108 protein-coding genes (1 of these 108 cut by a window edge) are annotated in these 112426 nt (G+C 65.9%); 55 read left to right on the forward strand and 53 right to left on the reverse strand.

Features of this window, described 5'->3' with window-relative positions; genetic code table 11:
* Positions 1 to 371: 371 nt before the first annotated feature.
* From rpsI to AC13CR_RS13415, 3 genes are all read right to left on the reverse strand, one after another.
* A complete protein-coding gene (gene rpsI, locus AC13CR_RS13405) occupies positions 372 to 863 on the reverse strand; it encodes a 30S ribosomal protein S9 (protein ID WP_292978222.1) in 492 nt (163 codons plus the stop codon).
* Between the two features lie 2 nt (positions 864 to 865).
* The gene (rplM, locus tag AC13CR_RS13410) at positions 866 to 1330 is read right to left on the reverse strand and encodes a 50S ribosomal protein L13 (RefSeq protein WP_292953964.1); all 465 of its coding nucleotides are present in this window, start codon (positions 1328 to 1330) and stop codon (positions 866 to 868) included.
* Between the two features lie 203 nt (positions 1331 to 1533).
* On the reverse strand, positions 1534 to 1956 hold the full coding sequence (locus AC13CR_RS13415; RefSeq protein ID WP_292953966.1) for a PaaI family thioesterase: 423 nt from the start codon (positions 1954 to 1956) through the stop codon (positions 1534 to 1536).
* Between the two features lie 56 nt (positions 1957 to 2012).
* On the opposite strand from AC13CR_RS13415, the gene AC13CR_RS13420 reads away from it, so the two are divergent.
* Complete coding sequence (locus AC13CR_RS13420) at positions 2013 to 2798, forward strand: enoyl-CoA hydratase (RefSeq protein WP_292953968.1); 786 nt, start codon at positions 2013 to 2015, stop codon at positions 2796 to 2798.
* A 200-nt stretch (positions 2799 to 2998) separates the two neighbouring features.
* On the opposite strand, the gene murD is transcribed toward AC13CR_RS13420, so the two are convergent.
* From murD to AC13CR_RS13465, 9 genes are all read right to left on the reverse strand, one after another.
* Positions 2999 to 4402, reverse strand: coding sequence for a UDP-N-acetylmuramoyl-L-alanine--D-glutamate ligase (murD, locus tag AC13CR_RS13425; protein ID WP_292978220.1), 1404 nt, complete (start codon positions 4400 to 4402; stop codon positions 2999 to 3001).
* 73 nt (positions 4403 to 4475) lie between these two features.
* Positions 4476 to 5558 carry a phospho-N-acetylmuramoyl-pentapeptide-transferase gene (gene mraY, locus AC13CR_RS13430; RefSeq protein ID WP_292953972.1) on the reverse strand — a complete coding sequence of 361 codons (1083 nt, stop codon included), beginning with the start codon at positions 5556 to 5558 and terminating at the stop codon, positions 4476 to 4478.
* A gap of 4 nt (positions 5559 to 5562) precedes the next feature.
* The gene (locus AC13CR_RS13435; protein WP_292953974.1) at positions 5563 to 6924 is read right to left on the reverse strand and encodes a UDP-N-acetylmuramoyl-tripeptide--D-alanyl-D-alanine ligase; all 1362 of its coding nucleotides are present in this window, start codon (positions 6922 to 6924) and stop codon (positions 5563 to 5565) included.
* Positions 6921 to 8420: a UDP-N-acetylmuramoyl-L-alanyl-D-glutamate--2,6-diaminopimelate ligase gene (locus tag AC13CR_RS13440; protein ID WP_292953976.1), complete on the reverse strand. Its 1500-nt coding sequence runs from the start codon at positions 8418 to 8420 to the stop codon at positions 6921 to 6923. Before AC13CR_RS13440 ends, AC13CR_RS13435 begins: the two co-directional genes overlap by 4 nt.
* Positions 8417 to 10249, reverse strand: a complete 1833-nt coding sequence (locus AC13CR_RS13445; protein ID WP_292953978.1) for a peptidoglycan D,D-transpeptidase FtsI family protein — start codon at positions 10247 to 10249, stop codon at positions 8417 to 8419. The genes AC13CR_RS13440 and AC13CR_RS13445 overlap by 4 nt, the downstream gene beginning before the upstream one ends.
* Positions 10246 to 10590 (reverse strand): cell division protein FtsL, encoded by a 345-nt coding sequence (gene ftsL, locus AC13CR_RS13450; protein ID WP_292953980.1) that lies wholly within the window; start codon positions 10588 to 10590, stop codon positions 10246 to 10248. Before ftsL ends, AC13CR_RS13445 begins: the two co-directional genes overlap by 4 nt.
* Positions 10590 to 11558 carry a 16S rRNA (cytosine(1402)-N(4))-methyltransferase RsmH gene (rsmH, locus tag AC13CR_RS13455; RefSeq protein ID WP_292953982.1) on the reverse strand — a complete coding sequence of 323 codons (969 nt, stop codon included), beginning with the start codon at positions 11556 to 11558 and terminating at the stop codon, positions 10590 to 10592. The genes ftsL and rsmH overlap by 1 nt, the downstream gene beginning before the upstream one ends.
* A gap of 3 nt (positions 11559 to 11561) precedes the next feature.
* Positions 11562 to 12077 (reverse strand): division/cell wall cluster transcriptional repressor MraZ, encoded by a 516-nt coding sequence (locus tag AC13CR_RS13460; RefSeq protein ID WP_292953983.1) that lies wholly within the window; start codon positions 12075 to 12077, stop codon positions 11562 to 11564.
* 624 nt (positions 12078 to 12701) lie between these two features.
* A complete protein-coding gene (locus tag AC13CR_RS13465; RefSeq protein WP_292978219.1) occupies positions 12702 to 13799 on the reverse strand; it encodes an Mrp/NBP35 family ATP-binding protein in 1098 nt (365 codons plus the stop codon).
* 341 nt (positions 13800 to 14140) lie between these two features.
* Here AC13CR_RS13465 and AC13CR_RS13470 point away from each other — a divergent pair, with 341 nt between their 5' ends.
* The 7 genes from AC13CR_RS13470 to AC13CR_RS13500 all read left to right on the forward strand — a co-directional run bounded on the left by AC13CR_RS13470 (position 14141) and on the right by AC13CR_RS13500 (position 20094).
* On the forward strand, positions 14141 to 14365 hold the full coding sequence (locus AC13CR_RS13470) for a DUF1127 domain-containing protein (RefSeq protein WP_292953993.1): 225 nt from the start codon (positions 14141 to 14143) through the stop codon (positions 14363 to 14365).
* Positions 14366 to 14759: 394 nt separating this feature from the next.
* Positions 14760 to 15032 (forward strand): hypervirulence associated TUDOR domain-containing protein, encoded by a 273-nt coding sequence (locus tag AC13CR_RS13475; protein WP_335661860.1) that lies wholly within the window; start codon positions 14760 to 14762, stop codon positions 15030 to 15032.
* A gap of 39 nt (positions 15033 to 15071) precedes the next feature.
* Positions 15072 to 15851 carry a 23S rRNA (adenine(2030)-N(6))-methyltransferase RlmJ gene (locus AC13CR_RS13480; RefSeq protein WP_292953996.1) on the forward strand — a complete coding sequence of 260 codons (780 nt, stop codon included), beginning with the start codon at positions 15072 to 15074 and terminating at the stop codon, positions 15849 to 15851.
* An 82-nt stretch (positions 15852 to 15933) separates the two neighbouring features.
* Positions 15934 to 16227 (forward strand): FtsB family cell division protein, encoded by a 294-nt coding sequence (locus tag AC13CR_RS13485; RefSeq protein ID WP_292953999.1) that lies wholly within the window; start codon positions 15934 to 15936, stop codon positions 16225 to 16227.
* A 98-nt stretch (positions 16228 to 16325) separates the two neighbouring features.
* Positions 16326 to 17360, forward strand: coding sequence for a pyruvate dehydrogenase (acetyl-transferring) E1 component subunit alpha (gene pdhA, locus AC13CR_RS13490; RefSeq protein WP_292978474.1), 1035 nt, complete (start codon positions 16326 to 16328; stop codon positions 17358 to 17360).
* A gap of 13 nt (positions 17361 to 17373) precedes the next feature.
* Positions 17374 to 18762 carry a pyruvate dehydrogenase complex E1 component subunit beta gene (locus AC13CR_RS13495; RefSeq protein ID WP_292950928.1) on the forward strand — a complete coding sequence of 463 codons (1389 nt, stop codon included), beginning with the start codon at positions 17374 to 17376 and terminating at the stop codon, positions 18760 to 18762.
* Positions 18763 to 18774: 12 nt separating this feature from the next.
* Complete coding sequence (locus AC13CR_RS13500) at positions 18775 to 20094, forward strand: pyruvate dehydrogenase complex dihydrolipoamide acetyltransferase (RefSeq protein WP_292950930.1); 1320 nt, start codon at positions 18775 to 18777, stop codon at positions 20092 to 20094.
* A 201-nt stretch (positions 20095 to 20295) separates the two neighbouring features.
* Here AC13CR_RS13500 and AC13CR_RS13505 read toward each other — a convergent pair whose 3' ends face one another.
* The 8 genes from AC13CR_RS13505 to AC13CR_RS13540 form a co-directional block, all read right to left on the reverse strand.
* Positions 20296 to 20814 carry a type 1 glutamine amidotransferase domain-containing protein gene (locus AC13CR_RS13505; protein WP_292950932.1) on the reverse strand — a complete coding sequence of 173 codons (519 nt, stop codon included), beginning with the start codon at positions 20812 to 20814 and terminating at the stop codon, positions 20296 to 20298.
* Between the two features lie 63 nt (positions 20815 to 20877).
* Entirely contained in the window at positions 20878 to 23934 is a 3057-nt protein-coding gene (locus AC13CR_RS13510) for an efflux RND transporter permease subunit (RefSeq protein ID WP_482900886.1), read from the reverse strand.
* The gene (locus tag AC13CR_RS13515) at positions 23931 to 25199 is read right to left on the reverse strand and encodes an efflux RND transporter periplasmic adaptor subunit (protein ID WP_293014713.1); all 1269 of its coding nucleotides are present in this window, start codon (positions 25197 to 25199) and stop codon (positions 23931 to 23933) included. The genes AC13CR_RS13510 and AC13CR_RS13515 overlap by 4 nt, the downstream gene beginning before the upstream one ends.
* A 98-nt stretch (positions 25200 to 25297) precedes the next feature.
* Complete coding sequence (locus tag AC13CR_RS13520; RefSeq protein ID WP_292950938.1) at positions 25298 to 26068, reverse strand: division plane positioning ATPase MipZ; 771 nt, start codon at positions 26066 to 26068, stop codon at positions 25298 to 25300.
* A 90-nt stretch (positions 26069 to 26158) separates the two neighbouring features.
* Positions 26159 to 27073 (reverse strand): DMT family transporter, encoded by a 915-nt coding sequence (locus AC13CR_RS13525; protein WP_292978470.1) that lies wholly within the window; start codon positions 27071 to 27073, stop codon positions 26159 to 26161.
* Complete coding sequence (locus tag AC13CR_RS13530) at positions 27070 to 28008, reverse strand: DMT family transporter (protein WP_292950942.1); 939 nt, start codon at positions 28006 to 28008, stop codon at positions 27070 to 27072. Before AC13CR_RS13530 ends, AC13CR_RS13525 begins: the two co-directional genes overlap by 4 nt.
* The gene (locus AC13CR_RS13535) at positions 28005 to 28580 is read right to left on the reverse strand and encodes a peroxidase-related enzyme (RefSeq protein ID WP_292950944.1); all 576 of its coding nucleotides are present in this window, start codon (positions 28578 to 28580) and stop codon (positions 28005 to 28007) included. Before AC13CR_RS13535 ends, AC13CR_RS13530 begins: the two co-directional genes overlap by 4 nt.
* A 114-nt stretch (positions 28581 to 28694) precedes the next feature.
* Positions 28695 to 29540 (reverse strand): LysR family transcriptional regulator, encoded by an 846-nt coding sequence (locus tag AC13CR_RS13540; RefSeq protein ID WP_292950946.1) that lies wholly within the window; start codon positions 29538 to 29540, stop codon positions 28695 to 28697.
* Between the two features lie 93 nt (positions 29541 to 29633).
* Between AC13CR_RS13540 and AC13CR_RS13545 the strand changes: the two genes are divergently transcribed.
* The 9 genes from AC13CR_RS13545 to rpmE all read left to right on the forward strand — a co-directional run bounded on the left by AC13CR_RS13545 (position 29634) and on the right by rpmE (position 35166).
* Entirely contained in the window at positions 29634 to 30221 is a 588-nt protein-coding gene (locus AC13CR_RS13545) for an FMN-dependent NADH-azoreductase (protein WP_292950959.1), read from the forward strand.
* Between the two features lie 177 nt (positions 30222 to 30398).
* On the forward strand, positions 30399 to 31895 hold the full coding sequence (gene ffh / locus AC13CR_RS13550; protein WP_292950961.1) for a signal recognition particle protein: 1497 nt from the start codon (positions 30399 to 30401) through the stop codon (positions 31893 to 31895).
* Positions 31892 to 32440, forward strand: a complete 549-nt coding sequence (locus AC13CR_RS13555; RefSeq protein WP_292950963.1) for a GNAT family N-acetyltransferase — start codon at positions 31892 to 31894, stop codon at positions 32438 to 32440. Before ffh ends, AC13CR_RS13555 begins: the two co-directional genes overlap by 4 nt.
* Entirely contained in the window at positions 32437 to 32733 is a 297-nt protein-coding gene (locus AC13CR_RS13560; protein ID WP_292950965.1) for a chorismate mutase, read from the forward strand. Before AC13CR_RS13555 ends, AC13CR_RS13560 begins: the two co-directional genes overlap by 4 nt.
* Positions 32734 to 32778: 45 nt before the next feature.
* Entirely contained in the window at positions 32779 to 33144 is a 366-nt protein-coding gene (gene rpsP, locus AC13CR_RS13565; protein WP_292950967.1) for a 30S ribosomal protein S16, read from the forward strand.
* Positions 33145 to 33204: 60 nt separating this feature from the next.
* Positions 33205 to 33702 carry a ribosome maturation factor RimM gene (gene rimM / locus AC13CR_RS13570; RefSeq protein WP_292950969.1) on the forward strand — a complete coding sequence of 166 codons (498 nt, stop codon included), beginning with the start codon at positions 33205 to 33207 and terminating at the stop codon, positions 33700 to 33702.
* Positions 33699 to 34559, forward strand: a complete 861-nt coding sequence (gene trmD / locus AC13CR_RS13575; RefSeq protein ID WP_292950971.1) for a tRNA (guanosine(37)-N1)-methyltransferase TrmD — start codon at positions 33699 to 33701, stop codon at positions 34557 to 34559. Before rimM ends, trmD begins: the two co-directional genes overlap by 4 nt.
* Positions 34556 to 34933, forward strand: a complete 378-nt coding sequence (gene rplS, locus AC13CR_RS13580) for a 50S ribosomal protein L19 (RefSeq protein ID WP_292950973.1) — start codon at positions 34556 to 34558, stop codon at positions 34931 to 34933. The genes trmD and rplS overlap by 4 nt, the downstream gene beginning before the upstream one ends.
* 11 nt (positions 34934 to 34944) lie before the next feature.
* Positions 34945 to 35166, forward strand: a complete 222-nt coding sequence (gene rpmE / locus AC13CR_RS13585) for a 50S ribosomal protein L31 (RefSeq protein WP_292950975.1) — start codon at positions 34945 to 34947, stop codon at positions 35164 to 35166.
* A gap of 66 nt (positions 35167 to 35232) precedes the next feature.
* On the opposite strand, the gene AC13CR_RS13590 is transcribed toward rpmE, so the two are convergent.
* Entirely contained in the window at positions 35233 to 37191 is a 1959-nt protein-coding gene (locus AC13CR_RS13590) for a methylmalonyl-CoA mutase family protein (RefSeq protein WP_446232175.1), read from the reverse strand.
* Between the two features lie 211 nt (positions 37192 to 37402).
* On the opposite strand from AC13CR_RS13590, the gene ccrA reads away from it, so the two are divergent.
* Positions 37403 to 38692 (forward strand): crotonyl-CoA carboxylase/reductase, encoded by a 1290-nt coding sequence (gene ccrA / locus AC13CR_RS13595; protein ID WP_292950979.1) that lies wholly within the window; start codon positions 37403 to 37405, stop codon positions 38690 to 38692.
* Positions 38693 to 38713: 21 nt separating this feature from the next.
* On the opposite strand, the gene AC13CR_RS13600 is transcribed toward ccrA, so the two are convergent.
* Both AC13CR_RS13600 and AC13CR_RS13605 read right to left on the reverse strand, forming a co-directional pair.
* The gene (locus AC13CR_RS13600; RefSeq protein WP_446233480.1) at positions 38714 to 38917 is read right to left on the reverse strand and encodes a hypothetical protein; all 204 of its coding nucleotides are present in this window, start codon (positions 38915 to 38917) and stop codon (positions 38714 to 38716) included.
* Positions 38918 to 39094: 177 nt separating this feature from the next.
* The gene (locus tag AC13CR_RS13605; RefSeq protein ID WP_292950983.1) at positions 39095 to 39301 is read right to left on the reverse strand and encodes a hypothetical protein; all 207 of its coding nucleotides are present in this window, start codon (positions 39299 to 39301) and stop codon (positions 39095 to 39097) included.
* Positions 39302 to 39468: 167 nt separating this feature from the next.
* Here AC13CR_RS13605 and AC13CR_RS13610 point away from each other — a divergent pair, with 167 nt between their 5' ends.
* Complete coding sequence (locus AC13CR_RS13610) at positions 39469 to 41007, forward strand: ATP-dependent DNA helicase (RefSeq protein WP_293014731.1); 1539 nt, start codon at positions 39469 to 39471, stop codon at positions 41005 to 41007.
* Positions 41008 to 41089: 82 nt separating this feature from the next.
* Here AC13CR_RS13610 and AC13CR_RS13615 read toward each other — a convergent pair whose 3' ends face one another.
* Positions 41090 to 41881, reverse strand: a complete 792-nt coding sequence (locus AC13CR_RS13615) for an EcsC family protein (protein WP_292950987.1) — start codon at positions 41879 to 41881, stop codon at positions 41090 to 41092.
* On the reverse strand, positions 41832 to 42449 hold the full coding sequence (locus AC13CR_RS13620; protein WP_292950989.1) for a GNAT family N-acetyltransferase: 618 nt from the start codon (positions 42447 to 42449) through the stop codon (positions 41832 to 41834). Before AC13CR_RS13620 ends, AC13CR_RS13615 begins: the two co-directional genes overlap by 50 nt.
* A gap of 112 nt (positions 42450 to 42561) precedes the next feature.
* Between AC13CR_RS13620 and AC13CR_RS13625 the strand changes: the two genes are divergently transcribed.
* The 4 genes from AC13CR_RS13625 to AC13CR_RS13640 all read left to right on the forward strand — a co-directional run bounded on the left by AC13CR_RS13625 (position 42562) and on the right by AC13CR_RS13640 (position 45031).
* Complete coding sequence (locus AC13CR_RS13625) at positions 42562 to 43164, forward strand: flavin reductase family protein (protein ID WP_292950991.1); 603 nt, start codon at positions 42562 to 42564, stop codon at positions 43162 to 43164.
* The gene (locus tag AC13CR_RS13630; protein WP_292950993.1) at positions 43161 to 43694 is read left to right on the forward strand and encodes an adenine phosphoribosyltransferase; all 534 of its coding nucleotides are present in this window, start codon (positions 43161 to 43163) and stop codon (positions 43692 to 43694) included. Before AC13CR_RS13625 ends, AC13CR_RS13630 begins: the two co-directional genes overlap by 4 nt.
* Positions 43695 to 43708: 14 nt before the next feature.
* Positions 43709 to 44329, forward strand: coding sequence for a YdeI/OmpD-associated family protein (locus AC13CR_RS13635; RefSeq protein ID WP_292950995.1), 621 nt, complete (start codon positions 43709 to 43711; stop codon positions 44327 to 44329).
* A gap of 108 nt (positions 44330 to 44437) precedes the next feature.
* A complete protein-coding gene (locus AC13CR_RS13640; protein ID WP_292950997.1) occupies positions 44438 to 45031 on the forward strand; it encodes a histidine phosphatase family protein in 594 nt (197 codons plus the stop codon).
* Positions 45032 to 45361: 330 nt separating this feature from the next.
* On the opposite strand, the gene AC13CR_RS13645 is transcribed toward AC13CR_RS13640, so the two are convergent.
* The 12 genes from AC13CR_RS13645 to coxB all read right to left on the reverse strand — a co-directional run bounded on the left by AC13CR_RS13645 (position 45362) and on the right by coxB (position 57259).
* Positions 45362 to 46513, reverse strand: coding sequence for a hypothetical protein (locus AC13CR_RS13645; RefSeq protein WP_446232418.1), 1152 nt, complete (start codon positions 46511 to 46513; stop codon positions 45362 to 45364).
* A 37-nt stretch (positions 46514 to 46550) separates the two neighbouring features.
* The gene (locus tag AC13CR_RS13650) at positions 46551 to 48194 is read right to left on the reverse strand and encodes an FMN-binding glutamate synthase family protein (protein WP_292953211.1); all 1644 of its coding nucleotides are present in this window, start codon (positions 48192 to 48194) and stop codon (positions 46551 to 46553) included.
* Positions 48195 to 48264: 70 nt separating this feature from the next.
* The gene (locus tag AC13CR_RS13655; protein WP_292953214.1) at positions 48265 to 49665 is read right to left on the reverse strand and encodes an FAD-binding oxidoreductase; all 1401 of its coding nucleotides are present in this window, start codon (positions 49663 to 49665) and stop codon (positions 48265 to 48267) included.
* A 74-nt stretch (positions 49666 to 49739) separates the two neighbouring features.
* The gene (locus tag AC13CR_RS13660; protein WP_292953217.1) at positions 49740 to 50321 is read right to left on the reverse strand and encodes a GNAT family N-acetyltransferase; all 582 of its coding nucleotides are present in this window, start codon (positions 50319 to 50321) and stop codon (positions 49740 to 49742) included.
* Entirely contained in the window at positions 50321 to 51595 is a 1275-nt protein-coding gene (locus tag AC13CR_RS13665) for a M16 family metallopeptidase (protein WP_292953220.1), read from the reverse strand. Before AC13CR_RS13665 ends, AC13CR_RS13660 begins: the two co-directional genes overlap by 1 nt.
* Positions 51592 to 52968 carry a threonine synthase gene (thrC, locus tag AC13CR_RS13670; RefSeq protein WP_292953223.1) on the reverse strand — a complete coding sequence of 459 codons (1377 nt, stop codon included), beginning with the start codon at positions 52966 to 52968 and terminating at the stop codon, positions 51592 to 51594. The genes AC13CR_RS13665 and thrC overlap by 4 nt, the downstream gene beginning before the upstream one ends.
* Before the next feature lie 10 nt (positions 52969 to 52978).
* Positions 52979 to 53653 carry an SURF1 family protein gene (locus AC13CR_RS13675; protein ID WP_292953226.1) on the reverse strand — a complete coding sequence of 225 codons (675 nt, stop codon included), beginning with the start codon at positions 53651 to 53653 and terminating at the stop codon, positions 52979 to 52981.
* Between the two features lie 108 nt (positions 53654 to 53761).
* Positions 53762 to 54592: a cytochrome c oxidase subunit 3 gene (locus tag AC13CR_RS13680; protein ID WP_292953229.1), complete on the reverse strand. Its 831-nt coding sequence runs from the start codon at positions 54590 to 54592 to the stop codon at positions 53762 to 53764.
* A gap of 31 nt (positions 54593 to 54623) precedes the next feature.
* A complete protein-coding gene (locus AC13CR_RS13685; RefSeq protein ID WP_292953232.1) occupies positions 54624 to 55187 on the reverse strand; it encodes a cytochrome c oxidase assembly protein in 564 nt (187 codons plus the stop codon).
* Positions 55184 to 55417 carry a hypothetical protein gene (locus AC13CR_RS13690; protein WP_292953234.1) on the reverse strand — a complete coding sequence of 78 codons (234 nt, stop codon included), beginning with the start codon at positions 55415 to 55417 and terminating at the stop codon, positions 55184 to 55186. The genes AC13CR_RS13685 and AC13CR_RS13690 overlap by 4 nt, the downstream gene beginning before the upstream one ends.
* Positions 55417 to 56334: a heme o synthase gene (gene cyoE / locus AC13CR_RS13695; RefSeq protein WP_292953237.1), complete on the reverse strand. Its 918-nt coding sequence runs from the start codon at positions 56332 to 56334 to the stop codon at positions 55417 to 55419. Before cyoE ends, AC13CR_RS13690 begins: the two co-directional genes overlap by 1 nt.
* Positions 56335 to 56353: 19 nt before the next feature.
* A complete protein-coding gene (gene coxB, locus AC13CR_RS13700) occupies positions 56354 to 57259 on the reverse strand; it encodes a cytochrome c oxidase subunit II (RefSeq protein ID WP_292953240.1) in 906 nt (301 codons plus the stop codon).
* A gap of 201 nt (positions 57260 to 57460) precedes the next feature.
* Between coxB and tldD the strand changes: the two genes are divergently transcribed.
* The 3 genes from tldD to topA all read left to right on the forward strand — a co-directional run bounded on the left by tldD (position 57461) and on the right by topA (position 63057).
* Positions 57461 to 58882, forward strand: a complete 1422-nt coding sequence (gene tldD / locus AC13CR_RS13705) for a metalloprotease TldD (RefSeq protein ID WP_446233708.1) — start codon at positions 57461 to 57463, stop codon at positions 58880 to 58882.
* Between the two features lie 90 nt (positions 58883 to 58972).
* Positions 58973 to 60166, forward strand: coding sequence for a DNA-processing protein DprA (dprA, locus tag AC13CR_RS13710; protein WP_292953246.1), 1194 nt, complete (start codon positions 58973 to 58975; stop codon positions 60164 to 60166).
* Positions 60167 to 60348: 182 nt separating this feature from the next.
* Complete coding sequence (topA, locus tag AC13CR_RS13715; protein ID WP_482900887.1) at positions 60349 to 63057, forward strand: type I DNA topoisomerase; 2709 nt, start codon at positions 60349 to 60351, stop codon at positions 63055 to 63057.
* Between the two features lie 16 nt (positions 63058 to 63073).
* On the opposite strand, the gene AC13CR_RS13720 is transcribed toward topA, so the two are convergent.
* A complete protein-coding gene (locus AC13CR_RS13720; protein WP_292953252.1) occupies positions 63074 to 63802 on the reverse strand; it encodes a prephenate dehydrogenase in 729 nt (242 codons plus the stop codon).
* Positions 63803 to 64067: 265 nt separating this feature from the next.
* Here AC13CR_RS13720 and AC13CR_RS13725 point away from each other — a divergent pair, with 265 nt between their 5' ends.
* The 15 genes from AC13CR_RS13725 to folD all read left to right on the forward strand — a co-directional run bounded on the left by AC13CR_RS13725 (position 64068) and on the right by folD (position 77954).
* Complete coding sequence (locus tag AC13CR_RS13725) at positions 64068 to 64772, forward strand: CoA transferase subunit A (protein WP_292953255.1); 705 nt, start codon at positions 64068 to 64070, stop codon at positions 64770 to 64772.
* The gene (locus tag AC13CR_RS13730) at positions 64772 to 65398 is read left to right on the forward strand and encodes a CoA transferase subunit B (protein ID WP_292953258.1); all 627 of its coding nucleotides are present in this window, start codon (positions 64772 to 64774) and stop codon (positions 65396 to 65398) included. The genes AC13CR_RS13725 and AC13CR_RS13730 overlap by 1 nt, the downstream gene beginning before the upstream one ends.
* A 107-nt stretch (positions 65399 to 65505) precedes the next feature.
* Complete coding sequence (locus AC13CR_RS13735; protein ID WP_446232417.1) at positions 65506 to 66081, forward strand: hypothetical protein; 576 nt, start codon at positions 65506 to 65508, stop codon at positions 66079 to 66081.
* Positions 66082 to 66218: 137 nt separating this feature from the next.
* Positions 66219 to 66620, forward strand: a complete 402-nt coding sequence (gene ybgC, locus AC13CR_RS13740; RefSeq protein WP_292953264.1) for a tol-pal system-associated acyl-CoA thioesterase — start codon at positions 66219 to 66221, stop codon at positions 66618 to 66620.
* A complete protein-coding gene (locus AC13CR_RS13745) occupies positions 66613 to 67350 on the forward strand; it encodes a sulfotransferase-like domain-containing protein (RefSeq protein WP_292953267.1) in 738 nt (245 codons plus the stop codon). The genes ybgC and AC13CR_RS13745 overlap by 8 nt, the downstream gene beginning before the upstream one ends.
* A 135-nt stretch (positions 67351 to 67485) precedes the next feature.
* Complete coding sequence (gene tolQ, locus AC13CR_RS13750) at positions 67486 to 68181, forward strand: protein TolQ (protein WP_292953270.1); 696 nt, start codon at positions 67486 to 67488, stop codon at positions 68179 to 68181.
* Positions 68182 to 68187: 6 nt separating this feature from the next.
* A complete protein-coding gene (locus tag AC13CR_RS13755; RefSeq protein ID WP_292953273.1) occupies positions 68188 to 68640 on the forward strand; it encodes an ExbD/TolR family protein in 453 nt (150 codons plus the stop codon).
* Complete coding sequence (locus tag AC13CR_RS13760) at positions 68633 to 70459, forward strand: protein TolA (RefSeq protein WP_446232416.1); 1827 nt, start codon at positions 68633 to 68635, stop codon at positions 70457 to 70459. Before AC13CR_RS13755 ends, AC13CR_RS13760 begins: the two co-directional genes overlap by 8 nt.
* 28 nt (positions 70460 to 70487) lie before the next feature.
* Positions 70488 to 71831, forward strand: coding sequence for a Tol-Pal system beta propeller repeat protein TolB (gene tolB / locus AC13CR_RS13765; RefSeq protein WP_414692137.1), 1344 nt, complete (start codon positions 70488 to 70490; stop codon positions 71829 to 71831).
* A 33-nt stretch (positions 71832 to 71864) separates the two neighbouring features.
* Positions 71865 to 72401 carry a peptidoglycan-associated lipoprotein Pal gene (pal, locus tag AC13CR_RS13770; protein WP_292953279.1) on the forward strand — a complete coding sequence of 179 codons (537 nt, stop codon included), beginning with the start codon at positions 71865 to 71867 and terminating at the stop codon, positions 72399 to 72401.
* A complete protein-coding gene (locus AC13CR_RS13775) occupies positions 72401 to 73327 on the forward strand; it encodes a tol-pal system YbgF family protein (RefSeq protein WP_292953282.1) in 927 nt (308 codons plus the stop codon). The genes pal and AC13CR_RS13775 overlap by 1 nt, the downstream gene beginning before the upstream one ends.
* 10 nt (positions 73328 to 73337) lie before the next feature.
* Positions 73338 to 74576, forward strand: coding sequence for a tRNA lysidine(34) synthetase TilS (gene tilS, locus AC13CR_RS13780; RefSeq protein ID WP_292953285.1), 1239 nt, complete (start codon positions 73338 to 73340; stop codon positions 74574 to 74576).
* Positions 74577 to 74633: 57 nt separating this feature from the next.
* The gene (ftsH, locus tag AC13CR_RS13785) at positions 74634 to 76523 is read left to right on the forward strand and encodes an ATP-dependent zinc metalloprotease FtsH (protein WP_292978461.1); all 1890 of its coding nucleotides are present in this window, start codon (positions 74634 to 74636) and stop codon (positions 76521 to 76523) included.
* 256 nt (positions 76524 to 76779) lie between these two features.
* The gene (locus AC13CR_RS13790; protein WP_292953294.1) at positions 76780 to 77082 is read left to right on the forward strand and encodes a chorismate mutase; all 303 of its coding nucleotides are present in this window, start codon (positions 76780 to 76782) and stop codon (positions 77080 to 77082) included.
* Complete coding sequence (gene folD / locus AC13CR_RS13795) at positions 77079 to 77954, forward strand: bifunctional methylenetetrahydrofolate dehydrogenase/methenyltetrahydrofolate cyclohydrolase FolD (RefSeq protein WP_292978459.1); 876 nt, start codon at positions 77079 to 77081, stop codon at positions 77952 to 77954. The genes AC13CR_RS13790 and folD overlap by 4 nt, the downstream gene beginning before the upstream one ends.
* Before the next feature lie 72 nt (positions 77955 to 78026).
* On the opposite strand, the gene AC13CR_RS13800 is transcribed toward folD, so the two are convergent.
* Genes AC13CR_RS13800 through ruvC form a run of 5 tightly spaced genes read right to left on the reverse strand, consistent with a single transcriptional unit; the run spans position 78027 to position 81577 of the window.
* Positions 78027 to 78437 carry a PaaI family thioesterase gene (locus tag AC13CR_RS13800; RefSeq protein WP_292953300.1) on the reverse strand — a complete coding sequence of 137 codons (411 nt, stop codon included), beginning with the start codon at positions 78435 to 78437 and terminating at the stop codon, positions 78027 to 78029.
* The gene (gene ruvB / locus AC13CR_RS13805) at positions 78430 to 79461 is read right to left on the reverse strand and encodes a Holliday junction branch migration DNA helicase RuvB (protein WP_292953304.1); all 1032 of its coding nucleotides are present in this window, start codon (positions 79459 to 79461) and stop codon (positions 78430 to 78432) included. The genes AC13CR_RS13800 and ruvB overlap by 8 nt, the downstream gene beginning before the upstream one ends.
* Positions 79458 to 80351 (reverse strand): zinc metalloprotease HtpX, encoded by an 894-nt coding sequence (htpX, locus tag AC13CR_RS13810; RefSeq protein ID WP_292953477.1) that lies wholly within the window; start codon positions 80349 to 80351, stop codon positions 79458 to 79460. The genes ruvB and htpX overlap by 4 nt, the downstream gene beginning before the upstream one ends.
* Before the next feature lie 6 nt (positions 80352 to 80357).
* A complete protein-coding gene (ruvA, locus tag AC13CR_RS13815) occupies positions 80358 to 81062 on the reverse strand; it encodes a Holliday junction branch migration protein RuvA (protein WP_292953307.1) in 705 nt (234 codons plus the stop codon).
* The gene (gene ruvC / locus AC13CR_RS13820) at positions 81059 to 81577 is read right to left on the reverse strand and encodes a crossover junction endodeoxyribonuclease RuvC (protein ID WP_292953310.1); all 519 of its coding nucleotides are present in this window, start codon (positions 81575 to 81577) and stop codon (positions 81059 to 81061) included. Before ruvC ends, ruvA begins: the two co-directional genes overlap by 4 nt.
* Before the next feature lie 161 nt (positions 81578 to 81738).
* On the opposite strand from ruvC, the gene AC13CR_RS13825 reads away from it, so the two are divergent.
* From AC13CR_RS13825 to AC13CR_RS13850, 6 genes are read left to right on the forward strand one after another with little or no spacing between them, the layout of a single operon-like run.
* Positions 81739 to 84582, forward strand: a complete 2844-nt coding sequence (locus AC13CR_RS13825) for a monovalent cation/H+ antiporter subunit A (protein WP_292953313.1) — start codon at positions 81739 to 81741, stop codon at positions 84580 to 84582.
* Positions 84583 to 84981 (forward strand): Na+/H+ antiporter subunit C, encoded by a 399-nt coding sequence (locus AC13CR_RS13830; protein WP_292953316.1) that lies wholly within the window; start codon positions 84583 to 84585, stop codon positions 84979 to 84981. It abuts the gene before it with no gap.
* Entirely contained in the window at positions 84978 to 86576 is a 1599-nt protein-coding gene (locus AC13CR_RS13835) for a monovalent cation/H+ antiporter subunit D (protein WP_292953319.1), read from the forward strand. The genes AC13CR_RS13830 and AC13CR_RS13835 overlap by 4 nt, the downstream gene beginning before the upstream one ends.
* Positions 86573 to 87064, forward strand: coding sequence for a Na+/H+ antiporter subunit E (locus tag AC13CR_RS13840; protein WP_292953322.1), 492 nt, complete (start codon positions 86573 to 86575; stop codon positions 87062 to 87064). Before AC13CR_RS13835 ends, AC13CR_RS13840 begins: the two co-directional genes overlap by 4 nt.
* Positions 87061 to 87330 (forward strand): K+/H+ antiporter subunit F, encoded by a 270-nt coding sequence (locus AC13CR_RS13845; protein ID WP_292953325.1) that lies wholly within the window; start codon positions 87061 to 87063, stop codon positions 87328 to 87330. The genes AC13CR_RS13840 and AC13CR_RS13845 overlap by 4 nt, the downstream gene beginning before the upstream one ends.
* 13 nt (positions 87331 to 87343) lie before the next feature.
* The gene (locus AC13CR_RS13850; protein ID WP_292953328.1) at positions 87344 to 87760 is read left to right on the forward strand and encodes a Na+/H+ antiporter subunit G; all 417 of its coding nucleotides are present in this window, start codon (positions 87344 to 87346) and stop codon (positions 87758 to 87760) included.
* 12 nt (positions 87761 to 87772) lie between these two features.
* Here the strand turns inward: AC13CR_RS13850 and dnaE are convergent, their stop codons facing one another.
* On the reverse strand, positions 87773 to 91258 hold the full coding sequence (dnaE, locus tag AC13CR_RS13855) for a DNA polymerase III subunit alpha (RefSeq protein WP_482900888.1): 3486 nt from the start codon (positions 91256 to 91258) through the stop codon (positions 87773 to 87775).
* 114 nt (positions 91259 to 91372) lie between these two features.
* Between dnaE and AC13CR_RS13860 the strand changes: the two genes are divergently transcribed.
* The 4 genes from AC13CR_RS13860 to AC13CR_RS13875 are packed head-to-tail and all read left to right on the forward strand — an operon-like array spanning position 91373 to position 95942.
* Entirely contained in the window at positions 91373 to 92878 is a 1506-nt protein-coding gene (locus AC13CR_RS13860; protein ID WP_482919998.1) for an ABC transporter ATP-binding protein, read from the forward strand.
* A complete protein-coding gene (locus AC13CR_RS13865; RefSeq protein ID WP_446233440.1) occupies positions 92875 to 93951 on the forward strand; it encodes an ABC transporter permease in 1077 nt (358 codons plus the stop codon). Before AC13CR_RS13860 ends, AC13CR_RS13865 begins: the two co-directional genes overlap by 4 nt.
* The gene (locus AC13CR_RS13870) at positions 93948 to 94835 is read left to right on the forward strand and encodes an ABC transporter permease (protein ID WP_292953339.1); all 888 of its coding nucleotides are present in this window, start codon (positions 93948 to 93950) and stop codon (positions 94833 to 94835) included. The genes AC13CR_RS13865 and AC13CR_RS13870 overlap by 4 nt, the downstream gene beginning before the upstream one ends.
* A gap of 27 nt (positions 94836 to 94862) precedes the next feature.
* A complete protein-coding gene (locus tag AC13CR_RS13875; protein WP_292953342.1) occupies positions 94863 to 95942 on the forward strand; it encodes a BMP family ABC transporter substrate-binding protein in 1080 nt (359 codons plus the stop codon).
* A 297-nt stretch (positions 95943 to 96239) separates the two neighbouring features.
* Here AC13CR_RS13875 and purU read toward each other — a convergent pair whose 3' ends face one another.
* From purU to AC13CR_RS13895, 4 genes are all read right to left on the reverse strand, one after another.
* Positions 96240 to 97124, reverse strand: a complete 885-nt coding sequence (purU, locus tag AC13CR_RS13880; RefSeq protein ID WP_292953345.1) for a formyltetrahydrofolate deformylase — start codon at positions 97122 to 97124, stop codon at positions 96240 to 96242.
* Positions 97125 to 97265: 141 nt separating this feature from the next.
* A complete protein-coding gene (locus AC13CR_RS13885; protein ID WP_292953348.1) occupies positions 97266 to 98432 on the reverse strand; it encodes a M20 aminoacylase family protein in 1167 nt (388 codons plus the stop codon).
* A gap of 100 nt (positions 98433 to 98532) precedes the next feature.
* Positions 98533 to 99870 carry an NAD(P)/FAD-dependent oxidoreductase gene (locus AC13CR_RS13890; protein ID WP_293767864.1) on the reverse strand — a complete coding sequence of 446 codons (1338 nt, stop codon included), beginning with the start codon at positions 99868 to 99870 and terminating at the stop codon, positions 98533 to 98535.
* Positions 99871 to 99872: 2 nt separating this feature from the next.
* Complete coding sequence (locus AC13CR_RS13895) at positions 99873 to 101705, reverse strand: ABC transporter ATP-binding protein (RefSeq protein WP_292978449.1); 1833 nt, start codon at positions 101703 to 101705, stop codon at positions 99873 to 99875.
* A gap of 280 nt (positions 101706 to 101985) precedes the next feature.
* Between AC13CR_RS13895 and AC13CR_RS13900 the strand changes: the two genes are divergently transcribed.
* The 3 genes from AC13CR_RS13900 to AC13CR_RS13910 all read left to right on the forward strand — a co-directional run bounded on the left by AC13CR_RS13900 (position 101986) and on the right by AC13CR_RS13910 (position 105830).
* A complete protein-coding gene (locus AC13CR_RS13900) occupies positions 101986 to 103689 on the forward strand; it encodes a peptide ABC transporter substrate-binding protein (protein WP_446232248.1) in 1704 nt (567 codons plus the stop codon).
* A 145-nt stretch (positions 103690 to 103834) separates the two neighbouring features.
* Complete coding sequence (locus AC13CR_RS13905; RefSeq protein WP_292953360.1) at positions 103835 to 104842, forward strand: ABC transporter permease; 1008 nt, start codon at positions 103835 to 103837, stop codon at positions 104840 to 104842.
* Positions 104835 to 105830, forward strand: a complete 996-nt coding sequence (locus AC13CR_RS13910) for an ABC transporter permease (protein ID WP_292953363.1) — start codon at positions 104835 to 104837, stop codon at positions 105828 to 105830. The genes AC13CR_RS13905 and AC13CR_RS13910 overlap by 8 nt, the downstream gene beginning before the upstream one ends.
* 96 nt (positions 105831 to 105926) lie before the next feature.
* On the opposite strand, the gene AC13CR_RS13915 is transcribed toward AC13CR_RS13910, so the two are convergent.
* The 4 genes from AC13CR_RS13915 to AC13CR_RS13930 all read right to left on the reverse strand — a co-directional run bounded on the left by AC13CR_RS13915 (position 105927) and on the right by AC13CR_RS13930 (position 110362).
* Positions 105927 to 108248 (reverse strand): aldehyde dehydrogenase family protein, encoded by a 2322-nt coding sequence (locus AC13CR_RS13915; RefSeq protein ID WP_482900890.1) that lies wholly within the window; start codon positions 108246 to 108248, stop codon positions 105927 to 105929.
* An 8-nt stretch (positions 108249 to 108256) separates the two neighbouring features.
* Positions 108257 to 109204: a deoxyribose-phosphate aldolase gene (gene deoC, locus AC13CR_RS13920; RefSeq protein WP_292953369.1), complete on the reverse strand. Its 948-nt coding sequence runs from the start codon at positions 109202 to 109204 to the stop codon at positions 108257 to 108259.
* Positions 109205 to 109394: 190 nt separating this feature from the next.
* The gene (locus AC13CR_RS13925) at positions 109395 to 110066 is read right to left on the reverse strand and encodes a DUF1523 family protein (RefSeq protein ID WP_292953372.1); all 672 of its coding nucleotides are present in this window, start codon (positions 110064 to 110066) and stop codon (positions 109395 to 109397) included.
* Positions 110067 to 110080: 14 nt separating this feature from the next.
* On the reverse strand, positions 110081 to 110362 hold the full coding sequence (locus AC13CR_RS13930; RefSeq protein WP_292953375.1) for a hypothetical protein: 282 nt from the start codon (positions 110360 to 110362) through the stop codon (positions 110081 to 110083).
* A gap of 229 nt (positions 110363 to 110591) precedes the next feature.
* Here AC13CR_RS13930 and AC13CR_RS13935 point away from each other — a divergent pair, with 229 nt between their 5' ends.
* Positions 110592 to 111866 (forward strand): acetylornithine deacetylase/succinyl-diaminopimelate desuccinylase family protein, encoded by a 1275-nt coding sequence (locus AC13CR_RS13935; protein ID WP_292953378.1) that lies wholly within the window; start codon positions 110592 to 110594, stop codon positions 111864 to 111866.
* A 130-nt stretch (positions 111867 to 111996) separates the two neighbouring features.
* On the opposite strand, the gene AC13CR_RS13940 is transcribed toward AC13CR_RS13935, so the two are convergent.
* Positions 111997 to 112426, reverse strand: partial view of a Fe2+-dependent dioxygenase gene (locus AC13CR_RS13940; protein ID WP_292953381.1) — the 3' portion only. 230 nt of this gene lie beyond the right edge of the window; only the last 430 of its 660 coding nucleotides appear in the window; the start codon falls outside the window, past its right edge — the gene reads right to left on this strand; its stop codon occupies positions 111997 to 111999.

Genomic DNA, 112426 nt, shown 5'->3' on the forward strand with positions numbered 1-112426 from the left:
AAACAACAATCACCGAAGACGCGCCACTCTCACGACGCCCCAACGGCCATCCATCCCGGATAATCTCCCGAAACCCCAAAGCCAAAACCCGAAGCCCCGAACCAATCAAACCCTCAGGCCCGATCGGTGAAGGCGTATCTAGGCCCTGCCGACCAGAACCGCAACAGAAAAATGACGGCCCGGCCAAAATTTCTTGCAACTGCCTGATCTTTCGGCGGCCTCTGTCGCGGCAGGCGCAGCGGCCGCCCGCCCGTGCCGGTCGGCCCACGCGCGAGACGGCGGCCCGGCGGCGTCCGGACCGCGGGCGCAAACGCAAAAGGCGCGGACCTGATGGCCCGCGCCCTGACATGCCGGATCGGGCGAAGACCCGATCAGCGCTTCGAGAACTGGAAGCTGCGGCGGGCTTTCGCACGACCGTATTTCTTGCGCTCGACCACCCGGCTGTCGCGGGTCAGGAAACCGGCCGCCTTCAGCGCCGCGCGCAGGCCGGGCTGGTGCAGTTGCAGCGCCTGGCTGATGCCGTGCTTGACCGCGCCGGCCTGGCCGGACAGGCCGCCGCCCTTCACCGTCGCCTGCACGTCATACTGACCGGCGACGCCGGCCACGTCGAAGGGCTGCTTCAGGATCATCTGCAGCACCGGACGGGCGAAGTAGTCGTTGATGTCCTTGCCGTTCACGGTGACCTTGCCCGAACCGGGCTTTACCCAGACGCGGGCGACCGCATCCTTGCGCTTGCCGGTCGCATAGGCGCGGCCCAGCGAATCGCGCTGCGGCTCGCGCGTGGGGGCGGGCTCGGCCACGGCCAGATCGCCGTCCGAGACGGCCGACTTCAGATCGTCGAGGGTCTTGATGTCTTCAGCCATGATCAGGCACTCCGGGTGTTCTTGGCGTTCAGGACCTTGACGTCCAGAACCTCGGGTTGCTGCGCCTCGTGCGGGTGCTCGGTCCCGGCATAGACGCGCAGATGGGTCATCTGCTGCTTGCCCAGCTTGTTGCGGCTGATCATGCGCTCGACGGCCTTGGTCACGACACGCTCGGGATGGGCGCCTTCCAGGATCTGGCGCGCGGTGCGGTGCTTGATGCCGCCCGGATGACCGGTATGCCAGTAATATTTCTTGTCGTCGCGCTTGTTGCCGGTCATCTGCACCTTGTCGGCATTGATGACGATCACGTTGTCGCCCATGTCCATGTGCGGGGTGAAGGTCGGCTTGTGCTTGCCACGCAGGCGGGTGGCGATGATCGAGGCGAGACGGCCCAGAACGACGCCCTCGGCGTCGATCAGGATCCACTTCTTCTCGATCTCCGCCGGTTTAGCGGTATAGGTCTTCATCTTGGATCGCCCCTTGCGGGTTGTGGAATTCGGATGCGGGCTTGTCCGCGATTCGCGCCAGGAAATCAAGATCCCCTCGCGACGTTTATCGACGCGATATCAATGGCTTGCGATATAGGTATCAAAATACCTCAACAAGGCCGCCTGAAAACCGGGCCGAAAATGACAAGACCGCCTCATCGGGCGCCCCTCGCGGTTCGGCCTCAGCGCCGTGGCGGGATCGAATAGGTCATCGAACAGCGCGCGACCGGCGCGCTGTCGCCGTCCGAAAAGATCAGCGCCTCGGCCACGGCCAGAACGCGGCCCAGTTTCAGCACCCGCGCCTCGGCCAGCAGGTCGCGATCGCAAAGCGGCTTGCGCATGAAATCGACCGAGGCATTGGTCGTGACCGCCAGCGCCACCGGCCCGATCCGCGACAGGATCGCGCAATAGATGGCCAGATCGGCCAGCGCAAAGATCGAGGGACCGCTGATCGTGCCTCCGGGGCGCAGGTGGCTGTCATCCACGCGCAGCCGCGTGACCAGAATCGCCGTCTCGACCCGTTCGACACGGAACGTGCCTGCCACCTGCGGAAAGTCCCGCGCCAGAAACGCGTTCAGCGCCGCCGCATCCATCGCCAGATCCATGCTTTCCCCCTGCCCCGTCCGGGCCTAGGCTTTCGCCAAAAGCAGGAGAGATCAAGATGCCCGACCTCGTGAAACGGCAGGACAGCGGCCATGTCGCGCGGCTGACCCTGAACGACCCGGCCAATGTCAACGCCCTCTCGCTCGAGATGATCGAGACGCTGATCGCGGCCTTCCGCGACATCCAGGCCGATGGGCGGATCCGCGCGGTGATCGTCGCGGCCGAGGGCAAGGCGTTCTCGGCCGGTCACGATCTGCGCCAGATGCAGCAGGCACGGGCCGATGATGATGCCGGCCGCGCCGCCTATGAACGGCTTTTCGCGCGTTGCGCCGCCCTGATGCAGATGATCCCGGCCCTACCCCAGCCGGTCATTGCCCAGGTCCAGGGCGTCGCCACCGCCGCCGGCTGCCAGCTTGTCGCCTCCTGCGATCTCGCAATCGCGGCGCAGGGGGCGCGTTTCGGCGTCAATGGCGTGAATATCGGCCTGTTCTGTTCCACGCCGATGGTGGCGCTTTGCCGTGCGGTGCCGCCCAGGGCCGCCTTCGAGATGCTGACCACGGGTGCGTTCATCACCGCCGAGCGCGCGCGGGATCTGGGCCTGGTGAACCGGGTGGTTCCGCCCGAGGCGCTGGCCGAGACCGCCGATGACATGGCCCGGACCATCGCCGCGAAACTGCCCGCCGCCGTGCGGATGGGCAAACGTGCCTTCCACGAACAGCTTCGCCTCGGGCTGGACGCGGCCTATGACAGCGCCGGCGCCACGATGTGCGCGAACATGATGCTGCCCGAAACCGACGAGGGCATCACGGCTTTCCTGGAAAAGCGGCCGCCGGACTGGGCCTGATCCGCGCCGAAACAGGCCCCCGAACGCGCGGCCCTGGCAGGCTGTGCACGCCCTGTGCACAGCCTGTGTCGCCCCGGTGCACGGGCTGTGCGGCCAAAAACCCTGCAATTGCAGGGTCTTTCCGCCCGGGCCGCAAGACGGCTGTTGCGCGCACCGCATCTGCAACGCCCGCCGCCATCGCGCGGATCGTCGGGGCTGTGTCAGCGCGCCGTCAGTGCCTGGACCAGCGCGGTGAAATGCTCGCCGCGTTTCTCGAAATTCGGATATTGGTCAAAGCTGGCCGCCGCGGGCGCCAGCAGCACCGTTTCGCCGGGCTGAGCCTCGGCCGCCGCACGGGCCACCGCCTGCTCCATCGTCTCGGCGATCTCGCACGGGGTCTGGCCGATCTCCAGCGCGAAGTCGCGGGCCGAATGACCGATCAGATAGGCTTTCGCGACCCGGTCCAGATGCGGCACCAACCCCGCGATTCCGCCGTCCTTGCCCAGCCCGCCCGCGATCCAGCGGATTTTATCGAAGGCTTGCAAGGCTTTGGCGGCGGCATCGACATTGGTGGCCTTGGAATCGTTGACGAAACGCACCCCGCCGATTTCCGCGACCAGCTGGCTGCGATGCGGCAGGCCGGCGAAGCTGTTCAGGGCCGCCTCGATATCGCGCGGCGCCAGCCCCACCGCGCGGCAGGCGGCATAGGCCGCGCAGGCATTCTGATGATTATGCGCGCCAGGCAGCCCTTTGATCGCCCGCAGGTCGATCGAGCCTGCCTGACGCCCCTTGCGGTATTCCGCCAGAAAGCCCTTGCGCGCGAAGACAGACCAGGCGGCGCGGTCCAGCTTCTGCCCGGCCGAGATCCGGATCACCCGGTCATCGGCCGGGCCCACCTGCATCTGATCGGCCAGATAAAGTCCCTCGATCTCGTCCACGCCGATCACCGCACGATCCGGCCCGCCTTCCGCAAACAGCCGCCGCTTGGCCGCGAAATAGCCGCCCGGACCGCCGTGACGGTCCAGATGATCGGGCGACAGGTTGGTGAAAACCGCAATATCCGGGGTCAGCGCGCGGGCCAGGTCGGTCTGATAGCTGGACAATTCCAGCACCACCACCTCGCCATCCGTCGCCGGCGCCAGAGACAGGACGCCGGTGCCGATATTGCCGCCCATCTGGGTCGGCCGGCCGCATTCTTGCAAGATATGGTGAATCAGCGCGGTGGTGGTGGACTTGCCGTTCGATCCGGTCACCGCGATCACGCGCGGCGCCCGGTCGAACCCGTCCCAGTCGGCGGTGGCAAAGCTGCGAAAGAACAGCCCGATATCGTTGTCGACCGGCACCCCAAGGGCATAGGCCCGCGCGATTGCCGGATGCGGTTTGGGATACAGATGCGGAATCCCGGGCGAGGTGATCAGGGCGGTGACGCCGGACCATGCGTCATCGCGTGCCAGATCGATGATGCGCAGCCCCTCGGCCTCGGCCGCCGCGCGGGTATCGGCCCCGTCGTCCCAGGCGATGACCTGCGCGCCGCCAGCGACAAGCGCCGTCGCCGTGGCCCTGCCCGACCGGCCGAGGCCGAGGATCGCGATCGTCTGGTTTTCGACACCCTGTACCGGGATCATCCGTCACACCTGAAGTTCAAGCCGGGGGCTGTCTGCCCCCGGACCCCCGAGGATATTTGCACCAAGGCAAAGCCTAGCGCAATTTCAGCGTCGCCAGCCCGATCAGCGCAAGGACCAGCGCGATGATCCAGAAGCGGATCACGATCTGCGGTTCCTTCCAGCCCAGCTTTTCGAAATGGTGGTGAATCGGGGCCATCAGGAAGACGCGCTTGCCGGTGCGCTTGAAGTAGAGCACCTGGATGATGACGCTGAGCGCCTCGACCACGAAAAGGCCGCCGACGACGGCCAGCACGATCTCGTGCTTGGTCACCACCGCGATGGCGCCAAGCGCGCCGCCAAGGGCGAGACTGCCGGTATCGCCCATGAAGACCGCCGCCGGAGGCGCGTTATACCACAGAAAGCCCAGGCCTCCGCCGATCAGGGCGGCGACGAAGATCAGGATCTCGCCCGACCCCGGCACGTGGTAGACGCCCAGATATTCGGTAAAGTCGGCCCGGCCGACCGTATAGGCGATGACGCCCAGCGTGCCGGCGGCGATCATCACCGGCATGATTGCCAGTCCGTCCAGACCGTCGGTCAGGTTCACTGCATTGGCCGCGCCCACGATGACCAGCATGCCGAAGGGGATGAAAAACACGCCCAGATTGATCAGCGTGTCCTTGAAGACCGGCAGCGCCAATTGTCCGCTCAGACCTGCCGGATGCAGCCACATCGCCCAGGCCGAGGCGACGAAGGCAAGCGCCAGCCCGAGCGCGATCCGTACCCGTCCCGGCACGCCCTTGGTGTTCATCTTGCTGATCTTGGAATAATCGTCGGCGAAACCGATCACCGCGTAGCCCGCCGTCACCGTCAGCACGATCCAGACATAGCCGTTGTCCAGCCGCGCCCATAGCAGCGTGGACACGAACAGCGCCGACAGGATCAGCAGCCCGCCCATCGTCGGCGTCCCCGCCTTGATCAGATGGGTCTCGGGGCCATCGTCGCGAATCGGCTGGCCCTTCTTCTGGGTGCGGCGCAGGTAGTTGATCAGCGGCGGCCCGAAGATGAAACCGAAGATAAGCGCGGTAAAGAAAGCCGCGCCGGCGCGAAAGGTGATGTAGCGGAAAAGGTTGAAGAGGTCGCCGCCCTCGGACAGGCTGCTCAGCCAGTAGAGCATCGGGTCATCCCTTCATCTTGTTGCGCAGCGCCTCGACCACGGCCGAAATCCTGGAGGATTTCGACCCCTTGACCAGCACCACATCGCCCGGCGCGACCAGATCGTCCACCCGCGCGGCCAGTTCTGCGGCGCTTTCGGTCCAGATGCCCTGCCTGGCACCGGACAGTGCCTCGTGCAGATGCCGCATCCGGGGGCCGGCGCAATGGACCAGATCGATCGCCTGCATCGCCGGGTCGACGGCCACAGCGCGATGCAGCGCCACCTCGTCGTTGCCCAGTTCCAGCATGTCGCCCAGAATCGCGATCCGACGGCGGCCCGGAAGGCCGGCCAGCATCGCCAAGCCGGCCGCCAGCGAGGCCGGATTGGCATTGAAGGCATCGTCGATGAGTTCGAACCCGCACAGTTGTTCGACCGCGCCGCGGCCCTTCGGCGTCTGCCAGTCCGACAGATGCGCGGCGGCGTCATGCAGTTCGGCCCCGGCCGCCGCCAGGGCGGCCAGAACGCCGACCGCGTTCAGCGCGAAATGAGTTCCGGTCGTGTTCAGCGTGAAATCGACCGTCTCGCCCGAAATCCGGGCGCGGCACCGCAGGCGCCCGTTGACCGGTTCGGCCCCGACCAGCCGCGCCATCGCCTTGTGTCCGAAGCCCACGACGATCGCGCCCGCCGCATCCGCGCAGGCGCGCAGGATTGGCGTCACCTCCAGATCCTCGGGGATGATCGCGGTTCCCGCATTCTGCAATCCCTCGAAGATCGCGCCCTTCTCGCGGGCGATCCCCTCGATCGCGCCGAAGGCCTCCAGATGCGCCGCCGCGACGGTGGTGATCAGCGCCACATGCGGACGGGCCAGTCGCGACAGCGGCGCGATCTCGCCGGGATGGTTCATGCCGATCTCGAGGATGGCGAAATCCGTGGTGGGAGGCATCCGTGCCAGCGTCAGCGGCACCCCCCAGTGGTTGTTGTAGCTGGCCTCGGCCGCGTGGATGCGCCCCTGCCCGCTCAGGGCTGCCCGCGCCATCTCCTTGGTCGAGGTCTTGCCGACCGAGCCGGTGATCGCAACCACCTTGCCGACCATCCGCGCCCGGCCGGCCCGGCCCAGATCCCCGAGGCCGCGCAGAACGTCGGGCACGACCAGCAGCGGCGCCCCGGCGGCGACGCCTTCGGGAATACGGCTGACCATGGCGGCTGCCGCACCCTGTTGCAGCGCGCGCTGCACGAATTCATGGCCGTCGCGCGTATCCTTCAGCGCGATGAACAGATCCCCGGGCGCCATATTGCGCGTGTCGATGGACACGCCCGAAGCAGTCCAATTCCCCTGCGCTCGCCCTCCGGTGGCGGCGGCGGCGTCCTGCGCGTTCCAAAGGCTCATATGCGGCCATCCAGCGCGGCGACCGCGACCGAGGCCTGTTCGGCATCGTCGAACGGATAGACATCCTGCCCGACGATCTGGCCGGTCTCGTGTCCCTTGCCCGCGATCAGCAAGGCATCGCCCGGTTGCAAGGCATCGACGCCGCGCAGGATCGCCTCGGCCCGGTCGGCGACCTCGGTCGCCTCGGGGCCCGCACCCTGCAGGATGGCATGGCGGATGGCGGCGGGATCCTCGGTCCGCGGATTGTCATCCGTCACGATGACCACGTCGGCATGGTCTCGGGCAGCCTCACCCATCAGTGGGCGCTTGGCGCGGTCGCGGTCGCCGCCGGCGCCGATGACAACAACGATCCGGCCCATCACATGCGGGCGCAGCGATTGCAGGGCCGCGATCACCGCGCCGGGCTTGTGGGCGTAATCGACAAAGACCGCGGCACCGTTCTCGCGCTGCGCCACGAGTTGCATTCGACCGCGTACGGTGCGCAGATCGGGCAGAACGCGCATGATATCCCCGGCCGCATCGCCCGAGGCCATGGCCAGCGCCATCGCCGCCAACACGTTTTCCGCCTGAAAACCGCCGATCAGCGGCAGGCGCACCATCTGCGGCTGCCCCATGACCGAAAAGCGCAGATCCTGCCCGGTCGCGTTAAAACGCTGCCCCAGAATTCGCAGCATCGCGTCCTCGCCCGTGCCGATGCTGGTCAGGGCCAGGCCACGATCCGTTGCGATTTCGGCCATCTGGCGGCCGCGCTGGCTATCGACATTGACGACAGCAGCTTCGCCTTCTTCCAGAATATGATTGAACAGCAATGCCTTGGCGGCGAAATAGTCGTCAAAGCTGGCATGGTAATCCAGATGATCCTGGCTGAAATTGGTGAATGCGCCCGCCTCGATTCGCACACCGTCCAGACGCCGCTGGTCCAGTCCGTGGCTGGATGCCTCCATCGCCGCATGGCTCACGCCGGCCTGGGCGGCCTCGGACAGGATGCGGTGCAGGGTCAGCGGATCGGGCGTCGTGTGCTTCAACGCAGCCTCGAAATCGCCCTGAACGCCCATCGTGCCAAGGCTGATCGCACTGTGGCCCAGCGACTGCCAGATCTGGCGGGTGAAACTGGCGACCGAGGTCTTGCCGGATGTGCCGGTGACGGCCACCACATGACGCGGCTGCGTCTCGAACCACAGGGCCGCGGCTCCGGCAAGGGCCGCGCGCGGATCCTGGGCGATGATCAGCGCGCCATCCCAATCGGCCAGCGCCCCGGCCGCGATGTCCGCCCCGGCGCGGTCGGTCAGCACCGCCGCCGCCTCCATGCGCAGGGCGTAGCGAATGAATTCCGCCCCATGCATCGCCGATCCCGGCAGGGCGGCGAACAGATGGCCCGGCCTGACCGTCCGGCTATCCAGCGAAAGTCCGGTGATCGCGGGATCCAGCCCATCCCTGGCCCGCAGGCCCAGTTGCGCCAGCGTCTTTCTGCCCTGCCCCACGATCTCACCCGTCATTTGTTCGCGACGAGCTTTATCCCATCGTCCGCAGCCGATTCAACACGCGGCTGGTAGCGGGCGGCAAAGACCGGCAGCTTTTCTTCGGTCCTGGGTTCCAGGCCCAGCAGCGGTCCCAGACGCCGAACCAGTTCTGCCGCCACCGGCACCGCGGTCGTTCCCGCGGTGCGGCTTTCGCCGCCGTAATTGGTGGTGATCGAGGGCTCGTCAAGCGTCACGACCAACACGTATTGCGGATCGCTGGTTGGAAAGATCGAAGCGAAGCTCGAGACCACCTTGTTTTTATAATAGCCGCCCGATGGACGTGGCTTGTCGGCGGTGCCGGTCTTGCCGCCGATCTCGTATCCCTCGACCTCGGCCCGGGTGGCGGTGCCGCGCACGACCACCTGACGCAGCATGGCGACGGCCTGTTGCGCGGCGCGGGTGGACAGCAGCCGTTCGCCCTCGGGGCGCTTGCGACCGCGGATCAGGGTCGGCGTGACCTTGATTCCGTCATTGCCGATCGTTGCATAGGCCGAGGCCAGATGCAGCGGACTGACGGCAATGCCTTGGCCATAGGCGACGGTCGCCGCCGTCACTGGCGGCCAGCGCGACGGCACCAGCGGCAGACCGGTTGGCGCTTCGACCAGTTCTATCGGCGACGGCTCGAACAGGCCAAGCCGTTTCAGAAATTCCCGCTGCCGATCCGGTCCCAGAAGCTGTGCGATCCGGATCGTGCCCACGTTCGAGGACTTCACGATGACACTCGTCACGCTGAGTTGCGGGCCATAATCGTCGAAATCGTTGATCCGATATTTCCCGAACCTCATCGGGGTGGTCGTATTGATGATCGAATTCGGGTTCACCAGCTTCAGATCCAGCGCCTGCGCGACCGGAAAGATCTTGAAGGTCGAGCCCAGCTCGTATTGCCCCTGAACGGCGCGATTGAACAGCGGGCTGTCCGACGGATCACCCTTCAGCAGCGGCCGTGGCCTGTTATTCGGGTCGAAATCGGGCAGGCTGGCCATGGCGACGATCTCGCCGGTCTTGACCTCCATCAGGATCGCGGCGGCGCCCTTGGCGCTCATCAGTTTCATCCCCGAGGCCAGAACCTCCTCCAGCGCCGTCTGCACGGTCAGGTCGATGGACAATTCCAGTGGTGCGCCCTCGTTCGATGGATCGCGCAGCCAGCCGTCGAACGCCTTCTCGACGCCCGCCACGCCCAGCACCTCGGCGCTGCTGACGCCCTCCTTGCCAAATCGCGATCCTCCCAGGATATGGCTGGCAATGTTTCCGTTGGGATAGATCCGCATCTCGCGCGGGCCGAACAGCAGTCCCGGTTCGCCCAGATCATGGACCGCCTGCATCTGTTCGGGACTGATCTTGCGCTTGATCCACAGGAATTTGCGTTTGCCGGTGAAATCCTTGGTCAATCGCGCAAGATCCAGATCGGGAAAGACCTTCGTCAGCCCCTGGGCCGCGCGGATCGGGTCGATCATGTCCTGCGGACGGGCATAAAGCGAATAGGTCAGCAGATTGGTGGCCAGAACCCGCCCGCGCCGATCGACGATGTCCGCACGCTGCGACATGATCTGCGAGGACATGACCTCGGCCCGTGGCTCGCTGGGCTGGCTGTTGGCCAGCGCCGCCATGCGCGCGCCGACGGTGCCAAAGGCCAGCACGAAACAGCCGGCCAGAAGGACCAGCCGTCCCTCGGCCCGCCTGCGGGCCTTGTCCTGGATCGCCTCGTGACGGCGGCGACGGTTCTCGGCCTCGATCTCGTCCGGGTTCTCGCCCCGCTCGCGGGCGCGAAGGATCCGGGCCAAAGGGCGCAGGGGGGTTCGGATCATGGCTTTTGCTCCTCGGAGGCGGGATCGACGTTCGGTTCTTCGACAGGCGCGGCGGGCTTGGGATAGTCGACATGACCCAATTCCACGACCTGCCCCATTTCCTGAGGCACCAGCAGCAGGCGCTCGAAATTCAGATCGACCAGCTGACGCAGCCTTTCGGGGCGATTCTGATAGGCCCATTCGGCGCGCAGGACGCCCAGATCCTCGCGCAGCCCGGCAATCTCGCGCCGGATTTTCCCCATATCGTCGATCGCGGCCTGGGTGCGATAGTTTTCGCGGTAGGCCCAGAAGGCCAGGGCCATGACGGTCAGCACGCAGGCAAGATAGGTCAGCGACCGCATCAGGCACCGCCTTTCGCGGGAAGTCGCGGCATCGCAAGCGCCCCTGCCCCGATCTCGCCCGCGGGCGCCTCGGTGCGGATGGCAACGCGCAACAGCGCCGAACGTGCGCGCGGATTGACCGCCATCTCGTCGGGGTCGGGTCCGATGGCGCGGCGGAACGGCAGCCGGAAGGCCGGAGGCGCCGTGTCGCTGACCGGCGCGTGTCGGCTGCCGCCGCCGGCGCTGTTCGACCGCGCCTGCATGAATCGCTTGACGATCCGGTCCTCCAGCGAATGAAAACTGACCACGGCCAGGTATCCTTCCGGTTTCAAAGCGCGCTCGGCCGCCGACAGGCCCTCGACCAGTTGCCGGAATTCGTCGTTCACCCAGATCCGGATCGCCTGAAAGCTTCGGGTGGCCGGGTGGCTCTGGCCCGGCTTGGCGCGCGGCAGGCAGGATGCGACGATTTCGGCCAGCTGCCCGGTGCGGCCAAGCGGACGCGAGGCGACGATGGCGCGCGCGATCCGGCGCGAGGCGCGCTCCTCGCCATAGTGGAACAGCACATCGGCGATCACGGCCTCGTCCGATTCGTTCAGAAGATCGGCGGCCGAGGGTCCGTCGCCGCCCATGCGCATGTCCAGCGGCCCGTCGCGCAGGAAGGAAAAACCGCGTTCGGGCTGATCCAGCTGCATCGAACTGACCCCGAGGTCCAGGACGACACCGTCCAGCGGCTCAGCGGCCAGGCGGTCCAGATCCGAAAAGGTGCCCTGAACCAGGCGCAGCCGGTCGCCGTATTGCCCGGCCCAGCCCTCGGCGATGCGAAAGACGGAAGGGTCGCGATCCACGCCGATCACCTCCTGCGCCCCGGCATCCAGCAGACCGCGCGCATAGCCGCCCGCGCCGAAGGTGCCGTCCAGCCACCGTCCGCCGACCGGCGCGACCGCCCGGATAAGTGGCTTCAGCAGGACCGGAACATGCGGCTGTCCCATCGGCTAGTCCTCCTCGCCGGTTTCCGACAGGAAGACGCGGGGATCGAATCCGCGGCCCTTCGAGGCGGCGAAATCCTCCAGTTCCTCGACATCCTTCGGCGGCGAATCGGGCAGATAGACCTTCATGTAGTCGCCATGCGAGGCGAAGGTGGTCTCGACCCCGTTGTCGAAACCCAGTTTCTCGCGCAGCTTCTGGGGCAGGACGAGGCGACCCTCTCGGTCGATCTCCAAATCCACCGACTGGCCGTTCATCAATTGCTCCAGCCAGCGGCGCTTGTTGCTGCCGCGGGTCAGTCTGTCGATCTGCTGGTCGATTTCTTCGATGGCTTCGATGGTGTAGAGTTCAAGCCAGTTCCACCAGTCCGGACCATAGACCGCGACCAGTTGGGTGCGGCCGGTATTGCTGGTGGCAAAGGAGGGGTCTCCGGCGTCGAACACCTTGCGAAAGCGCGCCGGGATGGACATCCGCCCCTTCCCGTCGATCCTGACGCTGTCGGTGCCTCTGAACTTGCGCGCCACCCGTGTCCCGCCTCACTGTCCGTCCGTGCCGTCCGCCCGACAGAGAAAGGGCGGATCGGGCTGCTGCCACTGCCCGATCCGCCGCCCTCGTTCCCATCGACTGGGCCCCTTTTCGGGGTTTCCCGCCCTGTCGCGCGCCACCTGGGGGAGGTGCTGCTCGCACGCGCGGACGGTCTTGTTTGGAAAACGGGTGCCTGTATGAAACCTGCTTCGCCTCGAGGGGTCTTGACGCCCCTTCACTGCCCGTCTTCGTGATCCTGTTGTGACATGGGAATTCATGGGAAGCAATGGAATTCTTCACCCCATGATTGCAGAAAATTGTCGACGGGACACAGCTATTCCAGCCTTTTGGCAAAGCCACGCTCCGATTCGCACTCCTTCTGGTAAGAAGCGGCGAAACCGGCACCATATCTAGCGATCGATGAGGTGTGGCGGAAAATCCCACATCAGGGCAAAAACCGCATCAAGCGGTTGCGCAAGGGCAGGATTGGCAGGGCCGATTCACGGAAAAGACCGCGGGAATCACGCCGAATCACGAATGCGGGAGGGGGAGATTCGGAGCGGTCCCATCCAGTCCCAGCCCCTTTCGCGGGGCGATCCCGGACATTCCCAGGGGCCGCCCTTTCAGGCTGTTCCGGCCTGAACCAGCCGGTCGGCCAGCCGGGCATAGGCATCAGAGACCGCACCCTCGCCCAATGCGATGGGCCGGCCCGAATCGCTCGCCAGACGAACCTCCAGTTCCAGCGGAATCTCTCCCAGAAAGGGCAGGCCCAGCATCTCGGCCTCGCGGGCCACGCCGCCATGGCCGAAAAGATGCGCCTCGTGGCCGCAATTGGGACAGATATAGGTGGACATGTTCTCGATCAGGCCCAGGATCGGCGCCTTGAGCTTGTTGAACATGTCGATGGCGCGACGCGCATCCAGCAAGGCCACGTCCTGCGGCGTCGAGACGATGATCGCCCCGCTGACCGAGGCTTTCTGACACAGGCTCAACTGCACGTCGCCTGTGCCGGGCGGCAGGTCGATCAGCAGCACGTCCAGTTCGCCCCAGTTCACCTGTTGCAACATCTGCTGCATCGCGCCCATCAGCATCGGGCCGCGCCAGACGACCGCCTCGCCCTCGCGCAGCATCAGGCCGATGGACATCACCGTGACCCCATGCGCGCGCAAGGGCTCGATCCGTTGCCCATCGGGGCTGGCGGGCCGGCCTGACACGCCCATCATGCGCGGCTGCGAGGGCCCATAGATGTCGGCATCCAGCAACCCGACCTTGCGGCCCGCGCGCGCCAGGGCCACGGCCAGATTGGCCGAGACCGTCGATTTGCCGACACCGCCCTTGCCCGATCCGATGGCGACGATGTGCTTGACGCCCGCGATCGGCTGCGGCCCCGCCTGTGCGGTGGGGTGGCGTCCGACCTGCAAGGATGGCGGCGCGTCCTGTCCGCCGCCGGAACTGCGTGCCGGCTGCCCTTTCGACGCCGCGGCGGTCATCACGATCTGCGCCTTCGCGACGCCATCCAACGCCTCCAGCCGCCGGCGCGCCTCGGCCTCGACCGGGGCCAGCGCCCGTGCGGCCTCGGCATCCGCCACCTCGAGGACGAATCTCACGGTATCGCGCTCGACAGCAAAGGCGCGGATCAGGTCCGCCTGGCCCAGCGTGCGGCCGTCTGGAAGGGCTATGTCAGCGATTGCCGCTAGGGCAACTTCGCGATCTGTCGGCATGGCGAAAGGCTCTTGCTCTGGGTTTTCCGGGACCATGAAGCATCGCCGACACCGGGGCAAGCACCCCCGCGACAATCTGTCCGCAGAACCTGCAACCCACCAAGGAATGGACCTTTTTGCCGATGCAGCGTTATCGCAAACGTCAACTTGAGATCGAATTTTCTGCTTCTTCATGACGTTAATAATCATGAATAAATTGGCCGAGCCTTGCGGTCGCTGCATGGCAGCATTTGAAAACCGTCCATTGTGCATCCGCAGCATAGGGGCCATCTTTGGGTCATCGAAAGCACCGGACCATCCGGGTCGGGTGCAAGCCGCGAGAGATGTGAAAGGAAAATATCATGGCTGTTATCGCTCAGGCTCAGAACGTTGCCGAAACCGGCCTGCGGACCCGCCTGCTGAATGCGGTTCAGCGGATGCAGGAAAACCGCGCCCGTCGCGCCGTCTATCGGCAGACCGTTCGCGAACTGAACGCCCTGACGGCGCGTGACCTCGACGACCTCGGGATCAACCGGTCGATGATCACCCGCCTGGCCCACGAAGCGGCCTGGGGCGAAGCGAAGTAAGGAATTCGAACTCCCGGCCCTCTCCTCCTCCCTGGGTCGGGATCAGCGGCGACCTCCTCTCCTCCTCCCCGGAGGTCGCCGCCAAAGAACATAGCCACGTCGATCGTGGCGACCGCACACGGCAGCCCATTCCTCCTCCCACGGCTGCCGTCCGCGGCGAAGGCCCGCTCCTCCCTGGCCCGCGCCGCACCCCATAGCCGCCTTGTTCTGCGGCAAACCGATGCGACGGGCTCACTCCTCCTCCCTCCCGAGCCCGCATCGCAAGCGGTGTCGGCCTCTCCTCCTCCCTGGCCTGCACCGCACCCCATACGCGGCCCTCCCTCCTCCCTGGGTCAGCGTTGAGCGGCGGCGCCCCTTCCTCCTCCCTGGGCGCCGCCGCGTTTCTTTTCGGCCGATGGAACCGCCACCCGCCCTGCGCATTGCGCCTGGAATCGCGATGGAGGCGACGATGCAGAAATTCCGTGAGGGCACGAAGGTCCGCTGGAACTGGGGACAGGGTCACGGCACCGGCAAGGTGACGGAAAGCTTTACCGAGGATGTCGAGCGTCGGATCAAGGGTCAGGCCATCAGGCGCAAGGCCAGCAAGGATGAACCCGCCTACCTGATCGAACAGGACGACGGCGATCGCGTGCTGAAAAGCCATTCGGAATTGTCCAGGGCCGACTGATCCTCTTTCGCGGCGCGCGCGGGCGCGCTATGGCGGGTCATGCTCAGCTATCAGCACGCCTATCACGCCGGAAACCTGGCCGATCTGCACAAGCACGCGCTGATTGCCGCGGCGCTGGATTACCTGACGCGCAAGGACAAGCCCCTGTCCTATCTGGAGACCCATTCCGGACGCGGCCTCTATCATCTGGACAGCGACGAGGCCCGTAAGACGGGCGAGGCCGAGGCCGGGATCCTGCGGGCCCGGCAACAAGGCTGGCTGCCGCCAACCCATCCGCTGATCGCCGCGATCGATGCCACGCGCCGCCTGCATGGCACACAGGCCTATCCCGGCTCTCCGCTGATCGCGGCGCATTTCCTGCGCCCCGGCGACAGCGCCCACCTGGCCGAACTGCACCCGGTGGAACATGCAGCGCTGTCGCGTGTCGCGGGCTTCGCCACGCTGCATCGTCAGGACGGCTTCCGGATGGCGCAGGCCGTGTGTCCGCCCGCGCCGCGGCGCGGGGTGCTGCTGGTCGATCCCAGCTACGAAGTGAAGGCGGATTACGACACCATCCCGCGCCAGATCGCGCAGATCGCACGCAAATGGAATGTCGGCATCATCGCGCTGTGGTATCCCATCCTGACCGATGACCGGCACCGCGCGATGCTGGACACGCTGATGCAGGCCGGCCCGCAGGCATTGCGGACGGAAATACGCTTTGCGCCCGCGCGCCCCGGACACGGCATGGTCGGGTCGGGGATGTGGGTGCTGAACCCGCCCTTCGGCCTTGACGCAGAGGCCCGCCGACTGGAGGCCACGTTCCGCGCGCGGCTGTGATGGCGGGAATTCCCCTTTCCATCCGGCTGTGGCATGATCACGCCGGAACAAGACCCAAACAGGCACAGGCACCGGGCAGGCCATGTCACAGAGACTTTCGATCAGCGCCACGATCTTCATCGTGCTGACCCTCTCGCTGGGCCTCTATTTCGCCTTTGCCGCCGTTCAGGGCCCCTCGGGGATCCTGCGCCGTATCCAGGTCGAGGCCGAGACCGCCGAATTGCGCGAACAGCGCGACGAATTGCGCGCCCAGGTGAACCGGATCCAGAATCTGACCCGCCGTCTTTCCGACGAATATCTGGACCTTGACCTGCTTGACGAACGCGCCCGCGAGATTCTGGGCTATGTCCGCGCGGACGAGGTCATCCTGCGCTGAACAGGCCCGTCTTTGGCGGATTGCACCCCTGATGGTGATGCGATACGGATAGTTTAACGCTGAACTATTCCGCCCCAGCCTCCAGGAGGAATCCCCGCATGGCCAGGAAACCCGCCGCCAGCAAGACGGAAGCGTCCAACACGTCAAAGGACGAACTGCTTAAATATTATCGCGACATGCTGCTGATCCGCCGATTCGAGGAAAAGGCCGGGCAGCTCTATGGCATGGGCCTGATCGGCGGCTTCTGCCATCTCTATATCGGACAGGAGGCCGTCGTCGTCGGTCTGGAAGCCGCCGCCAAGGAAGGCGACAAGCGCGTCACCTCGTATCGCGACCACGGTCACATGCTGGCCTGCGGCATGGATCCGAACGGGGTCATGGCCGAACTGACCGGCCGCGAAGGTGGCTATTCCAAAGGCAAGGGCGGCAGCATGCACATGTTCAGCCGCGAAAAGCATTTCTACGGTGGCCACGGCATCGTCGGGGCTCAGGTGCCGCTGGGCGCCGGCCTGGCCTTCGCCGACAAGTACCTGGGCAACGACAACGTCACCTTCGTCTATTACGGCGATGGCGCTGCCAACCAGGGCCAGGTCTACGAGACCTACAACATGGCCGAACTCTGGGATCTGCCGGTGGTCTTCGTGATCGAGAACAATCAATATGCCATGGGCACATCGGTCAAGCGATCGACAAAATCCACCAGCCTGTTCGGGCGCGGCGAGGCGTTCGGCATTCCCGGCGAACAGGTGGACGGCATGGATGTGCTGGCCGTCAAGGAGGCCGGCCAGAAGGCCGTCGCCCACTGCCGCGCCGGCAAGGGGCCCTATATCCTCGAAGTGATGACCTACCGTTATCGCGGCCATTCGATGTCGGATCCGGCCAAATACCGCACCCGCGAAGAGGTCCAGAAGATGCGCGACGAACGCGACGCGATCGAGAATGTGCGCGAACTGATGCTGCAGGGCAAACATGCCAGCGAGGACGAATTGAAGGCGGTGGACAAGGAAATCAAGGAGATCGTGAACGCCTCGGCCGAATTCGCCAAGGACAGCCCGGAGCCGGCGCTGGACGAATTGTGGACCGATATCTACGCCAGCGAACTGCCGCAGGGCAGCGCCGAAGAGAACGCCTGAGGGGGATCAAGACATGGCAACCGAAATCCTGATGCCCGCCCTGTCGCCGACCATGGAGGAAGGCACGCTGGCCAAATGGCTGAAGAAGGAAGGCGACGAGGTCAAGGCGGGCGACATCATCGCCGAGATCGAGACCGACAAGGCCACGATGGAATTCGAGGCTGTCGACGAAGGCACGATGGGCAAGATCCTGGTTGACGAGGGGACCGAGGGCGTGAAGGTCAACACCCCCATCGCCGTGCTGGTCGAAGAGGGCGAATCGGCCGACGATATCGAGGTCTCGAATCCCGAATCGCGGCCGGCCCAGGCAAAATCAGCCGAGGACGACGACAAGGAAGACGACAAGACCGGCGGCTCGGCGGTGGAGAAGGTCAAGACACCTGAACCCGACCGCAGCCCCGACTGGCCCGAAGGCACGAAGATGAAGACCATGACCGTGCGCGAAGCCCTGCGCGAGGCCATGGAAGAGGAAATGGACCGCGACGACACCGTGTTCCTGATGGGCGAGGAAGTCGGCGAATACCAGGGCGCCTACAAGATCAGCCAGGGTCTTCTGGACAAGTTCGGCGCGCGCCGGGTCGTCGACACCCCGATCAGCGAAATGGGTTTCGCGGGTATCGGCACCGGGGCAGCGCTGGCCGGTCTGCGCCCGATCGTGGAATTCATGACCTTCAACTTCGCCATGCAGGCCATCGACCACATCATCAACTCGGCTGCCAAGACGCTGTACATGTCGGGAGGGCAGATGGGTTGCCCCATCGTGTTCCGCGGTCCGAACGGCGCCGCCGCCCGCGTGGGCGCCCAGCACAGTCAGGACTACGCCGCGTGGTATGCGGCGATTCCCGGCCTCAAGGTCGTGATGCCCTATTCCGCGGCCGACGCGAAGGGGCTGCTGAAACAGGCGATCCGCGACGCGAACCCGGTGATCTTTCTGGAAAACGAAATCCTCTATGGCCGCAGCTTCGAGGTGCCCGATCTGGACGATTTCACCATCCCATTCGGCAAGGCCCGTATTGCGCGTCAGGGCGGCGACGTGACCATCGTCAGCTTTGGCATCGGCATGGCCCACGCGCTTGAGGCCGCCGACACGCTGGCCGAGGACGGGATAGAGGCCGAGGTCATCGACCTGCGCACCCTGCGCCCTCTGGATTACGGCACGATCATCGAATCGGTGAAGAAGACGAATCGCATGGTGACGGTCGAAGAGGGTTTTCCGGTCGGCGCCATCGGCAACCATCTGTCGGCCTATATCATGGAAAACGCCTTCGACTGGCTGGACGCTCCGGTGATCAACTGCACCGGCAAGGACGTGCCCATGCCCTATGCCGCCAACCTGGAAAAACTCGCGCTGATCACCCCCGGCGAGGTGGTCGAGGCGGTGAAGAAAGTCACCTACAAATAAGGGGATAGCGAGATGCCGACAGAAATCCTGATGCCCGCGCTGTCTCCGACGATGGAGGAAGGCACGCTGGCCAAATGGCTGGTCAAGGAAGGCGACGAAGTCAAGTCCGGCGATATCATCGCCGAGATCGAGACAGACAAGGCCACGATGGAATTCGAGGCCGTCGACGAGGGCAAGATCGGAAAGATTCTGGTCGACGAGGGCAGCGCGGGCGTGAAGGTCAACACCCCCATCGCCGTGCTGCTGGAAGAAGGCGAAAGCGCCGACGATATCGGCGAGATTTCCAGTCCCGGCCCCGAGGCGCCGGAACAGGACGCGCCAGAGAAGCGCGCGCCTGCCGAAGCGCCGAAAGAGGTCGAGGGCCAGGCCCGGACCGCAAAGGCGCCCTCCGCGGCGCCTTCGGACAAGGGCGACCGAATCTTTGCCTCGCCCCTCGCCCGCCGGATCGCGGCGGAAAAGGGGATCGAGCTTTCCGCGATCAGCGGATCGGGTCCGCGCGGCCGGATCGTCAAGTCCGATGTCGAGAACGCCAAGCCCGGCACAGCCCCCGCCAGGACCGAGCCCGCGAAACCCGCGGCCGCCGCCCCCGCCGAGGCACCCAAGGGCGCATCGGCCGACGCAGTTGCCCGGATCTATGCCGATCGCGAAACCGAAGAGGTCACGCTGGACGGAATGCGCCGCACCATCGCCCAGCGGCTGGGCGAGGCCAAGCAGACCATCCCGCATTTCTATCTGCGCCGCTCGGCCAAGCTGGACGAGCTGATGAAATTGCGCGCCACGCTGAACAAGCAGCTGGAAGGCCGGGGCGTGAAGCTGTCGGTGAACGATTTCGTCATCAAGGCCAGCGCGCTGGCGCTGCAACAGGTGCCCGATGCCAATGCCGTCTGGGCGGGCGACCGGATCATCAAGCTGAAACCCTCGGATGTGGCCGTCGCGGTCGCGGTCGAAGGCGGGCTGTTCACGCCGGTCCTGAAGGATGCCGAGGCCAAGACGCTGTCGAAGCTGTCCACCGAGATGAAGGATCTGGCGGGTCGCGCCAAGAACAGGAAGCTGGCCCCGCACGAATATCTGGGTGGCAGTTTCGCTGTCAGCAACCTGGGCATGTTCGGGATCGAGAATTTCGACGCGGTGATCAATCCGCCTCACGGCGCGATTCTGGCCGTCGGCGCGGGGATCAAGACACCGGTGGTCGAGAATGATGAGATCGTGATCCGCAACGTCATGTCGATGACCCTGTCGGTCGATCACCGGGTGATCGACGGCGCGCTTGGTGCCCAGCTTCTGAACGCCATCGTGGACCACCTCGAAAATCCGATGGGGATGCTGGCCTGAGGCGGCGCACCGCGAATTCGCGAAGGGGGCCTTTCCGGCCTCCTTCGCTTGCGCGTCCCTGCACTGGAACGAATCTCTTTCGCGCCGGACGAGCGTGCGGGAAAAGAGCCCGGTCACGCTTTTCAGCGCGGAACGCCCCGCGCCATTCGTCCCGGTAGGTTCGGATTGGGACCAGACAGCCCCGCCCGTCGCGGGATGCAATCAGGCCAGGGCCTTCTCGATCGCGGCCACGAAATCGTCCAGATCGTCCGGATTGCGGCTGGTGATCACGCCGCGATCCACCACCACGCTGTCATCGACCACATCCGCCCCGGCATTGCCGATATCTGTGCGGATCGAGACATAGCCGGTCATTTTCCGACCCTTTGCCAACCCCGCCTCGATCAGCAGCCAGGGTGCATGGCAGATCGCGGCGATAGGCTTTGAGGCGGCGGAAAAGTCGCGGATCAGGTCGACGGCCTTGTCGTCATGCCGCAGCGTATCGGGGTTGATGACCCCGCCCGGCAGGACCAGCGCGTCGTAATCCCCGGCCGAAACGCCGGCGATGCCTTTCCCGGCCTCGACCGACTTGCCCCAGTCATCCGTCGCCCAGGCGCGAATGGCGCCCGGTTCCGGGGCCGCGATATCGACCTCGTGCCCGGCCGCCCTCAGTTTTTCCAGCGGAACGAACAGTTCCGATTGTTCGTATCCATCCGACGCCATGATGAGAATCCTGGCCATGGAAACAGCTCCTTCCTTGACGTTGCGGGGTCCAATGCGCCCGCGACGCCGGCGGTTCCACCGCTATTCGGCAACCACGTCCCGCGCCCGGTTCAGACCGAGGCGATAACCGATCCACCCGAAGATGCGCCGCTGCCCGCCATGGATGACCGAGAACAGCGAGGGCACGAACAGCAACGACAGGATCGTGGACAGGATCAGTCCGCCGATCACCGCGATGGCCATGGGCGCCCGGAATTCTCCGCCCTCGCCGGTCGCCAGCGCCGAAGGCACCATGCCCGCGCTCATCGCGATGGTGGTCATGACGATGGGCCGCGCGCGCTTGTGCACGGCGTCCAGGATGGCCTCGCGCTTCGGGGTGCCCCCGGCCATCGAGGTCAGCGCGAACTCCACCAGCATGATCGAGTTCTTGGTGACGATCCCCATCAGCATCAGGAACCCGATCACCACCGCCATGCTGATCGAATTGCCGGTCACGAACAGCGCCAGGATCGCGCCGCCGATGGCCAGAGGCAGCGACAGCAAGATCGTTACCGGCGTCACGAAGTTATGAAACAGCAGCACCAGAACGACATAGACCAGCATCACGCCCGCGCCCATCGCGGTGCCGAAGGCGCCGAAAACCTCGCCCATGATCTCGGCATCGCCCGCGGCCTGGATCCGTGTTCCGGGCGGCATCTCGATCCGGTTCTGCAATTCGGTCACCTGGGCATTGACCGGCCCCAGCAGCGAGCCATCGGCAAGATTGGCGCCGACCTTGGTCTGGTATTGCCGGTCATAGCGCCCGATCTCGGTCGCGCCGGCCGACAGGGTGACATCGGCCACCGTGGCCAGCGGCACCTGCCCGGCCGAGCTTGGCACACGCAGGGTCTGAACCCGCATCAGGTCGTCGCGCGCGGCCTGGTTCAGCCGCACGACAATGGGCACCTGCTCGTCGCCGGTATTGAACTTGGCGAGGTTCGCCTCGGTATCGCCCAGCGTGGCAACCCGCAGCGTCGTCGCCATGGCGCTGGCGGACACGCCAAGCTGGGCCGCGATATCGGCCTTGGGCAGGATCTGGATCTCGGGGCGCTGCAGGCTGGCCGAGGTCGTCACGCCCTCCAGCGTCGGCAGCCGGCTCATCGCCGAGGCCAGACGCTGGGCGGCCAGTGCCGCGCCCTCCTCGGTCGTGCCCAGAACGCTGATCGTCAGGTCGTTCTCGCCGTTCTCGTTCTGGAAATTGATCCGCATGTCGGGCATGTCCGACAGACGTTGCTTCAGCTGCGCCTCAAGGTCGAATTGCGACCGCTCGCGATCTTCCTTGGGACCGTAATTGATCATCACCCGCGCCTCGGTGACGTCGCTGCCATCCGAGTAGCTGAAGACCGACCGGACCTCGGGCACCTCGCCGATCTGCGCGGTGATCCGGCGGGCGCCGTTCTCGGTCTCGTCGATGGTCGAGCCGGGCGGCATTTCCAGCCTGATCTGGCTGCGGCCGACATCCTGCGCCGGGATGAATTCGGTCGGCAGCAGGGTCGCGGAATAGATCGAACCCGCGAAGATCGCGATACCGGCAAGCAGCGTCAGCCCGCGATGGCGCATGGTCCAGCGGCAGACCGACATCAACCCGCGCATGACGAATCCGTCGCGACGGTTCGCGTCATGGACCTTGCCGCGCATGAAATAGGCCGCCAGCATCGGCGTGATGATCCGCGCCACCAGCAGCGAGAACAGGACCGACACCGCGACAGTCAGGCCGAACTGCTTGAAATACTGCCCCGGAATCCCGCCCATGAAGCTGACCGGCGCGAAAACTGCGACGATGGAAAAGCTGATCGCGATGACCGTCAGGCCGATCTCTTCCGCGGCTTCCTCGCTGGCCTCGTAGGGCGGCAGGCCCATGCCGATATGGCGTTCGATGTTCTCGATCTCGACGATGGCATCATCGACAAGGATGCCGGTGACCAGCGTGATCCCCAGAAGGCTTATCCCGTTCAGGGTAAAACCCAGCCACTGCATCACGAAGAAGGTCGGGATGATCGACAAGGGCAGCGCGACGGCGGCAATCAGCGTTGCACGCCAGTTGCGCAGGAACAGGAACACCACGATTACCGCCAGCGCCGCACCTTCATACAGCGTCTCCATCGCGCTGGTATAGCTGGCTTCGGTATAGGTGGTCGAATCGTCGATCAGGGTGATGCGGGTATTGGGGTAACGCTCGCGGATCTGCTGCAGCCGTTCCTTGGTGCCGTCGCCCGCGCCCAGATCGGATTCGCCCGAGGCGCGATAGACCCCGAAGGCCACGACCGGCTGGCCATCCAGCAGCGCAAAGCTGCGTTCGTCGCTGGCGCCATCCGTGACGTCGCCCAGTTGATCCAGCCGGATCGTGCGGCCGTCCGCGATGGCGATGGGGGTGGCGGCCAGTTGCGCCACGCTGTCGGCGGCTCCCAGCGTGCGGATGGAATATTCGGTCCCGGCCAGATCGCCCCGGCCACCGCCCGTGTCGATGTTCTTGGCCCGCAACTGATCCGAGATCCCGGCCGCCGTCAGACCCTGCGCCAGCAGCCGGTCGGGATCCAGATCAACCTTGATCTGGCGTTCGGCCCCGCCGATCCGCGAGGTCTTGGCGACGCCGCTGACGGTGGACAATTCGCGCCCGATCACGTCATCGACGAATTTCGACAGGCCCTCGATGGTCTGGGTCGGGTCGCTGACCGCATAGGTCAGGATCGGAAAGCCGGTCACATCGACGCGCTGGATGATGGGTTCGCTGATGCTTTCGGGCAGTTCGGCCCGGATCGTCGAGACCGCGTCCTTGACATCGTTGACCGCGCGGTCGCTGTCGGTTTCCAGTTCGAATTCGACGGTGATGCTGGCGCTGCTGTCGGTCGCCGTCGAGGTGATGTGCCGCACCCCGGTGATCGAGGAAATGCTGTCCTCGACAGGCTGGACCACCTGGCTTGTCAGTTCCGAGGGCGCGGCACCGGGCTGGGCGATGGTCACGCTGACGATGGGCAGGTCGATATTCGGCATCGCCGTCACCGGCAGCCGCGAAAAGCTGAACAATCCGACGACCAGCAACACCAGAAAAACCGCGATGGGCGGCACCGGGTGGCGGATCGACCAGGTCGAGAAATTCATCGCCGTGCCTTCTGACCGGCATCGGCCGATTGATCGTCGGCCGGCGCAATCGCCGCCGCCGCCCTTGCACCAGCTTCATTCGCGGTCCCGGCCTCGGCCGTTGTCGCGGCCTCGGCCGAGATCGCCCGCACCTGATCGCCGTCACGGAAGAATGCACCCGACCGCGCGATCACCTGTTCGCCCTCGGTCACTCCCTCGACGATCTCGCGCTGGCCATCCCATAGCAGCCCGGCCCGGACCGGGCGGCTTTCGACGCGGCCATCGGCCACGACCTGAACCCTGTCGCCTTGGGAATCCGACAGAACCGCCGTTGCCGGCACCGTCACCGCGTCGCGGCGGGCGGTGATGACCCAGCCGCTGGCGAAAAGGCCCGTGCGCAGTCCCGCCTGCGCATCCAGCGAGATCCGCATCAGGCCAAGCCGCGTGACCGGATCGACCGAGGCCGGGATCAGCCGCACCCGGCCATCGACCTTGCCCAGACCCGCCGCGCTGATTTCGGCCGGATCGCCCATCTTCAACTGCCGCAGCGCGGTCTCGATCACCTCGGCCTCCATCTCGACGGCGCCATCGGCGATCAGGCTGAACAGGGGTTCCGCGGAGGCGCCGGCAAGCGCGCCCAGTTCGGCGTTCCGCGCCACGACCAGCCCCGGGACCGGCGCCAGGATCGTCGCCCGGTCCAGGTTGAGCTTGGCGATGCGGCGCGCGGCTTCGGCCTGGGCCAGCTGCGCCTGGGCGACGGCCAGCCCGTCGCGGGCCGATGCAGCCTGCGCCCGCGCATTCGCCTCGGCCGCGACCGCGTCGTCCAGGGTCGATTGCGATGCGTTCCCGCCCTCGCGCAGCCTGCGGGCGCGATCCAGCGATGTCTGGGCCTGGGTCAGCGAAGCCTCGGCGCTGTCGATGTTGCTGCGCGCCTGGCCGACCCCGGCCCTGGCGCGCTGATATTCGGCCTCGGCCTGGGCCAGCTGCGCCGCCAGCGTATCGGTCGAAAGCCGTGCCAGCACATCGCCCTTTTCGACCTGATCGCCGGCCTCGACCAGAATTTCGGTGATTTCATAGCCCGAAACCTGCGGAAAGACCTGCACCTTCTGGCGGGCGACCAGGGTCCCGGATACCGGCACCCGCGCCTGCACCTCGGCGCGCCTTGCCGGCGCGACCGTGACCGCGGGCACGCTTTGCGCCACGGCCTCGCTGCCCGACGCGGCGTCCTGGGCCCATCCGGGCAAGGCGGACCCGAGGACAACGACAAGGAAGGCCAACACTCGCATCAGGAAACCGCCGCGTTTTTCATATCTTGAGCGCGCGTAAGATAGTGTCTCATGCCGCCGCCAACAATGCCGGCACCGCGTTGCCCCTGCGGAAGCTTCTAGAAAGTGACGGAAACGCCCGGCAACCGCAATTCGCCGATCAGGTCGCGCAATTCCTGGCGGGCGGCGATGTTGGACATGTTCAAGGTCTCGGTGCCGATATCCTTCAGGTCCAGAAGCGTCAGCCCGCGCGGGAACAATTCGCGAAAGACGACGCGCTCGGAAAAGCCCGGCGCGACGCGAAAGCCGATGCGCCGGGACAGCGTGTCCAGCGCCCCGCCCACCCTGCGCTTGTTGTGCATGGCCTGGGTGCCAAGCCGGTTGCGCAGCACCAGCCAGTCGATCGGCCCGGCCCCCGCCTGCCCGCGCATCTGCCGGGCGGCCCAGACCATCTCGGCATAGATCGACGGACCCAGCACCTTGCCCTCGGGCGACATCCGCGCCAGCAGGTCGAAATCGACGAAACTGTCGTTCATCGGCGTCAGCAGCGTATCGGCCAGCGTATGCGCCATCTGGCTGAGCTTGGTATGCGAACCCGGACAATCCAGCAGGATGAAATCGCATTCCGCCTCCAGCGCGGTCAGCGCCGGGGTCAAGGGATCGCTGCCCTCGCCCAGATGGCCCAGCATCGGCGTCGGCAGGTCCAGTTCCTTGCGCTTCACGAAGGCGGCGCGGTTTTCCAGATAGCGGCCGAAACTGCGCTGGCGCACGTCCAGATCCAGCCCGCCGACGCGATGTCCCATCCGCGCCAGAGCGGTCGCCACATGCATCGAGGTCGTGGACTTGCCGGACCCGCCCTTTTCGTTGCCCACGACGATGATATGCGCCACGGATCGCCTCTTCTTGCCTTCGTTCGGCCGGACCCTAGCGGCGCGCCGCAAGGAAGGAAAGCGGGCCTTCACGGAAAGCTCACGCCTGCGTCAGGGCTGCCGCAGGGATGCCGGTTCGTCCTCGCGCAGCAGCATCCACAGCGCCAGCAGGGTGGCGCCGATTCCCGGTGCCACGACACTGCCCGGCAGGCCCTGCCCCATCGCAGCCTCCAGCACGATGACCCAGACCGGCGTCAGATAGGTATAGGCCATGACCTTCGCGGCGGGCAGGCGCAGCGTCGCGTATTGCACCAGCACGAAGGTCACGGCGCTGGCGAGGATCGCGACATAAAGCAGCGTGATCCAGACGATGCCGGGCAGGGCCGTCCAGTCCGTCGCCCAAATCGGCCCCCAGCCCCACAGGATCAGCACCCCCGCCCCGGCCAGAAGCGTGCCGAGACTGAACACGACGGGACTTTCACCCCGGTTCAGCCGTCTGACCAGCGGCGTGTAGAGGGCATGGGCCACGCAACCGGCCAGATAGATCCCCTCGCCGCGTCCGAATTCCAGCCGCGCCATCGCGGCCGGATCGCCGCGAAAGATCACCCATAGCGCGCCGGCGCCGCCAAGGGCCAGCGCCGCGGCCATGCGGCCCGTCAGCCGCTGCCGCATCAGCAGCCAGCCAAAGCCCGCCGCCATCAGCGGCGTCAGCGTGAAGACCGCGCTGGCGCTGACCGGGGCCGCGGTCTTCAGGCCCTGGAACATCAGCACGAAATAGCTGGCAAAGACCCCGCCCAGCAGCAGATAGCGCCAGGGCGCGCGAAACGCCGTCCGCGGCACCCCCGGACCGGCGGCGAAGGCGAAAGCCGCGATCAGCGCGGCGGCGATCACAAAGCGCGCGGCAGTGATCGCCGCCGGGTCGATCAGGTTGGCCGCCCGCGCGCCCAGCGAGAAAGACCCCGCCACCAGCGCCGAGAACAGAAGCATCGCGGCATGACCCCGCAGGGCTTGCGCCCGCGCGATCATCCGCGCGCCCCGATCAGCCGCCCGTCGATCAGGGCCAGCCCGGCCGCGATCAGGCCCATGCCGAGCAGATGCGCGATACCCAGTGTCTCGCCCAGAAACAGCCAGCCCAGAAGGATCGCCGAAACCGGCACAAGGAATGTCACCAGCGAGATATTCGTCGCCCCCGCGCGGCCGAGAATGCGGAAATACAGCACATAGGCCAGTCCGGTCCCGGCGACGCCCAGCGTCAGCACGGCCAGCCATGCCTGCGCCGAGGCGCTGCCGGGCAAGCCCTCGATCGCCAAAGCCAGCGGGATCAGCACCGCGCCGCTGCCTGTCACCATCCCCGCCGCCGTCACCACCGGATCGACACCTCCGCGCCGAAACCGTCGCCCGAAGCTGTTGGCGAAGGCGTAGGAAATCGCGGCTCCCAGGATCGCCAATTGCGGCCAAATCGCCTGACCCAGCCCCGCCAGCGCATCCAGACCGATCATCACCGCCACGCCGCCCAGTCCCAGCACCACTCCCGCGATCTTGCGCGGGCTGGCGCGTTCGTCCGCCAGCAGGGCGGCGGTGACCAAGACCGTCCAGAGCGGTGTCGTCGCGTTCAGGATCGAGGCCAGCCCGGACGGAATCTCGGTTTGTCCCCAGACGATCAGGCTGAAGGGAATGGCATTGTTCAGCACGCCCATGACCAGAAACGCGCGCCAGATCGCCGGATCGCGCGGCAGCCTGCGCCCGGTCGCGGCCACGATCGCCCACAGAACCAGCGCCGCCACCAGCAGCCGCAGGGCGACGATGGTCAGCACCGGCAGGCCGGTCAGCGCGATCGAAATCAGGAAGAACGATCCGCCCCACAGCAGCGACAGCAGCAAAAGCAGCGCCCAGTCTTCCGACTCCATCCGCGCCGAGATCGCCATTTGGCCGGGCGGCAGCGGCGCCTGCGGCGGCTTCACATCCGCCCCAGCAGGTAGAACTCGTCGTTGGGCCGGATATCGCCCGCATTGACCAGCCGGTTCGACATCCCGAAAAAGGCCGCAATGGCACCGATATCCCAGATCTCGTCCGGGCTGAAACCGGCCTCGCGCAGGGTCGCGTGATCGGCTTCACCGATCTGTTGCGCATTCAGCGCCACCTTCTCGGCATAGGCCAGCATCGCCCGCTCGCGCGGTTCCAGATCCGCCTTGCGCCAGTTCACCGCCACCTGGTCCGCGATCAGCGGGTTTTTCGCCCGGATCCGCAGGATCGCGCCATGGGCCACGACGCAATACTGGCACTGGTTCAGCCCGCTGGTCGCGACCACGATCAATTCCCGCTCGGCCCTGGTCAGCCCCTCGTCCTTGTCCATCAGCGCGTCATGATAGGCGAAGAAGGCGCGAAATTCGGCCGGGCGATGGGCCAGCGCCAGAAACACATTGGGCACGAAACCCGATTTTTCGGCGACCTTGGCGATCGCGAGCCGGATATCGTCGGGCAGGCTGGCCGGATCGGGCACGGGAAAGCGGCTGATCGGGTGGGCGTCGGTCATGGCGGGTTCCTCCTTGGGGCGGCACTCTGCGTCAGGCCGCGCGGGGATGAAAGCCGCTTTCAATCCCGGCCGGGCGCGGGAGGGCGCCGCGTCCGGGCTGCCCCCGCAACTCCGTCAATCGCCGCGCAGGGCCGCGACCGCCGCCTGCACCTTGGGCGTGCGGTGCAGGTCCACATGCGTCACCAGCCACAGGGCCGAGCTCCATTCGGGCAGGCTCAGCGCCTCGACCAGCCCCGCCGCGCGGGCGGGCGGCAGCGGTCCCATCGCCAGCCCGGCGCGGATCACCGCCTCGCGCGCGGCGGTGTCGTTCGCCGTCATGACCACCGCATCCGGGGGGGTCCGGGCCGCCAGCCAGCGCATGAGCGGCGCGTTGCGCGCCTCGGGGCCGGGCAGCGCCAGCCGCTGCCGCGCCAGATCGGCCGGATCGCCATGGTCCTTCAGATACCCGGCCGTCGCATACAGCGATTGCGGCAGATCGGTCATCCGGCGCACGACGTAATCGGGCTCGGTCGGGCGGGTTCCGGCGCGGATAGCCACATGCGCCTCGCCCGCGGCCAGCCGGAACAGACGCACATCGGTGACATAATTCAGCCGCAGCCCCGGATGGCGCCGCAGCAGACCGATCAGGCGCGGCATGACCAGATCCGACAGACCGGGCAACGAGGTCACGACCAGTTCACCCTCGATCCGGTCGCCCGCGCCGCCGATCTGCGCGGCAAGCTGGGCGAAACGCTCGTCGGTGTCGCGCGCCACCTGCAGCAGCGCCTGCCCCGGCTCGGTCAGCGCATAGCCGCGCGGATGCCGCTGGAACAGGCGCGTGCCCAGTTGCGCCTCCAGCGCGTCGATCCGGCGGATCACGGTCGCATGGTGAACGCCCAGGGCCTCGGCCGCGCCGCTGACCGTCCCGGACCGGGCGACCGCCAAGGCAATCCTGATGTCATCCCAACTTCCGATATTCATGTGCATCTCCGCACAGAGCCTGCGCGTTTATGGCCCTTTCGTTCTCTGGCGCATAGACCTAAATCCGGCATGCAGCCTTTAAGGAGCCTTCGGATGCAGATCCTTCATATCGACAGCGCCATCACCGGCGAGGCCTCGGTCTCGCGCAAGCTGACCGCCGACATCATCGCCAAGCTGAAAGCGGCCAATCCCGACGCCGCCGTCACCTATCGCGACCTCAATGCCGGCGTGCCCGCCATCGACACCGACTGGTTCCACGCCGTCCGTCTGGCCCCGGAAAGCCCCACCGCCGGACAACGCAGGCTGATCGAGACCGCCGACGCCTATCTGGCCGAGGTGCGGGATGCCGACGTGCTGGTCATCGGCTCGCCCGTCTACAATTTCGCGATCACCGCGCAATTGAAGAACTGGCTGGACCAGATCGCCCGCGCCGGATTGTCCTTCCGCTATACGGAAGCCGGTCCCGAAGGGTTGCTGAAGGGCAAGCGCGCCATCATCGCCTATTCCTCGGCCGGGACGCCGCTGGGCTCCGATCTGGACTTCGCCTCGGGCTACCTGCGCCATATCCTGGGTTTCCTGGGCATCACAGACGTGGAATTCGTCGCCGCCGACCGGCTGGCCATGGACCGCGAGGCCGGTCTGGCCCGCGCGCGGCAGGCCGTGGACAATCTGGCCGCCTGATCCGGCCACCGCATTTTGGGACGGCCATCGTTGACTCGGTGGCCGTTTTTGCCTATGTGATCCCGGATTCCCGGAAGGATGTGCCTTCCGGTCCCCGTCCGACGCGGGGATCGCCCCCCGTCAGCGCGTTGCGCCCACGGGGGCAAGACCGCTTTGGACCGATTCAGGAGGCCCGCGATGTTCGAGAACCTGTCCGACCGGCTTGGCGGCGTCTTCGACCGCCTGACCAAGCAGGGCGCGCTCAGCGAAGAGGACGTGACCGCCGCCATGCGCGAGGTGCGCGTCGCGCTGCTGGAAGCCGACGTCTCGCTGCCGGTCGCGCGCAGCTTCGTGAAATCGATCACCGCCAAGGCGACCGGCTCGGCAGTGACGAAATCCGTCACGCCCGGCCAGCAGGTCGTCAAGATCGTCCATGACGAATTGATCAGGGTGCTGCAGGGCGAGGACGCGCCCGAGGCGCTGCGCATCGACAACCCGCCGGCGCCGATCCTGATGGTCGGGCTGCAAGGCTCGGGCAAGACCACGACCACGGCAAAGCTGGCCAAGCGCCTGAAGGACCGCGAGAAGAAGCGCGTGCTGATGGCCAGCCTCGACACCAACCGCCCCGCCGCGATGGAGCAGCTTGCGATTCTGGGCCAGCAGATCGGCGTCGATACGCTGCCGATCGTGCCCGGCCAGACGGCGGTGCAGATCGCGCAGCGCGCGAAACAGCAGGCCAGCCTGGGCGGCTATGACGTCTACATGCTGGACACCGCCGGCCGACTGCATATCGACCAGGTGCTGATGGACGAGGTGCAGGCCGTCCGCGACATCGCCGCTCCGCGCGAAACCCTGCTGGTCGTCGATGGCCTGACCGGTCAGGACGCGGTGAACGTGGCGACCGAATTCGACGGCAAGGTCGGCGTCTCGGGCGTGGTGCTGACCCGGATGGACGGCGATGGACGCGGCGGCGCGGCGCTGTCGATGCGCGCCGTCACCGGCAAGCCGATCCGCTTCGTCGGCCTTGGCGAAAAGATGGACGCGCTCGAGGCGTTCGACGCGCAGCGAATCGCCGGCCGCATTCTCGGCATGGGCGACATCGTGGCGCTGGTCGAGAAGGCGCAGGAGGTGCTGGAGGTCGAACAGGCCGAACGCATGATGAAGCGGTTCCAGAAGGGCCTGTTCAACATGAACGACCTCAAGGGCCAGCTTGAACAGATGCAGAAGATGGGCGGGATGCAGTCGATCATGGGCATGATGCCCGGCATGCAGAAGATGGCCAGGCAGGCCGAGGCGGCGGGCATGGACGACACCGCAATGCGCCGTCAGGTGGCGCTGATCAATTCCATGACCAAGAAGGAACGCGCCAATCCCGCGCTGTTGCAGGCCAGTCGCAAGAAGCGCATCGCGGCCGGCGCCGGGCTGGACGTGGCCGAGCTGAACCGTCTTCTGAAGATGCAGCGCCAAATGGCCGATACGATGAAGAAAATCGGCAAGATGGGCAAGGGCGGGATGCTGAAACAGGCGATGCGCGCAATGACGGGCAAGGGCGGCGGCCTGCCCGAGATGGGCGATGTCGATCCCGCCAGGATGGCCGAGGCGACGAAGCTGCTGCAGGATCCCAAGGGTCTGGGCGGCGATCTGTCCAAGGCCGGCCTGCCCGGCGGCTTCGGCGGCATGTTCGGCAAGAAATGATCCGGCTCTCCCCTGCTCCGACCCTGAGGACCGAACGGCTGGTGCTGCGCGCGCCCGTGGCCGCCGACTGGCCGTTCTGGCGCGATTTCGCGGCCAGCGACCGGTCGCGGTTCATCCGCCCGGCCGATTTCGACGATGGCAAGGCATGGCGGGCCTTTGGCCATGTCATCGGCCACTGGGTCATGCGCGGCTGGGGATCGTTCATCTTCACCCGTCAGGATGACGACAGCCCGCTGGGAATGACCGGTCCCTGGTATCCCGAAACATGGCCCGAACCGGAAATCGGCTGGACACTCTGGTCGCGCGAAGCCGAGGGCAAGGGCTTTGCCTGCGAAGCCGCCACGGCCGCCCGCGACCACGCCTTCGGCAGCCTCGGCTGGAAGACCGCCGTCAGTTATATCGATCCGCAGAACGCACGCTCGATCGCGCTGGCCGAAAGACTGGGCGCGACGCTGGACAAGACCGCGCGGGGGCCGGATTTCGACACGCCGTGCCTGGTCTATCGCCATCCCTGCCCGTCCCCTCGTGAAGGACATGCCGCATGAGTGATACCGCAACCCGTGCGGCGGAACTGCTGAAGGACCATCGCGCCAGCATCGACCGGCTGGACGCGATCCTTGTCTATACGCTGGCCGAAAGGTTCAAGCACACCCAGTCCGTCGGCCGCCTCAAGGCCCGGCACGACCTTCCTCCGTCCGATCCCGACCGTGAGGCGGCCCAGATCGAGCGGCTGGAACGCCTCGCGCGCGAAGCCGATCTGGACCCGGAATTCGCGCGCAAATTCCTGAACTTCGTGATCGCCGAAGTGATCCGGCACCACGAAACCCTTCAATCCTAGGCTGCGAAACGCAGCGAAACCAGCCATTTCAAAGGAGAAACTCGAATGGCCGTCAAGATCCGTCTCGCCCGTGGTGGTTCCAAGAAGCGCCCCCACTACGCCATCGTCGTCGCCGATACGCGCAAGCCGCGCGACGGCCGCTTTCTGGAAAAGCTGGGCACCTATAACCCGCTGCTGCCGAAAGACAGCGAGGATCGCGTGAAGATGGACATGGAGCGCGTTCAGCACTGGCTGGATCATGGCGCCCAGCCGACCGATCGTGTGGCCCGTTTTCTGGAATCGGCCGGCGTTCGCGACAAGGCCGACCGCAAGAACATGAAAAAGGCCGAGCCGGGCGACAAGGCGAAGAAACGCGCCGAGGAAAAGGCCGCGAAATCCGCCGCCCCGGCCGAAGAAGCCGCCGCCGAATAAGGCGGTGCAGCGACACGGCCGGCGAATCCGTCGCCGGCCATTCTTGCAGCGGGGGAAGCCATGGCCGAGGATCGCATCTGCGTCGGCGCCATCGCCGGGGCCTTCGGGGTCCGTGGCGAGGTGCGGCTGAAAAGCTTCTGCGCCCAGCCAGGCGACATCGCCGGCTATGGTCCGCTGACCAGCGAGGACGGCAAGCGCAGCTTTGCCGTGACGCTGACCCGCCCCGTCACCGGCGGCCTTGGCGCCCGCCTGTCGGGCATCACCACCCGCGAGGCCGCCGAGGCGCTGCGTGGCACCACCCTGTGGGCGCCGCGCGCGGCCCTTCCCTCGCTGCCCGACGACGAATTCTACCATGCCGATCTGATCGGGCTGGAGGTCGTCGATACCGGCGGGCAGGTGCTGGGCCGGGTGCGCGCGATCTTCGATCACGGCGCGGGCGACATCCTGGAAGTCGTGGGCAGGGACCAGATTCTGCTGCCCTTCACCCGCCAGGTCGTGCCGACCGTCGATCTGGCCGCGGGACGCATCGTCGCCGACCCGCCCGGCAGCGACCAATGACCGGCCAGCCGAAATCGCACGGCCGCCTGTCCATCGCCAGCAGCCTGCGCCCGCGCGAACTGATCGCCCCGCCACGGGTGGCGGGCGCGTGGACCGCCCATGTCGTCACCCTGTTCCCCGAGGCGTTTCCCGGCATCCTGGGCCTGTCGCTGACCGGCAAGGCCCTGACCCAGGGCTTGTGGAACCTGCACACCATCGCCCTGCGCGACCACGGGATCGGCAGGCATCGCAATGTCGATGACACGCCCGCGGGCGGCGGCGCGGGCATGGTGATCCGCCCCGACGTGATGGCCGCGGCGCTGGATCAGGCCGATCCGGCCCTGCCGGTGATCTATCTGTCGCCGCGCGGACGCCCGCTGACCCAGGCCCGCGCCCGCGCGCTGGCGCAGGGCCCCGGCGTGACCCTTGTCTGCGGCCGGTTCGAAGGCGTGGACCAGCGCATTCTGGATGCCCGCGGGATCGAGGAGATCAGCATCGGCGATTATGTCCTGACCGGAGGAGAGCTGGCGGCTCAGGTCTTGATAGACGCGACCATCCGCCTTATACCGCGCGTGCTGGGGAATCAGGCGTCGCTGGCCGAGGAATCCTTTTCCGAGGGTCTGCTTGAACACCCGCACTACACGCGCCCCGCCGAATGGGACGGCCGCAGGATCCCGGATGTCGTCATGTCTGGCAATCACGCGGCCATCGCCACCTGGAGACGCGACGAAGCCGAAAGGCTGACCAAGGAACGCCGCCCCGACCTGTGGCGGGCATACGAGGAAACCCGTATGGACCCGGCAAAGGACCGACAGCTCTCGGGCGCATCAGACCAATCGCGGAAACACCGCGAGCATGACAAGGAACCAAAGCGATGAACCTGATCGCAGAACTCGAAGCCGAGCAGATCGCCGAGCTTGGCAAGACCATCCCCGACTTCAAGGCCGGCGACACCGTTCGCGTCGGCTACAAGGTGACCGAGGGCACCCGGACCCGCGTGCAGGCCTATGAGGGCGTCTGCATCGCGCGCAAGGGCGGCAGCGGCATCGGCGCCAGCTTCACCGTGCGCAAGATCAGCTTTGGCGAAGGCGTGGAGCGTGTGTTTCCGCTGTATTCGACCAATATCGACGCGATCGAGGTGGTGCGTCGCGGCAAGGTGCGGCGTGCCAAGCTGTATTACCTGCGCGACCGCCGCGGCAAATCGGCCCGCATCGCCGAAAAGACCAATTACAAGCCCAAAGCCGACGCCTGAGAGGTCATCCGATGAAAAAAGACATCCACCCCGATTATCACATGATCGACGTCAAGATGACGGACGGGACCGTCTACCAGACCCGTTCGACCTGGGGCGCCGAGGGCGATTCGCTGTCGCTGGACATCGATCCGTCCAGCCACCCGGCCTGGACCGGCGGTTCCTCGCGCCTGATGGACACCGGCGGCCGTGTGTCCCGGTTCAAGAACAAGTATGCCGGCCTGGGCTTCTGATCGCCCCTCGCCACGCCATCGGGACGCCGCCCCTTCGGGCGGCGTCCTGCATTTCGCAAGCAGCCTTCATGCCGCCGCCGCCCCCGGTTCCACCAGGGCCACGATATCCATCATGATCGTGTTCAGCTGGAAATCCTTGGGCGTATAGACGCGGGCGACGCCCATCGCGCGCAGTCGCGCGGCGTCCTCGTCGGGGATGATGCCGCCGACGATCACCGGGACATGACCCAGCCCGGCCCCGCGCATCCGGTCCAGAAGATCCTCGATCAGCGGCAGGTGACTGCCCGACAGGATCGACAGGCCGACGACATGCGCCTGCTGATCCTGCGCCGCGGTCACGATCTGTTCGGGCGTCAGCCGGATCCCCTCGTAGGTGATGTCCATGCCGCAATCGCGGGCACGAAAGGCGATCTGTTCGGCACCGTTGGAATGCCCGTCCAGCCCCGGCTTGCCGACCACGAATTTCAGCCGCCGGCCCAGCCGCGTGCTGACCGCATCGACGGCCTCGCGGATATCCTCCAGCCCCTCGGTCCGATTCGAGGGGCTGGCCGACACGCCTGTGGGACCGCGATATTCGCCGTGCACCGCGCGCATCACGCCCGCCCATTCGCCCGTCGTCACGCCCGCCTTCGCCGCCGCGATGGATGGCTCCATCACGTTCCATCCCCCCGATGCCGCCGCCCGCAGGGCGTCCAGCGCGGACTTGACCGCCGCATCGTCCCGGCCCGCGCGCCATTCGGCCAGCCGGTCGATCTGGTCCTGTTCGACCGCCGGATCGACGACCATGATCCCGCCATCGCCGGCCGTCAGCGGCGATGGCTCGCCCTGCTGCCAGCGATTGACGCCGACCACCACCGTCTCGCCCGCCTCGACCCGGTTCAGCCGTTCGGCATTGGCCTCGACCAGCCGCGATTTCATGTAGTCGATGGCCGCGATGGCGCCGCCCATCTCGTCCAGCAGGCGCAATTCGCCGCGCGCGCCATCCTTCAACTCGTTCACCTTCCGCTCGATGGCCGGGTTGCCGTCGAACAGATCCTCGTATTCCAGCAGGTCGGTCTCGTAGGCCAGGATCTGCTGCATCCGAAGCGACCATTGCTGATCCCAAGGCCGGGGCAGGCCAAGCGCCTCGTTCCAGGCGGGCAGTTGCACGGCGCGCGCCCGCGCGGACTTTGACAGCGTCACCGCCAGCATTTCCAGCAGGATCCGATAGACGTTGTTTTCGGGCTGCTGCTCGGTCAGGCCCAGGCTGTTGACCTGCACGCCATAGCGGAACCGGCGGAATTTCGGATCCTCGATGCCATAGCGCCGGGCGGTGATCTCGTCCCACAATTCGGTAAAGGCGCGCATCTTGCACAATTCGGTGACGAAGCGGATGCCCGCGTTCACGAAAAAGCTGATCCGCCCGACCATCGCCGGGAAATCGGCGTCGGACACCTTGCCCTTCAGGTCGTCCAGCACCGCGATGGCGGTGGCCAGCGCATAGGCCAGTTCCTGCTGCGGTGTCGCCCCGGCCTCTTGCAGGTGATAGGAACAGACATTCATCGGGTTCCATTTCGGCAGGTGCTGGCGCGTATAGGCGGCGACGTCGGTGATCATTGCCAGCGACGGTTTGGGCGGACAGATATAGGTGCCGCGCGACAGGTATTCCTTGATCAGGTCGTTCTGCACCGTGCCCTGCAATTTCGATATGTCCGCGCCCTGCTCCTCGGCGGCCGCGATATACAGCGACAGCAGCCAGGGCGCGGTCGCGTTGATCGTCATCGAGGTGTTCATCTGCTCCAGCGGGATCGCATCGAACAGGGTCCGCATGTCGCCCAGATGGCAGATCGGCACCCCGACCTTGCCGACCTCGCCGCGCGCCAGGACGTGATCGCTGTCATAGCCCGTCTGGGTCGGCAGATCGAAGGCCACCGACAGCCCGGTCTGCCCCTTGGCCAGATTGCCGCGATACAGCGCGTTCGACTTTTCAGCCGTCGAATGGCCCGCATAGGTGCGGAACAGCCAGGGCTTGTCTTTGGGGGCCATGCGGATCACCTCGCAACAATCTTCCGGTCCATGACCCGATACCGAAATATTCATACGCCGTCAATTCGCCGCAATGCGGCATGACCATGATTTTATCCGACACAAAATTACAATACAGGCCCTAAAAGGGTTGCAATGTTGCGTGACGCATTTTACGACAAGCCCGATCCCGCGCGGCGATTCTGCGTCGCGGCAAGAACAGGAGACGCTGATGGCCCTCGACGCCCCGACCCCGATCGCGCCCTATGACGCGCCCCAGAAGGATCTCTACGAGATCGGAGAGATGCCTCCCCTGGGTCATGTGCCAAAGCAGATGCATGCCTGGACCATCCGCCGTGAAAGACATGGCGAGCCTGACAAGGCCATGCAGATCGAGGTCGTGGACACCCCGGTCATCGACAGCCACGAAGTGCTGGTCCTGGTGATGGCGGCGGGGGTCAACTACAATGGCATCTGGGCCGGCCTGGGTCAGCCGATCAGCCCCTTTGACGGCCACAAGGCGGACTACCACATCGCCGGTTCGGATGCCTCGGGGATCGTCTGGGCCGTGGGCGACAAGGTGAAACGCTGGAAGGTCGGCGACGAGGTCGTGATCCACTGCAACCAGGATGACGGCGACGACGAGGAATGCAACGGCGGCGACCCGATGTATTCGCCGACCCAGCGGATCTGGGGCTACGAGACCCCGGATGGCAGCTTCGCCCAGTTCACCAATGTCCAGGCGCAGCAACTGATGCCGCGCCCGCGCCACCTGACATGGGAGGAATCGGCCTGCTACACGCTGACGCTGGCCACCGCCTACCGGATGCTGTTCGGCCATGAGCCGCACGAATTGAAACCCGGCATGAACGTGCTGGTCTGGGGCGCCTCGGGCGGCCTCGGATCCTACGCGATCCAGTTGATCAACGCCGCCGGCGGCAACGCGATCGGCGTCATCAGCGAAGAGGACAAGCGCGATTTCGTCATGGGCCTGGGCGCCAGGGGCGTCATCAACCGCAAGGAATTCAACTGCTGGGGCCAGTTGCCCAAGGTGGGCACGCCCGAATACAGGGAATGGTTTACCGAGGCGCGCAAGTTCGGCAAGGCGATCTGGGACTTCACCGGCAAGGGCAACAATGTCGACATCGTCTTCGAACATCCGGGCGAGGCGACATTCCCGGTTTCCACCCTGGTCTGCAAGAAGGGCGGCATGGTGGTGATCTGCGCCGGTACCACCGGGTTCAACTGCACCTTCGACGTGCGCTATCTGTGGATGCACCAGAAGCGCATCCAGGGATCGCATTTCGCGCATCTGAAACAGGCCAGCGCCGCCAACAGGCTGATGCTGGAACGCCGCCTCGACCCCTGCATGTCCGAAGTTTTCCCCTGGGCCGAGATTCCGGCCGCGCACATGAAGATGTATCGCAACCAGCACAAGCCGGGAAACATGTCGGTCCTGGTGCAGGCGCCAAGAACCGGCCTGCGCACGTTCGAGGACGCGCTGGAAGCCGGTCGGCGCTAGACATGCGCCGCCTTTGCGGGATCACGCCTTGACCTCGCGCAGCCTGGCCGGGCGGCATTTCCATTCGCGCACCGTCTCGCGGGGATGGCGTTCGCCCCACCTGGCCAGTTCCTGCTGACCATGAATCATGCAGGCCGTCACGCCCATGTCGATGAACAGAAGACTGCGCTCCCGGCAGGATTGCGGATCCGCCGAAAGGCAGGTGACAAACAGCAATTCGATCATCTCGGGTCCATCCTTTTACCCGGTTCCTCCCCGGTTCGGATCCCTTCGACGATCAGGATAGCGGTTGATTCGAAAAGCAGCGTCAGCGCCGCGTGAATCCGGGTTCGGGCGGGCCCCTTGCAGCGTGACAGGGCCGGCCGGGCGCGGGCTTCGGCGCGGCGCGCGGCCATCGCGGACCTAAAGCGCGGTTTCGCCCTGACGGGGGCGCCGGCATTTCCACTCTTTCACGCGGTCGCGGGGATGCGCCTCGACCCAGCGGGCCAGTTCGCTCTGGCCCTCCAGCATGCAGGTGAACAGCCCGTTCCTTTCCTCGAACAGCAGGCTGTGATCGGTGCAGACCTGCGGGTCGTCGATCAGGCAGGTCACGAAGAACAATTCGATCATGGGCATTCCTCCCTCGAGGCCATCATAGACCCTCACGGGCGACATGCCCAAAAAGTTGCGGACCATCCCGCCGAACCGACGATCCCGCCGCAGCCGGGACGGGATGCGGATCGCCGGACGCGGCAATGATTGTGGGCTTTCGCGCCGCGCCGCGATACACCGGAATCATGACCGCCGCCACCGCCTCGCCCGCCCCCGTTCTGTCGCCCGATCAGGCCGATGCCTGGGACGAATTGGCCCAGACCTTCCTTTCGGCGGGAATCGACCTCGTGGCCGAGGAAATCCGCCCCCCGGGGCCGGGCAAGGGCCGCGTCATGGCGGTGATCGGCAAGGCGGGTTCCGGCAAGACGCTGCTTCTGGCACAGATCACCGACGCGCTGCGCAAGGCGGGGGTCGATCTGGTCAGCGGCGATTACGAGGGGCGGCGGCGCAAGGACCGGCGCAGCGTCGCGGTCCTGGCGCCCACCAACAAGGCGGCCTTCGTGCTGCGGATGCGCGGCGTGCCCGCGACGACGATTCATCGCATCCTCTATACCCCGGTCTACGATCCGGAATACGAACGCATCGCCGAATGGCTGACCGGCCAGGGCGACCGCCCCACCATCGAGGGCATGACCGAAACCGCCCTGGACCGCGCCCGGGCCTTCTATGACCAGCAGGCGTCGATCCCCGGCGCGCTGGCGGCGGCGGGGCTGCGCGGATCGGATTTCATCAAGGGCTGGAAGCGGCGCGAGGACGGGCTGGATGTCGGCCTGATCGACGAGGCCTCGATGCTGGACGAAAGACAGTTCGAGGATCTGCGCGAGATCTTTCCCGTCCTGATCCTGTTCGGCGATCCGGCCCAGTTGGCGCCCGTGGGCCAGTCGGGCGAGATGGTGTTCGATCGACTGGCGGAGCGCCAGCGTCTGATCCTGAACCGCGTCCACCGGCAGGAAGATGACAGCCCGATCCTGGATCTGGCCCATGCCCTGTCCGACGAAACGCTGGATTTCGCGGGGTTCGAGCGGATGGTCCGTGACGCCGCCGCGGTCGATGACCGCGTGATCTGGGCCGAACGTGTCGAATCGGACCTGATGGCACGCAGCCCGGTCCTGGTCTGGCGCAACGCCACCCGGATCCGGCTGATCCATGCCTTCCGCACCGCGTTCGGCGCACCGGGCGACGCGCTGCTGCCCGGCGAGCCGCTGATATGCGACGGCCTGGAACTGCCGCTGAAGCACCGCAAGAAGCGCATCGACCTTGAAGCGCGGGGGCTGATCAAGGGCGCGCAGGTGGTCTATCTGGGGCCGGGGCGCAAGCCCGGCTTTTCCCGCCTGCACATGATCGGCGCCGAGGATCCGCGCCTGTCCGTGGCGAGCATCGTCAAGATCGAGATGCCCGAGGCCGAGGATCCCTTCATTCCCTTCGCCGCCCAGATGGGCGCGGCCTTCCTGCACGGGGCGGCGGTGACGATCCACAAGGCGCAGGGCTCGCAATGGCCCGATGTGCAGGTCTTCGGCCCCGACATCAGCGCCGCCGCCTGGTCGAACCGGACCGAAGCCGGGATCGCGCTGTGGAAGCGCCTGGCCTATGTTGCCATCACCCGCGCCCAGAACCGCCTGTTCTGGATCACGCGCGCCCGGCTGGCGCGGCCCTCGGCGCCTCTCGGGGTGGACGATCTGGAGGTTCCCACCCCGGCGCTGGAACTGGGCGCCGACGAGGCGTGAGGCGGGATTGCGTCCCGCGACGGCCGGGGGCGCTTCGCCCCCCGGACCCCCCGAGGGTATTGGCGCAACGAAGAAGAAGAGGTCAGGCCCTGTCGCGATCCAGCCGCGCGATGGAAAGCCGCAATGCCTCGGTCAGCGCCTCTTGCGGAAGCCCTGTCTCCCGCGCCAGCCGCATGATGCCGAAATGGACCCGCGCCAGTTCCTGATAATAGCGCGCAAAGGTGTAATTGATCGAGGCGCCCACCACCGCGCCGAAGACCGGCGCCGCCTGCGCGGCCAGTTTCTGACCCAGCGAGACCGACAGGCGCGGGGCGACCCGGCTGATCAGACCCTGCAGCGTCTGCCCGGTGACCGACAACCGTGCCGCCAGAAGGCCCAGGTCGGTGCCATCATCTTCGGCCATGGGGCCGGCGGCGGCGAAGATGCGCAGGCATTCCATCCGCACCTCGTCGCTGTCGGGGTCCAGACCATGCTCGGCGGCGATATCCAGCATCGAGCGCAGAAGCAGCGTCACCGTGACCGGCAACTCGACCATCGCGCCGGGCAGCCCGCCGACGCCGCCTGCCGCGCCGCTGAAGGTCGAGGCCATGCGGTTGAACCAGTCGCCTCGGTCGCGCACCACGCGCCGGGTGCCCGACGCGGCCGAAAAGGCGCGGTTCAACGCGGCGCGGGTGATCTTGTCCATGCGGCTGCGGACAAAGGCGGGCAGACGTTCGATCAGTCCCTCGGCGCTGTTGCCGACGATCTCCATGATCTCCATCCCCAGACCGCCCGCATCCCGATAGCGCCGCGCCAGGCGGTCGATCTGGGCGTGAAGTCCCGGATCAGTGATCGGTGGCAGAACCATCTGCCGTTTCGCGACCTGCTGTGTCATCTCGTGGATGTCCGACCTCGATACATGCCGGCCCGATATGGGGTGTCGCGGCGATTTCGGCCAGCCCCGCGACGATTTCCGGCGTCTCTTCGCGCAGGACCGGTCCCACGACCCCAACCCATGCCCCGGCGCGAAGTTCCAGTCCCAGAACGCGGTCGGGATTGGTTGGCGGCGGCATCTCGACCGCGTCCAGCCGCGCGAAACCGAAACGCGAATAATAAGGTGCGTCTCCCACCAGCAGCACGCGGCGCCAGCCCAGCCCGCGCGCCCGCGTCAGCCCGTCGCGCATCAGAAGCCCGCCCAGACCTTCGCCCTGGGCCGTCGGATGAACCGCGATGGGCCCCAGCAGCAGGACCGGCTTTGCGGCGACGCGGACCGGCCAGAAGCGGATCGCCGCCATCAGGAACCGGCTCGGGTCGCGCAGCACGAGGCACAGATCGGCCACCCTGGGAACGCCGTCGCGCAGACGATACGATGACAGCGCGGTCCGCCCCGGTGCGAAACACAGATCGTAGAGCGCCTCGACCTCGTCTTCGTCGGCCGCGGTCTCGGGGCAGATCTCGTACATCGCGCCTCCTTGCGAAAAGGGCGCCATAGCACGACCTTGCCGCGGGCGGAACATTGCGGATGGCGCAAAGGGGTGGCAGGTTGGCGCCAGTGACATCAGAAGAAGGCCGCGCATGTTCTATCGCCCCGAAGCCGGACACGGCCTGCCCCACAACCCGTTCAATGCCATCGTGGCGCCCCGTCCGATCGGCTGGATCTCGACGCGGGGGCGCATGGGCGACAATCTCGCCCCCTATTCCTTCTTCAACGCGGTGGCCTATGTCCCGCCGCAGGTCATGTTCGCCTCGACCAGCGCCAAGCCCGACCGCAACGGCACCAAGGACAGCGTGGCCCAGATCACCGAAAGCGGCAGTTTCTGCGTCAATATCGCGACCGGCGATCTGCGCGATCAGGTCAATGCCAGTTCCGCCGGCCTGCCCGCGGGCGACAGCGAGTTCCGCTCGGCGGGCATCGAGGCCGCCGAATGCGACACGATCGACTGCCCGCGCGTGGCCCACGCCGCCGCCGCGCTGGAATGCCGGATGACGCGGATCCTGCCCCTGGCGGGCAAGGCCAATTTTGCCGTCCTGGGCGTCGTCACCGGCATCCATATCCGCGACGATTGTCTGCTCGATGGCCGCTTCGATCCGCGCAGGGCCGGCGGCTGGATCGCGCGCCTGGGCTATATGGATTACGCGGCCGTCCATGAGCTGTTCGAAATGGAACGCCCCAAATGACAAAGACGGTCAAGGACTACATCCGCACCATCGCGGATTTCCCGCATGAGGGGATCATGTTCCGCGACGTGACCACGCTGTTTGCCGATGCGCGCGGCTTTCGCATGGCCATAGACCAGCTGCTGCATCCCTATGCCGGCGCGCCGATCGACAAGGTGGTCGGCCTGGAAGCGCGCGGCTTCATCCTGGGCGGCGCGGTCGCGCATCAGCTTTCCACCGGGTTCGTGCCGATCCGCAAGAAGGGCAAGCTGCCCGGTCCCGTCATCTCGGCGGCTTACGCGCTGGAATATGGCGAGGCGGTGATGGAAATCCACGACGACGCCCTGCACGAGGGCGAGCGCGTGCTGATCGTGGACGATCTGCTGGCCACGGGCGGGACTGCGGCGGCGGGAATCGCGCTGTGCCGTCGCCTGGGCGCCGAGGTGATCGGTTGCGCCTTCGTCATCGACCTGCCCGATCTGGGCGGACGAAAGGTGCTGGAGGCGCAGGGGATCGGCGTGCACGCATTATGTTGCTTTGACGGCGACTAGCCGGGGGGTGCAGGATGATCACCCGGATCGAGGACTACTTTACCAAGGGGTGCGGCCGCTGCGACCGGTTCGACACGGCCGGCTGCTCCACCCGCCTCTGGGGCGCCGGGCTGGCGGCGCTGCGCCGGATCTGCCGTGATGCCGGGCTCTCGGAACATGTGAAATGGGGGCATCCCTGCTACATGCATTCGGGCCGCAACATCGCGCTGATCGGCGCCTTTCGCGGCGATTTCCGGCTGACCTTCTTCAACGCCGCCCTGCTGAAAGACCCCCACGCCCTGCTGGAACGGCAGGGCCCGAACACCCGTCACCCCGACGCGATCCGCTTTACCGACGCGGCGCAGGTCGCAGCCCGCGCCGACGCGATCCGGGCCTTTCTGGGCCAGGCGATGGATTGCGCCGAACGCGGCCTCAAGCCGCCCCGGGACGATACTGCCCGCGATCTGCCACAGGAATTGCTGGACGCGCTGGACGACGACAGCGAACTGGCCGAAGCCTTCGCAGCCCTGAGCCCCGGCCGCCGCAACAGCTATGCCGTCGCCCTGGCCACCGCCAAAAAGCCCCAGACCCGCATCGCCCGCATCACCAGATTCCGCGACCGCATCATCGCCGGCAAGGGCGCGAACGAGCGGTAGGGCGCCGACGATGACGGCCTTGGCCGGGGACCGGACAACGGCCGCACCGCGCATGATCGGCGGGAAAGCGGGACTTCGCAACCATTCGCAATTTGATATGATTCGGCCATGCATCGGACCATTCGATATCTTTCGCACCCGCAAGTCGTCATTGATCCGACCAAGCCGATCCCCGACTGGTCGCTAAGCGAGGTAGGCCTAGGACGCATTGCGGCCCTTGCAGCGTCTGACGCACTGACTGGCACCCGACATGTGATCAGCAGCGCCGAAACCAAAGCAATTGAAACAGCGACGCCCTTGGCCAAATCACTCGGGTGCCGGCTGAAGGTGCGGGAGGCAATGCACGAGAATGATCGCAGCGCGACTGGCTTTCTTCCGCCAGACGAGTTTGAGTCCGTTGTGGATCAATTTTTTGGCTGTCCAGAGGAAAGCGTGCGGGGCTGGGAAACCGCAAGGGCGGCTCAAGCCCGTATTGTCGCAGAGGTTCAGGATTGTTTGCGCAATTGCGAGACAGGCGACGTTCTGTTCGTTGGTCACGGAGGCGTCGGAACGCTCTTGTTTTGCTATCTCTCCGGCGATCCCATTAGCCGTGAATTCGATCAGGGCGCAAATGGCGGCGGATGTTTTTTCGAATTTTCCGGCCCACAGGGAAAGCCGAATTCGCGATGGCAGCCGTTTGAAACCTTGATCAATCAAGATTGAGGCACATTGGTGCTATCGCGGCTTCAAGGCCGCCATTCGCGGCCGTCCGGCCCCATGATTGCAATGCGAAAGCGCGTTGCCGATTCCCTTCCGTCTCGCCTGTTTGAGAGGACTTACCTATGACCCTCCCTATCCTGCGCAGGGGCCTCTGGCCGCCGCCTCGATCTCGCCATGGTAGCAATCGATCATGTAGGGGCGCGACCTAGCGGGACGGCGGAGTGAAACGGTTCAGCCGTCGCGGTAGCGTCCGTGTCGGCTCTCGGGATGCCTCGACGGGCGGGGCTGGAACCATACGGAACACCTGGCCGAAATCGACAGCCCCTCGTCGGTTCACGGCCGAAGTTGGGGTCCGCACCAGTTGAAGTCCTGGCCTGACCGGCCAGCGTCTTCGTCAGGACTTTCCCCGGCAGCTTCCAGAAGCGTGAACCGTCGCGGCGCGGTGATGGTGATCCTGTCCCGCGTGGCCCGGACCTTGCCGTCATAGCTGGCCTCGCAGAGCTGCGAAAACAGGATGCTTTCGCCTTGCCGTTGGGTGGCGTCGATTTCGCAGCGAATGCTCGACGCGCCGCGCAGGCCCGCGCCGTCATAGACGCGCCAGCCCGCATTGGCGGGGTTCTGGCAGGATTCTCCCGCGATGACCCAAAGTCCGAGGGGGATCGGCAACTGCCCGTCATATCCCGGTTCGTTCGCGGCTGGCGGCCTGGGGGCGAGGTCCACGGCTTTCTTCTCCACCACCGCCTTTCCGCATCTGACGAGGGCGGTCCTCTGTACGTCCTTCCAGACGAAAGTCATCCGGTCCGGCCCGTCTCGCTGGTCAAAGCGGAAATATTCGCCTGTACGCGGCGCGATCTGCTCGGCCCCCTCGCGCTGCTCGAAATCGCCGGCCACGAAGGTGACATCGCCGATCTTTTCGACCTCTCGCAGGATGGCGTTGCCGCCGAACGTGTCGATCCGGTCAGGCAGGATGTCGATCTGGCTCACCGAAGTGCCGGACGCGGCGCAAGCCTCCTGCGAGACGTCCCAACGCCCGACAAGACCGGGCGGCAAGGATTGTGCGAGGGCTGGCCCGGCCATGAAAAGCGCAACCGCAAGTGTCGCGACAAGTCCGTTCATTTCCTGTTCGCCTCCAGGGCAAAGTCGAGCGATCTGAAACCTCGTATCGGCGGTGTCGGTGTAGCTCGAACATGGAGTGTTCGCGATGCCCGGTTCACCGCCGAGGGTATCAATGATGGCAATGCACGACAAGCTGCCGTTCCGGATCGGGATTGGCGCAAGGGAAGTGTTGCCGAAGGAACCGATGAGGCAATCAGGCCGCCCTGGATTGCGAACGGGACGGCTTCCGTCCACAGGCAACATCCCGGCGAAATTCGCAGGCGGTGCCCGCGCGGTGTACAGGCTGTGCAGGTCCGGTGTACGGCCTGTGACCGGTCGCGCCCGGCATTTGCTGGTTTTTCTGCGCTGCCGGCTGCCAGCCTGTGTCACGCAACGTACGCTGCTTGCGCCGCATCTTGCGCAACGCTCACCAGGCCGCCTCGGCCATTCCCCAATCCCCGATCCGCGCCCGGTGCCAGTATTTGCGGAACGCCGGATGATCCACGTCCCCCTGCAACAGCGCGCCCGGTTTCAGCCAGTCATAAAGGCTCGCGGCAGACCGCACCTCGCGCGGGCCGGTACGGATCATCAGGTGATGCGGCGTGAACGCGTCGGGATGGGACAACCCGCTGCTTTCGCAGGCTTCCTTCAGCGCGAACATCGTGGCCTTGTGGAATCGCGCCACCCGCTGCGCCTTGTCGGGCACGACCAGCGCCCGGTAGCGGCCCGGATCCTGCGTGGTGATCCCGGTCGGGCATTTGCCGGTATGGCAAGCCTGCGCCTGGATGCAGCCGATCGCGAACATGAAGCCGCGTCCCATGTTCACCCCGTCCGCGCCAAGCGCCGAGATACGGCAGATGTCAAAGGCGGTGATGATCTTGGCCGATGCGATCAGCTTGATCCGGTCCCGGATTCCAAGTCCGGTCAGGGTATTGTGCACCAGCATCAGCCCCTCGCGCAGTGGTGCGCCCTTGTGATCGGCGAATTCGACCGGAGCCGCACCGGTACCGCCCTCGCCGCCGTCCACCACGATGAAATCAGGGGCGATTTCGGTCTCTTGAAAGGCTTTTGCCATCGCGAACCATTCCCAGGGATGACCGATGCACAGCTTGATCCCGACCGGCTTGCCTGCCGACAACTCGCGCAGCCGGGCGATGAAATCGCACAGGCCGCGCGGGCTGGAAAAGGCCGAATGCGATGCAGGGCTGACGCAAGCCTTGCCGACCGGAACGCCGCGCGCCTCGGCGATGGCCTCGCTGACCTTGGGCCCCGGCAGAATGCCGCCATGGCCGGGCTTTGCACCCTGGCTCAGCTTGATCTCGATCATCCTGACCGCGCCATCCGCCGCCGCCGCGCGGAATTTTTCGGCGTCGAACCGACCCGCCGCGTCCCGGCAGCCGAAATAGCCCGAGCCGATCTGCCAGATCAGATCGCCGCCCATGCGATGAAAGCGCGAGATCGACCCCTCGCCCGTCGTATGCGCAAACCCGCCGGCCTTCGCGCCGCGGTTCAGCGCCTCGATCGCGTGCGGCGACAAGGCGCCGTAGGACATCCCCGAGATATTGACCACGGAACTGTCATAGGGCTGCCTGCAATCCGGCCCGCCGACGCGGATCCGGAAATCCTGTCCCTCGATATGCGGCGTGGCAAGGGAATGGTTCAGCCATTCATAGCCATCCGCATAGACATTGCAGAGCGTGCCGAAGGGACGCACCCCCTCGATTCCCTTGGCGCGGCGATAGACGACGGCCCGCTGTTCGCGCGAGAACGGCGTCTCGTCATGATCGTTCTCGACAAAATATTGCCGGATCTCGGGGCGGAAATGTTCCAGCAGATAACGCAACCGCGAAGCCAGCGGATAATTGCGCATCAGGGTGTGTTGGGTCTGGCCCAGATCATAGATGCCGATCGCGGTCCCGATCAGGCCCAGCACCGCGACCAGACTGCCCAGCACCGGCGCGACGCCCAACAAGGCCAGCCCCGCCGGCATCATCAGGATCGCGACCAGGAACGGGATATACCGCTCGTAGAGCCGGGCCCGCTCGGTCGCATAGGTGAACCGCAATCGCATCGTCGCCCCCCTCCCCTGCTCCATCATGCATCGCGACGCCACAAAGGCAATGCGGGACAGGGGTTGCCGGTCAGCCCAGAACGGCGCCGGGATTCATGATCCCCAGCGGATCCAGCGCCTGCTTGATCGCCCGCATCGCCGCCAGCCGCGCCGGATCGCCCCAGCGTTCCAGATCGCCGACCTTCAGCCGCCCCACCCCGTGTTCGGCCGAGAACGACCCGCCCCGCGCCACGACCATCTCGTGGATGCGCCGGGACAGGGCCTCGCGAATGGAATCATAATCCTCGCGACGGCGCCCCTTGGCGGGAAACAGGTTGAAATGCAGGTTGCCGTCGCCCAGATGGCCGAAACAGTTGATCCGCATGTCGCCCGCGGCCGCCAGCATCGCCTGCGCATCGCGGATGAAGCTTGCGACCTCCGACAGAGGCAGGCTGATGTCGTGGCTGGCAATCGCTCCGACGGCGCGATTGGCCAGCGGGATGTGTTCGCGCAGGGACCACAGATCGGCGGCCTGCTGTCCCGACTGCGCGATCACGCCGTCGCTCGCCAATCCATCCTCCGAGGCTGCGAGGAACAGACCTTCCAGCGCCTCGCCGGCGGCCAGCCCGGCGGGCAATCCGACCTCGATCAGCACCGACCAGGACGGTGGCTCGGCAAAGGGCTGTCGCATCTGCGGAAAATACCGATTCAGGAAATCGAAGGACTGACCCGAAATCAGCTCGAAGGCCGTGACCCCGCCACCCATCCTTGCCTGCGCCAGCGACAGCAGGCTCAGCGCCGCGCCCGGACTTTCCACCGACAACATCGCCACGCCCGATTCGGCCGGAATCGGGGCCAAAACCAGCGAGGCGGCAGTGATGATGCCCAGCGTGCCTTCGGCCCCGATCAGAAGATCGCGCAGGTCATAGCCGGTATTGTCCTTGCGCAGCCGTTTCAGGTCGCGCATCACCACGCCCGATGGCAACACCGCCTCGATCCCCAGGCACAGGGCGCGCGCATTGCCATAGCGTAGCACGTTCACGCCTCCGGCATTGGTGGAAAGCACTCCACCGATCTGCGCCGTCCCCTGCGAGGCCAGCGACAGCGGAAATTGCCGGCCCGCCTCGGCGGCGGCATCGCGGGCCTGTTGCAGGGTCGCGCCGGCTTCGGCGATCATCACCGCCTCGTCGGAAAAGACCGCGCGAATGGCATTCATTCGTTCCAGTGACAGGATCAGGGGCGCAGGCCCCCCGGCCATGATCTGCCCGCCGACCAGCCCGGTCCCGCCGCCGCGAGGCACCACAGCCACGCGCGCCCTGGCACAGGCCCGGATCACCGCCGCCGCCTCTTCGGCATCGCGCGGCGCCGCGACAAGCCCGGCCTGCCCGTGAAACCGGCCGCGCGGCTCTTCCAGATAGGCCGGCGTCACCTCGCGCAGCACATCCCTCGGCAAGATCGCCGCCAGCCGCTCGTCCGCCGGTTCCAGCCCCATCTTCTCGCCCTCTTTCCAAATACCTCGGGGGGGTCCGGGGGGGCTGGCCCCACCGGCCGTCGCGGGACGCAAAATCAGCGCGCCTCGCTGCGCCCCCGCCTGTCGCTGCGCAGATTGGCGTAAAGCACATGGTTCCGCCAGCGCCCATTGATCTGAAGATAGCTTTGCGCCACGCCCTCATACTTGAAACCCGATTTCTCCAGAACGCCCCGGGAGGCAGCGTTCTCGGGCAGGCAGGCGGCCTCGACCCGGCTCAGGTCCAGCGCGGTGAAGGCATGATGCACCAGCGCGCCGATCGCCTCGCGCATATAGCCCTGCCGCGCGAAGGGCCGGCCGATCCAGTAGCCGATCGTGCCGGTCTGGGCGGGACCGCGCCGGATATTGTCCAGCGTGATCGCGCCCAGCAGCACGCCGTCGCGGCGCAGCAAAAACAATGGCAGCGCGCTGCCGCCGTGACTGGCCCGGGCGGCCCAGTAGACGCGGTTGGTGAAGCTCTTGCGGGTCAGATGGTCGGATGACCAGACCGGCTCCCAGGGGGTCAGGAAAGCGCGGCTGTCGACCCGCAGCGCGGTCCAGGCGCTGAAGTCCGAATGGGCCGGCAGGCGCAGCACGATCCGCTCGGTTTCCAGCCGCACGGGACGCCGCCGCGAAAACATCAGGCGGCAAGCCTTTCGGCCAGAACCCCACGCGACGGAGCGGTCTTGACAGGACCATAAAGCGCCAGCGCAGGCCGCGCCCGCCCGATCAGCCTTTCGGCATGGGCGCGCACATCGCCCAGCGTCACGTCGGAAATCCGCTGCGCTACCTCGGAGGGGTCCAGAACCCGACCCCAGATCGCCAGAACCCGCGCGATCCGTTCCGCTTGCGCCGAGGGGCTTTCCAGCCCCATCAGCAGGCCCGCACGCAATTGCGCCTTGGCGCGGGCGACCTCGATCTCGCTGATGTCGCCGGCGGCGCGGCGAACCTCGTCAATGGTCAGCATCGCCAGATCGGCGATGTCGCCACCTCCGGTTCCGGCATAAATCGTCATCATTCCGGTATCGTCGTGGAACCCCGATTGCGCGAAGATCGTATAGCACAGCCCGCGTTCCTCGCGGATTTTCTGGAACAGTCGCGACGACATGCCGCCGCCAAGCGCGGCCGAAAAGATCTGCGCGGCATAGTAATCGTCGGACAGGTAGCCCGGTCCTTCCAATGCCAGGGCGAAATGGGCCTGTTCCAGCTTCTTGACGCGGCGCACCTCGCGGCCCTGCCAGACGGCGCCGGCGCGCGGGTTTTGCAGAATCGGCGACAGATGACCGAAGGCGGTCTCGGCCAGGCGCACGATGCGGTCGTGATCGACCGCGCCGGCCGCCGCGACAATCATCTGGCCGGGGCCATAATTCTCGGCCACGAACCCGGCCAGATCGGGCCGGCCAAAGCGGCTGACACGCTCGGCCGGACCCAGGATCGGGCGGCCGATGGCCTGATCGGGATAGGCAGCCTCCTGCAGCCAGTCGAAGATGATGTCATCGGGCGTGTCCAGCGCCTGCCCGATTTCCTGCAGGATCACGCCGCGTTCGACCTCGATCTCGCGCTCGTCGAAGATCGGGTTCAGCACGATGTCCGAGATCACGTCGAAGGCCAGATCGACGTCCTGTTCCAGCACCCGGACATAATAGGCGGTCGCATCGCGCGAGGTATAGGCGTTGATGAAGCCGCCCACATCCTCGATCGCCTCGGCGATCTGCAGCGCGCTGCGCGTCGCCGTGCCCTTGAAGGCCATATGTTCCAGAAAATGCGCGATGCCGTTCTGTTCGGCGCGTTCGTTCCGACCTCCGGCGTTCACCCAGACGCCAAGCGCGGCGGAATGCAGACCCGGCATGTCGCGCGTGGCGATGCGCAGGCCGTTCGGCAATGTGGTGACGCGAAGATGAGGATCGGTGGTCAAATCGTTCTCCGTTCAAGGATCAGCGCCTCAAGCGCGGCGGTGTCGTTTTCGACCCTCGTCACACGTTCCGGCAGATCGAACAGCCCCGCCATGTGCGGCGGCAAGGCGGGGCGGATCCCCACGGCCTTTTCGACCGCATCGGGGAATTTCGCGGGATGGGCCGTGGCCAGCGTCACCATGGGCACGCCGGGTTCGGCATGATGGCGCGCGACCGCCACGCCCACGGCGCTGTGCGGGCACAGGATCTGACCGGTTTCGGCGCGAATGGTGCGGATCGTGGCCAGTGTTTCCTCTTCGCCGACACGCCCAGATACATATTGCGCGCGCAGCGCCTGCAGCGCGCCCTGGCTGACGGTGAAACCACCTGATCTCAGTTCCTCCATCAATTGCGCGATCGCGCCCGCATCGCCGCCATAGGCCAGATACAGCGCCCGTTCGAAGTTGGAGCTGACCTGAATATCCATCGACGGCGACATCGAAGGCGCGACCTCGCCCACCCGGTATTCGCCCGTGCTCAGCGCGCGGTGCAGGATGTCGTTCTGGTTCGTGGCCACGATCAGGCGCCGGATCGGCGCGCCCATGGCGCGGGCCATGCTGCCGGCGAAGATGTCGCCGAAATTGCCGGTCGGGACGCAGAAATCCGTGTCGCGCATCCCCAGGCTCGCGGCCGCGGTGACATAATAGACGATCTGCGCCACAACGCGCGCCCAGTTGATGCTGTTGATCCCTGCCAACCCGACGCCGTCGCGGAAATCATGGTCGTTGAACAGATCCTTAAGCCGCGCCTGACAATCGTCGAAATGGCCGTCGAGGGCCAGCGCGTGCACATTCGCCGCATCGGGCGTGGTCATCTGGCGGCGCTGCACCTCGGACACGCGGCCATGCGGGAACATGATGAAGACATCCACATTGTCGATGCCCCGGAACGCCTCGATCGCCGCAGAGCCGGTATCGCCCGAGGTCGCGCCGACGATGGTGATCCGCTGGCCCGACCGTTTCAGCGCGATCTCGAACAGCTGGGCGATCAGCTGCATGGCGAAATCCTTGAAGGCCAGGGTGGGGCCGTGGAACAGTTCCAGCAGGTGGTGGCCCGGCGCAAGCTGATGCAGCGGCGCCTTGGCTGCGTGTTCGATGCGCGCATAGGCGCGTTCGATGGCGCCGCGCAATTCGACATCGGTGAAGCTGTCGCCGGTAAAGGGACGGATCACGCGAAAGGCGACCTCTTCGTAGGGCAGGCCGTCAAGGTCATTCAGGCCGGACAGCGCCGGAACGGTCTCGGGCAGATACAGACCGCCATCACGCGCCAGCCCCGACAGCATCGCCTGTTCAAAGTCGAGGACCGGGGCCTTTCCCCGCGTCGAGACGTAACGCATCGCCACCCCTTCAGTATCGCCGCTGCCTGATACGCCAGATTAGGGCCAGTGTCATCCCTGCCCAGACGGCGGCGATCATGAACCACTGGACCGCGTATGACAGGTGATTGTTGGGGATCCCCTGAATCGAGACGGGGATCGGCTCGACGCCTTGGGCATCGCCCTCCACGACGCTTGCGACGACGAGGATCGGCAGCGTGTCAAGCTGACTCGCCATCGCGGGCACGTCACGGGCAAACCAGATGTTTTCCGAAAGGTTCGGATCGGGCGTGGAACCGCCCTTCTCGTCCGGCCAATGCAGATTGCCCCGGATCGTCAGCCGTGTGGGTCCGCGTTCGACATAGCGATCCTCTTGCGGCACAAAGCCGCGATCGACCATGATGGCGCGGCCGTCATCGGTGATGAAGCGCGACACGATCTGATAGCCGCCACCATGTTCCTTGGTGCCCGAGAGAATGTCGATTTCATCGCCGGTCGTGGTGCCGCTGATCGTGACCGGCATGTATTTCATCGACGGATCGACCGACTGTGGCAGCGGTATGGCCGGAGCGTCGATCTGCGCCTGTATCTGATCCAGCACGCCTTCCTTCCAGTCCATCCGGCGCAGTTGCCACAGGCCAAGACTGATCAGGATAGCGCAGCCGACAAGACCGAGAAGGGCGGGAAACAGATAGCGTGTCATCATTGTTGATCCTGCGGAACCGCGGGTTCCGCCGCCTGTCGCACGATCTTCCTTTCGCCATGGAAAACGCGCGAGGCCGGGCCCCGCGCGCCTCTCGCGGAACATACCGGTTCAGCTGCCCCAGATATAGACCGCACCGAACAGGAACAGCCAGACGACATCCACGAAGTGCCAGTACCAGGCGGCGGCCTCGAAGCCGACATGCTGTTTCTGGTCCATCTGGCCGCGCATGATGCGGAACAGGCAGACGGCAAGGAAGATGGTGCCGATGATGACGTGCAGGCCGTGAAAGCCGGTCGCCAGGTAGAAGGCGCTGGCATAGGCGGTATCGGACAGGCCGAAGGCTGCATGGAAGTATTCGTAGGCCTGCAGCGCCGAAAAGCTGAGCCCCAGGAGGATGGCGACAATCAGCCCGTTGATCGTGGTCTTGCGGTCGTTTTCATGCACGAACGCATGATGCGCCCAGGTCACGGCAACCCCTGACAGAAGCAGGATCAGCGTGTTGATCAGTGGCAGTTCCCACGGATTGAAGGGCTGGATACCTTCCGGAGGCCAGACCCCATCCTTGATCGGGCTTTGCGGTCCCATCGGATACAGCGCGTTCTTGAACCAGTTCCAGAACCAGGCAACGAAGAACATCACTTCCGAGATGATGAACAGGATGAAGCCGTATTGCAGCCCGATCCGCACGACCGGGGTGTGATCGCCCGCCTCGCTTTCGCGGATCACGTCGGCCCACCAGCTGTACATGACATACAGCACACCGACGAAACCGATCAGGAACAGCCAGGGCCCGCTGACCGGAATCCAGAACAGGCGAACATCGTCGGCACTGATCCAGCCCACGGCGCCATACAGCATGAAGAACGCCGAGACCGCGCCGAAGAAGGGCCAGATGGAGGGCGAAAGGATATGGTAGTCGTGATTCTTAGCATGCGCCATGGTCGGGTCCCCGTCGGCTCCTCTTTCTGGATCAGTTGACGTTGCTGGCCGGCTGGGCGTCAAGCGCCGCCTGTTTCGGCTCGGTCCGGTGGAAGGTATAGGACAGGGTGATGTCACGCACCCAGCTTGCGTCGCCGTCGGCAAGCAGGTCGGGATCGACATAGAAATTGATCGGCATTTCGACCCGCTCGCCCGGTTTCAGCGTCTGCTCGGTGAAGCAGAAGCAGGCGATCTTGCTGAAATAATATCCGGCGACATCGGGCGCGACATTGTAGCTGGCCGTGCCGGTGATCGTCTCGTCGCTGTTGTTGATTGCCTCGTAATAGGCCATCGAGTCCTCGCCGATACGGACTTCCATCTTCTTCTGCATCGGCCGGAAAGTCCACGGCACATCCTTGTCTACATTGGCATCGAAACGGACGCGGACGATTTCCTCCAGAACCTGGTCAGGAGCCTCTTTCGACACCTGTGTGGTTCCGGCAAACCCGGTCACCTTGCAAAACCAGTTGTAGAACGGCACCGCGGCCCAGGACAGCGCGCCCATCGTCAGCACGACCGCGACAAGGCCCAGAACGGTGCGGGAATTGCGGCTCATGGCTGCATTTCTTTTTCTTCCGCCCGGGCGGGCGCGTCAGGCGCGGCCGCTGCCGGCGGCAGGACGGACGCCCGCGGCTGATAGTCGTATCCTTCCATCAGGTCGCCCTGACGGACCTTGACCACCGTCAGCGCGAAAACCAGCACGACCAGGCTGGCAAGAACCAGCCCGAGACCCACGTTGCGCGACCAGCGGCGGCGGTGAAGTTCGTGTTCCGCTTGCATCGGCATCACCAGGCTCCCCATTGATTTTGAACGAGCAACGCCAGGAAATGCAGGAAGAGGTAATAGAGCGACAGTCTGAAAAACCGTTTCTCGAACGCATAGCCATCGGCGATAGCCGTCTCTTCGTCGCGCTTCAGGATGCGCCAGCCGCCGGCCATGAACAGCGCGTTCAGAACGACCGAAACCGCCAGATACAGCGACCCGCCGACGGGCGTCAGGCCCAGCCACAGCGCGAAGGGCGCAAGCACCAGCGTATAGGCAAAGATGTGACGGCGGGTGGCCGCGCGGCCATGCGTGACGGTCAGCATCGGCACGCCGGCCTTGTGATAATCCTCTTTCATGAACAGCGCCAGCGCCCAGAAATGCGGCGGTGTCCAGAAGAAGATCAGGGCGAACATCAACAGCGGTTCGATGCCGACCCCTCCGGTGGCGCTGGCCCAGCCGATCATCGGGGGAAAGGCCCCGGCCGCGCCGCCGATGACGATGTTCTGCGGCGTCGACCGTTTCAGCCAGATCGAATAGACGACGGCGTAGAAGAAGATGGTGAAGGCCAGAAAGCCCGCCGCGAACCAGTTCGCGACCAGACCCAGCATCATCACCGAGATGATCGACAGGGCGATGCCCAGGCCCAGGGCCTCGCCCCGCTGGATCCGGCCCGCGGGGATCGGACGGTTCCGGGTGCGGTTCATGACCGCGTCGATATCGGCATCGGACCACATGTTCAGCGCGCCGGCCGCGCCGCCGCCAAGCGCGATGAAGATCACCGCGCAGAAGGCGATGAAGGGATGAACCGTGACCGGCGCTACCAGCAGCCCGACGAAGGCCGTGAACACGACCAGCGACATGACACGCGGCTTCAACAGGGCGACATAGTCCTGAAATTCGGCCTCGGGGGCGCCGTCATATGCGTGGATGTCGCTCATGGGATGCGTCCGGGTCCGATCACTCGGCCTTGGCCAGTTCGACCTGGCTGTCGGCGGGCAGGTTCAGCGCGGTCGCCTGATCGGCAGGCATGGTGCCGCCCTGTTCGGCCACCCAGGCGGCATATTTTTCGGGGCTGACGGCTTTCACGACGATGGGCATGTAGGCATGGTTGATGCCGCACAATTCGCTGCACTGGCCGAAGAAGACGCCTTCCCGTTCGACGTTGAACCAGGCCTGCGCGATGCGGCCGGGAACGGCGTCCTGCTTGATCGCGAAGGCCGGAATGGTCCAGCTGTGGATCACGTCGTTCGAGGTGACCTGAAGCAGCACCGTCTTGCCGACCGGCACCACGACAGCGTTGTCGGTCGCCAGCAGGTATTCGTCCTCGGAATAGCCGGCAGCGGCCAGTTCTTCCTTGGCCAGAAGCAGGGAATCAAAACTGATATCGTTGTCGGGATACTCGTAGGACCAGTACCACTGGTTGCCGATCACCTTGATCACCAGGTCGGGATTGGGCGGCATTTCCTGGCTGCGAAACAGGGCCGGCAAGGAGAAGGCCCCGATCACGACCAGGATCAGCACCGGAACCAGTGTCCAGACGATCTCGATCGGCGTGTTGTGGGTGAATTTGGCGGGAACCGGGTTCGACTTGCTGTTGAACCGGAAGATCACGATCAGCAGCAGCGCGCAGACAAAGACCGTGATCAAGGCGATGATGATCAGAACGAAACCGTCAAGCCATTGCTGATCGCGCGCCAGTTCCGTCGAGGCGGGCTGAAAGCCGATCCCCCTCGCCTGCGGTTTGCCGATGACCGGCAGATCGCCCAGCACATCCTGCGCCATTGCCGCGCTGGCCATCATTCCCGTCGTTGCCAGCCCCGAAGCTGCCGCGACTGCCCGGCGAATCATCGCTTTTGCCATCATCCCATCCCGTTGCGTTGGCCCGGCCGACATGGCCGCAAGGGCCGCCGGCAGGCCGCCCCTTTTCCTTTCACAGTGACCGTTCTATGACCATATCTTGCGCTCTCGGGCAAGTGATACCGAGAAGATATCTGCGAAAGTGACCGCCCGCCCGCGTCTTCGCGGACGCCGGCCGCCCGCCCGACGAACGGAGTTTACCCCGCCATGACCCGCGACAGATTTGACCCGTTCGCCCTGTATCTGGATCGCGATCGCGCCTTGGCGATCCTGCGCGAGGCGGTGTCGGGGGCCGAAGACGGCGAACTTTTTCTGGAACGTTCGGTCTCGGAGAGCCTGGTCTTCGACGACGGGCGGCTGCGCAATTCCGGCTATACAGCCGACCAGGGTTTCGGGCTGCGCGCCGTGCGCGGCGAGGTGACAGGATACGCCCATTCCACCGAGATTTCCGAGACATCGCTGCGCCGTGCCGCCCAGACCGCGCGACTGGCCGTGGGCCGGGGCGGCGCCGTGCTGGCCGATCCGGCGCCGATGCGGGCGCAACACCTTTATGCCGCCGCGGACCCGGCCGAGGGGATCCCCATCTCGCGCCGCATCGCCCTGCTGCGCGAGATCGACGACTACGCCCGGTCGCTGGATCCGCGGGTGGTGCAGGTTACCGTCTCGCTGGCCTCCTCGCTGCAGGAAATCGCCATCCTGCGCCCCGAAGGCGGTCTGGTCACCGATATCCGGCCCATGGCGCGACTGAATGTCGCGGTCATCGTCGAGAACAACGATCGCCGCGAATCCGGCGGTCACGGCGGCGGCGGCCGGGTTTCGCTGAAGGGCCTGATGCAGCCGGACCACTGGAAGAGCGCCGTGGACGAGGCGCTGCGGATCGCGCTGGTCAACCTGCGCTCGGTCCCCGCGCCCGCCGGGGTCATGGATGTCGTTCTTGGTCCCGGCTGGCCGGGCATCCTGCTGCACGAGGCCGTGGGCCACGGGCTTGAGGGAGACTTCAACCGCAAGAAGGCCAGCGCCTTCGCCGGGCTGATGGGCGACCACGTCGCCGCGCCCGGCGTGACGGTGGTCGATGACGGCACCATCCCGGACCGGCGCGGCAGCATCGGCGTCGATGACGAGGGCACCCCGCCCGCCCGCAACGTGCTGATCGAGGACGGGATTCTGACGGGCTACATGCAGGATCGCCAGAATGCCCGCCTGATGGGGGTGGCGCCCACGGGCAACGGGCGGCGCGAAAGTTTCGCTCATGCGCCGATGCCGCGCATGACCAATACCTACATGCCCGGTGGCGATGCCGATCCGGCCGCGATCCTCGCCGATCTGAAGGACGGCATCCACGCGGTGGGATTCGGCGGCGGCCAGGTGGACATCACCAACGGCAAGTTCGTCTTTTCCTGCACCGAGGCCTATCGCGTGAAGGACGGCCGGATCGGCGATCCGATAAGGGGCGCGACGCTGATCGGGGACGGTGCGACGGCATTGCGGAAAATCCGCGCCATCGGCAACGACATGACGCTGGATCCCGGCATCGGCAATTGCGGCAAGCAGGGGCAATGGGTTCCTGTGGGCGTCGGCCAGCCGACCCTGATGATCGGCGGGCTGACGATCGGCGGCTCGGCCGCGTGAACGCGCCCGGCAGCGCAGAAACCCCCGTCCCGGTAACCTTGTATTAACCCTTGTTGCGCTAGGCTGGCCTCTGGATGAGACGGAGGCACCATGGATACCGGGTTCATTCCCTCGGACATGCCCAACAGCGCCGCGCCGGCGAAGGATGACGACCTCGACGTCCTGCGTCTCATCCGCTCGCGCCGGGTCGGACCGGCGACCTTTCATCGGCTGATGGCTCAACATGGCGGCGCCACGGCCGCGCTTGAGGCTTTGCCGGAAATCGCGGCCGAGGCCGGGATGACGGATTACGAAGCCTGTCCCGAAGGCGTGGCCGCGGCCGAACTGAATGCCGGGCGCAAGGCCGGGGCGCGGCTGATCCGCTGCGATTCCCCGCTGTATCCCGCCCAGTTGCGCCAGATCGACGGCGCACCGCCAATCCTGTGGGTGCGCGGCGATCCGGCATGGCTGTCGCGCAATCCGGTCGCTGTGATCGGGGCGCGCAACGCCTCGTCGCTGGGCCTGCGCATGGCGCGCGGGATGGCGGCAGGGCTGGGCGAGGCCGGGCATACGGTCGTCGCGGGCCTTGCCCGTGGCATCGACACCGCAGCCCACAACGCCGCCCTGGGCAGTGGCACCGTGGCGGTGATGGCGGGCGGCGTCGATGTCATCTACCCGGCTGAGAACGTCGTCCTGGCAGCCCAGATCGCCGAACAGGGTGTGCTGGTTTCGGAACAGGCGCCGGGGACCGAACCCGCCGCCCGGCATTTCCCGACGCGGAACCGAATCGTGTCGGGCCTGTCGCGCGCGGTCGTGGTGATCGAGGCCGCGCATCGGTCGGGCACGCTGATCACCGCAAGGAACGCGCTGGATCAGGGCCGCGAGGTCATGGCGGTGCCGGGCCACCCGATGGATGCCCGCGCTGCGGGCTGCAATGCACTGATCCGCGACGGAGCCTTGCTGGTGCGCAATTCCGCCGATGTGGCGGCGGCGCTGATGTCGCGGCCCGGCGAAGCCCCGGCGCGATCGACCGAATTGTCCGCAAACGCCGGCCCGATCCCGGCGCCCCGGTCTGCCGCCGGCGATGCCCAGCGATCGGCCACGCCGTCGCGGATCGCGGATCAGGGCGGGCCGGTCAACCTCGAATCGCGAATCCTGTCGCGCCTGACGCCCAGCCCGACCGAGGAAAACGACCTGATCCGCGATCTGGGCGTCCCCGCCGCCGCAGCCTGCGCGGCGATCCTGTCGCTGGAACTGCAGGGACGTCTGACGCGGCTGGCGGGCGGCAGACTGGCGCTGAGCTGATCATCGCCCCGCGCGACATCCCCCTGGCACGTCGTCCGCCGCGTTCTGGACCAAGCGGCGAATGCGGCCGGCCATCCCCCTTCGTCCAGGCCCCTGGGAGAAGCCGCTGACGCGACGGGCGTTGACACCGCCTCGGCACACAACCATGTTGCCGCCCCATTGCAGACACCCCCGAGGTCAGAATGCCCGTTGTCGTCGTCGAATCCCCGGCCAAGGCCAAGACCATCGAGAAATACCTCGGCGGCGACTATCGCGTGCTGGCCAGCTTTGGCCACGTCCGCGACCTGCCGCCCAAGGACGGCAGCGTCGATCCCGACAGCGAATTCGCGATGAAGTGGGAAATCGCCAGCGACAGCAAGAAGCACCTCAAGGCGATCCGCGACGCGCTGAAGGACGACCAGACTCTCATCCTTGCAACCGACCCCGACCGCGAAGGCGAGGCGATCAGTTGGCACCTGCTGGAGGCGCTGCAGCCGGCACTGAAAAAAGGCAGCGCGGTCAATCGCGTGACCTTCAACGCCATCACCAAGGCCGCGGTGACCGAGGCGATGAAGCAGCCGCGCCAGATCGACCAGCCGCTGGTCGATGCCTATCTGGCCCGCCGCGCGCTGGATTATCTGGTCGGCTTCAACCTGTCGCCCGTGCTGTGGCGCAAGCTGCCCGGCGCGAAATCGGCGGGTCGCGTCCAGTCCGTCTGCCTGCGCCTGATTGTCGATCGCGAGATGGAGATAGAGGCATTCAAGGCGCGCGAATACTGGTCCGTCCATGCCCGTCTTGCGACGCCGGGGGGACAGGAATACGACGCGCAACTCGTGTCGCTGGCCGGCTCGAAGCTGGACCGATTCGACCTGCCCGACGCCGAAAGGGCCGCGATGGCCGTCAGCGCGGTCACCAGCCGCGATCTGCGTGTCGCCAGCGTCACCGCCAAGCCCGCCAGCCGCAATCCCTGGCCGCCCTTCATGACCTCGACGCTGCAGCAAGAGGCCAGCCGCAAGCTGGGCATGGGCGCGCGGGCCTGCATGTCCACGGCGCAGCGTCTCTACGAGGCCGGTTTGATCACCTATATGCGGACCGACGGGATCGACATGGCCCCCGAGGCGGTGATGGCTGCCCGCGACGCGATCAAGACCAAGTTCGGCGAAAAATACCTGCCGAAATCGCCGCGCATGTACAAGAACAAGGCCAAGAACGCGCAGGAAGCCCATGAATGCATCCGCCCGACCGACATGATGCTGTCGCCGGACCGACTGAAGGTCAGCGCCGATGACCAGCGCAAGCTGTATGACCTGATCTGGAAGCGCACCATCGCCAGCCAGATGGAAGCCGCCAGGATGGAGCGCACGACAGCCGAAATCGAAAGCCCCGATGGCCAGGTCGGCCTGCGCGCGACCGGTCAGGTGATGCTGTTCGACGGTTTTCTGCGCGTCTATGACCAGGGCCGCGACGATGACGAGGGCGAAGACAGCGCCCGCCTGCCGGCGATCACCGAAGGCGAGGCCGCGAAACTGGTCGGCAAGGCGTTCGATGCCGAGTTCTCGAAGGCGCGGGACAAGGGCGACGATCTGCCCGAGGCGCCGCAGGGCCAGCGCGCCGCCCCCGGCCTGCTGGTCAACGACGCCGCCAGCACCGCCGCCCGCCAGCATTTCACCCAGCCCCCGCCCCGCTATACCGAGGCCACCCTGGTCAAGCGGATGGAGGAACTGGGCATCGGCCGTCCCTCGACCTATGCCAGCATCGTCACGACCATCCAGGACCGCGAATACGTCCGAAAGGACAAGAACCGGCTGATCCCCGAGGACAAGGGCCGGCTGGTCACGACCTTTCTGGTCAAGTATTTCCCGCGTTATGTCAGCTATGACTTCACCGCCGATCTGGAAAACGAACTGGATGAGATCAGCGCCGGCGATCTGGTCTGGCGCGAGGTTCTGGGCAGGTTCTGGAAGGATTTTTCAAAGGCGCTGGAGGGCACGTCCGAACTTCGCATCTCCGAGGTTCTGGAGGCGATCGACGATGCGCTGGCGCCGCATCTGTATCCGCCGCGCGCCGATGGCGGCGATCCGCGCGAATGCCCGCTTTGCGGCAGGGGCCGGCTGAACCTCAAGACCGCGCGGTCGGGGGGCGCCTTCATAGGCTGCACGAACTATCCCGAATGCCGCTATACCCGCCCCCTCTCCGCCCCCGATGGCGAGCAGCCGGTGGGCGACCGGGTGCTGGGTCATGACGATGGCGACGAGATCAGCCTGAAGACCGGGCGTTTCGGACCCTATGTGCAGCGGGGCGGGGCGACCGAAGAGGTGCCGAAGCCGCCTCGGGCCTCGATCCCCAAGGGCTGGGACGCGGCGACCATGGATCTGGAAAAGGCGTTGCGACTTCTGTCGCTGCCGCGCCCGGTCGGACCACATCCCGATGACGGCGTGATGATCGAGGCGGGGATCGGGCGCTATGGTCCCTATGTGAAGCATGATCGCAAATACGCCAACCTGCCGGATGTGGACGAGGTCTTTACCATCGGCATGAACCGGGCGGTCGAGGTGCTGGCGGCAAAGCAAACGCGCGGACGCGCCGCTGCGGCGGAACCGCTGAAGGAACTGGGCGATCACCCCGAAGGGGGTGCAATTCAGGTGATGAACGGGCGCTATGGCCCTTATGTCAAATGGGAAAAGGTCAATGCGACCCTGCCCCGCGAGGTTGCGCCCGAAGACATCACGATGGAGCAGGCGCTGGAGTTGATCTTGGCCAAGGCCGCGAAGAAGGGCACGAAGAAGGCATCGGCGGGAAAGTCCCCGGCAAGGAAATCCGCCACCAAGACCGCAAAGACTGCCAAGACTGCCAAGACTGCCAAGAAGGCTGCCGTGAAAAAGCCCGCGGACGGCAGGAAGTCCGCCGAATGACCCCGTCGGGCATGCCTCAGCCTGTCTCGGCCATCTCCGCGATGCCGGCTATCGCCTTCACGAACCGCGCGCGGACCGGCCCGGCATGGGGATTGTCATGCAGGATCGTCCGCAGCAGTTCAGGTGAATCCGCCTGAACCATCGCCACGGCCTCGACCAGCCGCCGGAAGCTTTCGGTGGTCAGCCTGTCGGGTATCGGTCCAATTCCCGACAAACCCTGCGCGATCAGATGCGTCAGCCCCTGCACCACGGCCATCTCGCGGTCATGTGCCTCTGGTGTGGTTGCCAGAACCCGCAATCCCAGCCTTCGCAGGAATGCCGCCGCTCGCCGGTGGCCGTCGCCGCGCAGCGGGCACCATGCGATGCGATGACCCGTCAGGCCCTCGCGCGCGCTTGCAGGCCCAAACAGCGGATGCGTGGCAACGATCTGGGCATGGTCGGGCAGGATGGCCTGCATCATCGTGGCAGGCAGCAGCTTGACCGAAGCCACATCAATGACCATCGCGCCGGGGCGAAGATGGGGCGCGATGATGTGCAGCACGGACCGCATCTGCGACAGCGGCACGGACAGAACGATGATGCGGCAGCGCGCGGCCTGCGCAAGATCGACCTGCAACAGGTCGTTGACCAACAGCACGGGGTCGCAGACGCACAATGTCATGTGATCGCGCAAATGGCGGGCGATCAACTGGCCGAAGGCTCCGAAGCCGATGATCGAAAGATGGGGACAGTCGGGATTGGACATGGGGACGACCCTGGATTTCGGCGCAGGCTCGTGGTGATGTCATCCGGTCAACCGCTTCCCCGCGCGGTTGACATGGCTCTGCCCCCGCTATGTCAGCGGGCGATAAGAGATCGCAGAGATGGCGCGGATGCGGTTCATCCATCATGATTGCCACCGGTCGGGTCGGCAGGTCAAGTCGCGGCACGAACAGGGTGTGGCCTGATTGACACGGATTGCCCTGCGGGCCATGACTTTCATCGAAACCGGATCCATGAGGGGAGGGCCGATGAAAAAGGTCTATGACAACGCGGCCGAGGCGCTGGACGGTCTTTTGAAGGACGGGATGTTCATCTCGGCCGGAGGCTTCGGGCTGTGCGGCATACCCGAATTGCTGATCGACGCCATCGTCGATAGCGGCGTAAAGGATCTGACCATCGCCAGCAACAATTGCGGCGTGGACGGGTTCGGCCTGGGCAAGCTGCTGGACACCAAGCAGATCAGGAAGATGATCAGTTCTTACGTCGGCGAGAACGCGGAATTCATGCGTCAGTATCTGTCGGGCGAACTGGAGCTGGAATTCAACCCGCAAGGCACGCTTGCCGAACGGATGCGCGCGGGCGGCAGCGGCATTCCGGGCTTCTACACCAAGACCGGCGTCGGCACCCAGATCGCCGATGGCAAGGAAGTTAAGGTCTTCGACGGCGAGGAATACATCCTCGAGCGCGGCATCGTCGCCGACCTGGCCATTGTGAAAGCCTGGAAGGCCGATGACACCGGCAATCTGGTGTTCCGCAAGACGGCACGGAACTTCAATCCGCCCGCCGCGATGTCCGGCAAGGTTTGCGTGGTCGAGGTCGAGGAGATCGTCGAGCGCGGCGCGCTGGATCCCGACTGCATCCACCTGCCCGGCATCTATGTGCACCGGATCATCCAGGGCCCGCACGAGAAGCGCATCGAGAAGGTCACCACCCGCAAGAAGGAAACCGCGTAATGGCATGGGATCGCGACCAGATGGCCGCCCGCGCGGCCGAGGAACTGGAAGACGGGATGTATGTCAACCTCGGGATCGGCATCCCGACGCTGGTGGCCAATTACACCGGCGACAAGGACATCACGCTGCAATCGGAAAACGGCATGCTGGGCATGGGGCCTTTCCCCTATGAGGGCGAGGAAGATCCCGACCTGATCAACGCCGGCAAGCAGACCATCACCGAGTTGAACCGCACGTCTTATTTCGACAGCGCGACCAGCTTCGGCATGATCCGCGGCGGCAAGATCGCGGCGGCGATCCTCGGCGCGATGGAGGTGGCCGAAAACGGCGATCTGGCGAACTGGATGATCCCGGGGAAGCTGGTCAAGGGCATGGGCGGCGCGATGGATCTGGTCGCGGGCGTCAAGCGCGTGATCGTGGTCATGGACCACACCAACAAGGCCGGCGAATCAAAGCTGCTGAAATCCTGCACGCTGCCCCTGACCGGCAAGGCCGTGGTGGACCGGATCATTACCAACCTGGGCGTGCTGGATGTGGTCGAGGGCGGCCTGAAGATCGTGGAGACCGCCGATGGCGTGACCGAGGACGAGATCCGCGCCGCGACCGAGGCAACGATCGTCGGCTGATCCGGGATAGACCGGCGGCGGAGGCAGGGGGCGTTGCCCCCCGTCGCCGTTCCGGCGACTTCCCCCAGGATATTTGGGCCAAGGCAAAGGGACCGGCGGAGGTTTCGATGGATCCTGACCGGATTGCGGCGCTGTTCACGCGCCAGGATGGATCGTTTCTGTGCGCGCGATGGGGGCGACCGGTCGCGCCGGTCGCGTTCGGGCTGGCCGAGGAAAGCCTCGACATCTTTCGGGCCGCAATCCGGGCCGGCTTTGCCCATGCCGGACATCCCGTGACCGAGACCGACCCCGAGATGGGCAGCAACCTGATGCTGTTCTTCATGCGCGACTGGCAGGAATTGCAGGGCGTGCCGGATCTGGATCTTCTGACGGGCCAGGATGGGTTGCCCAGGCGGCTGGCCAGGCTAAAGGCCGATCAATACCGGATTTTTCGCTTTGATGCCGATGGCGGCATCCGGGCCTGTCTGCATTTCGTGCGGATGTCGGGCGCGTTGGGCGATGCGCATCCGGCGCAGCTTGCCGAGGCGCTGACCATGCGCAGCGCGCTGAGCTTCGCGCGCGACGTTGCGCCCTCGACGGATCTCGCGGCGCTGATCCGGGCGGCCTATGACCCGATCCTGCCGGTGGCAGCGCAGGATCCCAGCCATGCCCTGCGTCTGTCGGCAAGGATCGCGCGGACCTGATGCGGCCCGCGCGACAGCGCGCGGAACGCGCGCATCCGTCCAGCGACAGCGACCGGCACGGAGTTTGTCCGTGCCGCCCCCTTCGCCCGCCGAACGGGCGATTGCGGGTATTCCGACCCCGTCCTAGGATAGCTGCCATGAGCCATTCCATGATCCTGCGCGTCTATTACGAGGATACCGATCTTGCCGGGATCGTCTATTATGCCAATTACCTCAAATTCATCGAGCGCGGACGCTCGGAATGGTTGCGCGCCCTGGGGATCGATCAGGCCGCGCTGAAACGGCAGGCGGGCCTGGTCTTCGCCGTGCGCCGGATCGAGGCGGATTATCTGCGGCCGGCGCGGTTCGACGATCTGGTACAGGTCGCGACCCGCCTCGACATGCTCAGCGCCGCGCGAATCGTGATGGATCAGACCGTCACGCGCGACGGCGAGGTGCTGTTCGCCGCCCGCGTGACCATCGCTTGTCTGGACGCGCGCGGACGGCCGACGCGCCTGCCCGCACCGCTTGCCGCCATCCTGCGGAAGGCCGATGACTGAGCCGCGCCGCATCGCCATGTGGTCGGGGCCGCGCAATCTTTCGACGGCGATGATGCGCAGCTTCGGTGCCCGTCCCGATTGTGTCTGCGTGGACGAACCGTTCTATGCCCATTATCTGTCGCAGACCGGCCTGCCCCATCCGATGCGGGATCAGGTGATTGCCAGCCAGCCCACCGATTGGCGCATTGTGCTGCCCGGATTGACCACCGATCCGGCGGCCGCGCCGGTGCAGTATCAGAAGCATATGGTTCAGCACATGCTGCCCGGCATGGACCTGGGCTGGACCGGGACCGTCACCAATGTCTTCCTGATCCGCGAACCCGAGCGTGTCGTGGCCTCTTTCGCGGCCAAGCGCGGTCTGCCCGACCCGGCCGAGCTGGGTTTCGCCCGTCAGTGGAGCATGTTTCGCGAGATGGCCGAACGCGGCGCCGCGCCCATCGTGATCGACAGCGCCGATATCCGCCGCGATCCTCGTCGCGCGCTGCGGGCATTATGCGCCGCGATCGACCTGCCCTGGACCGAGGCCATGTTGTCCTGGCAGGCCGGCCCGCATCCCGAGGATGGCGTCTGGGGTGCGGTCTGGTACGATGCGGTCAATCGCTCGAACGGCTTTGGCGGGCCCGAGGGGCCCGGTCCCGAACTGGACGGGCCGTTGGCGGATCTGGCCACCCGGCTGCGTCCGGATTACGAAGCCATCGCGGCGCATCGGCTGGTGCTTTCCGGCAGGTGACGCCATTGTGTTGCGGCAGGGGGCTGCAAGATTTGATAAAGAGAGGCTAGAAGGCCGGCGATCCGTGCCAGCCGGTCCGGCAGACCGGCGGGTTCTGGATGATTCGACCAAGGCCCGGAAGATGAGGCAGTGACGATGGAACCCATTCAGGCCGCCCAGGCCCTCGATTTTTCGCTTCTGGCGCTGTTTGCCCGTGCGTCATTGACCGTGAAGGTGGTGATGGTGCTGCTGATCGTCGCCTCGGTCTGGTCTTGGGCGATCATCATCCAGAAATTCCTGGCCTTCGCCGCCGCAAGGCGCGAGCAAATCCGCTTCGATCGCGCCTTCTGGTCCGGCGAGCCGCTGGACGATGTCTATGACCGGCTGGGCGAGACGCCCTCGGGCGCGACCGAACGGGTCTTTGCCGCCGGCATGACCGAATGGCGGCGCAGCCACCGCGATGACGGCGCACTGATCCCCGGCGGCACGCAGCGGATCGACCGCGCCATGAACGTCGCCATCCAGCGCGAGGAAACGCGCCTGTTCCGGGGCCTGTCCTTTCTGGCCACCGTCGGCTCGACCGCGCCCTTCATCGGCCTGTTCGGCACCGTCTGGGGCATCAAGACCGCATTCGAAGGTATCGCCATGTCACAGGATACCAGTCTTGCCGTCGTCGCACCCGGCATCGCCGAGGCCCTGCTGGCGACGGCGCTTGGCCTGCTGGCCGCCATCCCCGCCGTCGTGTTCTACAACAAGCTTTCGGGCGACGCCGAACGGGTGACCGGCAACTGGGAGGCGTTTTCGGACGAGTTCTCGACGCTGCTGTCGCGCCAGCTGGACAGCGAGGTCTGATCCGCGATGGCCGACGTCGTCAAAAGGATCAGCCGAAGGAAAAGCGGGCGGCGGCGCAACGCGCCGATGTCCGAGATCAACGTGACGCCCTTCGTGGATGTCATGCTGGTCCTGCTGGTGATCTTCATGGTCGCCGCGCCGCTGATGACGGCCGGGGTGCCGCTGAACCTGCCCCGGACCGCCGCGACCGCCGTGCCGACCGAGCCCGAGGAACCGCTGGTGATCTCGATCCCCGCGGAGGGACAGATCACGCTGATGAACAATCCCCTCGCCGACAATCAGATCGTGGCCCGGCTGCGCGCCGTACTGGCCGAACGTCAAAGCGACCGCATCTTCCTGCGCGCCGATGGCACCATTCCCTATGCCAGGGTGGTGCAGGTCATGGGCGCGCTGAATGCCGCAGGACTTACCAATATCGTGCTGGTCACCGATCCGGGCGGCCCGCGCATGGATGGCTGATTTCATGCAGGATGACCGCGAATCCCGCATCGGCTGGTGGATCTCGGGCGGCGCACATGCCGCGCTGATCCTGTGGGCGGTGCTGGGCGGGGTCTTCTTCCGGCCGCAGCCCTCGACGCCGTTGCGCACGACCCAGGTCGCCACGATGAGCGGCGACGACTTCGAGGCGCTGGCCGCGGCCTCGCGCGGGGCCGGTCCTGTGGCTCGGGAGGCCACCGCGGTCGCAGCGATGCCCCCGCCCGAAGTCGAACAGGACAAGGCAGCCGCCCCCGCCGGCGCCAGTGCCCCCGATCCGCAGGATGCGGCACAGGCACTGGCCCGGCCGGACGCGGCCGAGCGCCAGCCCGATCTCAGCGATTTCGAGGCGCGGCCGCCGGTGACGGTCGCGACCGACCTGCCTGAACCCGTCCCGGCGCCGGACAGCGCCGCCGAAACCGCGCCCAGACGCCCCGCCACGCCGGACGCTCCGACGGCCGAGGGCCAGCCTGCCCGTCCGCAAGCGCCGGTCCCGGACGCCCCGGCCGTGCCGGTCGCGCCGCGCTCGGAACTCGCGCTGGACCGCTCGAGCCTGCCGCGTCTGCGGCCCGATGGCCTGGTCGAGGAACGCAATGCCCGCCTCGCCGCGCAAGAGGCCGCGCGCCAGGCGGCGGCCGAGGCCGCGCGGGCCGAGGCCGAGGCCGAGGAACAACGACTGGCGGCCGAACGCGAAGCCGCCCGGGAGGCTCGGCGTCAGGCCGCCGAACAGGCGGCCCGCGACGAGGCCGAGGCCAGGGCCGCAGCCGAAGCGCGCCAGGCCGAGCAACGGCGGCAGGCGGCCGAAGCGCAAGCCCGCGAGGAAGAGCGCCGCGCCGCAGCCGAAGCGCAGGCGCAGGCGCAGGAACAGGCCCGCCAAGAACGGCAACGCCGCGAGGCCGAGGCCCGCGCCGCCGAGGAACGCCGCGCCGCCGAGGCAAAGGCCGAGCAAGAGCGCCGCGCCGCCGAAACCAGGGCCCGCGCCGAGGCCCAGCGGCGCGCCGAACAGGAGCGGCAGGCAGAGGCCGAACGACAGGCGGAAGAAGAACGGCGGGCCGAGCAAGAGCGGCAGGCAGAGGCCCGGGCCGCGCGCGAACAGGCGCAGCGCGAGGCGGAAGAACGCCGCGCCGCAGCGGCAGCCGAGGCCGCCGAACAGGCCCGGGCCGACAGAAAGGCGCTGGAGGATGCAGTGCGCGAAGCGGGCCAGACCGGGGCCGGCGGGGCCGAGACGGCCTCGACCGGGGATACGGCGGGTGGCGACCGCCAGCGGATCGATGGAGGCAGCGGCGCCTCGGCCGATCAGGATCCGCTTGCCGCGGCCCTGGCCGGGGCACTGTCGCAGGGCACCGAGGGCGGCGGGCAGGACGCGACCAGCGCCGATCCCCTGCAGCTTGCGCCGACACCGATCAGGCCCACGCCGCTGCCCGATCCCGCCCGGGAACCGGGTGCTGATGCGGGCGGGCCCGGCAACCCGCCGATGGGTGAGCCCCTGTCGCTGTCCGAGAAGGACGGACTGAAATTTGCGATCCAGGATTGCTGGAACGTGGGTGCGCTGTCGGTCGAGGCATCGCGGATGACGATCTCGGTCGGCTTCTCGATGACGCCCGATGGCCGTCCCGAACCCGCCAGTCTGCGCATGGCGGATTACCGGGGCGGTTCGGAAACCGCCGCCCGGCAGGCCTTTGACGTGGCCCGGCGGGCCATCCTGATGTGTGGACGCGCAGGCTTTGCCCTGCCGTCCGGAAAATATGGCCGTTGGCGCGATGTCGTCGTGGACTTCCGCCCCGACGGCGTCGGATTTGAATGATGCGCGTCGCGGCTTTCCGTCGCGCGCCATGAACGGTAGAAAGGACGCCATGTTCCGCCGCCTGACCCTGACCCTGACCGCCTCGCTGGCGCTTGCCGCGCTGACCCCCGCCCTGGTCGCAGCGCAGGATGCCGGCCCCCTGCGTATCGAGATCACCGATGGCGTGGTCGAGCCGATGTCGATCGCCATCCCGGCCTTCTTCGGCGATGACGAGGTGGCGCGGAAGGTGCGCGAGGTCGTGGCCGACGATCTGACCGGCACCGGCCTGTTCCGCGAAATCCCCGCCGATGCGCAGACCGCAAAGCGCGGCAGCTTCACCGAGCCCGTGTCCTACGAAGACTGGCGGGCTGTAAACGCGCAGGCACTGGTCAGCGCCGAAGTCACCCGCCAGGGCGAGGATATCAGCGTCAAGTTCCGCCTGTTCGATGTCTTTGCGGGCCAGCCCCAGGGCGATGGAATGCAGTTCGACGCCCGCGCGGGCGATTGGCGACGTGCCGCCCACAAGATCGCCGATCAGGTCTATTCACGGCTGACCGGTGAAAGCCCGTATTTCGACAGCCGCGTGGCCTTCGTCCAGGAAACCGGGCCGAAGGACGCAAGGATCAAGCGGATCGGGGTGATGGATTACGACGGGGCGAACCCGCTGTGGATGACCGATTCGTCCTCGCTGGTTCTGGCGCCGCAATTTTCCGCCGACGGTCGTCAGATTGTCTATACCAGCTTCGAATCGGGATTTCCGCAGCTTCGCATCCTCGATGTCGCCTCGGTCCAGTCGCGTCCGGCGACGCAGGGAGGCGACAGCATGGCATTCGCACCGACCTTCAGCCCCGATGGCCGCTGGATCGCCTATTCGCTGGAAAGGAACGGCAATACCGATATCTGGCTGATGGACGCGGCGACCGGCGCCCAGAGACCGCTGACCGAAGCGCCTTCGATCGAAACCTCGCCCAGTTTCAGCCCCGATGGCAAGCGGATCGTCTTCGAATCCGATCGCTCGGGGACGCCCCAACTCTATATCGTGGGAATCGATGGCGGCGAGCCGACGCGGATCAGCTTTGGCGAAGGTCGCTATGGATCGCCCGCCTGGTCGCCCAAGGGCGACATGATCGCCTTCACCCACCAGGAGGGTGAAAAGTTTTTCATCGGGATCATGCGCACCGATGGATCGGAAGAGAAGAAATTGACCGAATCGTTTCTTGACGAGGGGCCGACCTGGGCCCCCAATGGCCGCGTCGTGATGTTCACGCGGGTGACGCCGGGCGGAAACGGCCAGCCCCGGCTGCATTCCGTGGATATCACGGGCCGCAACATGCGACCGCTGAACCTTGACTTTGCCGCCTCGGACCCGTCTTGGGGTCCGTTGATGCCATGATCCATGCCCGACGCCGCCCGGAGGATGCCCGCGATGAATATCTGGATGAAAGCCGCCTCTGCCGCCTGCCTTCTGCTTCTTGGTGCCTGCACCCAGCCGGCGCCGACACCGCAGCAGCAGGTCTATGATCCCTATGCCAATAACGGGGCGGGCGCGCAGTATCAGGGCCAGCTTTCGGGTGGAACGCTGGGCGCCGAGGCGACGGCGGATTATTTCCGCACCAGCGTCGGCGACACGGTTCTGTTTCCGGCCGAACAGACGACCTTGACCTCGGACGCGCGCGCCACGCTGTCGCGACAGGCGCAGTGGCTGAACCGGAACACCAACTTTTCGGCCGTTGTTCAGGGTCATGCCGAAGAAACCGGCACCCGTGAATACAACCTCGCGCTCGGCGCCCGCCGCGCCAGCGCAGTTCAGGAATACCTGATCGCGCAAGGCGTCGAGGCCGGCCGCATCCGCACCGTCAGCTTCGGCAAGGAACGTCCGCTCGCGGTCTGTTCGGACGAGGCCTGCTATGCCAAGAACCGGCGCGCCGTGACCGTGGTCAGCGACAGCGGGGCCGGTTCGTGATGCGCCGCACCCTTGCCGCAGCCGGCCTGGCGGTGCTGTTGGCGCTGCCGCTTGCCGCCCGGGCGGATCAGGACCCGACCCTGGCCGATCTGCGCGCCGAACTGTCCCAGGTGCGCGCCGAGCTGCAGTCGCTTCGCGCCCAGCTTGTCGCGTCGGGCGCGGCTGGGTTTCGGGCCGCAGGGGGCGATTCGGCCATCGACCGCATGAACGCGATGGAAACGCGCCTGGCGCGGCTGACCGACAGGACCGAACAGGTGCAGAACCGGATCAACGGGGTGCTGGCCGAATCGAAGCGGCGCATGGACGATCTGGAATTCCGCCTTTGCGAGATGGACGAGACCTGCGATCTGTCCGCGCTGATGACGCCCGACGCGCAGGGCGAGGGCGGCACCGGCACGCCCTCGGCGCTGGCACCGGCCGCGCCCGCCGATCGCGGCGCAGGCGCGGCGGGCAAGCCCGCCACGGCGGCCGAGCAGGCCGATTTCGATGCCGCCCGGCAGGTCATGAACAGCGGCGATTTCGCCCGCGCGGCCCAGATGTTCGGCGCAGTGGCCGAAAAACATGCCGGCGGGCCGTTGACCGCCGAGGCGCTGTTCCTTCGTGGCGCGGCGCTGGACAGCGCGGGCGATGAGCATGGCGCGGCCGCCGCCTGGCTGGAAGGCTTCGCCGCCGATCCCGAAAGCCCGCGGGCGGCCGAAAGCCTGCTGGGCATCGCGCGTGTCGTGGCCAACGACGATCCGACCGCCGCCTGTCTTTATCTGGCCGAGATTCCGGCCCGCTTTCCAGGCACCCCGCCCGCGGTCGAGGCAGAAACCCGCATGTCCAGGCTGGCCTGCGGCGCCAACGATCTGGGCGGCGGCGATCCGGGCCTGAGCGTCGAGATCGATCCCGAGGCAATGGCCGACATGATCGAGCAGCAACAATGAGTCCCGCGCCGTGACATCGGCCGCGGCCGATCCAGCCGCCCGCATCCGCGCCACGCTGGACCGACTGGCGGGCGACATGCCCGCCATCGGGCTGGCGGTGTCGGGCGGCGGCGATTCGGTCGCGCTGATGCATGTCGCGGCCGAATGGGCGCGCGGCCGCACGATCATGGTCGCCACCGTCGATCACGGGCTGCGCGCCGAAAGCGCCGAAGAGGCCCGGCAGGTCGCCCGTGGCGCCCGTCTTCTGGGCTTGAAACACGCCACGCTTCTGTGGCGGCGCGAGACCGAGGCGGGCAACCTGATGGCCCGCGCCCGCGACGCGCGATTGCGGCTGCTGGCCGGCTGGGCGGGCCGAAACGATCTTTCGGCGGTGGCGCTTGGCCATACCGCCGACGATCAGGCCGAGACATTGATGATGAGGCTGGCCCGCGGATCGGGGATCGACGGACTGGCGGCGATGACCGAATGGCGCGACGCTTTCGGAATGCGCTGGCTGCGCCCGATGCTGGGCTGCGGACGGGCCGAACTGCGCGACTGGCTGCGTGGACGCGGCATTGCATGGGCCGACGATCCCGGCAACGAGAACGAGGATTTCGAACGCATCCGCATCCGCAAGGCGATAGAGGCGACGGGGCTGGACGTCCCTGCCCTCGCCCGCGCCGCCGCCCATATCGGCGAGGCCCGCGATGCCTTGTCCCATTACGCGGCTCTGGCCGCACGGGACGCCGATATCGCGAATGGCCGCATCATCCTGTCGCGCCGCGTTCTGGGGGATGCGCCGTCCGAGATCCGGCGCCGCCTTCTGGTCGCCTCCTGCCGCTGGGTGACGGGGGCCGATTATCCGCCACGCCGCGCCACCGCCATGCATGCGCTGGCGGCGGTCGCGAATGGCAGCCGGGTCACGCTGGATGGCGCGCTGCTGGACCCCTCGGGCGACGATCTGCGGATCGGCCGCGAACCCGCCGCCGCCCGGCGCGCCAGGCCCCTGACCGAAGACGGCATCTGGGACCGCCGCTGGCACGTCGAGGGGCTGCGCCCCGGCCAGCGCGTCGAGGCGCTTGGCATGGATGCACTGGCGGCGGTAAAATGGCGCATGTCGGGCCTGTCTCGGGATGGTGCCGCCGCCAGCCCGGCGGTCCGTCAGGGCGATGCGCTGATCGCCGCGCCGCTGCTGCGCGCGGCGCCGCCCCTCCGTCTCCGCCCGGTCCGGGGCGCGGCGGATTTCCGCACCCTGGTCATGGCGCATTGAACCTCGGCCGATAATCCCTATTTTCAGTGAAAATCGATTTCCGTCGGAGGACCCCTCTTGGGCAACGCACGCAATCTGGCCTTCTGGGTCGTCCTGTTCCTGATGATCCTTGCGCTGTTCAATCTGTTCAGCGACGGGGCGTCGACGATGAACAGCCGCCAGATCAGCTATTCCGATTTCATCGAGCGGGTGGACAAGGATCAGGTCAGCGCCGTCACCATCGATGGCGAGGACGTGGTGATCACCGGCACCGACGGCCAGCAATATTCGACCGTGCGTCCGCAGGGCGAGGAAATCGCCGACAAGCTGATCGCCAAGAACGTCAATGTGAAGGTCGTCAAGCAGCAGCAATCGGGCATCATGTCGATGCTGGGCGTCTGGCTGCCCTTCATCCTGCTGATCGGGGTCTGGATCTTCTTCATGAACCGGATGCAGGGGGGTGGCAAAGGCGGCGCGATGGGTTTCGGCAAATCGCGCGCCAAGCTTCTGACCGAAAAACATGGCCGCGTGACCTTTGACGACGTGGCAGGCATCGACGAGGCCAAGGAGGAACTGGAAGAGATTGTCGAATTCCTGCGCAACCCGCAGAAATTCAGCCGCCTTGGCGGCAAAATCCCGAAAGGCGCGCTGCTTGTCGGCCCTCCGGGCACCGGCAAGACGCTTCTGGCGCGCGCCATCGCGGGCGAGGCCGGCGTGCCGTTCTTCACAATCTCTGGTTCGGATTTTGTCGAGATGTTCGTGGGCGTCGGCGCCTCCCGCGTGCGAGACATGTTCGAACAGGCCAAGAAAAGCGCGCCCTGCATCGTCTTCATCGATGAGATCGACGCGGTGGGCCGCGCCCGCGGCGTGGGCATCGGCGGGGGCAACGACGAACGCGAACAGACCTTGAACCAGCTTCTGGTCGAGATGGACGGTTTCGAGGCCAATGAAGGAATCATCATCGTCGCCGCGACCAACCGCAAGGACGTGCTGGACCCCGCACTACTGCGTCCGGGCCGCTTCGACCGTCAGATCCACGTTCCGAACCCCGACATCAAGGGCCGCGAGAAGATCCTGTCGGTTCACGCCCGCAAGGTGCCGGTCGGCCCCGATGTGGATCTGCGCATCATCGCCCGTGGCACGCCCGGCTTTTCCGGCGCCGACCTGATGAACCTGGTGAACGAGGCGGCATTGACCGCTGCCCGCATCGGCCGCCGTTTCGTGTCGATGGAAGACTTCGAAAGCGCCAAGGACAAGGTGATGCTGGGGGTCGAGCGGCGCAGCATGGTGCTGACACCCGAACAGAAGGAAAAGACCGCCTATCACGAGGCCGGTCACGCCATCGTCGGATTGTCGTTGCCGAAATGCGATCCGGTCTACAAGGCGACGATCATTCCGCGCGGCGGCGCGCTTGGCATGGTGGTCAGCCTGCCGGAAATGGACCGGCTGAATTTCCACAAGGACGAGGCCAAGCAGAAACTGGCCATGACCATGGCGGGGAAGGCCGCCGAGATCATCAAATACGGCGAGGATGGTGTGTCGAACGGCCCCGCCGGCGATATCCAGCAGGCCAGTCAACTGGCCCGGGCCATGGTCATGCGGTGGGGCATGTCGGACAAGGTCGGCAATATCGACTATGCCGAGGCGCATGAGGGCTATTCCGGCAATACCGGCGGTTTCTCGGTCTCGGCCGCGACCAAGGAACTGATCGAGGAAGAGGTCCGCACCCTGATCGAGGAAGGTTATCAGGAGGCCCGCCGGATCCTGATCGAGAAGGAAGAGGAATACGAGCGTCTCGCCAAGGGCTTGCTGGAATACGAGACGCTGACCGGGGAAGAGATCGGCAAGGTCATCCGCGGCGAACAGCTTGGCGGCGATGACGACATGCCGGGAAGCTCGATCCCCTCGGTCACATCGATCCCGAAGGCCGGAAAACCCGCGCCCGGCGGTGATCCCGCCCCGGCCTGAGGATTCTCGACCAGGAACAGGACGATTCCCCCCGGCCCTCATGATGGGCCGGTTTTTTTTTGCAGGCTCGCCGCCGGATCGGCATCTGGCAGGCCGGTGATTGATTTCGACCTTCAGCGCGAAACCCCTTTCCCCGCGCAGGCCAGGCCCGGCCGAGACCCGCACGCTGCCGGCGGCTTCGTGACAAAGCGAGCCAAGCCGCGCAGCGCCTGCGGCTCTTGCACCCGCCTGCCCGCCGGTGCATGTCCAAGGTCAGATGACCCGCACCGATGACATCCCCGACATGCCCGCCCTGCGCGCCCGAATCGACGCCCTGGACGCGCAGTTGATCGCATTGTTCGCCGAACGCAGCGCGCTGATCGACCGCGCCGCTCGGATCAAGGCGGAACGCGGACTTCCCGCGCGGATCGACTGGCGGGTCGAGGAAGTCGTCGCAAATGCACGCCGCAATGCCGCCGATGCGGGACTGGACGGCGCACTTTTCGCGCAAATCTGGCGCCAGCTGGTGGACGCCGCCATCGACCAGGAAGAACGCCACCTCAACGGAGACCGTCCATGACCGCCCATCTGATCGACGGCAAGTCCTTCGCCGCCACCCTGCGCGACCGCATCACGGCCGAAGTCGCCGCGCTTGCGGATCGCGGCATCACTCCGGGCCTGGCCGTGGTGCTGGTGGGCGAGGATCCGGCCAGCCAGGTCTATGTCCGTTCCAAAGGCAGGCAGACCCGCGAGGTCGGCATGAATTCCTACGAACACAGGCTGCCAGCCGAGACGACCGAGGCCGACCTTCTGGCGCTGATCGCGCGGCTGAACACCGATCCGGCCGTAAACGGAATCCTCGTGCAACTGCCCCTGCCCGGTCACATGAACGAGGCCGCGATCATCAACGCGATCGACCCGGCCAAGGATGTGGACGGGTTCCACATCCTCAACGCCGGGCGGCTGGCGACGGGACAGAAGGCCATGGTGCCCTGCACGCCGCTGGGCTGCCTGATGCTGCTGCGCGACCGATTGGGCAGCCTGTCCGGCCGTCACGCCGTGGTCATCGGCCGATCCAACATTGTCGGCAAGCCGATGGCGCAATTGTTGCTGCGCGACAGCGCCACAGTCACCATCGCCCATTCCCGCACCCGTGATCTGCCGGTGCTCTGCCGTCAGGCCGATATCCTGATCGCCGCCGTGGGCCGGCCGCATTTCATCAAGGGCGACTGGATCAAACCCGGCGCGACGATCATCGATGTTGGCATCAACCGCTCCGATGACGGCCTGGTCGGCGATGTGGATTTCGCGGCGGCGCGCAATGTCGCCGCCGCGATCACGCCGGTTCCGGGCGGTGTCGGTCCGATGACCATCGCCTGCCTTCTGGCCAATACGCTGACGGCGACCGCGCGCGCGAACGGCCTGCCCGACCCGGAAGGGCTGACACCCTGATCGGAGATGCCGGGCCGCAGGCTTCTTCGTTGCAAAAATACCCGGCCCGGCACGCCGCTGCGCGCCAGGCTGCTAGACGGGAATCATCGTGCCCTGCAACACCGCAACATGCTTTCGCGCCGTGCCGGTTTCAGCCCAGATATCGGCCGCCACGACCATGATCCGCCGTCCGGCCCGGATCACCCGTCCCTCTGCCAGCAGCCGCTGACCCAGGGCCGGTGACATCAGGTTGATCTTCATCTCGACCGTCATCACCTCGCGGTCCGCCGGCATCAGGGTCAGCGCCGAATAGCCCGCCGCCGAATCGCCGATCGAGAAGGCCAGCCCGGCATGGCCCGCGCCTTGCTGCTGAAGCGCGCCGGGCAGGATCGGCGCCTCGATCGCGACCCGCCCCTCGGCAATCCTCTGCAGCCGCGCGCCAAGGGTCTGCATCATCGTCTGCCGCGAGAAACTGTCGCGGATCCGGTTCTCGAACTCAGTCATGAAAAAGCCCGCCCTGCCTAGCCGCCTTCGGCGCATCCAGCCCCAGATGACGCCAGGCCCGCGCCGCCAGTTGCCGTCCCCGGGGCGTGCGCGCGATCAGCCCCTGTTGCAGCAGATAGGGCTCGATCACCTCCTCGATGGCATCGCGGCTTTCCGACAGCGCGGCCGACAATGTCTCGACGCCGACCGGCCCGCCCGCATAATGTTCGGCCATCAGCGTCAGATAGCGACGGTCCGCCCCGTCAAGGCCCAGATCGTCCACGCCCAGCCTTGTCAGCGCCGCGTCCGCGATCTGCCGGGTCAGCCTGCCATCGCCCTCGACCAGCGCGAAGTCGATCACCCGACGCAGCAGGCGCCCCGCGATGCGCGGCGTGCCCCGGGCGCGGCGGGCGATTTCCAGGGTCCCGTCGGGATCGGCCTCGATCGCCAGCAACCGCGCGCCGCGCTGGACGATCAGGTCCAATTCGGCCATCTCGTAGAATTGCAGCCGGGTCGGAATGCCGAAACGGTCCCGCAGCGGCGTCGTCAGCAAGCCCAGCCGGGTCGTGGCGCCAACCAGCGTGAAGGGCTGCAATTCGATGCGGACGGTGCGCGCGGCCGGGCCTTCGCCGATCACCAGATCCAGTTCGAAATCCTCCATCGCCGGATACAGGACCTCCTCGACGACCGGATTCATGCGGTGGATCTCGTCGATGAACAGCACGTCGCGCGCTTCCAGATTGGTCAGGATCGCCGCCAGATCGCCCGCGCGCGCCAGCACCGGCCCCGAGGTCATGCGGAAATTCACGCCCAGTTCGCGGGCCATGATCTGCGCCAGCGTCGTCTTGCCCAGCCCCGGAGGACCGAAGAACAGGGTATGGTCCATCGCCTTGCCGCGCATCTTCGCGCTGTCGATGAAAACGCGCAGGTTTGCCCGCGCATCGGCCTGTCCGACGAAATCGGTCAGGGCCTGCGGGCGCAGGGCACGATCTTCCGATTCGCCTTCCAGCGGTTCGGGACGCAGGTTGGGATCGGACCGGATCATCCGCGTCCCCAGGGGCCGGCGTCCCGCCGCCCGGTCACCGGAATGCGCGAGGGCGGCGTCTCGCCCTCCATCGCGCGAAGCCGCGCGATACGGTCCTCGGTCGGCGGATGGGTGGCGAAAAGACGGTCCATGCGCAATCCGCGCAGCGGGTTGATGATGAACATCGAGGCCGCGGCCGGGTTCCTTTCGGCCGGGACATTCGTGCTGCGGCCCGCCATCTGCGCGATCTTGGCCAGCGCCGAGGCCAGCGCGTCGGGTCGGCCGCAGATCCGGGCACCGGCGCGGTCGGCCTCGTATTCGCGTGTACGCGAGATTGCCATCTGCACCAGCATCGCGGCGACAGGCGCCAGCAGCATGGCGAGGATCGCCCCAAGACCGCCGCCGCGACCCTCGCGGCCCCCGGTGAACAGCAGGAAATTGCCCATCATCGCGATCGCGCCGGCCATGGTCGCGGTCACGGTCATGATCAGCGTGTCACGATTCCTGACATGGGCCAGTTCATGAGCGATGACACCGGCCAGTTCGTCACGGCTCAGGCTGCGCAGCAAACCCTGCGTCACCGCGATGGCGGCGTTCTCGGGATTGCGGCCGGTGGCAAAGGCGTTGGGCTGTTCGGTCGGCAGCAGATAGACTTTGGGCATCGGCAGGCCTGCGCGCTGCGCAAGATCGGCGACCATCGCATGCAGTTCGGACGCCTGGCCTGGACCAAGCTGCACGGCGCCCTGTTGGCGCAGGACCATCCTGTCGCTGTTCCACCAGGCGAAAAGGTTGCCCGCACCCGCCAGGACCAGCGCGAAGAGCGCACCGCCCGATCCGCCCAGCATCCAGCCCAGCCCCATGACGATGGCGGTCATTGCCGCCATCAGCAGGAAGGTCCGCAGGTTTCCGATCATGCCCTATCCTTTCGGTGCCAGCGACCGCAGGGCCGCGCGGATCAAGCCGGGCGTCGCGGCCTCGGGATCGCGCGCCTGCGCCTCGGCCACGGCCGCCGCCGCCTCGGAGGAAGCGTAACCCAGATTGGTCAGCGCCGACAGCGCCTCGCCGGCCGATTGCGCGCCGCTGGCGGGCGGGCGCGCCGCCCCGCCGGGCCCCGTGCCCGGTGCAGCGGCGGCGGAGGGACCGGGTTCGATGCCCGGTTCCTCCGCATCGCCCGCGCCGGTTCCCGCGTCGACGGTCAGATCGCCGCCAAGCGCCATCACGCCGGGCGCCTTGTCCTTCAGTTCCAGCACCACCCGTTGCGCCAGTTTCGGCCCCACGCCCTGCGCCCTGCGCACCGCCGCCCAGTCGCCAAGGGCGATGGCGCGGCCCAGCCCCTCGGCGCCCAGCGTGCCCAGAACCGTCAGTGAAACCTTGGCGCCCACGCCCTGCACGCTGGTCAGCAGCCGGTGCCATTCCTTTTCCAGCAGCGTCGGAAAGCCGAACAATTGCAGCAAATCCTCGCGCACCAGAAGGTCGGTATAAAGCGCCGCCGCCTGTCCCGCGGGCGGCAGGGCGGCCGCCGTCCGTTCGCTGACATGAACGATGTAGCCTACACCCCGCACGTCGATCAGGACATGATCGCGACCGCGGTGCAGGATGATCCCGGCGATGCGGCCGATCATGCGACACCCTGCCGCGGGCTCGCGATCCGCAGCACCCGGCCCTGAAGGTGATGTGCGTGGCAGATGGCGATGGCCAGCGCATCGGCCGCGTCTGGTCCCGCGAAGGCCACACCGGGCAGTTGCACCCGTACCATGTGCTGAACCTGTTCCTTGCCTGCATGGCCCACGCCGACAACCGTCTTCTTCACCGCATTCGGCGCGTATTCCCCCACTGCCAGACCCGCTTCCGCCGGGGCCAGCAGCGCGATGCCCCGCGCCTGCCCCAGCTTCAGGGTTCCGCTTGCGTCCTTGTTGACAAAGGTCTGTTCGACCGCCGCCGCATCGGGGGCGTGTTCGGCGATGACCGCGCAGAGGCCGCGGAACAGGACCGACAGCCTCGCGGCCAGATCGCGCGTGGATTTGTCCGCGGACGAATGGATCACGCCATTCGCCACATGCCGCAGCCGCGGCCCGTCCACGACGATCACGCCCCAGCCCGTATTCCTCAATCCGGGATCGATCCCCAGAACCCGCATGTCCGCCCCTTCCGGTTTTCCACAGCGTTAGCACGAAAGGCGAACATCGCCTAGGGGCAAGCGTCCGGGTCCGGTCATTTGCTTGACTCCACTGCGATGATTGGAAACACAAAGGTCAAGCAGCGAAAAGATCATACGCGCCAACAGGAAGCCCAGGACACATGTCGCCAGCCCTCATCGCCCTGCTGCCTTTCATCGGGGCCCTGCTGCCCGGCCTGCTGATCCGGTCCGGCCGCAGCGTCGCCGCCACGGCCTGCGGCACCACCACGCTGATTGCGCTGATCGGCCTCGTGCTGCATATTCCCGCGATCCTGCGCGGCGAGGTGATCACCGCCCGGTTCGAATGGCTGCCGCTGATCCAGCTGAACGCGAATTTCCGCATCGACGGGCTGTCGCTGCTGTTCGGCATCCTGATCCTGGGCATCGGGATGCTGATCATCGGATACGCGCGCTTCTATCTGTCGCGACAGGATTCGATCGGCAAATTCTACACCTATCTGATGCTGTTCCAGGGCGCGATGATCGGCATCGTGTTGTCGGACAACATCCTTCTGCTGCTGATCTTCTGGGAACTGACTTCGCTGTCCTCGTTCCTGCTGATCGGCTATTGGCGGCACCTGCCCGAGGGACGGCAGGGCGCGCGGATGGCGCTGGCCGTGACCGGCATGGGCGGGCTTGCGCTGATTGCGGGGATGCTGATCCTGGGCCAGGTTGCCGGCAGCTATGACATCGGCGATATCCTGACACGGAAGGACGCCATCCAGGCCAGTCCCTATTATCTGCCGATGCTGATCCTGATCCTGATCGGCGCTTTCACGAAATCCGCGCAATTCCCGTTTCATTTCTGGCTGCCGCACGCGATGGCCGCCCCGACCCCCGTCAGCGCCTATCTTCACAGCGCGACGATGGTGAAGGCCGGGCTGTTCCTGATGGCGCGGCTGTGGCCGGTGCTGGCAGGCACGGAGGAATGGTTCTGGATCGTGGCCACGACCGGGCTGATCACGATGACGGTGGGGGCCGTGATCGCGGTGTTCAAGGACGATCTGAAGGCGCTGCTGGCCCATTCTACGGTCAGCCAACTGGGCCTGATCACGATGCTGCTGGGCTTCGGAACGGAAGAGGCCGCGATAGCCGCCGTCTTCCACATCATCAACCATGCGACCTTCAAGGCGTCGCTTTTCATGACCGCCGGCATCATCGACCACGAAACCGGCACCCGCTCCATCAGGCGGCTGGGCGGGCTGCGCAGGCTGATGCCGATCACCTTTGCCATCGGCACCATCGCGGCGCTGTCGCTGGCCGGCATTCCGCCGCTGAACGGCTTTCTGTCAAAAGAGATGATGCTGGCCGAGCTGAGCGACCTTGAAATCGCGCGGCAGACCTTCATGATCGTGGGCACCGTCGCGGCGCTGTTCTCGGTGGGTTATTCGCTGCGCTTCATTGTCCACACGTTCTTCGGCCAGGAACGCGACGATTATCCGCATCGCCCGCACGATCCGGGATTCGGCCTCTATTCCTGGCCCGCGCTTCTGGCCTTGCTGGTCATTCTGATCGGTTTGTTTCCCAACACCATGGCGGGCTGGCTGGTCGATGCCTCGGCCGCCGCGGTGACGGGCGAGGCACAAAGTTCCGACATCTATCTGTGGCATGGCGTGAACGCGGCGTTGATCATGTCCACGATCGCAGTCCTGGGCGCCGTGGTTCTGCTGGGCCTGCACCGCCCCCTGCTTGCGGCCTGGAACGCCGCGCCGCGGCCCGAGGCCAAGACCATCTACGACTGGCTGCTTCTGCGCCTGGTCTTCGCGGCGCGGGGCTTTACCGACAACATGACCAATGGCGCAATGCCGCGCGCGCTGGCGGCCTTTACCCTGACCACGCTGTTTGCCGGCACGCTGGCCTGGTATACGGGCGCAGCCGGTCCGGCGACGCGCGACATGCTGCCCATCAAGCTGGTCCCCGCGATCGGCTGGGTGCTGGCGATGGTGGCGACCGGGCTGATGGTCACGTTCCACCGGGTCCGCGTCCTGGCGCTGGTTCTGGTCGGCATCGTCGGGCTGATGACTTCGGCCTTTTTCGCCTATTTCTCGGCGCCCGACCTTGCCCTGACGCAAATCTCGGTCGAGGTGGTGACGGTCATCCTGCTGCTGCTGGTGCTGAACTTCCTGCCAAAGCGCACATTGGTCGAATCCGGCGCAACGCAGCGCGGCTGGGATGCCTTTGTTGCGACGCTGGCGGGCGTTGGCTTTGGCGGGCTGACCTATGCCGTCCTGCGCCGCGACTTCGCCTTTGACCCGATCTCGGGCTACATGCTGGAAAACAGCTACGAGAAGGCCGGCGGCACCAATGTGGTCAACGTGATCCTGGTGGATTTCCGCGGCTATGACACCTTCGGCGAGATCACCGTCCTGGGGATCGCGGCACTGGCCATCTTCGCGCTGACCCAGACCCTGCTTCAGGGCAAATCCGCCAAGCGCCTGCGCAACTGGACCTATGATCAGCGCCGCGCCGGTGACCGCCACCCGCTGATGCTGGTGATCGCGACGCGGGTGCTGCTGCCGATCACGCTGGTCGTCGGCATCTATATCTTCCTGCGCGGCCACAACCAGCCCGGCGGCGGCTTTATCGCCGGTCTCGTCGTCGCCATCGCCCTGCTGATGCAATACATGGCCTCGGGCTATGCCTGGGCGCAGGAACGCCAGACCCTGCCCTATCACGCGCTGATCGGGGCGGGGGTGGTCGCGGCGGGCGCCACGGGCATCGGCGCCTGGTTCAACGGCCGGCCCTTCCTGACCTCGGCCTATGGCTATATCAAGCTGCCATTCCTGGAAAAAATCGGACTGTCCTCGGCCATCGGGTTTGATCTGGGCGTGTTCCTTTCGGTCGTGGGGGCGGTGATGCTGGCGTTGAACTCGCTGTCACGGATCGCGCGCCAGGCGGGCGAGAAGGTGAACACGAAACCGATGGACATAGACCTCAGCGAGGATCAGCCGGAGGGGGCGAAGTAGATGGAACTTCTCGTGGCCACCGCGATCGGCGCGATAACCGCCGCAGGCGTCTACCTGATCCTGCGCCTGCGCACCTTCGCCGTCGTTCTGGGCATGACGATGCTGACCTACGCGATCAATGCATTCCTGTTCGTCACCGGCCGGCTGGTCGTCAACATGCCGCCGATCCTGAGCAGCCACGACAACATTTCGCCGGCCGACTACACCGATCCCTTGCCGCAGGCGCTGGTGCTGACGGCCATCGTCATCAGCTTCGGGATGACCGCCGTCGTGGTGATGATGTCGCTGGGCGCCTTCATCGAGGGCGGCGACGACCGCGTCAACATGCCCGAGTCCGACCGGATCATGCCGCCGCTGAAGACTGTGGACGAGACGGCGAACGAGGACGAGAAAGCATGAATAACTGGCTGATCGCCCCCGTTCTGGTGCCGGCCCTGATGGGCCCGCTGATGGTGCTGTGGATGCGCCACGATCTGTTGCAACAGCGGGTCTTCGGCGTGATCGGCAGTCTTCTGACGCTGCTGGTCGCGATCAAGCTGCACATGATGGCCGTCGAGGGCGACGTTCTCGTCTATCGCCTGGGCAACTGGCCCGCGCCCTTCGGCATCGTGCTGATGCTGGACCGGCTGTCGGCGCTGATGCTGCTGCTGACGGCGATCCTGGCGGTGACGGTGCAGCTTTACGGCATCGGATCGGGCTGGGACCGCAAGGGTTGGCATTTCCATTCGCTGTGGCAGTTTCAGCTGATGGGTCTGAACGGCGCCTTTCTGACCGGGGACGCCTTCAACCTGTTCGTGTTCTTCGAGGTGCTGCTGATCGCCAGCTACGGGCTGATGATTCACGGAGGCGGCCCGATGCGGCTGCGCGCGGGCGTGCAATACATCAGCTACAACCTTGCCGGATCGGCGCTGTTCCTGGCCGCGCTCGGCTGTCTCTATGCCGTCACCGGAACCCTGAACATGGCCGACATGGCCGAGCGCGTGGCACGGATGCCGACCGAGGACACGGCGCTTCTGCGCACCGGCGCGGTGCTGCTGCTGCTGGTCTTTGCCATCAAGGCAGCCATCGTGCCGCTGCACTTCTGGCTGCCCTCGACCTATGCCAACGCGCCGGGTCCGGTGGCCGCGCTGTTTGCCATCATGTCCAAGGTCGGGGTCTATGCGATCATCCGCTTCTTCACGCTGGTCTTTCCGCAGGATTCGGTGATCGAGACCATCGCCACCGACCTGATCCTGCCCGCCGCCCTGATCACGCTGACCCTGGGGCAACTGGGGGTGATGGGCACCCGCAGCCTGGCGCGTCTGGCGGCCTTCGCGGCCATCGCCTCGATCGGGACGCTGATGATCTCGGTCGCGCGGTTCGATGCGCAGGGGCTGACGGCGGGGTTGTATTACATGATCCATTCCACCCTGTCGGCGGCGGCGCTGTTTCTTGTCGTGGATCTGGTCGCGGCGCGCCGCGGCGGTGATTTCTGGCTGCGGCTCAGGCCGGCCATCGGCAATACCGGCCTGATCTCGGCCCTGTTCTTCGCGACCGGCATTGCGGTCGTGGGGCTGCCGCCGCTGTCCGGCTTTCTGGGCAAGCTGATGATCCTCGACGCCACCGCCGACGACCCCTGGCGCGATGGCATCTGGGCCACGATTCTCGTGACCTCGCTGATCGCGCTGGTGGGCTTTGGGCGGGCAGGCTCGATCCTGTTCTGGAAGTCGCACGAGATGGACCCCGAGCCGGGCAACGACAGCGACGAAGGTCAGCGCCCCGCGCCCGGACCGATCCCGACGAAGCTGGAAACCGACGAACCGATCCAGGATGTCGGCGATTCGGCAGCGCCATGGCTGTCCTTCACCGCGACCGGCGCGCTGCTGGCCGGTATGGTGGTGCTGACCGTCTTCGCCGGGCCGCTGACCGATTATCTGCAACGGACGGCCGATCAACTGACCAACCCGACGCTCTACTACGAATCGGTGCTGCGCCAGCAGGAGGGTGCGAAATGATCCGGCGCCTGTTTCCTCATCCCTATCTTTCGGCGATGCTGGTCATCGTCTGGATGTTGCTGGTCAACCGGTTCGCCTGGGGTTCGCTGGTCTTTGCGGTGATCCTCAGCATCGCGATCCCGGCGCTGACCGAACCCTACTGGCCCGCCCGTGCCCGGCTGCGCCATCCGGGCAAGATCCTCGTCTATGTCACGATTGTCGTCCACGATATCATCAGGGCCAATATCGATGTGGCGCTGATCGTGCTGTTCAAGCCCAACCGCAACCTGCAACCCGCCTGGATCACCATTCCGCTGGAGTTGCGATCGCCCGAGGCGATCACGGTTCTGGCCAGCACCATCACGCTGACACCGGGGACGGTCAGTTCGGACCTGTCGCAGAACGGCCATGCGCTGCTGGTCCATTGCCTGCACGCTCCCGAACCGCAAGAGGTGATCGACGAGATCAAGACGCGCTACGAAGCCCGCCTGAAGGAGATCTTCGAATGATCCTCTACGCGCTTTATTTCGCCTTCGCCTGTTTCGGCATCGGCCAGTTGTTCTGCCTCTACCGCGTTGTTTTCGCGCCCGGAGTCGGCGATCGGGTTCTGGCGCTGGACACGATGGCGATCAACATGATCGCGCTGACCGCCCTGTTCGGCATCCTGCACGACACGACGATGTATTTCGAGATCATGCTGCTGTTCGCCATGGTCGGCTTCATCTCGACCGTGGCCTATGCAAAATTCCTGCTGCGCGGCGACCTGATCGAATGAAAGGGAAAATGCGATGGACCTTGCTGGAGAGATCCTGATCTCGGCGATGCTGGTCATCGGCGGTGCTTTCGGTCTTGTGGGATCCTACGGGCTGGTGAAGCTGCCCGATCAGATGACCCGGCTTCATGCACCGACCAAGGCCGCAACGCTTGGCGTGGGTGGCATCATGATCGCATCGCTGCTCTGGTTCGGCTTTTTCGGCGAACGTGCCAGCTGGCACGAATTCCTGATCGTGCTGTTTCTGTTCCTGACCGCGCCGATAACCGGGCTGATGATCGCCAAGACCAACATGCACCTGACCTGGCGCCCCGATGAGTTGCCCTATCCGGGCGAGGACATGCACTGGGCCACCTTCGGCGATTCCGCCGATCGCAGCCTGATGGACGGCGACGCCGATCTGGACAACACCGAACGCGACCTGAGAGAATAGGCCGCGCTCGCCCTATTCCTCGCTGACCTCCAGCACCCCCGGCACGGCGCGCAACGCCTGCCGCGCGGGCGTGGTCAGAGGCGCATCATCGGCCACCTCGATCTCGATCAGTTCATCGCCTTCGCGCAGACGCAGCAGAATTGGCCCGCGAGATCGCGCCGAAACCACGATTTCAGTGCGGATCCGACCCAGAACCTCGGCCAGGCGCGGAATCGCGTCGGCGCCCTGCATCTCGACCGCAAGGCTGCCGGCGCCTGCATCGGCCACCGCGTCCTCCAGCCGGGTGACGGAATTGGCCAGCATCTTGACCTGCTCGCCCGAGGGTTCGACCTTGACCTGCAACACGACATTCTCGCCCGGTTCCAGCCGATCGCGCGAGGCGTTCAGCAGGTCCGAGAACACCGTCACCTCGTAAAGCCCGGTCGGATCGGACAGGCTGACAAAGGCGTAGGGCGTGCCCTTGGCCGACTTGCGTTCCATCCGCGCGGCCACGGTGCCGGCGATGCTGGCCACCATCGGGCCGCCTGCCGCCTCGGCGCTGATCTGGGCCAGCGTCATCACGTTCTTGCGCTTCAGCGCGGGCAGGTAATCGTCCAGCGGATGCCCGGACAGGTAAAAGCCGATGGCGCGATGTTCCTCGCCCAGCTTCTCGGTCGGCAGCCAGACCTGCTCGATCGCCGCACGCGGCGGCGGCAGATCCTCGCCGCCGCCGAACAGCGAGGATTGGCTGGACGCCGCCTGTTCCTGAACCGCCGCCGACCACGCGACCAGGCTGTCCAGAGATTTCAGGACCCTCGCGCGGTTATCGTCCAGCGTATCGAACGCGCCGGCGCGGGCCAGCATCTCCAGCGGGCGCTTGCCCACGCGCTTCATGTCCACGCGGCGGGCAAAATCATGGATATCGGCAAAGGGTCTGTCGCCGCGCGCCTCGTGGACCAGTCGCATCGCCTCGATGCCGACGCCCTTCAACGCCCCAAGCGCATAATGGATGCGGCCTTCGCCCACGGTGAATTTCGGTGCCGAGCGGTTGACGCAGGGGGCCAAGATCGCGATTCCCATCCGGTCGCATTCGCGTTTGTAGATGGCCAGCTTGTCGGTCAGGTGGATGTCGCAGTTCATCACCGCGGCCATGAATTCGACCGGATGGTTCGCCTTCAGCCAGGCGGTCTGATAGCTGACCACGGCATAGGCGGCCGCGTGTGATTTGTTGAAGCCGTAATTGGCGAACTTCTCGAGCAGGTCGAAAACTTCGCCGGCCTTCTTTTCGGGCACGCCGTTCTCGATGCTGCCCTTGATGAATTTCGGACGTTCCTTGGCCATTTCGGCGGCGATCTTCTTGCCCATGGCGCGGCGCAGCAGATCGGCCCCGCCAAGGCTGTAGCCGGCCATGACCTGCGCGATCTGCATCACCTGTTCCTGATAGACGATGATGCCCTGCGTCTCGGCCAGGATATGGTCGATGCTGGGATGGATCGATTCCAGCGCGCGCGCGCCGTTCTTGACCTCGCAATAGGTCGGGATGTTCTCCATCGGGCCGGGACGATACAGGGCCACGAGGGCCACGATATCCTCGATGCAGGTGGGCTTCATCCGGCGCAGCGCATCCATCATGCCGCTGCTTTCCACCTGGAACACCGCGACCGTGCGGGCACTGGCGAAAAGATCATAGCTGGCCTGGTCGTCCAGCGGGATGGCGTTGATCTGGTTCTCGGCACCCTCGGGCGGCCGATACAATTCGCGGCCATCGGCTGTGACATGCAGGGGCCGCCCGCCGGCATTGATCAGATCGACCGCGTTCTGGATCACGGTCAGCGTCTTCAGGCCCAGAAAGTCGAACTTGACCAGCCCGGCCTGTTCCACCCATTTCATGTTGAACTGCGTCGCCGGCATGTCCGATCCGGGATCGCGATACAAGGGCACCAGCCGGTCCAGCGGCCGGTCCCCGATCACCACCCCCGCCGCGTGGGTCGAGGCGTTGCGATACAGCCCCTCGATCTTTTCGGCATAGTCCAGCAGCCGGGCGATCACCTCTTCGCGGGCGGCCTCGCGCAGGCGCGGTTCTTCGGCCCGCGCCCGGGTGATGCTGACGGGCTTCACCCCTTCGACCGGGATCATCTTGGACAGGCGATCCACCTGCATGAAGGGCAGCTGCAGAACACGGCCGACATCGCGCACCGCTGCCTTGGACAGCAGCGCGCCGAAGGTGATGATCTGGCCAACCTTTTCCTTGCCGTATTTCTCCTGCACATAGCGGATCACCTCTTCGCGGCGATCCATGCAGAAATCGATGTCGAAATCCGGCATGCTGACCCGTTCGGGGTTCAGGAAGCGTTCGAACAAGAGGTTGTAGCGCAGCGGATCCAGATCGGTGATGGTCAGGGCATAGGCAACAAGCGACCCCGCCCCCGAGCCGCGCCCCGGTCCCACCGGGATGTCGTGGTCCTTGGCCCACTGGATGAAATCGGCGACGATCAGGAAATAGCCCGGAAAGCCCATCTGCTCGATGATGCCCAACTCGAAATCCAGCCGCTTTTCGTAATCCTCGACCGGCACTGCATGGGGGATGACCTTCAGCCGCGCCGCGAGACCTTCCTCGGCCTGCCGCCGCAGCTCGGCGACCTCGTCATCGGCGAATCTGGGCAGGATCGGCTTGTGCCTTTCGACCGCGAACGCGCAGCGGCGGGCGATCTCGACGCTATTGTCCAGCGCCTCGGGCAGGTCGGCGAACAGGACCGCCATTTCCTCGGGCGACTTGAAATAGTGCTGCGGCGTCAGGCGGCGGCGGGGCTGGGACTGATCGACATAGGCCTTTTCGGCGATGCAGATCAGCGCGTCATGGGCCTCGAACATTTCGGGCCTGGGGAAATAGACGTCGTTCGTGGCGACCAGCGGCAATTCCTTAGCATAGGCAAGCTCGATCAGTCCGCCTTCCGACACGGCCTCGGCCTCCGGCAACTTGCCGTTCTCGGCCGGATGGCGCTGCAATTCGACATAGAGTCGGGTCGGAAAGGCCGAGCCAAGGCGATCCGCAAGCAATGCGGCCTTGTCGGTCTGACCTAGCGCGATCAACAGACCCAGCGGCCCCGTCGGGCCGCCCGACAGGCAGATCAACCCCTGGGCATGGGCGCAGACCTCCTCCAGCGTGACATGCGGCAGGCTGCCATCCGTGCGCAGATAGAGACACGAGGACAGCGCCATCAGGTTCAGCCAGCCCTGCCGGTTCTGCGCCAGCAGCACGACCGGGGCGGACACGCTTGCCAGGGTCTCGGGCAGGCGCAGTGTCATCTGGCAGCCGATGATCGGCTGGATGCCCTTCTCCATCGCCTTGACGCTGAATTCCAGCGCGGCGAACATCGCGTTGGTGTCGGTCAGCGCGACCGCAGGCATGCCTGCTTCGGCGGCAAGCGTGGCCAGTTTGCCTACGGGAACCGCGCCTTCCAGCAGGGAATGCTCGGAATGTGTGCGCAGATGAATGAATCGGGGGGATTTCGTCGCCATGGTCGCGACGTTATCGCAGCCTGACCAAACAGCGCAATTGCCGAAGGCGGCGCGGGCGCGCTAGACAGGACGAAGATTTTGACCGGAGGGGCAAATTTGACGGCAGAGGCGGCGGTGTTCCGGGCCGAAGGGGTCGGAAAGTCCTATCCCGGTGTGCGCGCCAATGACGACGTGTCCTTCGCGGTCGAGGCGGGCCAGATCCACGCGCTGCTGGGCGAGAACGGCGCGGGAAAATCGACCCTGGTCAAGATGATCTACGGCCTGGTGAAGCCCGATGACGGCCGTATGACGCTGCACGGTGCACACCACCATCCCGCCGATCCCCGTGCCGCGCGCGCGGCCGGGGTCGCAATGGTGTTTCAGCATTTCAGCCTGTTCGACGCGCTGACGGTGGCCGAAAACATCGCGCTCGGCATGGAATATCCGCCGCCCCGGCGGGAATTGTCGGCCCGGATCCGGCAGGTCAGCCAGGATTTCGGCCTGCCGCTGAACCCTGCGCGCCGCATCGTCACGCTGTCGGCGGGCGAACGTCAGCGGGTCGAGATCATCCGATGCCTGTTGCAGGATCCGCGCCTGCTGATCATGGACGAACCGACCAGCGTCCTGACCCCGCAAGAGGCCGAATTGCTGTTCGCCACCCTGCGCAAGCTGGCCGATCGAGGCACCGCGATCCTGTATATCAGCCACAAGCTGGAAGAAATCCGCACCCATTGCGACCGCGCCACGATCCTGCGCGGCGGCAAGGTCGTGGACAGTTGCGACCCCCGCGCCCATTCCGCCCGCGAACTGGCCGCGATGATGGTCGGCGGCGAGATGCGTCCGATCGACCGCAGCGGGCGGCAGGCGGGCAAGATCCTGCTGGAGGTCAAGTCCCTGTCTCTGCCCGCCCCCAACGCCGAGGGCACGGCGCTGAAATCAGTCTCTCTCAGCCTGCGCGCGGGCGAGATCCTGGGCATCGGCGGCGTCGCCGGAAACGGGCAGGAGGAATTGCTGGCCGCCCTGTCGGGCGAGGTTCGCAGCGCGCCGGGCACGATTCTGCTGGAGGACCGCGATCTGGGCGCCACCCCCCCGCAGGCGCGGCGGCGGGCCGGGCTTCTGGCCGCGCCCGAGGATCGTCTGGGCCATGCGGCCGTGCCCGATTTCAGCCTGACCGAGAACACGCTGCTGACCGCTGGACCGCGCAAGGGATTGGTCCGCAAGGGCCTGATCGATCGCGCCGCCGCCCGAGCCTATGCCGAACAGGTGATCCGCGACTTCGACGTGCGCACGCCGGGGCCTTCTACCGCCGCGCGCGCCCTGTCAGGCGGCAACTTGCAGAAATTCGTCATCGGGCGCGAGGTCTTGCAAGCGCCGCGCGTTCTGGTCGTCAATCAGCCGACATGGGGCGTCGATGCCGGCGCCGCCACCGCGGTGCGTCAGTCGCTGCTGGATCTGGCGCGCGGCGGGGCGGGCGTGATCGTGATCTCTCAGGATCTCGACGAACTGATGGAATTGTCCGACCGTTTCTGCGCGCTGAACGAAGGCCGTCTGTCCGATCCGCGTCCGACAGCCGGGCTGAACCTCGACGAGATCGGCCTGATGCTGGGCGGCGCGCACGGGATGGAGGTCGCGCAGATATGATCCGCCTCGTTCCACGCGACCAGACCTCGGCCGCATGGCAGATCGCGACGCCTCTGCTGGCGGTCCTGGCGACGATGATCGCGGGCGGCCTGTTGTTCGCGATCATGGGTTACGACCCGCTTGCCGCGATCCGCACGATCTTCTGGGATCCGCTGTTCGGGCCTGCCGCCGGCTATTCGCGCCCGCAATTGCTGGTCAAGGCCGCGCCGCTGATCCTGATCGCCTCGGGGCTGGCGGTGGGCTTTCGCGCCGGTATCTGGAATATCGGCGCCGAGGGCCAATACATCATCGGCGGCATCACCGGCGCGGCGGTCGCGCTGGCGGCCTATCCCGCCGAGGGCATGTGGATCTTTCCCGCCATGGTGCTGGCGGGCGCATTGGGCGGTTGGGCCTGGGGCATGATCCCGGCCTTGCTGCGCAACTGGTTCGGCGCCTCGGAAATCCTTGTCTCGCTGATGCTGGTCTATGTGGCGCAGCGCGTGGCGGCGTGGATGGCCTTCGGGCCGATGAAGAACCCCGAAGGCTATGGCTTTCCGGGATCGCGCAACCTGCAGCAATATCCGGCCGCATCGAACCCCGAACTGATCGCAGGCACCGGCGCGCATTGGGGCGTCGTGGCCTCCGCCGCCGCCGTCCTGGCAATCTGGTTCCTGATGAGCCGTCACATCCGGGGCTTCCATATCCGCGCCGCAGGTCTGGCACCGCGCGCGGCCCGTTTCGCCGGGGTCAGACCCGAAACGCTGGTGGCCTTCTGCCTTGGCCTTTCGGGCGCCTTCGCCGGCATGGCGGGGCTGTTCGAGGTGGCGGGCCCCGCCGGCCAGATCACCGACAAGCTGGGCACGGGCTACGGTTTCACGGCGATCATCGTGGCCTTTCTGGGCCGGCTGCATCCGGTCGGCATCCTGCTGGCGGGCCTGCTGCTGGCACTGACCTATATCGGCGGCGAGCTGGCGCAGCTGACGCTGCAATTGCCCGCCGCCACGGTCCAGGTATTTCAGGGAATGCTGCTGTTCTTCCTGCTGGGTTTCGATCTTCTGACCCGCTTTCGCATCGCCAGGAGGATCGCCGCATGATCGACCCGCTTTCGGTCTTCCTGCTGCTTCTGGCCGCGGCCACGCCGATCCTCTTTGCCGCCCTTGGCGAGTTGGTGGTGGAACGCGCCGGCGTTCTGAACCTGGGTGTCGAGGGGATGATGATCACCGGCGCACTGGCGGGCTTTGCCGCGGCCTATGTGACCGGCAGTCCTTTCGCGGGCTTTCTGGCGGCGGCGCTGGCAGGGGCCGCGATCGCGATGCTGTTCGCGGCTCTGACGCAAATCCTGCTGGCCAATCAGGTCGCCTCGGGTCTTGCGCTGACGCTTTTCGGCCTGGGCCTCGCGGCGCTGTTCGGCAAGCCGCTGGAGGGGATCAAGGCCCCCGCCATGATGCCCGGACCGCTTCGCATCAACTGGATCGTCTGGCTGGGGCTTGTGATGGTGCCGCTGGTCTGGTGGTTCCTGAACCGCTCGCGGACGGGCCTGATTCTGCGCGGGGTGGGCGAAAACCACGACGCGGCCCACGCCCTTGGCTATCCGGTGCACGCGATCCGCATTGCGGCGATCGGTTTCGGCGGCGCCATGGCGGGCGTCGGCGGGGCCTTCATCTCGATCGCCACGGTGCTGCAATGGACCGAGGGGATGACCGCGGGCGCCGGCTGGATCGCGCTGGCGATCGTGGTGTTCTCGAACTGGACCGCGCCCGGCGTGCTGGCGGGCGCCTGGCTGTTCGGCGGCGTCACGGTGCTGCAATTGCGCCTGCAGGCGGCGGGCATCCGGGTGCCGGTTCAGCTTTTGTCGATGGCGCCCTATCTTGCCACGATCATCGTGCTGGTGCTGATCTCGGCCCGGCAGAAATACAGCCGCCGCGCGGGACGGGCCGCCCCCGGCTCGCTCGGCCAGAATTTCCACGCGCTGCGCTGAAAGCGGCGCGACAACAGAGAGGGAAACATGAACCGCAGAGAACTTCTTGTCAGTGTCGCCGCCCTGCCCGCGATCGGCCTGGCCGCGCCCGCCTTGGCCCAGACCGAACCTTTGAAGGTCGGCTTCATCTATGTCGGCCCGGTGGGTGACGGCGGCTGGACCTATCAGCACGATCAGGCCCGGCAGGCGATGGTCGCCGAATACGGCGACAAGGTCGAAACCACCTTCATCGAAAGCGTGCCGGAAGGTGCCGATGCGGAACGCGCGCTGACCCAGCTGGCGCTGGCGGGCAACAAGCTGATTTTCGCCACCAGCTTCGGCTACATGGACGCGGTCATGAATGTCGCGGCCAAGTTTCCCGACGTGAAATTCGAACACGCGACCGGCTACAAGCGCGCCGAGAATGTCGCTACCTATGACGCCCGTTTCTACGAGGGCCGCGCCGTGATCGGTACCATCGCGGGGCGGATGACCAGGTCGAACAAGATCGGCTATATCGGTTCCTTCCCGATCCCCGAGGTGGTCCAGGGCATCAACTCGTCCTATATCCACGCCAGAAAGGTCAATCCGGATGTCGAAATCAAGGTGGTCTGGGCCTATAGCTGGTTCGATCCCGCCAAAGAAGCCGACGCCGCAGCAGCCCTGATCGCCGAAGGCGTGGACGTGATCCTGCAGCATACCGATTCCACCGCACCTCTGGCCAAGGCGCAGGAAGCGGGGGCGATCGGCTTCGGACAGGCCAGCGACATGGCGAATTTCAAGCCGACTCCCAGGGTCTCGTCGATCATCGACAACTGGGCGCCCTACTACATCGAACGGGTCGGCGCGATGCTGGACGGGACCTGGGAATCAACGGCGACCTGGGCGGGAATCGGCGATGGCGAGGTCGAGATCGGCGAAATCACCGATGCCGTGCCGGCCGAGGTCAAGCAGGAGGCGCTGGCGCTGAAGGACAAGATCGCCTCGGGCGAATACCATCCCTTCACCGGTCCGCTGAACAAGGCCGATGGCAGTGCATGGCTGGCCGACGGCGAGACGGCGACGGACGAGGAATTGTCGGGTATGGATTTCTTTGTCGAAGGAATAACCGCCGAGCTTCCGCAATAGCCGGCGGGAAAAAGGGGCGCTGCCCCCGCCCCTCCGGGGCTCCCCCGGGATATTTCTGCCAAGGCAAAGTCGATGACGCCCCGCTTCCATCAGGAAACGGGGCGCTTTGCCTTGGACGGTCATCGGCGTCCCCGCCTGTACCGCATTCGGTGAATAACCTGGAATCTGTAAAAAAATCGTCAACCTGCCTTGCCTTGGTCCAAATATCCCGCGGGGGGAGCCGCGCGGGACGCGCGGCCGGGGGGCGCGAAGCCCCCCGCCGCCGGTTCGGACCTGCACCATGGCCGTGTTGATTGCTCAGCCCATCCGCTCCGAGACATAGCTGCCTGGCGAGGCGGGGAAGACGACCGTTTTCGCGCCATTCACGAACACGCGGCCGTGGATGTGGGCATGGACCGCGCGCGACAGGACCTGGCTTTCCACATCGCGACCGAGACTGACATAATCGCCCGGGCTCTGGGCATGGGTGACGCGCACCGTGTCCTGTTCGATGATCGGGCCCTCGTCCAGATCTGCGGTGACGTAGTGCGAGGTCGCCCCGATCAGCTTCACGCCGCGCTCATAAGCCTGCTTGTAGGGATTCGCCCCCTTGAAACTGGGCAGGAAGGAATGGTGGATGTTGATGATCCGCCCCGACATCTTGTGGCACATCGCATCCGACAGGACCTGCATGTAGCGCGCCAGGACGATCAGTTCGGCCCCGGTTTCCTCGATTATCTCCAACTGCCGGGCCTCGGCCTCGGGCTTGTTCTGGGCGGTCACGCGGATCATGTGGAAAGGGATGTCGTGATTGACGACGACCTTCTGATATTCGTGGTGGTTCGAAACCACACCGACGATGTCGATGGGCAGCGCGCCGATCCGCCAGCGATAGAGAAGGTCGTTCAGGCAATGGCCGAAGCGGCTGACCATGATCAGCACCTTCTTCTTGACCGCATCGTCGCTGATCTCGATCTCCATGCCGAATTTCCCCGCAATCGGCGCGAAATCGGCCTGAAGTCCGTCCAGCGTCGCCCCACCTTCGGACCGAAAGCTCATCCGCATGAAGAAATTGCCGGTCTCGGCATCGTCGAACTGCGCGCTGTCGGTGATGTTGCAATCATGCTGCGCCAGAAAGCCCGAGATCGCGGCGACGATCCCGCGGGTCGAGGCGCAGGTGACGCGCAGGGTATAGCTGTTCATGTCGGATCCGTCCCTTCAACTTGTCAGGGCGGGTCGATCTTCGCCGCCCGCCCCCGCATTTCGACCGAACGGCGTGCCATGACCATCGTGTTTCCGACCTCGGCCGGCGGTGCTGCGACATGGCCTGCCGCGCGCGACGATTCAGGCGGCGGGCATCCGGCTTTCGACCATGCCGGCATACCAGCTGGATCCGGCCGGGATGGCGTTGTCGTCGAAATTATAGGCCGGATGGTGGACCATCGCGGAATCGCCATTGCCGACGAAGATATAGGCGCCGGGGCGTTCCAGCAGCATGTAGCTGAAATCCTCGCCACCCATCATCGGCTGCATCTCCATGTCCACATCGCCGGCGATGTCGCGGGCCACCTTGGCGGCCCAGGTCGTTGCCTGATCGTCGTTCACGGTGACCGGATACCCCCGCTGATAATCGACCTCGGCCGTCGCACCCATCGCGGCTGCCACATTGATGGCAACGCGGCCAATGCCCTCTTGCAACTGGTCGCGGACGCCGGGATCGAGACTGCGCGCGGTGCCCCGCAGCTTGACCACCTGCGGAATCACGTTATGCGCGGTCGAATCGGTCGTGACCACGCAGACCGAGATCACCGCGTTCTTCAGCGGATCGATATTGCGGGCGACGACGGATTGCAGCGCGACGATGATCTGCGCCGCCGTCAGGGTCGTGTCGATGCATTCATGCGGCTTTGCCGCGTGGCCACCCTTGCCAGTCACGGTGATGTCGAACTGGTCGGCAGAGGCCATCATCGCACCGGGCTTGATGGCGAAGGCGCCGGTGGGGATGCCCGGCATGTTGTGCATCCCGTAAACCTCGTCGATCTTCCAGCGATCGATCAGCCCGTCCCTGACCATCGCGTCGCCGCCGCCGCCGCCTTCTTCGGCGGGCTGGAAGATGACCACCGCCGTGCCGTCGAAATTGCGCGTCTCGGCAAGGTATTTCGCCGCGCCCAGCAGCATCGCCGTATGGCCGTCATGGCCGCAGGCATGCATCTTGCCAGGCGTCTTCGAGGCATAATCCAGCCCGGTCTGTTCGTTGATCGGAAGCGCGTCCATATCGGCACGCAGACCGATCACCCGGCCGGTCTTGTCCGACTTGCCCTTGATGACCCCGACAACACCGGTCCGGCCGATCCCTTCCGTCACCTCGTCACAGCCGAAATCCCGCAAAAGATCCGCGACTTTTCCCGCCGTGCGGTGAACGTCATACAGCAATTCCGGATTCTCGTGGAAATCGCGGCGCCAGGCGGTGATTTCGGGCAGCAATTCGGCAAATCGGTTCTTGACGGGCATGATGGATCTCCTTCGCGGCGCAGGATGAGACTTTCCTGCACGGCCTGCAAGTGGGCGCCGCACGCCGGAGATATCCGGAAAGAGCGCGAGCGGCTGTGACCTAGAGATCGGGCCCCAGCGTGACGGGCGATCCGTCCGAGAAGCGCGAAAAGCGGAACCGTGTCAGATCGTGGCGCGGCGCCCGGCCCTGAATCATGGCGGCCATGACGCGGCCCACCCCCGGACCGATGCCGAAGCCGTGGCCGGACAGGCCGGTGGCGACGAAGAATCCGGGCATCGGAGTTTCGTCCAGCACCGGAACATGGTCGGGCATCGTGTCGATCATTCCCGCCCAGGCGGCACGGATCCGCGGGCGGCCGATTCGCGGAAAGGCGCTGGCAAACGCCTTGACGAGATGGTCGATGCGGGCCGGATTCGGATCCGGGCTGAGGATCCGCACCGCCTCGAAGGGCGAGGCTGCGTCGGCGGACCATCGGCGCGGCGTGCGCCAGGCATCCGGATAGGCCCTGGGCGCGGCCGGTTGCAGGCTTGTCTGCGACAGGTCGCGGCGGATCTGGGGCAGATAGGCCCGCAGATGTCTGAACGCCGCCGGGCCTATCCAGAAATCATGCGCGGTGCCGGGCGCCAGCGTATAGCCGCCATCGGCGCGGCGGCGGAAGGCGACATCCGGATCGGCCGCGGCGCCGGGCCAGAATTCGGGCATGGCCTCGGTGGCGGCGACGGTGGCGCGGACCGACAATTGCGGCAGGATCATCCCGGCATTGCCCGCGAAAAGACCCGACCATGCGCCACCTGCCAGAAGAACGCGGTCGGTCCGGATCGCCCCAGCCTCGGTCAGCACGGCCGAGATGTGTCCGGCCGTCGTCTCCAGCGCGCGGGCGGCGCAATGTTCGCGGATGGTGACGCCTGCCGCCGCGGCCAGCCGGGCGATGGCGGGAACGGCGAAGGCCGGTTCGGCGCGCATATCCGATGGCGTGGTCAGCGCACCCAGCCAGCCTGCCGAATTGGGCAGCACGCGGTCCAGTTCTGCGCGGCCCATGATGCGGCTATCCAGGCCGTGGTGGCGGGCCACGTCCAGCCATGCCTCGTAGCGGGTCATGCTGGCCTCGTCCCGTGCCAGATAGCTGACGCCGCAAGCCGCAAGGCCCAGCCCCTCGCCCAGTTCCCGTGACAGGCCGCGCCATAGCTGGCGGGCCTCCAGCATGATCGGAATTTCGGCCTCGTCGCGGCCCTGCGCGCGGACCCAACCCCAGTTGCGCGAGGATTGTTCGCCCGCAATCACGCCCTTTTCGCACAGCACGACCGACAGCCCGTCGCGAGCAAGATACAGTGCCGTGGTGACCCCAACGATGCCGCCGCCGATGACCACGACATCCGCGGAGGCTGGCAGGTCGGCGCGAAATTCGGGGACCGCGCCGGGGCCGATCGGCGGTTCGATCCTCACGAATGGGTCACGGGATCGACCAGCACCCGGTGACCAGGCGCGACTTCGCGATAGACCGAAGGGCTGGCCAGGTAATCGACCGGATGGATCGGCGAAGGGATCGGGCGGAATTCCAGATCCTCGCTGATCTTCTTCTGGCGCGGATCGGCGACGGGGACGGCCAGCATCAGTTGTCTGGTATAGCTGTGCTGCGGGTTCTCGAAGACCTGCGCGCGGGTGCCCAGTTCCACGATCCGTCCCAGATACATGACGCCGACATGATGGCTGACCCGTTCGACCACCGCCATGTCGTGGCTGATGAACAGCATCGAGATGCCCATATCCTGCTGCAATTCCATCAGCAGGTTCAGCACCTGCGCCTGCACCGAGACATCCAGCGCCGAGACCGCCTCGTCCGCGATGATCAGTTTCGGGTTCAGCGCCAGGGCGCGGGCGATGGCGATGCGCTGGCGCTGGCCCCCCGACATTTCATGCGGATAGCGGCGCATGAAGCTGCGCGGCAGTTCCACCCGGTCGAACAAAGCGGCGATCCGGTCCTGACGTTCGGACCGATTGCCGATTCCGTAATTCAGCATCGGCTCGGCGACCTGATCATAGAGTTTCATATGCGGATCGAGGCTGGCGAAAGGATCCTGAAAGATCATCTGCATGTCGCGGCGCGCGCGTCGCAGACCGCGCTGTGACAACGCCAGAACATCGGTCCCGCCAAGGTTCACATGGCCCGATTGCGGTTCGACCAGCCGCAGGATCGACCGCCCGCAGGTCGATTTGCCGCAGCCCGATTCGCCCACCAGCGACAGCGTTTCACCGCCGTTGATGGTGAAGCTGACATCCTCGACCGCGTGGACATTGGCGACGGTCCGGCGCATGATGCCGCCCTTGACCGCAAAGCGCGTGACCAGGTTCTCGACCGTCAGCAGCGGTTTCGGATCGGCCACGATGATCGGCTCGGGCTTGCCCACGGTTCCGTCGCGCATCAGGCGCAGGCGTTCGGGGGCGGGCTTGCCGGACATCTCGCCCAGACGCGGCACCGCGGCCAGCAGCATCCGGGTATAATCTTCGCGCGGTGCCTCGAAGATCTGTTCGACCGGTCCTTCCTCGACCTTGTCGCCGCGATACATGACCACGACGCGATCGGCCATCTGCGCGACCACGGCCATGTCATGGGTGATGAAAAGAACGGCGATCTGCTTTTCACGCTTCAGCCGGTCGATCAGCGCCAGGATTTCCGCCTGGATGGTCACGTCAAGCGCGGTCGTCGGCTCGTCGCAGATCAGCAGGCGCGGCTCGCAGGCCATGGCGATGGCGATGACGACCCGCTGGCGCATTCCGCCCGACAATTCGTGCGGATACTGATCCATGCGCCGCTCGGGTTCGGGGATGCGAACCTGTTTCAGGATCTCCAGCGCGCGGGCACGGGCGGCCTTTTTGTCCAGACCGCGATGTTCGATCAGCCCCTCGGCCAACTGATCGCCGACGGTAAAGACCGGGTTCAGCGCCGTCATCGGTTCCTGGAAGATCATGCCGATCTGATTGCCGCGGATGTCGCGCATCACCGGCGTCGATTGCCGGACCAGGTCAACGACCTTGCCGTCGCCGGTATCGAACATCAGCTTGCCGTTGGTGATGGTGCCGCCGCCGAATTCCACCAGCCGCATCAGCGACAGCGAGGATACCGACTTGCCCGAACCCGATTCGCCGACCACGCAGACGCATTCGCCGGGTTTGATGTCGAAGCTGACATCCTTGACGCCGACCACCACGCCGTCGTTGGTTTCGAATTCGACGCGGAGCTTCTCGATGGAAACCAGGGGGGATTCGTCCAGCATCGCGGTTCCTGTCCTACGTTCTGCCCAAAGGCTAGTCAGAGCGCCTCAAATGTCAAAGCGGAATGCGGCGCCGATCGGTTCGACGCGATAGCACTTGCTTTCGGCGGCGGGATCGGCAGAAGATGTGCCCATTCCGCAGGCAACACGGGACAGGATGCCGGCCCGGAAATCCGGGAGAGAAACAAGAAAAGACGATACCCGTCAACGGATTGAGCCGAGATCAGAACAGGCGGCACAGATCGCCCCGGCCCCGCGGACCAACCCCCAACAGGAGAGTGGAATGAAACTGAAGACCTTGCTGATGGGCGCGGCGGCGACCCTCGCGCTTGCCCCCGCCGCCATGGCCGAACGCGGCTCGGACGGGCAGTTGAACATCATCATGTGGCAGGCGCCCTCGACCATGAACCCGTATCTGTCGGGCGGCACCAAGGACGTCATCGCCGCCAGCATGGTGATCGAGCCGCTGGCCAGCTTTACCGCCGACGGCAAGCTGACCACGCGCCTCGCGGCCGAGCTTCCGTCGCTGGAAAACGGCGGCATCTCGGAAGATCTGAAGACGGTGACCTGGAAGCTGAAGGACGGCATCACCTGGTCCGACGGCACGCCGCTGACGGCCGATGACGTGGTCTTCACCGCGAATTACTGCATGGACCCGGAAGGCGGCTGTGCGCAGCTGGCGAAATACGAGGGAATCGAAAGCGTCGAAGCGGTCGATCCGCTGACCGTGAAGGTGACCTTCGCCGAACCGCATCCCGACCCGTTCTCGGCCTTCGTCGGCGGCCAGTCGCCGATCCTGCAAAAGGCGCAGTTCGAAAATTGCACCGGTGCGGCGGCATCGACCTGCACGGAACAGAACTTCAACCCGATCGGCACCGGCCCCTTCAAGGTGATCGAGTTCAAGACCAACGACGTGATCACCTTCGAGGCCAACCCCGAATATCGCGAACCCGACAAGCCCGCCTTCGCCACGCTGACCATCAAGGGCGGCGGCGATGCATCCGCCGCCGCGCGCGCGGTTCTGGAAACCGGCGAATACGACTATGCCTGGAACACGCAGCTGGCGCCGGACGTGCTGGCGGGGATGGAAGCCGGCGGCAAGGGCAAGGTGCAGGTCGCCTTCGGCAGCCTGGTCGAACGCATCCTGGTCAACCTGACCGACGCCTCCTCATCCCTGCCCGAAGGCGAACGTTCGACCGCCAAGAACCCCAACCCGATCACCACGGACCCGGCCGTGCGCAAGGCGCTGTCCATGGCCATCGACCGCAGCCTGCTGACCGAGATCGGCTATGGTCAGGCCGGCAAGCCCACCTGCAACCTGGTCCCCGCGCCCGAGGCATGGGCCTCGGACAACACCGCCTGCCTGACGCAGGACATCGAAGGGGCCAAGAAGGTTCTGGAAGATGCCGGTTGGGTCGATAACGGCAGCGGCGTCCGCGAGAAGGACGGCGTCAGGCTGTCGCTGCTGTACCAGACCTCGGTCAATGCCGTGCGTCAGGACTTTCAGGCGCTGATCAAGCAATGGTGGTCGGAAATCGGCATCGAGACCGAGTTGAAGACCGTCGATGCCTCGGTCTTCTTCGGCGGGGATGCGGGCTCGCCCGACACGTTCCAGAAATTCTATGCCGATGTCGAGATGTATGCCAACAACTTCGAAGGCAACAACCCCGAGCCCTATCTGGCGCAATGGACCTGCGACAAGGCGCCCCGGCCGGAAACCCAATGGCAGGGCGAAAATCACGCCCGCTTCTGCGACCCGGAATATGACAAGCTGGTCGCCGAACTGGGCAAGACGGTCGATCTGACCGAACGCGGCAATCTGGGCAAGAAGATGAATGACATGCTGACCAAGGACAGCAACGTCATCATCCCGCTGGTCTATCGCGGCACCGCTTCGGCCGTCAGCAACACGCTGGAAGGCGTCAAGCTGAATGCCTGGGACACTGAGATCTGGAATGTGGCGGACTGGTCGCGCAAGCAGCAGTGATCTGAACCGATGATCCGGGCCGCCCGCCTCGCCGCAGGCGGCCCGGTTTCCGCCTGCCCCCATCCGCCAGAAGGCGGCGCAAGGGCGGGTCGACAACAGGGACGGCACCCATGCGCATCACGACAGGAACCCGAAGGGCCGCGTCATGCTGAATTTCACCATCCGGCGCCTGCTGCTGGCGATTCCCACGCTTCTGTTCATCTCGCTGGTGATCTTCCTGCTGCTGGAGGCCTCGCCCGGCGATCCGCTGGCCGACGTGCCGCTGACAGTGCCGCCCGAGGTGAAGGAAAAGATGCGCGAGGCGCTTGGGCTGGGACAGGCCTGGTATATCCGCTATGTCCTGTGGCTGAAGCAGTTCTTCTGGGTCGAGCCGGTCTACTGGTTCGACCAGGCCTTCGGCACCGATTTCAGCGCCGGCGCACAACGCATCATCAGCTTCCAGTCGCGCAGCCCCGTCTTCGACATCATCGCGCAGCGCCTGCCGCAGACGCTGGTGGTGGTCGGCATGTCCTATGTCGTCGGCGTGATGATCGCGATCCCGATCGGCATCGTCTCGGCCTACAAGCAGTATAGCTGGTTCGACCAGTTGGGCACCTTCGTGTCGATGGTCGGCTTCTCGATGCCGACCTTCTTCACCGGGGTCGTGCTGATCATCGTCTTCGGGGTCAAGCTGCAATGGTTTCCCTCGGTCTATGACACCACGCTGGTGGTGCGCGACTGGAACAGCTTTCTGGCCCAGGTCCGGCAGATGGTCATGCCGGTGACGGTTCTCGCGCTGTACAACGCGGCGCAGATCAGCCGTTTCATGCGCGCCTCGATGCTGGACAATCTGGGGCAGGATTACGTCCGCACCGCCCGCGCCAAGGGCCTGGGCGAACGCAAGGTGGTGCTGAAACACGTGCTGAGGAACAGCCTGATCCCGGTCGTCACCGTGATCGCGCTTGGACTGCCTGCGGTGTTCGGCGGCGCCATCATCACCGAGCAGGTGTTCAAGGTGAACGGGCTTGGACAATTGCTGATCACGGCCATCAACGGCAACGACATTCCGATGGTGCTGACGCTGACCTTCATCTTCGCGATCCTGATCGTGATGTTCACCCTGATCGCCGACATCCTCTACGGCGTCCTCGACCCCCGGATCCGCTATGACTGAGACCGAACGCCAACGTCACCTCGACACGGCCGAGCTGGTCGACGAAAGCGCCGGAAACGCGGCCGTCACCGCCGACCTGCCGCCAGACGACCCGGTCCGTGCGGGCGGCGAGACGCGCAGCCAGTGGCGCGATGTCTGGCGGCAGTTCCGCAGCCACAGGGGCGCGATGGTGGCGCTGGTGCTGTTCGTCCTCGTGCTGCTGTTCGTCTCGATCGGGCCCTGGCTGTGGACGATCGATCCGACCTATGTCGATATCCGCGCCCGCAATTCCGGCTTCGTGGCCGCCCATCCGCTGGGCACCGACCAGTTGGGCCGCGACATGCTGGCCCGGCTGATGGCGGGAGGCCGCGTTTCGATCGCGGTGGGGATGACGGCCATGCTGATCGCGATCTTCCTCGGCAGCATGATCGGGGTCATGTCGGGTTATTTCAGACGCCTCGATGCGCCGCTGATGCGGATCACCGAACTGTTCCTGGCGCTGCCGCTGCTGCCGCTGCTGCTGCTGATGGTGACGCTGTTCCGTGAACCCCTGTCGCAGAATTTCGGGCCGGCGACGGGCATCTTCATCCTGATCGTCTCGGCCATCGGCGCGACAAGCTGGATGCAATCGGCGCGCATCGTGCGCGGCGACGTGCTGGGCCTGAAAGAGCGTGAATTCATCCTTGCCGCGAAATCCATCGGCACGCCGCCGCGACGGATGATCCTGCGCCACATCCTGCCCAACGTGCTGTCGCCGATCATGGTCGCGGCGACCCTGGGCATCGCCACCGCGATCATCACCGAAAGCGCGCTGAGCTTTCTGGGTCTCGGCTTTCCCCCGGATTTTCCGACCTGGGGGCGGCTGCTCTACGACGCCGTGGATCAGATGGTCCTCTATCCCAGCCGGGTGATCCTGCCCGGCATCTTCATCTCGCTGACGGTTCTGTGCGTGAATTATATCGGCGACGGGCTGCGAGACGCGATGGACCCGCGGATCCGCGGCCGCTGACACAGGCGCGCCGGACCGGGCGGCGGGCCGGCCTTCCCCTCGCGCTCTTTCCAAATACCTTGCAGGGGGTCCGGGGGACGCAAAGTCCCCCGGCGATCAATAGGCCGTGCCGGCACCTGCCGGCAAGGCGCCATAAGGCAGCCAGACCGTCTTGGTCCGGGTGGCGCGGCGCAGAAACTCCTCACCCTGCGCCTCGGCTCCGGTCCAGTCGCGGTTCACGGGCGACCAGACCGGCTTCAGGTTTCCGCCCGCCGCAAGTTCGACCGCCTCCAGCCCGGCGCCCGGATACCACATCGCGGCCACGGCATCATGGGCGGCCAGAACCTGCGCCAGGTCCGGTTTCGATCCGGTCACGATGTTCACCACCCCGGCCTGCAGGTCCGAGGTGTCGAAGACCTGATACAGATCGGCCAGCGCCAGCGGATCGTCCTGCGCGGGGATCGCCACGACACAATTGCCCATCGCGATGGCGGGCATGACCAGCGACATGAACCCGGCCAGGGGCTGCATGTTCGGGCAGGCGATGCCGATGACACCGAAAGGCTCGGGGATCACATTGACCAGATGGCCGGGCCTGGCCTGCACGTTGGTGCCGTCGAATTTGTCGGCCCATGCCGCATAGTGGAAGGCGCGGGCGATGGCGGCATCGGTTTCGGCCCGGCTGGTCCGGCGCGTGAAATCCTCGGCGCGGGCAGCAAGGTTCTCGGCAATATAGTACAGAACCTGCGCGCGCCCGTGACCGCCCATCGCGGCCCATTTGCCGGCCTTGGCCGCCGCCTCGACCGCGTTTCGGATATCCTTTCGGTTGCCCAAAGGTGCAAGTCCGCCCGCCACCCCATACATGACACCGCCATCGGGCCGTTTCTGCGCGCCGCCGATATAATGCTTGGCGGTGCGGTCCAGCCCGCCGCCCTGCTCCGCGCCGTCCATCACGACCGGCGCCTTCGGCGCGGCTTCGCCCGCCGATTTTATCTTCGGTTCGGCCAGGTAATCCAGCATCCCCGCGCGCCCGCCCTCGCGGCCGAATCCGCTTTCGCGATAGCCGCCGAAGGGCGCCGCGGCGTCGAAGGCATTGGCGCAGTTGATCCACAGCACCCCGGCCTTGACCTGCGCGGCGATGTCCGTGGCCACGCTGGCGCTTTCCGACCAGACCGAGCCTGCCAGCCCGTAGCGCGTGTTATTGGCCAGCGAGATCGCCTCGTCGGCGGTGCGAAATGTCGAAAGTGTCGCGATGGGGCCGAAGATTTCCTGCTCCATGCCCGGGTTGCCTGGGGCGATGTTGCGCAGATAGCCCGGTGCGATGAAACAGCCCTCGCCCGGCTGTCCGCCGATCAGTTCAGCCCCGGCATCGGTCGCAGCCTTGCAGATCGACAGAATGCGGTCCTTCTGCACCGGATCGACGATGGCTCCGATATCGGTGGACTTGTCCAGCGGCAGACCCGGCCGCAGCCTTTCCATCCGTGCGCGCAGCAGCGCCTCGAACCGGTCCGAAACCGCCTCGGCCACCAGGATGCGGGAACCGGCGCAGCAGACCTCGCCCTGGTTGAACCAGATTGAATCGACGACGCCCTCCACGGCCGCGTCGAGATCGGCGTCTTCCATCACGATGAAGGGCGATTTGCCGCCCAGTTCCAGCGTCAGTGCCCTGCCGCTGCCCGCCATCGCGCCGGCAATCGCGCGGCCGACCTCGGTCGAGCCGGTGAAAGCGATCTTGTCCACCTGCGCCGCCACCAGCGCCGCGCCGGTTTCGCCGTCGCCGGTCACGATGTTGACGACACCTGCGGGAAGGCCGATCTGCTGGCAGATTTCGGCAAAGGCCAAGGCCGTCAGCGGGGTGTATTCGGCGGGTTTCAGAACCACCGTGTTCCCTGCCGCCAGGGCGGGCGCGATCTTCCAGGCCAGCATCAGCAGCGGAAAGTTCCACGGGATGATCTGGCCGCAGACGCCCAGCGGCGCGTGGCCCGGAAAGGCCGTATCGCGCAGTTCGGCCCAACCCGCGTGGTGATAGAAATGTCGCGCGACCAGGGGAATGTCGATGTCGCGGCTTTCGCGGATCGGCTTGCCGTTATCCAGCGTCTCCAGGACCGACAGAATGCGTTCGCGTTTCTGCACATGCCGCGCGATGGCATAAAGGTAACGGGCGCGTTCGGTCCCACTCAGCGCGGCCCATTTCGGCTGTGCCCGGCGCGCGGCCCTGACCGCCTGCGCCACATCCTCGGCGCTGCCCTGCGTCACCTTGGCCAGCGCCTCGCCGGTCGAGGGATCGCGGGTAGCGAAGGTCTGGCCGGGTTTCGTGACCTTGCCGCCGATGAAATGGCCAAAGGGAGCGCGCGCCTTCAGCCAGTCGCGGGCGGCACTGCTGTCTTCGACCGAGGGGCCGTATTCCATGCTGTCCATGATTTCGCTCACGCGGCTCATTCTGTCCCTCAGGCGATGGCTTGGCGATGACCGGCGGCATAGCGGCCGGTGACGTGGTGGCTGATCTGGCGTTCGATATCGCCAAGAAGGCTGCTGGCGCCGATGCGGAACAGGTCCGGGCTCAACCAGTCGCGGCCCAGTTCCTCGGCCATCAGCACCTGCCAGTCGATCGCGTCCCTGGCGGTGCGCAATCCGCCCGCCGGCTTGAATCCGACCCGGTGCCCGGTCAGAGTCCGGTAGTCCCGGATCGCGCGACACATGACCAGCGACACGGGCAGGGTCGCGTTGACACCTTCCTTGCCGGTCGAGGTCTTGATCCAGTCGGCCCCGGCCTGCATCGCGACATGGCTGGCACGGGCGACATTTTCCAGCGATTTCAGATCTCCGGTGGCGAGGATGGTTTTCATCCGGACGGGTCCGCAGGCATCGCGCATGGCCCGGATCTCGTCATAAAGGGCGGTCCATTCGGCGCGCAGGACATGGGCGCGGGTGATCACGATGTCGATCTCGTCGGCGCCCTGATCGACGGCATGACGGATCTCGGCCAGACGCAGATCCAGCGGCATCAGGCCGGCGGGAAAGCCGGTCGCGACGCTGGCCACGGGAATGCCGGAATTGCCAAGCGCGCGCTTGGCGGCGGCGACCATGGTGGGATAGACGCAGACGGCGCCCGTGGTCAGGTGAGGCACGCCCATCGCCTGCAGCAATTCGGCGGCGACGGGCTGGCGGGCCTTGGCGCATAACCGCGCCACCCGATCCTCGGTGTCGTCGCCGGCCAGCGTGGTCAGGTCGATGCAGCGGACCGCATTCAGAAGCCAGGCTGCCTGATGGTCCTTCTTCAGGCTGCGGCGCACGGGCAGCGTCGCCGCCCGGCGCAGCGCGGCGGGCGTATTGATGCGGATATCGGCGAAGCCTTCGATGCGAAGATCGGTGCCGGGATTGCGATGATCGGACATGTCCCCCCTCGGACCGGATGGCAGGGTGCAAGGTAGCCCCAGCCGGTCAGGGCGGCAAGGTGCGAGGCGCACGCGCGGCACTTCCATCGGTCAGGCATTGTCGCGGAACGGCGCCCGATCGGGGCGCGGAAGGCGGCGGCCCGACGGCGTTCCCGGCGCTTGGTTCCTGGGCCCGCGCCGATCCGGGCGACTATTTCCGCGGCCTGGCCCGCCGAGTGTTCCACCAGCCGCTGAGGCGCCCGCGCGCGCCGGCGGCGTCCGAAGTGACGCGATCGGTGGTACGATCCCACCTTGCATCCGCGGATCTGATCGCCGGGTCGAGGGTCCGTTCGCGGAACTGCGCCCACATGCGCCAGATCAGCACAAGGAAGATCAGCAGGACGGCAGAGATGATCATCGCGCCCCAGTTGCGCGGGCGGTCATTGGGATTGGCCAGCGTGTCGATCGCGATCGCGTTGGGATAGGCGGTCAACCATGGGATGCGCCAGCCATAGGCAGTCACGCTGACCCATTGCGGATCGGCTTTTCCGGATCGCAGATTGGTCGCCTCGGCATGAAGATTGGCGCTGTCATACTTGAAATAGGGCGGCCAGATCCAGCCGGTATCCTCGTTGCGATAGACGAAGACCTTGCCATTCGGGCGCACCGTTTCGATGAAGCGGACATCGCGCTGCCCCGAGGCGTTCTGAACCGTTCCGGTATCCTGGGCGGCGTAGAAGATCGCGTTCGACGAGGTGACCGGGGTCAGCCGGTTATAGGTATTGGTGATCCGGACAGTGTTCTTTGACGGAAGCGCATAATCCAGGAACAGGAACACCACGATCCCCAGCAGAACCCCCAGAACGACCTTGACGTAATGCATTTTCCGGCGGCCCCTTATTGCCAGTTGATCCAGTAGACGATTCCCATGATCGTCAATGTCGGGATGATGAAGACCAGCCACAAGAGCCGCGACCGCAGGCTCTTGTCAAACCCGACCATGGATTTGCGGACGAATTTGCCCCGGGCGGCCCGATCGCCCGCCATGTCGGGGTGACGCTCGGCCCAGATGTTCTCCAGCCTCTCGCGGCGCAGCGACCGGATGTAAAGTCGCAGAAGCAGATAGAACATCGCCTCGAGCAGCAGCACAAGGACAATCAGGCGGAAGAAGGCGATCAACGATATCTCTCCGGGCCGAACCCCGCGGCGCGGCCTGACGGACGGCCCGGTTCCGGATCAGGCTACCACGACGCGCGCGCCCGGGGCCAGCGGAAGGCGCCGCATCGGGCCGTGCGGTTCCGGGCGCGGGCCCTGCATCTGCCGGACCTGTCGGCGGGCCGTTCTCCGCCCGGCCCGTCGTCGCGACGGGGCGTTGTCTTCGCAGGCGGCGCGGCCTAGCCTGTGGGCCATGAATTCGCTGAAATCCGCCATCGAGGCGCGGCGTGACGATCTGATCGCGTTGACGCAGAATCTGATCCGCATCCCGACGCTGAACCCGCCGGGCCGACACTATCGCGACATCTGCGATTATCTGCGGGCCCGGATGGCGCCGCAGGGCTGGGACTGCGAATTGATCCGTGCCAAAGGCAGCCCCGGCGACAGCGACACCTATCCGCGCTGGAACATGATCGCCCGCAAGGCGGGCGCAACGCCGGGCGAATGCGTCCATTTCAACGGCCATCACGACGTGGTCGAGGTCGGCCATGGCTGGTCCCGCGATCCTTTCGGGGGCGAACTGGACGGCGACAGGATCTATGGCCGCGGATCCTGCGACATGAAAGGCGGGCTGGCGGCCAGCATCATCGCCGCCGAAGCCTTCGTGGCGACCCATCCCGATTTCGCGGGCAGCATCGAGATCAGCGCGACAGCGGACGAGGAATCGGGCGGCTATGGCGGCGTCGCCTACCTGGCCGAACGGGGTGCCTTTGCTCATGTCGATCACGTCATCATCCCCGAGCCGCTGCACAAGGACCGCATCTGCCTGGGCCATCGCGGCGTCTGGTGGGCCGAGATCGAGACGCATGGCCGGATCGCCCATGGCTCGATGCCGTTTCTGGGCGATTGCGCGGTGCGCCACATGGGTGCCGTTCTGGCCGAGATGGAGGCCGCGCTGTGGCCGCTGCTGGCCGGCAAGCATACCGCGATGCCGGTGATCCCCGAAGGCGCGCGGTCATCGACGCTGAACCTCAACGCGATCCATGGTGGCGCGCCCGAACCGGAGGACGGCTATACCGGCCTGCCCGCGCCCTGCGTGCCCGACCGCTGCCGCATCACCATCGACCGGCGCTTTCTGATCGAAGAGGATCTGGCCGAGGTCAAGGCCGAGATCACGGCCCTGCTGGATCGGGTCAAGGCGCGGCGGCCCGGCTTTCGATACGAGATTCGCGACCTTTTCGAGGTGGTGCCGTCAATGACCGACAAGGACGCACCGATCGTGACCTCGACCGCAGCCGCGATCGGGCGCGTGCTGGGCCGCGAAGCCGACTATGTCGTCAGCCCCGGCACCTATGACCAGAAGCATATCGACCGGATCGGAAAGTTGAAGAACTGCATCGCCTATGGTCCGGGGGTGCTGGATCTGGCCCACCAGCCCGACGAATGGATCGGCGTGCAGGACATGATCGACAGCGCCAGGATCATGGCGCTGGTGCTCGAGGATCTGTTGACGTCAGTCGAACGCTGATCGCGCCCGCCTTCCAGACCGCAGAAGGACGGCCGGGCGCGAACCGACATTGCCTTTGCCGAATGATTGCCGTCGCGCCCCGGCCCGCTCTGGCGCGAGGATTTCGCCATCGAAGACCGGTATCGGACAGCTAGTCGTCATACCACATGCGCGACAGGTTCGCCTTGGCCTTGAACACCCGGTCGAAAGCCGGCGACTTGCCCTGTTCGTCGAAGATCGCCTTGGCGGCGGCGTCGAGGTCGAACAGGATCTCACGGCGTGCCGGGTCGCGGACCCAGCTGGTGACCCAGCCGACGATGGCCATCCGTTCGCCGCGGGTCACGGGTTCTACCCGGTGCAGCGCCGATGTCGGATAGAGCACGAGATCACCGGCAGCAAGCCGGACGCCTCTTTCTTCCACCGCGTCCTCCATCACCAGTTCGCCGCCATCGTATTCCCCCGGATCGCTGAGCGCGAGGGTGAAGGACAGATCCGTCCGGCTGCCCATCATCACCGGATCGTCCACATGGGTGCCATAGGTCATCCCGCCGCGATAGCGCGACAGGAGAAGGCGTGCGAAC

The organism is Paracoccus sp. L-17 (assembly GCF_056857655.1).

What these genes read in the sequence shown, in the direction of transcription:
- AC13CR_RS13690 (WP_292953234.1), bottom strand. Translation starts at nt 55,417, where the DNA reads ATGCCGATGCAAGCGGAACACGAACTTCACCGCCGCCGCTGGTCGCGC.
- AC13CR_RS13760 (WP_446232416.1), top strand. Translation starts at nt 68,633, where the DNA reads ATGGCTGATTTCATGCAGGATGACCGCGAATCCCGCATCGGCTGGTGG.
- AC13CR_RS13465 (WP_292978219.1), bottom strand. Translation starts at nt 13,799, where the DNA reads ATGCCGACAGATCGCGAAGTTGCCCTAGCGGCAATCGCTGACATAGCC.
- trmD (WP_292950971.1), top strand. Translation starts at nt 33,699, where the DNA reads ATGACCGGCCAGCCGAAATCGCACGGCCGCCTGTCCATCGCCAGCAGC.
- AC13CR_RS13600 (WP_446233480.1), bottom strand. Translation starts at nt 38,917, where the DNA reads ATGATCGAATTGCTGTTTGTCACCTGCCTTTCGGCGGATCCGCAATCC.
- AC13CR_RS13755 (WP_292953273.1), top strand. Translation starts at nt 68,188, where the DNA reads ATGGCCGACGTCGTCAAAAGGATCAGCCGAAGGAAAAGCGGGCGGCGG.
- pdhA (WP_292978474.1), top strand. Translation starts at nt 16,326, where the DNA reads ATGGCCAGGAAACCCGCCGCCAGCAAGACGGAAGCGTCCAACACGTCA.
- AC13CR_RS13730 (WP_292953258.1), top strand. Translation starts at nt 64,772, where the DNA reads ATGGCATGGGATCGCGACCAGATGGCCGCCCGCGCGGCCGAGGAACTG.
- AC13CR_RS13445 (WP_292953978.1), bottom strand. Translation starts at nt 10,249, where the DNA reads ATGATCCGAACCCCCCTGCGCCCTTTGGCCCGGATCCTTCGCGCCCGC.
- ybgC (WP_292953264.1), top strand. Translation starts at nt 66,219, where the DNA reads ATGAGCCATTCCATGATCCTGCGCGTCTATTACGAGGATACCGATCTT.
- AC13CR_RS13630 (WP_292950993.1), top strand. Translation starts at nt 43,161, where the DNA reads ATGACAAAGACGGTCAAGGACTACATCCGCACCATCGCGGATTTCCCG.
- tldD (WP_446233708.1), top strand. Translation starts at nt 57,461, where the DNA reads ATGACCCGCGACAGATTTGACCCGTTCGCCCTGTATCTGGATCGCGAT.
- AC13CR_RS13650 (WP_292953211.1), bottom strand. Translation starts at nt 48,194, where the DNA reads ATGCGATTGCGGTTCACCTATGCGACCGAGCGGGCCCGGCTCTACGAG.
- folD (WP_292978459.1), top strand. Translation starts at nt 77,079, where the DNA reads ATGACCGCCCATCTGATCGACGGCAAGTCCTTCGCCGCCACCCTGCGC.
- AC13CR_RS13775 (WP_292953282.1), top strand. Translation starts at nt 72,401, where the DNA reads ATGCGCCGCACCCTTGCCGCAGCCGGCCTGGCGGTGCTGTTGGCGCTG.
- ruvB (WP_292953304.1), bottom strand. Translation starts at nt 79,461, where the DNA reads ATGATCCGGTCCGATCCCAACCTGCGTCCCGAACCGCTGGAAGGCGAA.
- AC13CR_RS13935 (WP_292953378.1), top strand. Translation starts at nt 110,592, where the DNA reads ATGAATTCGCTGAAATCCGCCATCGAGGCGCGGCGTGACGATCTGATC.
- pal (WP_292953279.1), top strand. Translation starts at nt 71,865, where the DNA reads ATGAATATCTGGATGAAAGCCGCCTCTGCCGCCTGCCTTCTGCTTCTT.
- AC13CR_RS13895 (WP_292978449.1), bottom strand. Translation starts at nt 101,705, where the DNA reads ATGCTGGACGAATCCCCCCTGGTTTCCATCGAGAAGCTCCGCGTCGAA.
- AC13CR_RS13545 (WP_292950959.1), top strand. Translation starts at nt 29,634, where the DNA reads ATGCAGATCCTTCATATCGACAGCGCCATCACCGGCGAGGCCTCGGTC.
- cyoE (WP_292953237.1), bottom strand. Translation starts at nt 56,334, where the DNA reads ATGAGCGACATCCACGCATATGACGGCGCCCCCGAGGCCGAATTTCAG.
- AC13CR_RS13830 (WP_292953316.1), top strand. Translation starts at nt 84,583, where the DNA reads ATGGAACTTCTCGTGGCCACCGCGATCGGCGCGATAACCGCCGCAGGC.
- AC13CR_RS13440 (WP_292953976.1), bottom strand. Translation starts at nt 8,420, where the DNA reads ATGACGGGTGAGATCGTGGGGCAGGGCAGAAAGACGCTGGCGCAACTG.
- rpmE (WP_292950975.1), top strand. Translation starts at nt 34,945, where the DNA reads ATGAAAAAAGACATCCACCCCGATTATCACATGATCGACGTCAAGATG.
- AC13CR_RS13635 (WP_292950995.1), top strand. Translation starts at nt 43,709, where the DNA reads ATGATCACCCGGATCGAGGACTACTTTACCAAGGGGTGCGGCCGCTGC.
- rsmH (WP_292953982.1), bottom strand. Translation starts at nt 11,558, where the DNA reads ATGGGACAGCCGCATGTTCCGGTCCTGCTGAAGCCACTTATCCGGGCG.
- ruvC (WP_292953310.1), bottom strand. Translation starts at nt 81,577, where the DNA reads ATGCGGGTTCTGGGGATCGATCCCGGATTGAGGAATACGGGCTGGGGC.
- AC13CR_RS13475 (WP_335661860.1), top strand. Translation starts at nt 14,760, where the DNA reads ATGGAACCGCCACCCGCCCTGCGCATTGCGCCTGGAATCGCGATGGAG.
- rpsP (WP_292950967.1), top strand. Translation starts at nt 32,779, where the DNA reads ATGGCCGTCAAGATCCGTCTCGCCCGTGGTGGTTCCAAGAAGCGCCCC.
- AC13CR_RS13870 (WP_292953339.1), top strand. Translation starts at nt 93,948, where the DNA reads ATGATCGACCCGCTTTCGGTCTTCCTGCTGCTTCTGGCCGCGGCCACG.
- AC13CR_RS13865 (WP_446233440.1), top strand. Translation starts at nt 92,875, where the DNA reads ATGATCCGCCTCGTTCCACGCGACCAGACCTCGGCCGCATGGCAGATC.
- AC13CR_RS13515 (WP_293014713.1), bottom strand. Translation starts at nt 25,199, where the DNA reads ATGCGAGTGTTGGCCTTCCTTGTCGTTGTCCTCGGGTCCGCCTTGCCC.
- AC13CR_RS13620 (WP_292950989.1), bottom strand. Translation starts at nt 42,449, where the DNA reads ATGTACGAGATCTGCCCCGAGACCGCGGCCGACGAAGACGAGGTCGAG.
- AC13CR_RS13505 (WP_292950932.1), bottom strand. Translation starts at nt 20,814, where the DNA reads ATGGCCAGGATTCTCATCATGGCGTCGGATGGATACGAACAATCGGAA.
- AC13CR_RS13800 (WP_292953300.1), bottom strand. Translation starts at nt 78,437, where the DNA reads ATGACTGAGTTCGAGAACCGGATCCGCGACAGTTTCTCGCGGCAGACG.
- AC13CR_RS13735 (WP_446232417.1), top strand. Translation starts at nt 65,506, where the DNA reads ATGGATCCTGACCGGATTGCGGCGCTGTTCACGCGCCAGGATGGATCG.
- AC13CR_RS13725 (WP_292953255.1), top strand. Translation starts at nt 64,068, where the DNA reads ATGAAAAAGGTCTATGACAACGCGGCCGAGGCGCTGGACGGTCTTTTG.
- AC13CR_RS13910 (WP_292953363.1), top strand. Translation starts at nt 104,835, where the DNA reads ATGACTGAGACCGAACGCCAACGTCACCTCGACACGGCCGAGCTGGTC.
- AC13CR_RS13605 (WP_292950983.1), bottom strand. Translation starts at nt 39,301, where the DNA reads ATGATCGAATTGTTCTTCGTGACCTGCCTGATCGACGACCCGCAGGTC.
- AC13CR_RS13885 (WP_292953348.1), bottom strand. Translation starts at nt 98,432, where the DNA reads ATGCCCGTCAAGAACCGATTTGCCGAATTGCTGCCCGAAATCACCGCC.
- deoC (WP_292953369.1), bottom strand. Translation starts at nt 109,204, where the DNA reads ATGTCCGATCATCGCAATCCCGGCACCGATCTTCGCATCGAAGGCTTC.
- thrC (WP_292953223.1), bottom strand. Translation starts at nt 52,968, where the DNA reads ATGCGTTACGTCTCGACGCGGGGAAAGGCCCCGGTCCTCGACTTTGAA.
- AC13CR_RS13555 (WP_292950963.1), top strand. Translation starts at nt 31,892, where the DNA reads ATGATCCGGCTCTCCCCTGCTCCGACCCTGAGGACCGAACGGCTGGTG.
- AC13CR_RS13915 (WP_482900890.1), bottom strand. Translation starts at nt 108,248, where the DNA reads ATGAGCCGCGTGAGCGAAATCATGGACAGCATGGAATACGGCCCCTCG.
- AC13CR_RS13625 (WP_292950991.1), top strand. Translation starts at nt 42,562, where the DNA reads ATGTTCTATCGCCCCGAAGCCGGACACGGCCTGCCCCACAACCCGTTC.
- AC13CR_RS13905 (WP_292953360.1), top strand. Translation starts at nt 103,835, where the DNA reads ATGCTGAATTTCACCATCCGGCGCCTGCTGCTGGCGATTCCCACGCTT.
- AC13CR_RS13510 (WP_482900886.1), bottom strand. Translation starts at nt 23,934, where the DNA reads ATGAATTTCTCGACCTGGTCGATCCGCCACCCGGTGCCGCCCATCGCG.
- tolQ (WP_292953270.1), top strand. Translation starts at nt 67,486, where the DNA reads ATGGAACCCATTCAGGCCGCCCAGGCCCTCGATTTTTCGCTTCTGGCG.
- AC13CR_RS13825 (WP_292953313.1), top strand. Translation starts at nt 81,739, where the DNA reads ATGTCGCCAGCCCTCATCGCCCTGCTGCCTTTCATCGGGGCCCTGCTG.
- AC13CR_RS13720 (WP_292953252.1), bottom strand. Translation starts at nt 63,802, where the DNA reads ATGTCCAATCCCGACTGTCCCCATCTTTCGATCATCGGCTTCGGAGCC.
- AC13CR_RS13500 (WP_292950930.1), top strand. Translation starts at nt 18,775, where the DNA reads ATGCCGACAGAAATCCTGATGCCCGCGCTGTCTCCGACGATGGAGGAA.
- purU (WP_292953345.1), bottom strand. Translation starts at nt 97,124, where the DNA reads ATGAACAGCTATACCCTGCGCGTCACCTGCGCCTCGACCCGCGGGATC.
- AC13CR_RS13680 (WP_292953229.1), bottom strand. Translation starts at nt 54,592, where the DNA reads ATGGCGCATGCTAAGAATCACGACTACCATATCCTTTCGCCCTCCATC.
- AC13CR_RS13640 (WP_292950997.1), top strand. Translation starts at nt 44,438, where the DNA reads ATGCATCGGACCATTCGATATCTTTCGCACCCGCAAGTCGTCATTGAT.
- AC13CR_RS13660 (WP_292953217.1), bottom strand. Translation starts at nt 50,321, where the DNA reads ATGTTTTCGCGGCGGCGTCCCGTGCGGCTGGAAACCGAGCGGATCGTG.
- rplM (WP_292953964.1), bottom strand. Translation starts at nt 1,330, where the DNA reads ATGAAGACCTATACCGCTAAACCGGCGGAGATCGAGAAGAAGTGGATC.
- AC13CR_RS13845 (WP_292953325.1), top strand. Translation starts at nt 87,061, where the DNA reads ATGATCCTCTACGCGCTTTATTTCGCCTTCGCCTGTTTCGGCATCGGC.
- AC13CR_RS13470 (WP_292953993.1), top strand. Translation starts at nt 14,141, where the DNA reads ATGGCTGTTATCGCTCAGGCTCAGAACGTTGCCGAAACCGGCCTGCGG.
- AC13CR_RS13480 (WP_292953996.1), top strand. Translation starts at nt 15,072, where the DNA reads ATGCTCAGCTATCAGCACGCCTATCACGCCGGAAACCTGGCCGATCTG.
- AC13CR_RS13540 (WP_292950946.1), bottom strand. Translation starts at nt 29,540, where the DNA reads ATGAATATCGGAAGTTGGGATGACATCAGGATTGCCTTGGCGGTCGCC.
- AC13CR_RS13790 (WP_292953294.1), top strand. Translation starts at nt 76,780, where the DNA reads ATGACCCGCACCGATGACATCCCCGACATGCCCGCCCTGCGCGCCCGA.
- AC13CR_RS13685 (WP_292953232.1), bottom strand. Translation starts at nt 55,187, where the DNA reads ATGAGCCGCAATTCCCGCACCGTTCTGGGCCTTGTCGCGGTCGTGCTG.
- AC13CR_RS13900 (WP_446232248.1), top strand. Translation starts at nt 101,986, where the DNA reads ATGAAACTGAAGACCTTGCTGATGGGCGCGGCGGCGACCCTCGCGCTT.
- mraY (WP_292953972.1), bottom strand. Translation starts at nt 5,558, where the DNA reads ATGCTCTACTGGCTGAGCAGCCTGTCCGAGGGCGGCGACCTCTTCAAC.
- AC13CR_RS13535 (WP_292950944.1), bottom strand. Translation starts at nt 28,580, where the DNA reads ATGACCGACGCCCACCCGATCAGCCGCTTTCCCGTGCCCGATCCGGCC.
- ruvA (WP_292953307.1), bottom strand. Translation starts at nt 81,062, where the DNA reads ATGATCGGCCGCATCGCCGGGATCATCCTGCACCGCGGTCGCGATCAT.
- AC13CR_RS13840 (WP_292953322.1), top strand. Translation starts at nt 86,573, where the DNA reads ATGATCCGGCGCCTGTTTCCTCATCCCTATCTTTCGGCGATGCTGGTC.
- murD (WP_292978220.1), bottom strand. Translation starts at nt 4,402, where the DNA reads ATGATCCCGGTACAGGGTGTCGAAAACCAGACGATCGCGATCCTCGGC.
- AC13CR_RS13610 (WP_293014731.1), top strand. Translation starts at nt 39,469, where the DNA reads ATGACCGCCGCCACCGCCTCGCCCGCCCCCGTTCTGTCGCCCGATCAG.
- ccrA (WP_292950979.1), top strand. Translation starts at nt 37,403, where the DNA reads ATGGCCCTCGACGCCCCGACCCCGATCGCGCCCTATGACGCGCCCCAG.
- topA (WP_482900887.1), top strand. Translation starts at nt 60,349, where the DNA reads ATGCCCGTTGTCGTCGTCGAATCCCCGGCCAAGGCCAAGACCATCGAG.
- rplS (WP_292950973.1), top strand. Translation starts at nt 34,556, where the DNA reads ATGAACCTGATCGCAGAACTCGAAGCCGAGCAGATCGCCGAGCTTGGC.
- AC13CR_RS13415 (WP_292953966.1), bottom strand. Translation starts at nt 1,956, where the DNA reads ATGGATCTGGCGATGGATGCGGCGGCGCTGAACGCGTTTCTGGCGCGG.
- AC13CR_RS13675 (WP_292953226.1), bottom strand. Translation starts at nt 53,653, where the DNA reads ATGATGACACGCTATCTGTTTCCCGCCCTTCTCGGTCTTGTCGGCTGC.
- AC13CR_RS13435 (WP_292953974.1), bottom strand. Translation starts at nt 6,924, where the DNA reads ATGAGCCTTTGGAACGCGCAGGACGCCGCCGCCGCCACCGGAGGGCGA.
- AC13CR_RS13745 (WP_292953267.1), top strand. Translation starts at nt 66,613, where the DNA reads ATGACTGAGCCGCGCCGCATCGCCATGTGGTCGGGGCCGCGCAATCTT.
- coxB (WP_292953240.1), bottom strand. Translation starts at nt 57,259, where the DNA reads ATGATGGCAAAAGCGATGATTCGCCGGGCAGTCGCGGCAGCTTCGGGG.
- AC13CR_RS13525 (WP_292978470.1), bottom strand. Translation starts at nt 27,073, where the DNA reads ATGATCGCGCGGGCGCAAGCCCTGCGGGGTCATGCCGCGATGCTTCTG.
- AC13CR_RS13925 (WP_292953372.1), bottom strand. Translation starts at nt 110,066, where the DNA reads ATGCATTACGTCAAGGTCGTTCTGGGGGTTCTGCTGGGGATCGTGGTG.
- dnaE (WP_482900888.1), bottom strand. Translation starts at nt 91,258, where the DNA reads ATGGCGACGAAATCCCCCCGATTCATTCATCTGCGCACACATTCCGAG.
- AC13CR_RS13495 (WP_292950928.1), top strand. Translation starts at nt 17,374, where the DNA reads ATGGCAACCGAAATCCTGATGCCCGCCCTGTCGCCGACCATGGAGGAA.
- rimM (WP_292950969.1), top strand. Translation starts at nt 33,205, where the DNA reads ATGGCCGAGGATCGCATCTGCGTCGGCGCCATCGCCGGGGCCTTCGGG.
- ftsL (WP_292953980.1), bottom strand. Translation starts at nt 10,590, where the DNA reads ATGCGGTCGCTGACCTATCTTGCCTGCGTGCTGACCGTCATGGCCCTG.
- rpsI (WP_292978222.1), bottom strand. Translation starts at nt 863, where the DNA reads ATGGCTGAAGACATCAAGACCCTCGACGATCTGAAGTCGGCCGTCTCG.
- AC13CR_RS13835 (WP_292953319.1), top strand. Translation starts at nt 84,978, where the DNA reads ATGAATAACTGGCTGATCGCCCCCGTTCTGGTGCCGGCCCTGATGGGC.
- AC13CR_RS13590 (WP_446232175.1), bottom strand. Translation starts at nt 37,191, where the DNA reads ATGGCCCCCAAAGACAAGCCCTGGCTGTTCCGCACCTATGCGGGCCAT.
- AC13CR_RS13655 (WP_292953214.1), bottom strand. Translation starts at nt 49,665, where the DNA reads ATGGGGCTGGAACCGGCGGACGAGCGGCTGGCGGCGATCTTGCCGAGG.
- AC13CR_RS13875 (WP_292953342.1), top strand. Translation starts at nt 94,863, where the DNA reads ATGAACCGCAGAGAACTTCTTGTCAGTGTCGCCGCCCTGCCCGCGATC.
- dprA (WP_292953246.1), top strand. Translation starts at nt 58,973, where the DNA reads ATGGATACCGGGTTCATTCCCTCGGACATGCCCAACAGCGCCGCGCCG.
- tolB (WP_414692137.1), top strand. Translation starts at nt 70,488, where the DNA reads ATGAACGGTAGAAAGGACGCCATGTTCCGCCGCCTGACCCTGACCCTG.
- AC13CR_RS13560 (WP_292950965.1), top strand. Translation starts at nt 32,437, where the DNA reads ATGAGTGATACCGCAACCCGTGCGGCGGAACTGCTGAAGGACCATCGC.
- AC13CR_RS13615 (WP_292950987.1), bottom strand. Translation starts at nt 41,881, where the DNA reads ATGACACAGCAGGTCGCGAAACGGCAGATGGTTCTGCCACCGATCACT.
- ffh (WP_292950961.1), top strand. Translation starts at nt 30,399, where the DNA reads ATGTTCGAGAACCTGTCCGACCGGCTTGGCGGCGTCTTCGACCGCCTG.
- AC13CR_RS13850 (WP_292953328.1), top strand. Translation starts at nt 87,344, where the DNA reads ATGGACCTTGCTGGAGAGATCCTGATCTCGGCGATGCTGGTCATCGGC.
- AC13CR_RS13485 (WP_292953999.1), top strand. Translation starts at nt 15,934, where the DNA reads ATGTCACAGAGACTTTCGATCAGCGCCACGATCTTCATCGTGCTGACC.
- AC13CR_RS13420 (WP_292953968.1), top strand. Translation starts at nt 2,013, where the DNA reads ATGCCCGACCTCGTGAAACGGCAGGACAGCGGCCATGTCGCGCGGCTG.